The sequence below is a fragment of the Enterobacter sp. BIGb0383 genome (assembly GCF_003751845.1).
GTDB lineage: Bacteria > Pseudomonadota > Gammaproteobacteria > Enterobacterales > Enterobacteriaceae > BIGb0383.
Genome location: NZ_RJKQ01000001.1, coordinates 911,767 through 1,026,043, shown reverse-complemented (window position 1 = coordinate 1,026,043; position 114,277 = coordinate 911,767). Strand labels below are relative to the sequence as shown.

The window sequence follows — 114,277 nt, the reverse complement described above, 5'->3', positions numbered from 1 at the left end:
ACGTGAAATCGACAATCTGTTTCGCGTGATCCGCGAACTGCGCGACGAAGGGCGCGTCATTATTTATGTCTCGCACCGAATGGAAGAGATTTTTGCCCTGAGCGATGCGATTACCGTCTTTAAAGATGGCCGCTACGTGCGCACCTTCACGGATATGAACGAGGTGGATCACGATCGGCTGGTGCAGGCGATGGTGGGCCGCGAACTTAGCGATATCTACGGCTGGCAGCCGCGTGAATACGGTCCTGAAAGATTGCGTCTTGAAGAGGTGAAGGCGAAGGGCGTGCGAGCGCCGGTCAGCCTCTCCGTGCGCAGCGGTGAAATCGTCGGCCTGTTTGGCCTGGTCGGTGCCGGACGCAGTGAATTAATGAAAGGTCTGTTTGGCGGGACGCAAATCACCTCCGGCCAGGTCTGGATTGACGGTGAGCCGCTGAAGATCACTAAACCGGCACACGCCATCGCCGCCGGGATGATGCTCTGCCCGGAAGATCGTAAAGCGGAGGGGATCATTCCGGTCCACTCGGTGCGTGACAACATTAATATCAGCGCCCGTCGTCGCCATATTCACGGCGGCTGTCTGATCGATAACGCGTGGGAGGTGCGCAACGCCGACCACCATATCAATTCGCTGAATATCAAAACGCCCGGCGCCGAACAGCTGATTATGAATCTCTCCGGTGGCAACCAGCAGAAGGCGATCCTGGGCCGCTGGCTGTCGGAAGAGATGAAAGTGATCCTGCTCGATGAACCGACCCGCGGGATTGACGTCGGGGCCAAACATGAAATCTACAACGTGATCTATGCCCTGGCGGCATCCGGTGTGGCGGTACTTTTCGCCTCCAGTGACCTGCCGGAAGTGCTGGGCGTCGCTGACCGTATCCTGGTGATGCGCGAAGGAGAAATCGCCGGAGAGCTTCTGCATGACCAGGCCGATGAACAGCAGGCGCTAAGCCTTGCAATGCCAAAAGTTAGCCAGGCCGTAGCCTGATTAGAGGAGAACGTGATGTCATCTGTTACTACATCTGGCGCGCCGAAGTCGTCGCTAAGCCTCGGGCGCATCTGGGATCAATACGGCATGCTGGTGGTATTCGCCGTGCTGTTCCTGGCCTGCGCCATCTTTGTGCCGAACTTTGCCTCGTTTGTGAATATGAAAGGGCTGGGACTGGCGATTTCCATGTCCGGTATGGTGGCCTGCGGGATGCTGTTCTGCCTGGCGTCCGGTGATTTTGACCTGTCGGTGGCCTCGGTGATTGCCTGTGCCGGCGTAACCACTGCGGTGGTGATAAACCTGTCCGAAAGCCTGTGGATTGGGATTGCAGCCGGGATGCTGCTCGGCGTGCTCAGCGGTCTGCTGAACGGCTTTGTAATTGCAAAGCTGAAAATCAACGCGTTGATCACAACCCTCGCCACCATGCAGATTGTGCGCGGGCTGGCCTATATCATTTCGGACGGCAAGGCGGTGGGGATCGAAGATGAACGCTTCTTTACCCTCGGCTACGCCAACTGGCTGGGCCTGCCGGCGCCGATCTGGCTGACCGTCGGCTGTCTGGTGATTTTCGGTCTGCTGCTGAATAAAACCACCTTTGGCCGCAATACGCTGGCGATCGGCGGTAATGAAGAGGCGGCAAGGCTGGCCGGGGTACCGGTGGTGCGGACCAAAATTATTATCTTTGTTCTGTCGGGTCTGGTGTCGGCTATCGCCGGGATTATCCTCGCCTCGCGCATGACCAGCGGACAGCCGATGACCTCTATTGGCTACGAGCTGATCGTTATCTCTGCCTGCGTGCTGGGTGGGGTATCGCTGAAAGGGGGTATCGGTAAAATCTCTTACGTGGTGGCGGGGATCCTGATCCTCGGTACCGTGGAGAATGCCATGAACCTGCTGAATATCTCGCCATTCTCGCAGTATGTGGTACGGGGTTTGATCCTGCTGGCGGCGGTGATTTTTGACCGCTATAAACAGAAGGCCAAACGTACCGTCTGAGTCGCGTTTTAACGCCCCAACTTTTAAGTCTATCTCGTTCTGTTCGCCAGCGGCATCACCGCTGGCGATTTTCGTTGTAAATGGCGAGGCTCGTCACACTGTCTATACTTACATGGCTAATGTTTTATTAACCATCGGCCGCGGGCCGGTTTTTTAAGGAGGATGTAAGGGTGGCTGACCTGTTATCTGTACCGCCTGTACTTACCGGAACACACGCTTTTTTCTTTGACCTTGACGGTACTCTCGCTGATATCAAACCCCAGCCGCACCAGGTCTCGATCCCCGTCGGGGTGAAGGCTGCGTTACGCCAGCTGGCACAGAACAACGGCGGCGCGGTGGCATTGATTTCAGGGCGTTCAATGGACGAGCTGGACGCGCTTGCCGGAGCGGGATGTTTTCCGCTGGCAGGCGTCCACGGGGCCGAGCGCCGTGACATCAGTGGCCAGACTCACCGTGTGACCTTGCCGGATACGCTGGTTCATGAGCTGGAAAGCCAGTTGCGCACTGCGCTGGTGGATCTCCCTGGTGCAACGCTTGAGAGTAAAGGTATGGCCTTTGCGCTGCACTATCGCCAGGCGCCGCAGCATCAGCAGGCTATCGCTGACCTGGCTGAACGGCTGGTTAAGCGCTGGCCCATGCTGGCGCTGCAGCCGGGTAAATGCGTGCTGGAGCTAAAGCCGCAGGGGGTCAATAAGGGTGAGGCTATCCGCGCATTTATGCAGGAAACCCCTTTCGTGAATAAAACGCCGGTGTTTATCGGCGACGATCTGACGGATGAAACCGGCTTTAAGGTGATTAACCAGATGGGCGGCTATGCCGTCAAAGTCGGGCAGGGAGAGACGGACGCAAAATGGCGTCTGGATAATGTCGCCGCAGTCCATCAGTGGCTGCTGGCGCTGATTGATAACCCATCGCAGAAGGGTACGCAAACAAACAGGAGGGATGGCTATGAGTCGCTTAGTCGTAGTATCTAATCGTATTGCCCCGCCGGATGATAAAACCACCAGCGCCGGCGGGCTGGCGGTAGGTGTACTGGGTGCCTTAAAAGCCGCAGGCGGCCTCTGGTATGGCTGGAGTGGCGATATCGGCAATGAAGACGCGCCGCTTAAAAAAGTCACCCGCGGCAATATTACCTGGGCTTCGTTTAACCTGAGTGAACAGGATTATGAGCAGTACTACTGCCAGTTCTCCAATGCGGTACTCTGGCCAGCGTTTCACTATCGGCTCGATCTGGTCAACTTTCAGCGTGAGGCCTGGGATGGCTATATGCGGGTCAATGCGCTGCTGGCGGATAAGCTGCTGCCGTTGCTGAAAGAGGATGACATTCTGTGGATACATGATTACCACTTGTTACCTTTTGCCAGCGAGTTGCGCAAACGGGGCATTCACAATCGCATCGGCTTTTTCCTGCATATTCCATTCCCGACGCCCGAAATCTTCAATGCGCTGCCGGTTCATGACGAACTGCTGGAGCAAATGGCCGATTACGACCTGCTGGGTTTTCAGACCGAGAATGACCGGCTGGCCTTCCTTGATGGCGTTTCAGGGCAAACGCGCCTGATCGCGCGCAGCAGCAAATCCCACACGGCCTGGGGGAAATCATTCCGCACCGAGGTCTATCCTATCGGTATCGAACCCGAGGAGATTGCCCGCCAGGCGTCCGGTCCGCTCCCGCCGAAGCTGTCGCAGCTGAAGGCCGAGCTGAAAAACGTTAAAAATATCTTCTCCGTTGAACGTCTGGACTACTCGAAAGGGCTGCCGGAGCGTTTTCAGGCCTATGAAACCCTGCTGGAGAAATATCCGCAGCACCACGGCAAGATCCGCTATACGCAGATTGCGCCCACCTCGCGAGGGGAGGTGCAGGCCTATCAGGATATCCGGCATCAGCTGGAAACCGCGGCGGGTCGCATTAACGGCCAGTATGGTCAGCTGGGCTGGACCCCGCTGTACTACCTGAATCAGCATTTTGACCGCAAGCTGCTGATGAAGATTTTCCGTTACTCCGATGTCGGGCTGGTGACGCCGCTGCGCGACGGAATGAATCTGGTGGCGAAAGAGTTTATTGCCGCGCAGGATCCCGCTAACCCGGGCGTGCTGGTGCTGTCGCAGTTTGCCGGTGCGGCAAATGAGCTGACGTCGGCCCTGATCGTCAACCCTTACGATCGCGATGATATGGCGGCGGCGCTGGACAGGGCGATTACGATGCCGCTGGCGGAGCGCATATCACGCCATGCCGAAATGCTGGAGGCGATAAGGGAAAACGATATTGAACGCTGGCAGGCGCGGTTTATTGACGATCTAAAGCGGATTACGCCACGCAGCGAAGAAAGCCAGCTGCAGAATAAAGTGGCGACCTTTCCGCGTCTCGCCTGAGTCTTCACACCCCGCCCTGTGCGGGGTGTTTAGTTTTCAGGGAGTGAAACCAACAGGGCATCGACCTGACTGTCGGCTATAATAATCTTTGCAGAACAGAGCGTGCGGGCGAGCAGGTTCTGATTATGGTTACCGCAAATGACCAGGTCGACCTTTTCCTGCTGACAAAAATGGCGAATATGTTCTCCGAGCTCGCCGGTGGCAACGATCGCGTCGTTAATCGGATAATTTGCGTTGAGAATTAACTCGCAGAGAAAGTTGCGCGTCTCCTCCAGGATCAGTTCCCGCATATTCTCCAGCATCGGGGCGGCAAATTGATTGTACATTTCAGGATCGCGGGTAAACGTCATCAGGCTAACCCGCGCATTGCTGGGCCTCGCGAGCGCAACCGCTTTGCTGACCAGCAGATGACTTTCCGGGGAGGGAGCGACAGCGACCAGAAGATGTGACCAGGACATTTTTTAACTCCTTTTCAGGCGCCAAAGACGTGCGTCACTGTTGACACTTACTCCGTTTTCCAGGGAAGCGCAATACGGCAATGTGTGTGTTATGTGCGCTAAACCAAATTATTCATTAATTATTCTTATGTTAAGAATAATTGATATTGCAGAATTGTTATGATTACTTTCGAATTTAAGCTAAATTTAAGGACTTACGAATAGCCATGTTAATTTATTTGATGATGAAATTAACATTTGCAACATGATAGTCCAGGCCGATGGGTTGATCGGGCTGGAGCTATAATGTGTTGATTTTATGACGCATCTTTCACTTTGTTTCTATTGTAGAAATTAACATATGGCTAACCCCTGGCCACTTGCGGTTTTTGTGACCAGAAAAGTCCTAATCTTAAAGATCTGCATGTGTATTCGCACAAAAGGAATAGAAAAGAGGGTCAATTGCGCGTTTTTCGAACGATTGACAAGCTGAAGTGATGGATTTATTGGTCATAATGGCCTAAATTATGTGACGTGGATCACATTATTTCCAAATTTACGACCTGGCTGCATTGTATGTGGCATGACTGGCGAGTACAGTTGCCTCGAATTAGGAAAAGTCTTAGTTATTTGTAAGAAATGATTAAAAGCGTGTCAGGCTATACAAAACCTACGTGGTTACACAAACCGGCCGATACGCGTTTTTACCTAAGTTCAGCTATGCATTTTTGCCTTTTCGTTTTTATTACCGGTTTTTTCCGGCGACATCACGGGGTGCGGCCTGGCCGCATAAAATAATGGTTGGTTATTCTGGATGGGAAAAATGCATACATCCGAGTTGCTCAAACATATCTACGACATCAACTTGTCGTATTTACTGCTCGCACAGCGTCTGATTAGTCAGGACAAAGCTTCAGCCATGTTCCGTCTCGGTATCAACGAAGATATGGCCTCAACGCTCGGTGAGCTTAGCCTGCCGCAGATGGTCAAACTGGCCGAAACGAATCAATTGATTTGCCAGTTCCGTTTTGACAATCATCAGACTATCAATCGCCTGACTCAAGATTCTCGCGTGGACGATCTGCAACAGGTCCACACCGGCATTCTGCTCTCAACACGGCTTCTCAACGGCACCGGTCAGACAGATGACGCTGCCAGGAAAAAAAGGGCCTGATTATGAGCGAAAAAAGCATTGTCCGCGAAGCGCGCGACATTCAGCTGGCGATGGAGTTAATCAGTCTCGGCGCTCGCCTGCAGATGCTTGAAAGCGAAACGCAGCTCAGCCGCGGCCGTCTTATCAAGCTGTACAAAGAATTACGCGGTAGCCCGCCGCCGAAAGGCATGCTGCCGTTTTCCACCGACTGGTTTATGACCTGGGAGCAGAACATTCACTCGTCAATGTTCTGTAACGCATGGCAGTTCCTGCTGAAAACAGGGCTGTGCAGCGGTGTCGATGCGGTCATCAAAGCCTACCGACTCTATCTCGAACAGTGCCCACAACAGGAAAGCGGCCCGCTGTTAGCCCTGACCCGTGCCTGGACGCTGGTGCGTTTCGTCGAAAGCGGAATGCTTGAACTGTCTCGCTGCAATTGCTGTGGTGGCAACTTCATCACTCATGCCCACCAACCAGCAGGTAGCTTCGCCTGTAGTTTATGTCAGCCGCCATCCAGGGCAGTAAAAAGACGTAAACTTATCCGCGAGACTGCCGATATAAATCCACAACTGCTGGATGAACAGGTCAAACAGGCCGTTTAACCTAAACGGTGTGGGCAACACTCCAGCAGCGGTGAGAAATTACCGCTGCTTTTTTTTTGCCCGCCCTGACGCGTTAAACGCCGTTCTGACCTGACATCCCTGCCAAATCATTAGCGGAAGGATGATGTCGTGCTTATCATATTGGGTTACCTGGTTGTTATCGTTACAGTTTTTGGCGGTTATATGATGACCGGCGGACACCTTGGGGCTCTCTATCAGCCAGCCGAGCTTGTCATCATTGGCGGAGCGGGTGTCGGGGCGTTCATCGTTGGCAACAACGGTAAAGCCATCAAGGGCACCATGAAGGCGATCCCACTGCTGTTTCGCCGCTCGAAATACACCAAAGGCATGTACATGGATCTGCTGGCGCTGCTCTATCGCCTGATGGCCAAGTCACGCCAGCAGGGGATGTTCTCACTGGAGCGCGATATCGAAAACCCGCGTGAAAGTGAAATCTTCGCCAGCTATCCACGTATTCTCGCCGATGCCATCATGCTCGATTTTATCATCGACTACCTGCGCCTGATTATCAGCGGCAACATGAACACCTTCGAAATCGAAGCGCTGATGGATGAAGAGATCGAGACCCACGAAAGCGAAGCCGAAGTGCCGGCTAACAGCCTGGCGATGGTCGGTGACTCACTCCCGGCGTTCGGTATCGTTGCGGCGGTAATGGGTGTGGTTCACGCCCTGGCCTCCGCAGATCGCCCGGCGGCGGAACTCGGCGCGCTGATTGCCCACGCGATGGTGGGAACCTTCCTCGGTATTCTGCTGGCGTACGGATTTATCTCCCCGCTGGCCACGGTACTGCGTCAGAAGAGCGCGGAAACCACCAAGATGATGCAGTGCGTGAAAATTACGCTGCTGTCGAATCTGAATGGCTACGCACCGCCTATCGCCGTCGAATTTGGTCGTAAAACGCTTTACTCCAGCGAACGCCCGTCGTTTATCGAACTGGAAGAGCACGTTCGTGCGGTTAAAAACCCGTCGCAGCAGACGACGACTGAGGACGCATGAAAAACCAGTCCCATCCGATAGTCGTTGTCAAACGGCGTAAACATAAAGGCCACGGAGGCGGCTCACACGGTTCGTGGAAAATCGCTTACGCCGATTTTATGACCGCGATGATGGCGTTCTTCCTCGTGATGTGGCTCATCTCGATCTCCAGCCCGAAAGAGCTGATTCAGATCGCCGAGTATTTCCGTACGCCGCTGGCGACGGCGATTACCGGAGGGCAGCGTATCGCCAACAGCGATAGCCCGATTCCGGGCGGCGGTGATGATGTGACGCAGCAGCAGGGGGAAGTGCAGAAACAGCCAAACATCGACGAACTGAAACGTCGCATGGAGCAGAGCCGCCTGATGAAAATTCGTGGCGAGCTGGATCAGCTGATTGAAGCGGATCCTAAACTGCGCGCCCTGCGACAGCATCTGAAGATAGATCTGGTGCAGGAAGGGCTGCGTATCCAGATTATCGACAGCCAGAACCGTCCGATGTTTAAAACCGGCCGTGCCGAGGTAGAGCCCTATATGCGCGATATTCTCCGCGCTATTGCCCCGGTGCTGAATGAAATACCAAACCGAATCAGTCTGTCGGGTCATACCGATGACTTCCAGTATGCCGGTGGCGAAAAAGGCTACAGCAACTGGGAACTCTCGGCCGAACGCGCCAACTCGTCACGACGCGAGCTGGTCACCGGCGGCCTGGATGATGGAAAAGTTCTGCGCGTGGTAGGAATGGCGTCAACAATGAGCCTATCCGACCGCGGCGGGGATGAAGCTGTCAACCGTCGCATCAGTATCCTGGTACTGAACAAACAGACGGAAGAAGCAATTCTGCATGAGAATGCGGAAAGCCAGAATGCACCTTTGAGTGAATTACAACAGCCTGCGGCAAGCCCACAGGCAGCCGTTCCAACATCGCCACAAGCCGATCAGAGGTGATAGCGTGAGCATGGATATTAGCGATTTTTACCAGACATTTTTTGATGAAGCCGACGAGTTGTTGGCGGATATGGAGCAGCATCTGCTGGACCTGGCACCGGAAGCCCCCGATTCGGAGCAGCTTAACGCTATCTTCCGTGCGGCACACTCCATTAAGGGCGGAGCCGGGACCTTCGGCTTTAGTATCCTGCAGGGCACCACGCATCTGATGGAAAACCTGCTGGATGATGCCCGTCGTGGTGATATGCAACTCAGCACTGACATTATCAACCTGTTTTTGGAAACCAAAGATATTATGCAGGAACAGCTCGACGCCTATAAAAGCTCGCAGGAGCCGGATGCTGCCAGTTATGAATATATCTGCAACGCCCTGCGCCAGCTCGCGCTGGAAGCCAAGGGTGAAGCGGCACCACAGCCGGCTGGCGCCGCCAAACTGGCGGTTGTAGACAATGACACCGACGTTGCGCCGCAGGCTGCGGCCGCAGCGGCACCGCTGCGCGTGGTTATTTCTCGCCTCAAGGCCGGTGAACCGGACCTGCTGGAAGAAGAACTGGGCAATCTGGCCACCCTGAGCCAGGTCGTCAAAACCGAAGACTCGCTGGCGGCTAACCTCGAAGGCAGCATTGGTCAGGATGATATCGTGGCCGTACTCTGCTTCGTCATTGAAGCCGACCAGATTGCTTTCGAAGCGGGTGAAGCGCAGGCCGCGCCTGCACCAGCCGAGGCAGAACCTGCCGCACCGGCTGCTGTTCCGGCGCCTGCCGCCAGCGCCCCGGTGCTGAAAGCCGTGAAAAACGAAGCCCCTCAGGGCCGTGAAAAACCGGCCGCGCGCGCCAGCGAATCGACCAGCATCCGCGTGGCGGTTGAGAAGGTCGATCAGCTGATTAACCTGGTGGGCGAACTGGTGATCACCCAGTCTATGCTGGCCCAGCGCTCTAATGAGCTGGATCCGGTCACCCACGGGGACCTGATCACCAGCATGGGTCAGCTGCAGCGCAACGCCCGCGATCTGCAGGAATCGGTGATGTCCATCCGTATGATGCCGATGGAATATGTCTTTAGCCGCTTCCCGCGCCTGGTTCGCGACCTGGCCAGTAAACTGGACAAACAGGTTGAACTGACCCTGCAGGGTAGCTCCACCGAACTGGATAAGAGCCTTATCGAGCGCATTATCGACCCGCTGACGCACCTGGTGCGTAACAGTCTTGACCACGGGATCGAATCACCGGAAAAACGCATCGAAGCCGGTAAGCCTGCGACGGGTAACCTGACCCTGTCAGCGGAGCACCAGGGCGGCAACATCTGCATCGAAGTCACCGATGACGGTGCCGGTCTGAACCGCGATCGTATCCTGGCGAAAGCTCTGTCTCAGGGCATGGCGGTCAGTGAAAATATGACCGATGACGAAGTCGGTATGCTGATCTTCGCGCCGGGCTTCTCCACCGCAGAGCAGGTGACCGATGTCTCCGGACGCGGCGTCGGCATGGACGTGGTGAAACGTAACATCCAGGAGATGGGCGGCCACGTTGAGATCCAGTCTAAGCAGGGCACCGGAACCACTATCCGTATCCTCCTGCCGCTGACGCTGGCTATCCTCGACGGGATGTCGGTGAAAGTGAACGAAGAAGTCTTTATCCTGCCGCTGAACGCGGTGATGGAATCACTTCAGCCGAGCGACGAAGAGCTGCATCCGCTGGCCGGTGGCGAGCGCGTACTGGAAGTCCGTGGTGAGTACCTGCCGCTGGTTGAGCTGTGGAAAGTCTTTGACGTACAGGGTGCAAAAACCGAGGCGACGCAGGGGATTGTTGTTATTCTGCAGAGCGCAGGCCGCCGTTACGCACTGCTGGTCGATCAGCTGATTGGTCAGCATCAGGTGGTGGTGAAAAACCTCGAAAGCAACTACCGCAAGGTGCCAGGTATTTCTGCCGCAACCATTCTGGGTGATGGCAGCGTAGCGCTGATCGTTGATGTATCGGCGCTGCAGGGATTAAATCGTGAACAACGCGTGGCGCACACCGCCGCCTGAATGAATTGAGAAGGTAAAAAACATGACCGGTATGAGTACTGTAGCAAAACTGGCTGGCGAGCCATCAGGTCAGGAGTTTCTGGTTTTCACCCTCGGCGACGAAGAGTACGGCATTGATATTCTGAAAGTGCAGGAAATTCGTGGTTACGACCAGGTTACCCGCATCGCTAACACGCCTTCCTTCATCAAAGGCGTGACCAACCTGCGCGGCGTGATTGTGCCAATCGTTGACCTGCGCGTGAAGTTCAACCAGGACGACGTTGAGTATGATGACAACACCGTGGTTATCGTACTGAATCTCACCCAGCGTGTAGTGGGTATCGTGGTTGACGGCGTGTCAGACGTGCTGTCGCTGGCCTCCGATCAAATCCGTCCTGCGCCGGAATTTGCGGTGACCATGTCCACTGAATACCTGACCGGCCTCGGTGCGCTCGGCGAGCGTATGCTGATTCTGGTCAACATCGAAAAACTGCTGAACAGCGACGAAATGGCGCTGATCGACAGTGCGACCAGCACCGCGGCATAATCGCCCGCCGTGCGTTATCAAAGCGCTCTCCGCAAGGGGGGCGTTTTTTTTGCCCGTTTCCCGTCGCTGTATGTCGGACGATATATCGTGATGAAGATCACATATTAATGGATATATTCTTCTGTAACTGTTTATTTTTCCTGCAATAAGTTTTGTATCCCTTTGAAAATAATAGATAAATATTACACCCGTGTAAGACTGGTCCGATGTTGGTCGATTTCCGCAGCATAAACTAAATTAGCCATTAGGTGCCCGGATAACGTCGTCTGAAGAAGGCTAACAGATTGAGGTTAATCCAAAAAACACCCTAACAGACCTTTTTCTGGAGACGGCATTATGAACAGACTTCGTCTTATCATCGTCGCGGGATGCGTAATGATTGCGGGTGGACAACAGGCGCAGGCGGTCGATAGCCTCGGCTCTATTGCGGCATCACTGACGCTGACCAACGGCTGCCTGATTAACGGCTCGCCCAGCCAAAGCGGGATTAACTTCGGTACCCTGAACTTTGGCTCACAGCCTGCGACTTTTTCTACCCTGAGCACCCAGTTGACCGGCGCCGCCAGCGGTAACACCTTTGCCATCCAGTGTACGACCACCAGCTACACCGTTCAGGTCACCAGCAATACCAACGTGACAACACCAGGGACCACAATCGGTACACCGGGCACACCCGCACGCTATCTGATGAACGCTGCCAATACCACCGGAGTGGCGTACAGCCTGTATACCGATGCGACCTATAACACGGTGGTTGCCAATAATGCTCCGCTTCCGGTGGCCTCCACCACGGGCGGGACGAATAACTACACCCTGTATGGTCGTATTCAGGGCGGTGGCAACAGCGTAACGGTAGCGCCGGGCGTCTATACCGACGTCATCAACGTCAGCGTTACCTATTAGTTACTAGCCGCTGATGGGCAGTAACGTCACGGGTTCCGTGCGGGGGATCGGGTGGGCTGCATGCCTTTTTTTTTCGGGTGTTTTAGCGCTGGGCTTCTGTTCTGGCGCGCAGGCCATTACCACGCAGAACTTTGAGGTCAAGGCTACGATTGTCGCCGGATGCTCCATTACCAGCGGAACCGGCGGTGCGCTGGGTTCGCTCAATTTTGGTACCCGCAGCGGCGTGGCGACCGGGCAGGTGAGCGCGCAGTTTGTGCCCGGCGCTACGGTCTCTCTGGCCTGCACGCCCAATAAACCGCTGAGCATGAAAATTAACGGCGGCGGGTACTACAGCGGCGTTCGGCATCTACAGCGCAGCGGAGGAACCCAGCAGCTGGCCTACCGCCTCTACAGCAGTAGCTCGCTGGCAGCGAACAGTGAAATTGGCCTCAACCAGTCCGTTCCGATTGCCTATACCGACAGTAACAATATTAGCCTGCCGCTGTACGGCGTCGTGCAGCTCAGTGGCTTTAGCCCGGCAGGGAGCTATACCGATCAACTTACCGTGACCTTGACATGGTAACCCAGGGAGAAGTGCTATGAATGTGGGCGTATCAACTGCGCTAAAGGCGGCCGTGCTGGCATGGGGCCTGTCGATGGGGACAGCGTATGCGGCGGCCACCATTCTGCTGTGGCCGATCGATCCGTGGCTATCCGCAGACAGAAATGCCACCGAGCTGTGGATCGAAAACCAGGGTAACACCACAACCACGATGCAGGTTCGCATAGTGCGCTGGAAGCAGGAAGGGGGCTTTGAACGTTATGAGGCCCAGCAGGATGTCGTGGCCAGTCCGCCAATCCTTCGCGTTGAAAAGGGGCAAAAACAGCTCATACGTCTGATCAGGCAAACCCCGACTCCTGCGGGTGTTGAGCAGGCCTACCGTATTATTGTCGATGAAATCCCCCAGCCAGCAGATGATAAAGAAGCGCAAATCGGGCTTAAATTGCAGATGCGTTACTCCATACCGCTGTTCGTCTACGGCCAGGGAATTACCACCCATAGCGACGGCACCAATGTGGCTCTGGTCGATCCTAAACAGCTGAGCTGGCGGGTGGTCAGTGACAGCGGCGGTCCGGCGCTGGAGATCCGCAACCGCAGCGATGTTCATGTGCGTTTGAGTAAGGTTATCCTGCGGCAAAATGGCCAGCGGCAGACCCTGGCTGAAGGTCTGCTGGGTTACGTACTGCCGGGTGAGTCCCGACGCTGGCCGCTTCCGGCCAGCGTCAGACAGCCTGATGAAATGTCGGCCTCAATCAACGCGCGGAAGGCTCAATGGCAGTCTGCGCCAGGCAACTAACCGTGCCCGCTATCCTGCTCCTGCTCTCTACGGCAACCAGCGGACGTGCGGAAACCGGGGATGACCCTCTACCACCGCCGCCGGATGTCAGCACCATCAACGCGCAGGCGGTGTATCACCTTGGCCTGGTGATTAACTACTACGATACGGAGTTGGTTGTTGCGGCGACGCGTCGACAGGACGACTTCTATGTCGCGAATGAGGACCTGCAGAAAGCGGGGTTGCCAGCAGATAAACTGCCGCCAGGCGAGGTCAATCTTAGCAGTTTAGAAGAGGTGCGTACGGAGTATGACGATGTTGCCCAGCGGCTGCTACTGTTTGTTCCACGGGAGTGGCTCCCGGAAAGGATGACCTCGTTTAACGAGCAAAACGGCCGCGTCGATGCCATGAGCGGGAAGGGCGCGCTGCTGAACTATGATTTTTACACCAGCCGTACGCCGGATGGCGGAAGCCAGGCCAACGTGTGGCATGAGCTACGCTACTTTAATAACGATGTTTCGGTCTCATCGACCGGGTTTATCCGCCGTTATCTGGCAGGCGAAGTGATGCAGAGCGAAAAATACCTGCGCTACGACACCACGCTCACGCTCACCGACGAAGACAATGCCACTCAGTGGAAGGTTGGGGACGTGATTAGCGACTCCCTCGTCTGGAGCAGCAGCGTACGCGTGGGAGGCATCAGCTACGGTCGCGACTTCTCCCTGCGCCCGGACCTGGTGACCTGGCCCCTGCCGGTATTTTCCGGCGAAGCCGCGGTACCGACGGCGGTCGACCTGTTTATTGATGGCTATCGTGCCGGTTCTACCCGGCTCCAGCCTGGCCCTTTCACCCTGACCAACCTGCCGTATATCAACGGTGCAGGCAATGCGGTGGTCGTGACGACCGATGCCGCAGGGCGCCAGGTCCGCAGCGAGCTGCCCTTCTACGTAACCAGTGAACTGCTGAAGCCGGGGATTAGCGACGGGGCTATTACTCTCGGGGCGCTACGTCGTCGCTACGGAATTGATAACTTTGACTACGGCCCGATGGTGGGCAGCGGCTCGCTTCGCTATGGCGTCACAGACTACCTGACGCTGGAAACCCATGTGGAAGGCGCGGAGGAGCTGGCGCTGGGCGGCGGTGGCGCGGTCGTCAAGCTCGGACAGTTTGGGGTGGTTAATGGCTCTCTGACCCAAAGCAGGATGCGTGGCTCCAGTGGACAGCAGATAAACTGGGGCTATCAGTACAACACTTCCATGTTCAGTATCACCACGCAGCATACCCGTCGCGATACCGGTTTTGGTAATCTTGCTCTGTATGACACACCGATGCGCTATGACGAAAATATGCGGCCTATTGTGAGTCTCAGCCGTAGCGTCGATCAATATTCACTCTCGATGGGGCTGGGGGATTTCGGCAATATCGGTGCCGCATGGTTTGGCGTGCGTAGCTATGATAACAAACGTACCGAGCTGCTTAATTTATCCTGGAGCCGCAATCTGTGGGGCAACAGCAGTCTCTACCTCTCCGCCAGTCGCGATCGGCAGGTCGGCGACTGGACGGTCGCTATGTCGCTGCAGATCCCGTTCGGCGCTCTCGATAATGTCGGTCTCACCATGGAACAAACTCCCGATCGGGGCCGCTCTGAACGCATTACTTACAACCACAGCATGCCGACCGACGGTGGCTTTAGCTGGAATATGGCGTGGGCCCAGCAGTCGAAGGCCAATAGCTATCGGCAGGCGACTCTGGGCTGGCGTAACAGCGCCGTTGAATTACAGGGTGGCGGCTATGGTCAGAGCGATGAGATGGTCTGGTGGGGGGAAGCGATGGGCTCGCTGGTGCTGATGGATGGCCAGCTTTTCGCTGCCAATAAGGTCAACGATGCTTTCGTGGTGGTCAGCACCCACGGCTACCCGGACGTGCCGGTAAGCTATGAAAATCAGCGAGTAGGCCAGACCGACAAAGACGGCTATCTCCTGATTAGCGGGGTCTCGGCCTATTACCCGGCGAGCTACAGTATTGATACCCTCGATCTGCCGGCGGATACCCGACTGAAAGAGACCCAGCGGCGGGTGGCGTTACGCCGTAACAGTGGTTATCTCGTTGAATTCCCTATGGAACAGCAGAGAGTGGCCAGCGTTATCCTTCATGATGAGCAGGGCGAGGCGATCCCCGTGGGCAGCCAGGTCCGGCAGGGCGGTGGCGTACCTGCTCCGGTCGGTTATGATGGACTCACGTTCCTCGAAAACTTAGCCGATGTGAATCCACTTCGGATCATTAAGCCGGACGGCAGCAGCTGCAACGTTACGCTGACGCTGACCCCGAATCCGCAGCGAAAACTGCAAACTTACGGGCCGTTGATTTGCCGGGGAGGGCACTAATGCGCAGACTATTCTGGCTGATTCTGCTGCTGATGGGCGGTATCAGCCCTGCGGCCTGGGGCGCCTGTACGGTCACGATGGCTAATGCCGCCTACGGGAGCAAAACCTCGGTCGAGATCAACAACACGGCCCAGTCAACGTCGGCCAACCTGGTGGTGGCCTGCTCCAGTGCGGTAAGCCTGCTGGGTAACGATACCATCACGCTGCAGTTGACGGGTGCCACGGCGACGGCCAGTTCCCGAGGAACCCTGAAGCACACCAACACGCTTATTACCGATGTGGTTCCCGTGCGCGTGTGTGCGAAAGCCAACTGTGCTGATAACAGTGAGATCCTCGTCAACGGTAGCTATGCATGGAGCGGTGCCGCGCTGCTGACGCTGCTTGCTACCCGTACCTATACCATTCCGATCTTTTTTGTGACGGTTCCCGGTCAGCAGGTGAATGCCGGTGACTATAACGTCACCCTGAACTTTAATGTCGGTTATAGCATCTGCGCCATCCTGGGGCTTGCCTGCGATGTCAGCACCACCAATCTGCGGACGTCATTGCTGACGCTTAACGTCACCAGGGACTGTATGACCATCGCGGCTCCCGCCGTCGGGTTTGGCAGCGCGCCGCTGGTGAAAAACTTCCCGACGATTGCGCAGAGTATTGCCGTCAACTGCACTAAGGGAAGTACGTTTACCATCGGTATCAATAACGGCACCTATCCCAGCGGTGGGGTGCGCTATATGGCGAACGGTAGCGCCCGAATGGCCTACGATATCTATAAAAACAGTACCACCAATCGCTGGGGCAGCAGCGGAACCGAACGCAGAGATAGCACGGAAGGGACGCTCGGCAGCGATGGTCTGACCCGAACCTTCAATTACACCGCGAAGGTACTGACCACTCAGGCGACGCCAGCGGTTGCCGGGGACTACACGGATACGCTGACGGTAGACATCGCTTTCTGATATGACGCACGGTGATTATTTAGCGTTCCCTAACGTAAAGTTCCCTTAAGGACTGCCGATAACACCGTTAACAAGTCATTGAGAAGGTGTTGTATGTTGAACCGTATTCGCGTTGTCACTCTGCTGATGATGGTGCTGGTGGTCTTCGCACTTTTGCAGCTCATTTCTGGTGGTCTTTTTTTCTCGTCGCTCAAAGAAAACCAGCAGAGTTTTGCGGTTTCTAATGACCTGCGCACACAGCAAACTGAACTGGGGAAAGCCTGGGAGCTGATGCTGCAGACGCGCATAAACTTAAGCCGTTCATCTGCACGTATGATGATGGACGCTAACAACCAGCAGAGCAGTGCAAAAAACGATCTGCTGAAAAACGCCAAAGTCACCCTTGATGAGGCGGCTGTTCACTATAACGCCTTCAAACAAACCCCCGTCCTGCCGTCGCTGGCAGAGGCAAGCCAGGCCCTGGATGCCAGCTATCAGAAATATCATGCCGGGCTGGTGGAGCTGATCCAGTTCCTTGAGAACGGCAATATGGATGGCTACTTCGCTCAACCGACGCAGGGTATGCAAAACGGGCTGGGCGAGGCAATGACCCGCTTCTCCACCCTGAGCGGTGAACTGTACCGCACCGCGTACGATCAGAGCGTTGACGATTATGTCTTTGCAAAATGGCAGATGGCGATTCTCGCGCTGGCGCTGGTTATCGTGCTGGTCGGGGTCTGGTACGGCATTCGCCATATTCTGCTCAATCCGCTAGGGGCCGTGATCGGCCATATTCGTGAGATCGCCAGCGGCGACCTGACGCATCGTCTGAAGGTTAGCGGGCGAAATGAAATCACCCAGTTGGCGGAAAGCGTTGAGCATATGCAGCACTCGCTGATCACCACCGTGACCAATGTGCGTCAGGGCTCGGATGCGATCTACTCCGGTACCACGGAAATCGCCACCGGCAACAACGATCTCTCCTCGCGTACCGAGCAGCAGGCCTCCGCTCTCGAAGAGACGGCGGCCAGCATGGAAGAGTTAACCGCCACGGTGAAACAGAACGCCGACAACGCACGTCAGGCTTCCCATCTGGCGAAAAGCGCCTCTGAAACCGCACAGCACGGCGGTAAAGTGGTCGATGGCGTGGTCAAAACCATGCATGAGATTGCCGGAAGCTCGAAGAAAATTGCCGATATCACCAGCGTGATCGACGGCATTGCCTTCCAGACCAATATTCTGGCGCTTAACGCCGCGGTCGAAGCAGCCCGTGCCGGTGAGCAGGGTCGCGGCTTCGCCGTTGTGGCAGGCGAGGTGCGTAACCTGGCCAGCCGCAGTGCCCAGGCGGCAAAAGAGATTAAAGCGCTTATTGAAGATTCCGTCTCACGTGTGGATACCGGCTCGGTGCTGGTAGAGAGCGCGGGAGAAACCATGACCGATATCGTTAACGCCGTAACGCGCGTCACCGACATCATGGGTGAAATCGCATCCGCGTCGGATGAACAGAGTCGCGGTATCGACCAGGTTGCGCTGGCCGTCTCTGAAATGGACCGCGTCACGCAGCAAAACGCCTCTCTGGTGCAGGAGTCTGCAGCCGCAGCGGCGGCGTTAGAGGAACAGGCCGGTCGTCTGAAGCAGGCAGTTTCCGCGTTTCGCCTGAGCTCAGTCACGACATCAGCCGCGTCCCAGCGTTCGGCAAATGTGGGTGCGAGCGCGGCGGAAGCGTCATATCGCCCGCGTCCGGCGACGGCCAGCGGGGCGGATGATAACTGGGAGACGTTTTAATTCATCGCTATCGGGGAGTCGAAACCGCGAAAATAGGGGGTAATCAGACCTCTCATGTGGCGGATACCCGGTACGAGATTGCGCTAAACTCACAAAAAAATGGGTGATGTCTTTTCATCAGCGTGACTGATGCGATTTAAACTGGATAAAAGCAGTGTTTTACAACAAGAACAGGTATCGCTTGAGGCAGTACCCATTGTCACCTGAATACGTGGTTAAGAAGGCGCTATGACAACATCGCTGCCCAACGGGCAAACGTCATTAATGTTGCAAATGACACAGCGCCTCGCGCTGTCCGACACGCACTTTCGTCGGATATGTCAGTTAATTTACCAGCGTGCGGGCATTGTGCTGGCAGACCATAAACGTGACATGGTGTACAACCGCCTCGTTCGTCGTCTGCGTACGCTCGGACTGGATGATTTCGGTCGCTACCTGAGCATGCTGGAAGCGAACCAGAACAGCGCGGAGTGGCAGGCGTTTATTAACTCCCTGACCACCAACCTGACGGCGTTTTTCCGCGAGGCGCACCATTTTCCGATCCTCGCGGAACACGCACGCAAGAAGAGTGGTGAATACCGGATCTGGAGCGCCGCGGCCTCTACCGGTGAAGAACCTTATTCCCTGGCGATTACCCTGGCTGACACCCTGGGGACCGCGCCCGGCCGCTGGAAAGTCTATGCCAGCGATATCGATACGGAAGTGCTGCAAAAAGCGCGGGCGGGTGTTTATCGTCAGGAAGAGCTGAAGACCTTATCGCCGCAGCAGATGCAGCGCTATTTTATGCGCGGAACGGGCCCACATCAGGGGCTGGTCCGTGTCCGGCAGGAACTGGCAAACCTCGTTGAGTTTGCGCCGCTTAACCTGCTGGACAAGCAATACAATGTGCCGGGGCCGTTCGACGCGATATTTTGTCGTAACGTAATGATTTATTTTGATAAAACGACTCAGCAGGATATCCTGCATCGGTTCGTGCCTCAGCTCAAGCCTGACGGATTATTGTTTGCCGGGCACTCGGAGAACTTCAGTAACCTTGTGCGCGAGTTTAGCCTGCGTGGGCAGACAGTTTATGCGCTGAGTAAGGATAAAGCATGAGTAAAATCAGGGTACTGTCCGTTGATGATTCCGCACTGATGCGTCAAATCATGACGGAAATCATCAATAGTCACAGTGATATGGAAATGGTGGCCACGGCACCCGACCCGCTGGTGGCGCGGGATTTAATTAAAAAATTCAACCCCGACGTACTGACGCTCGATGTTGAAATGCCTCGTATGGACGGGCTTGATTTTCTTGAGAAGCTGATGCGTCTGCGCCCGATGCCGGTGGTGATGGTTTCCTCGCTGACCGGTAAAGGTTCGGAAGTGACGCTGCGCGCGCTGGAGCTGGGGGCGATTGATTTTGTCACCAAACCCCAGCTGGGGATCCGCGAAGGGATGCTGGCGTACAGCGAAATGATCGCGGAAAAAGTCCGCACCGCGTCACGGGCGCGACTGGCCGCGCATAAACCGGTTGCTGCGCCGACCACGCTGAAGGCTGGCCCGCTGCTGAGCTCGGAAAAACTGCTCGCCATCGGCGCGTCGACCGGTGGAACGGAGGCGATTCGCCACGTGCTGCAGCCGCTGCCGCTCTCCAGCCCGGCGATCATGATTACGCAGCACATGCCGCCAGGTTTTACCAAATCCTTTGCCGAGCGTCTGAACAAGCTGTGCCAGATCACGGTAAAAGAAGCGGAAGACGGCGAACGCGTCCTGCCGGGACACGCCTATATTGCACCGGGCGACCGGCATATGGAGCTGGCCCGCAGCGGGGCGAACTATCAGATAAAAATTCACGACGGGGATCCGGTTAACCGGCATCGTCCGTCCGTTGATGTGCTGTTTCATTCGGTGGCGAAACACGCAGGGCGCAACGCCGTGGGGGTTATTCTCACGGGGATGGGCAATGACGGCGCTGCCGGTATGTTAGCGATGCACCAGGCTGGCGCCTGGACGATTGCGCAAAATGAAGCAAGTTGTGTGGTGTTCGGCATGCCGCGTGAAGCTATCAATATGGGTGGCGTTAGCGAAGTGGTCGATCTTAGCCAGGTAAGCCAGCAAATGCTGGCGAAAATCAGTGCCGGACAGGCAATACGTATTTAACGAGGAGTGTAGTTTTATGGCGGATAAAGAGCTCAGGTTTCTGGTTGTGGATGACTTTTCCACCATGCGTCGTATCGTGCGCAACCTGCTGAAAGAGCTGGGTTTCAACAACGTTGAAGAGGCCGAAGACGGCGTAGACGCGTTGAACAAACTGCAGGCCGGCGGCTTTGGCTTTGTTATCTCTGACTGGAACATGCCAAACATGGACGGACTGGAGCTGCTGAAAACTATCCGTGCCGATAGCGCAATGTCATCATTGCCGGTTCTGATGGTTACTGCAGAAGCCAAAAAAGAGAACATCATCGCAGCAGCGCAGGCCGGTGCCAGCGGTTATGTCGTTAAGCCGTTCACTGCGGCAATTCTGGAAGAAAAACTGGGCAAAATCTTCGAGAAGCTCGGCATGTGAGGACCTGACCATAATGACATCTTCAATGAAACCTGCAGAAGAACACTCCGCTGCGGAGATTATCTCCCGCATCGGTAGCCTGACACGTATGCTGCGCGACAGCCTGCGTGAACTGGGACTGGATCAGGCGATTGCCGAAGCGGCAGAAGCGATCCCGGATGCCCGCGATCGTCTGGACTATGTGGTTCAGATGACGGCACAGGCAGCAGAACGCGCCCTGAACAGCGTTGAAGCCTCTCAGCCGCATCAGGATGAGATGGAAAGCGGTGCGAAAGCGCTGACCAAACGCTGGGATGAGTGGTTCGAAAACCCGATTGAACTGACCGACGCTCGTGAGCTGGTCAGCGATACCCGTCAGTATCTGGGTGAAGTCCCTGGGCATACCAGCTTCACTAACGCTCAGCTGCTCGACATCATGATGGCGCAGGATTTCCAGGACCTTACCGGTCAGGTTATCAAGCGCATGATGGATGTGGTTCAGGAGATCGAGCGTCAGCTGCTGATGGTACTGCTGGAGAACATCCCGGATCAGCCGAACCGGCCGAAGCGCGAAAGCGACAGCCTGCTCAATGGTCCGCAGATGGATACCAGCAAAGCCGGCGTAGTGGCAAGCCAGGACCAGGTCGACGACCTGCTGGACAGCCTCGGCTTCTGATGCCAGACCGAAATGCGCTATTTCATTTGAAATAGCGCATTTTTAACTATCTGTAACAAAGCATCGAGATTTGAAATCTATCTGCTGATGATGGAGGTGGGCATTAACTTCCAGATCGGCCACTCCATCCCATTTTTGTAAATCCGAATAGAGCCTGGCTTTGATTAAAGACGCTAAGATTGCGTACGTAAGCTTAAATCCATAGCCATCGTTGAGTATTTGTAGTTTTGTCACCAGTCGGTCGGTTGGGCGCGAAACTGTAAAATGCGACATCTGACTTTTTTGAACTGCGTCTGAGTAAAAATCACTCTCCTGTGAAATGGTTGCCATAGCGATTGCCCATTGATAATTCAGGGAGTTGATATGTTGTCACAGGAGCTGACTTTTGATGATCGCCTGATACGGATAATAAAATGCGTCAGTAAGCTGGTATTTATGGGTACCCTCGCTTTGTCTGGCTGTCTCTTTTTTGCGCATGCTAACGAAAAGAGTTATGGAGACAACATGGACCCTTATCGCTGGATGGAAACCAACCCCCATGAGACCGCACGCTGGTTAAGCAAACGCTCAGGTCAGGCGACGAACATACTTCATGCTCTTCCCTGGAGAAATGTGCTGGCAGAAAGGTTGAGCGAGTTAGCGAATACGGCCCCTACTATTTCTGATATTTATGATGCAGGAGAGAATCGTTTTTATCTGCGCTCAACCACCGAATATCCCTATCTGCGATTGTTTGTGAAACAAAAGAGAAAGCCTGAACGGGTGATAATCGATCCTCCTGTTGGCTATGGGATTAATTTTTTTATCCCATCCCATGATGGTCGCTTCGTGGCGTTTGGACTCTCGAAAAATGGGATGGAAAGCACTGAAATCAGGGTTGTCAGGGTTGCTGATAACGTCGTATTAGACGATCGCATCCCCGCCGTTCGCTACCCTAATGTTGTCTGGGCCGCTGATAATCAGTCATTTTATTACAGTCTCAACGCCACCACTCCGGCCTCAGGCCGACAAACCTGTGGCATGGTCTACCTTCATCATTTAGGGCGCTACAGAGATGTTATGACTTTTGACTGGCGTGCTATTCCAGAACTCGCGCAAAAATCATGTGAAAACGTTAATCTGTACTCATCTCCTGATTCTGAATACCTTATTGTTTACTTTTCAAAATCAATTAGCGGTTATGGTGGGTATATTTTCTCCGCTAAAAAACACGTTGATGATAATAGCAGGCTCAAATGGACGAAACTCGTTGGCGCCGAGGAAAATGTCTCTGCCTTTGTCTATTCCGATAGATGGATTTATCTGGCAAGTTATAATTCTTCATCAGGTTATAATATCTCCCGAGTCGATCTGACTGTACCAACATATCCCCGGGAGACAGTGATGAGTTGGTCGAATGGAGAGCTAACACAGTTAAGTATCAGCCGTGATTCACTCTATGTGGTCTATCATGACACCGGCAACAGCAAATTCATGCGTATCCCGTTATCTGACATAAATAAACGCCAGGCAATACCTGTCCCCTCAGATGAAGAGGTGAGTGCTATATTCGCCAGCATCGATAGTCAGAAAATTCTCTTCACCCGCCAGGGGTGGCTTAAGTCCCCCGTTATTTATCATTATCAGCCTGTGGATAATGTTATCCAAAATACAGGATTAATACCGCCGATAAACCAGCCGCTGGCAGACTATGTGGCGGATGAAAAATGGGTAACCACAACAGAAAATGTTCGTATCCCGCTTACCTTGATTTACCGTAAAGGGATTAAGCGCAATGGTACGACACCCACCTGGTTGACGGCTTATGGTGCTTATGGCGTGAGTACGTTTCCTGTATTCGATCTGTCCCGTCTGCTCTGGCTTGAACAGGGCGGCACTCTTGCTATTGCGCATGTACGCGGAGGCGGTGAGCTGGGGCCAGCATGGCACGAAGGAGGAAGAGCGAATAAGAAAGAAAATTCCATAACAGATTTTATTCAATGTGCTGAATATCTTATCGATAATCACTATACATCTCCGTCAAAACTTGTGATCAGCGGTGAGAGCGCCGGTGGAATTATCATGGGTATGGCTCTGACCCGTCGCCCGGAACTATTTTCTGCTGTAGCGATAGACGTCGGAATGCTTAACACCAGTCGACTGGATAAAATTCCAATAGGGGTGATGAACTATGAAGAGCTCGGCTCACCGTTGACACTGTCAGGCAGGCAGAATTTATTGAAAATAGATGCTTATCAGCATCTGGAGCCTGGGAAACGTTATCCTCCCGTCTTGTTAACGGTAGGCCTGCAGGACCCGCGCGTCCCCCCCTGGCAAACAGCTAAATTTGCCGCCCGGTTACAGGCGATAAACTCGCCGCGAAATGTGCTGGTGTTGGCTTACCGTCAGGGAGGACACAATGCCGCCACCTATGCAGAAGCCGATTCAAAATTCGTCGACACGGTAAGTTTCTTTATCTGGAAAACTGGTCTCCCTTTTCCTGAAAAGTGAAAGCTGCATCATTTGCAGGTTTCCTGTCACTTAACGAACAGACCTGGCATAGCGTTCAGGAGGGTTTCTATCTGAACCGTGGGTAAAGATATGAATGCTCGAGACGCGTCGCAGATTGATGTAACCCAATGTCAAATTAGTTAAAAGCAAAATAAGCGTACAAATCTCACTGTAATCCTTTCATTAGCCAACGCCCTGGCTGGCATGATACGCGTAGATATTTAGACGCGGATTGCTCGCTGTGGCAGAAGACAACGACGATAAAACAGAAGCCCCCACACCCCACAAACTAGATAAGGCGAGGGAAGACGGGCAGATCCCCCGATCGAAAGAGCTGACGTCGTTGCTGTCGCTGCTGGTCGGCGTGAGCGTGATCTGGCTCGGGGGGGCATCGCTGGCGAATCGGCTGGCGGCGCTGTTGTCGGGCGGGCTGCGTTTTGACCACAGCATCGTTAACGATCCGAAAGTTATCCTCGGGCAGATTATTCTGCTGATTAAAGAGGCGCTGTTTGCGCTGCTGCCGCTGATAACCGGCGTGATGATTGTCGCCCTGGTCGCTCCGGTGATGCTGGGCGGACTGATTTTCAGCACGAAATCCCTGGCCTTAAAGCTGGATAAACTGAATCCGCTGCCGGGGATTAAGCGCATGTTCTCGGCGCAAACCGCCGCGGAATTGCTGAAGGCGATCCTTAAAACGGTCCTGCTTGGCAGCGTCGCCGGTTTTTATCTGTGGCATCACTGGCCGGATATGATGCGCCTTATCAGCGAATCGCCCTTTACGGCAATGGGTAACGCCCTCGACATTGTCGGGCTCTGCGCGCTGCTGGTGACCCTGGGAATAATCCCGATGGTCGGTTTCGACGTATTCTGGCAGATCCACAGCCATATCAAAAAATTACGCATGTCTCGGCAGGATATCCGCGACGAGTACAAAAATAATGAAGGCGATCCGCATGTTAAGCAGCGTATTCGCCAGATGCAGCGCGCAGCGGCACGCCGACGGATGATGACGGATGTGCCGACCGCGGACGTTATCGTTACCAACCCGACGCACTACTCGGTCGCGCTGAAATACGACGAAAACAAAATGAGTGCGCCACGGGTGGTGGCAAAAGGGGCCGGTCTTATCGCCCTGCGTATTCGTGAAGTCGGGACCGAAAATCGGGTACCGATTCTTGAAGCACCGCCGCTGGCGCGTGCGCTTTACCGTCATGCTGAAATTGGTCAGCAGATCCCCGGCCAGCTGTACGCAGCGGTGGCCGAGGTGCTGGCCTGGGTATGGCAGCTTAAACGCTGGCGTCTTGCTGGCGGACAGCAACCGAAAAAACCTGACAATCTTCCGGTGCCAGAGGCGCTGGATTTTATGAATGAGAAGGACACCGATGGCTAATCTGGTAGCAATGCTGCGACTGCCCACCAATCTGAAATCGACCCAATGGCAGATCCTTGCCGGGCCGGTGCTGATTTTACTTATTCTGTCGATGATGGTGCTGCCGCTGCCGGCGTTTGTTCTCGACCTGCTTTTTACCTTTAACATCGCGCTCTCCATCATGGTGCTGCTGGTGGCGATGTTCACTCAGCGTACCCTGGATTTCGCCGCGTTCCCGACCATTCTGCTGTTTACCACGCTCTTGCGCCTGGCGCTTAACGTTGCCTCCACCCGTATTATCCTGATGGATGGGCATACGGGCGGTGCGGCAGCAGGTAAGGTGGTTGAAGCCTTCGGTCACTTCCTGGTCGGCGGCAACTTCGCCATCGGTATCGTGGTGTTTATTATCCTCGTTATCATCAACTTTATGGTTATCACCAAGGGTGCCGGGCGTATCGCCGAAGTGGGCGCCCGTTTCGTCCTTGACGGGATGCCGGGTAAACAGATGGCGATTGACGCCGACCTGAACGCCGGATTGATTGGTGAAGAAGAAGCGAAAAAACGCCGCTCTGATGTCACCCAGGAAGCCGACTTCTACGGTTCCATGGACGGTGCGAGTAAGTTCGTTCGCGGCGATGCCATCGCCGGTATCCTTATCATGGTGATTAACATCGTCGGCGGTCTGCTGGTCGGTGTTCTGCAGCACGATATGGATATGGGGAAAGCTGCTGAAGCTTACACCCTGTTAACTATCGGTGACGGCCTGGTCGCACAGATCCCGGCGCTGGTTATCTCCACCGCGGCCGGTGTTATCGTGACCCGCGTGGCGACCGATCAGGACGTGGGCCAGCAGATGGTGACCCAGCTGTTCAGCAACCCGAACGTTATGCTGCTCAGCGCCGGCGTACTGGGCCTGCTGGGTCTGGTACCGGGAATGCCTAACTTCGTCTTCCTGCTGTTTACCGCCATGCTGTTAGGCCTGGCCTGGTGGCTGCGCGGTCGCGAACAGGCCGAGCCCCAGGAAACCGTTCAGCTTAAAATGCCGGAAAACGGCCAGGCGGTTGAAGCCAGCTGGAACGATGTGCAGCTGGAAGACACCCTGGGAATGGAAGTGGGTTACCGCCTGATCCCGATGGTGGATTTCCAGCAGGACGGTGAACTCCTGGGCCGTATTCGCAGTATTCGTAAGAAATTCGCTCAGGATGTCGGCTTCCTGCCGCCGGTGGTGCATATCCGCGACAATATGGATCTGCCGCCTGCGCGCTACCGTATTCTGATGAAAGGGGTCGAAATCGGCAGCGGTGAGGCCTATCCGGGCCGCTGGCTGGCGATTAACCCCGGCACCGCCGCAGGTTCGCTGCCCGGTGAGCCGACGATTGATCCGGCCTTTGGCCTGGCCGCAGTGTGGATTGAAAGCGCCCTCAAAGAGCAGGCGCAAATCCAGGGCTTTACCGTGGTTGAGGCCAGTACCGTTGTGGCGACGCACCTTAACCATCTGATCAGCAAATTCTCTCCGGACCTGTTTGGTCGTCAGGAAGCGCAGCAGCTGCTGGATCGCGTAAGCCAGGAAATGCCGAAGCTCACCGACGATCTGGTCCCCGGCGTCCTGACGCTGACGACCCTGCATAAGGTGTTGCAAAACCTGCTGGATGAGAAAGTGGCTATCCGTGATATGCGGACCATCATCGAAACCCTGGCGGAACATGCGCCGATTCAGCCGGATCCAAACGAGCTGACCGCCGTCGTGCGCGTCGCGCTGGGTCGGGCGATTACCCAGCAGTGGTTCCCGGGTAACGAAGAGGTGCAGGTTATCGGGCTGGATACACCGCTGGAACGTCTGCTGCTGCAGGCCCTGCAGGGCGGTGGTGGCCTTGAGCCGGGTCTGGCGGATCGTCTTCTGGAGCAGACGCAGGAAGCCCTGTCGCGCCAGGAAATGCTTGGCGCACCGCCGGTGCTGCTGGTCAATCATGCCCTGCGTCCGCTGCTTTCACGCTTCCTGCGTCGCAGCCTGTCGCAGCTGGTGGTGCTCTCGAATATGGAGCTCTCGGATAACCGTAATATCCGTATGACCGCCACGATTGGAGGCAAATAATGCGTCGCTGGCTTGCGGGAATCATCGTGCTGATGCCGCTGCTGGTGAATGCGGCAGGTGAGGGTGCCTGGATGGCGAGCAGCGTCGGCGTGATTATGCAAAACCGGGGCGTGGCTGCGTCATCGTCACCCCTGTCACCGCCGCAGCCGGTTAACGGTCTGGTCACGGTGGTGCAGTGGGACTATAAACTGGTTGGCCCGACGCCGGCCAATCTGCTGGTGCGCCTCTGTTCGCAAAGCCAGTGCGTTGAGCTGGATGCCGAAAGCGGTTCAACCCGCGCCTTTTCCGGCATTCCGGCCATCGAGCCGATGCGTTTCGTCTGGGACGTGCCCGGCAGCGGACGGCTCTATCCTCCGCTACAGGTGCTCAGTAACCGGGTTATTGTGAACTATAAATAAGCTATAACTGCCTCTCTTTTCACCAGTCTTCAGTTTTTTTGAAGGCTGGCTCGCAAAATCGCACCCCTCTTTTGATACACAAGAAACGCTGTTTTATAAATCAGTGACGCGCGTGCCACAACTCTTTGCGTTTTTGCCATCAAGGCTAATCCGATGGCAGAAACGAAAAGGTATCCCTTCCCGCATACTTTTACTGTAGCCGTGTAAGTACTCCCTCTGGCGACGCCAGATTGCCGGGGGTCTCCTAAAAAGAAACAGGGTTTACGGCGATGAAAACACGTAAAATAGGATTGGCTAACTACCTTGCCTACGGGTCGGGGGATTTTCTGGGAGCCGGTACCACCGCGCTCACGGCTGCATGGCTTCTGTACTTCTACACCACCTTCTGCGGCCTGTCGCCGATAGAAGCGACCTTTATCTTTGCTGCGGCAAGGGTTCTCGATGCCGTCGTCAGTCCATTAATGGGCTTCCTGACGGATAACTTCGGTACCACCTGGCTTGGCAAGCGTTTTGGCCGCCGAAAATTCTTTATTCTGCTCGGTATTCCCTGCGTATTCAGCTACTCGCTGATGTGGGTCGGAGATATGGGCTTCTGGTATTACCTGCTGACGTATCTGGTGTTTGATATCGTCTACACCATGATTCTGGTGCCGTATGAAACGCTGGTGCCGGAAATGACCGATGACTTTAAGCAGAAAACCAAATTCTCCGGCGCGCGTATCTCTATGGCGCAGATGTCGGCGATTCTGGCTTCCTTCCTGCCGGGCGTCCTGCTGACCCACTTCGGTAAAGAAAACGCCATCTCCTTCTTCTACGCCAGCCTCGTGTTCTCGGTGCTGTGTGCCATTATGCTGACCCTGGTCTGGGTCTTCACCTGGGAACGTCCGCGTTCTGAATGGACCGAAGCGGCCCTGCGTGCGGAAGAGGAGAAAAAGAGTCTGACGCTGACACAGAGCCTCAAGCGCCTTAACGTTGAGCTGACCTCCACGCTACGGATTAAAATCTTCCGTCAGCATCTGGGGATGTACCTCGGGGGCTATATCGCCCAGGACGTGTTCAACGCCGTCTTTACCTACTACGTGGTGTTTGTGCTGATGCAGGAAGCCTCCATGGCCTCTAACCTGCTGGGCACGATGGCTATCTTCCAGTTTATTGCGGTTATCGCCATGATCCCGCTCTGTATCCGCTTCGGACCGGCTCCGTCCTACCGGATGGTGGTGGTACTGTTTGGTCTCAGCGCGCTCTCCTACGGGGCACTGTACTACGCCGGAATGAGCGACATTTATGCGCTGCTGCTGCTGATTTCTGCGATTGCAGGTCTGGGACGCGGTGGGATCAACTACGTGCCGTGGAATACCTACACCTATATCGCCGATGTGGATGAAGTCGTGACCGGCCAGCGCCGCGAAGGGATCTTCGCCGGGATCATGACACTGACCCGCAAGGCTTCTCAGGCTGGTGCGGTGATGCTGGTGGGGATCGTGATGCAGATGTCCGGCTTTGTCTCCGGGGCGAAAACCCAGCCGCCGGAAGTCAGCCACACCATTATGATGATTCTGTGCTTCGGCACCGTGGTGGTGCTGTGCTGCGGTTTCCTCGTCTCCCTGCGCTTTAAGCTCAATCTGCAGACGCACAGCGTCCTGCGCGAAGAGACGGCGAAAATGCGCGAATCGGGTCATGCGATGCCAGAGAGCATTACGCCTGAAGCCCGCGCCACGGTAGAGATGCTGGCGGGGATGCCTTACGAATCCCTGTGGGGCAACAACAATATCGGCTATCTCAACCGTAACAAACCGGCTGCTCCGCCGCTGAAAGATTCCGTTTCACTGAGTTCGACATATAACAGAGGTTAATATTATGAAGGTTTGGCCTGTCAAACACAGCCCGTTACTTCGTCAGCCCGAGCGCTTTATTGCGCGCGACGAGCTAAAGACATTGATCCAGAAAGTGACTCATAACCTGGTCAATATCCACGATAACAGCGGTGAGTTTCTACTGCGACTGGACGACGGGCGGGTCATCGACACCAAAGGCTGGGCCGGCTGGGAATGGACCCACGGTATCGGGCTGTACGGCATGTATCAGTATTATCGCCAGACCGGGGATAACACCATGCGCGACACTATTGATGGCTGGTTCACCGACCGCTTTGCGGAAGGGGCCACCACCAAAAACGTCAATACCATGGCGCCGTTCCTGACCCTGGCGTACCGTTACGAAGAGACCGGTAACCCGGCATACCTGCCGTGGCTGGAAACCTGGGCGGAGTGGGCGATGCATGAGATGCCGCGCACCGAGCATGGCGGTATGCAGCACATCACCCTGGCGGAAGAGAACCACCAGCAGATGTGGGACGATACCCTGATGATGACCGTGCTGCCGCTGGCCAAAATCGGCAAACTGCTTAACCGTCCGGACTATGTGGAAGAGGCGACCTATCAGTTCCTGCTGCACGTGCAGAACCTGATGGACAGGGAAACCGGGCTGTGGTTCCACGGCTGGAACTACGACGGCAAGCATAACTTTGCCCACGCCCGCTGGGCGCGTGGCAACAGTTGGCTGACCATCGTTATCCCGGACTTCCTTGAGCTGGTCGATCTGCCGGAAAACAGCGCCGTGCGTCGCTATCTGGTACAGGTGCTGAACGCGCAGATCGCCGCGCTGGCGACGTGTCAGGATGAGAGCGGACTCTGGCATACGCTGCTGGACGATCCGAACTCCTACCTGGAAGCCTCGGCCACCGCGGGCTTTGCCTACGGGATCCTCAAGGCGTTACGGATGCGCTATGTCGACCCGCAGTATGTGCCGGTGGCGGAAAAGGCGATTAAAGCGGTCGTGCAGAATATTTCGCCGGAGGGCGAACTGCTGCAGGTATCGTTCGGTACCGGGATGGGCAGCGATCTGGAGTTTTACCGTCAGATCCCGCGCACCTCCATGCCCTACGGTCAGGCGATGGCAATGCTGTGTCTGACAGAGTATCTGCGGAAATATTTCTGATAAAAAAAGGGCGGGATAATCCCGCCCTCGTTTCTGACAAGGCCCCGGTGAGTCACCGGGGCCTTGTTATTACATCCGCTCGACGGTTTCGATACCCAGGGTATCCAGACCCATCTTCAGTGTTTTCGCCGTCAGCAGCGCCAGTTTCAGGCGGCTGTTGCGCACCTCTTCGCTTTCGGCGCTGAGGATAGGGCAGTGCTCGTAGAAGCCGGAGAACAGACCGGCCAGTTCGTACAGATAAGCACACATTACATGCGGCGTACCGTCGCGAGCCACTACGGTCAGGGTCTCTTCGAACTGCAGCAGACGGGCGGCCAGCTGCGCTTCACGATCTTCGGTAAGGATCACATTGGCATTGATCAGGGTGCTCTCGTCAATGTCGGCTTTACGGAAGACGGACAGCACGCGGGTATAGGCATACTGCATATAAGGCGCGGTATTGCCCTCGAAGGCCAGCATATTGTCCCAGTCGAAGACGTAGTCCGTGGTGCGGCTTTTCGACAGATCGGCATATTTCACCGCGCCAATGCCCACGGCGTTCGCCAGCTTCTGCAGCTCGTCGGCGGGCATATCCGGGTTCTTCTCCGCCACCAGCACGCGGGCGCGTTCCAGCGCTTCGTCCAGCAGATCGGAGAGCTTCACGGTGCCACCGGCGCGGGTTTTGAACGGCTTACCGTCTTTACCCAGCATCATGCCGAACATATGGTGTTCCAGCTTCATGGCTTCCGGGATATAGCCCGCTTTACGCACGATGGTCCAGGCCTGCATCAGGTGCTGGTGCTGACGGGAGTCGATATAGTAGAGCACACGGTCCGCATGCAGCGTCTCATGACGGTATTTCGCACAGGCAATATCGGTCGTGGTGTACAGATAGCCGCCATCCTTTTTCTGGATGATGACGCCCATCGGCTCGCCTTCTTTGTTTTTGAATTCGTCAAGGAAGACCACGGTCGCGCCTTCGCTCTCTACCGCCAGACCTTTGGCTTTCAGATCGGCAACGATGCCCGGCAGCATCGGGTTATAGAGGCTTTCACCCATGACGTCTTTGCGGGTCAGGGTGACGTTCAGGCGCTCATAGGTCGCCTGGTTCTGGGCCATGGTGATATCGACCAGCTTGCGCCACATCTCGCGGCAGTATTCGTCTCCGCCCTGCAATTTCACGACGTAACCACGCGCGCGTTCGGCAAAGGCTTCGTCTTCGTCGTAGTGTTTTTTGGCTTCGCGGTAGAACACTTCCAGGTCAGCGAGGGCCATTTCACCGGCGTTGTTCTGCTGCTGTTTCTCCAGGTACGCGATCAGCATTCCGAACTGGGTGCCCCAGTCGCCGACGTGGTTAGCGCGGATCAACTTGTGGCCAAGGAGCTCCTGGGTGCGTACCGCTGCGTCGCCGATAATGGTCGAGCGCAGGTGACCTACGTGCATCTCTTTGGCCACGTTAGGGGCGGAGTAGTCGACCACAATGGTCTGCTGTGCGGGCAGTGTAATGCCAAGACGCTCTGATTTAAGCGCTGCGGTGACGTGTTCCGCCAGGAAGGCTGGCTCAAGGAAGATATTAATAAAACCCGGACCGGCGATCTCAATCTTGCTGGCAATGCCGCTGAGGTCAAGATGGGTCAGGACCTGCTCTGCAAGCTGTCGCGGGGCCATGCGCAGTTGTTTCGCCACCGCCATCATGCCGTTGGCCTGATAATCGCCAAACTGTACTTTCGCGGACTGACGAACCTGAGGTTCGCAATCGGCGGGTGCACCCGCCGCAATCATGGCCTGACTGACTTTTGCTGAGAGAAGAGCCTGAATGTTCACCGGAATACCTTACTTTAATGGCGCAGCAGCAAGATAAAGGCTGGTGCGGCGCCAGGGTGTGGATAAATTAAGGCGGGAGTATACTGCATTTGCCCGATGGCGTCAGCACCGGGGCCGCTCTGTGCCGGGTTGCGCTGTTCCACTGGAGAGAAAATAACCCGTCGTGCGCTCAGCGGTTGGTTGCCCGGACGCACCAGGGTAGATTAGCCCCTTCATTGACGAGCAGAGACCGAATCATGACCGACTGGCAGAACATTGACTCACTTCAGGATATTGCGGCGGATCTTCCCCGTTTCAGTGAGGCGTTGCACGCCCTGGTCGAAAGACTGGGGCTGGATATTGCGCCTCTTGACGCCGACCATATCTCCCTGCGCTGTCATCAAAACGCCACCGCCGAGCGCTGGCGTCAGGGTCTGGAGCAGTGCGGCGAACTGCTGTCGGAAAATACGATCAACGGTCGTCCTATCTGCCTGTTTAAATTGCATCAGCCGGTGTGCGTCGCCCACTGGCGGTTTAGCGTGGTCGAACTGCCCTGGCCGGGAGAAAAGCGCTATCCTCATGAAGGCTGGGAGCATATTGAGATCGTGCTGCCTGGCGAGCCGGAAACCCTGAATGCGCGTGCGCTGGCGCTGCTCAGCGATGAAGGACTGAGCCAGCCGGGGATTGCGGTGAAAACCAGCTCCCCACGCGGCGAACGCGAGCGTCTGCCGAACCCGACGCTGGCGGTTACCGACGGCAAGGTTACCCTGAAATTCCACCCCTGGTCGATTGAGGCTATCGTCGCCAGCGAACGTTAAGGAGAAACGCGATGACGCTGCTGGAAATTTGCTGTTATAGCACCGAGAGCGCGCTGACTGCACAGCAGAATGGTGCGGACAGGATTGAACTCTGCGCCGCGCCCAAAGAGGGCGGGCTGACGCCCTCCACCGGGGTACTGCAGGCGACGCGAGAAACGGTCACTATCCCGGTACACCCGATTATACGGCCTCGCGGCGGCGATTTTTTTTACAGCCACAGCGAATTTACCGCCATTCTGGAAGATATTCGTCACGTCAGGGCGCTGGGGTTTCCCGGTCTGGTCACCGGCGTGCTGAATCAGGATGGCGAAGTCGATATGCCGAGGATGCGGCAGATTATGACTGCGGCCGGGGGAATGGCGGTCACTTTTCATCGCGCATTTGATATGTGCGCCGATCCGCAGCAGGCCTTTGATAACCTTGCTGAACTGGGCGTGGCGAGGATATTAACCTCCGGCCAGCAGGCCAGTGCAGAAAAAGGACTGAAATTAATTACGGAACTCACAGCCCGTTCCGGTGTCCCAATCATAATGGCCGGTGCAGGCGTGCGCGCCGCAAACCTGCAGCAGTTTCTTGATGCCGGGGTGAGAGAAGTGCACAGCTCCGCCGGAAAATGGACGCCGTCGCCAATGCGTTATCGCAATACGGGTCTGTCAATGTCGGCCGATGCGGACGCAGATGAATACGCCCGTTACGGTGTGGATGGTGAAGCCGTAGCGGTGATGAAGTCGATGATTGCCCGTCATCAACAGCGTTAGAACCGATTTTTACCGCGCATCATATCGCCCAATATGATGTTCTTGTACCAGGCCCCTGCCAATTAAACAGGGGCCTTTTTTTAGTTTCTCCGTCATCTTTCGAGCTACAACTGCGTTGGCCGCCTCGCTCGAACCGGTCACTTACTGGTGTAAGCTCCCGGTCTCTCACTCGTTGCCGCCTTGCCGTAACTCGAAATATTTAGGATAAACTGCACTGAGCGCGGGTTACGGTTTTTTAGCAATAAGCACCGCGCGCATCGGGGCCGGATAGCCTTCGAGGGTTTTGCTGTGGTCGTTCGGGTCGAGGAAGTCGGGCAGGGATTCGGTGATCATCCAGTCGGTGCCGCGCTGCTCGTCGGTGGAGGTGACGGACACGTCCACAATGCGCACGTCAACAAAGCCGCATTTTTCCAGCCAGTTTTTAAGCGCCGGGGCAGACGGGATAAAGTAGACGTTGCGCATCTGCGCATAACGCTCGCCCGGGACCAGAACGGTGTTTTCGTCGCCTTCCACCACCAGAGTTTCCAGCACCAGTTCGCCTTCGCTGACCAGCTGATCTTTTAACTGCCAGAGATGTTCAAGCGGGGAACGGCGGTGGTAGAGCACGCCCATCGAGAAGACGGTATCAAAGGCCTGCAGCGCCGGAAGCTGCTCGATACCCAGAGGCAGAAGATGTGCACGCTGATCGTTGCCCAGCAGCTTCCGCACGGCTTCAAACTGGCAGAGGAACAGCTGCATCGGGTCGATACCCACCGTAAGCGCAGCGCCAGCGCCAATCATTCGCCACATGTGGTAGCCGCTACCGCAGCCCACATCGAGGATAGTACGCCCGCGTAGATCCGACAGGTGCGGCAGCACGCGATCCCACTTCCAGTCAGAGCGCCATTCCGTGTCGATATTTACGTCGTAAAGGGAGAAGGGCCCTTTACGCCACGGCATCAGATTGCGGAGCAGCGTCTCGATACGGCGGATCTGACCGTCGCCCAGCGGGGTTTCGCTTTGCGCAATCACCCCGTTAAGCAGATCCAGATGATGCGGGGTCATCTCCGGCATAAATTCAACGGCGTTGGACCACTGCTTAAACTTACCGTGCTGATTTTCACGCTGCCAGGTGCCGAGCTGTGCCGGCAGGGTTTCCAGCCAGTGGGCCAGCGGGCTTTTGGCGATCAGCTGATAGAAGCTGGCGAACTCAATCATTCTGCGGCTCCTTCTTTCAGCGCGATCAGGGAACCAAAGTTAAAGCACTGGAACCAGAGTTCGCTATGGGCAAACCCGGCCTGACGCAGACGGGCTTTATGGGTCTCGACGGAATCGGTACGCATCACGTTTTCCAGCATACTGCGCTTCTGGCTGATCTCCAGCTCGCTGTAGCCGTTAGCGCGTTTAAAATCATGATGCATATTGAACAGCAGCTCACCGACCTGGGCATCTTCAAAGCTGAACTTTTCTGACAGTACCAGCGCACCGCCAGGATTCAGTCCCTGATAAATTTTATCCAGCAGCAGCTGGCGCTCGACCGGCTCCAGGAACTGCAGGGTAAAATTGAGCACCACCATAGAGGCATTTTCAATATTGATATCGCGAATATCGCCTTCCACAACCTCAACCGGCGTGGGCGCTTTGTAAGCGTCAATATGGCGACGGCAGCGTTCGACCATCGCCGGAGAGTTATCGACCGCGATGATATTGCAGCCTTCGTGGGCGATATTGCGGCGCACGGAGAGGGTGGCCGCGCCCAGAGAGCAGCCGAGATCGTAGACGCGCGTTCCGGGCTGCACAAAGCGCCCGGCCAGCATGCCGATCATTGAGATAATATTGGAGTAGCCCGGCACCGAGCGCTGGATCATATCCGGGAAGACTTCGGCTACCCGTTCATCAAAGGTCCAGTCGCCCAGGCTGGCAATAGGCGCAGCAAAAAGCGTGTCGCGGTCTGACATAACAAAAAAATCCGGGAAAAATAAAGTGGCGTATTGTGCGCTAACGCACGGAGAAAACCAACTCCCAGGGCATATACCACAGATTAGCCACTGCCATCAGCACCAGCGAACACCAGGTCGCGCTCATCCCGCTGCGACGCCAGCGGAAAAGACGGTGGTGAAGGCCATAGTAGTGCATCAGACGCCCGGCAATCAGCAGGATCCCACAAACGTGTACCATCCAGGTTTCCGCGCCGTTCATCTCCATAAACAGCAGCAGGATTAAGCCGATGGGAATATATTCCACCGCATTGCCGTGAATGCGAATCACGTTCTGGAGTTCGCTGAAACCGCCATCGCCATAGGCAACCCGGTACTGCATCCGCATACGTACAACGTCAAAAGAAAACTTGAGTAATAACAACGCACCCAAAACAGCGTATAGCGCGCTAACCATACTAACTCCCTGATCCCTGATGGACTGCCCGACGGCAACTACTATGATAGCTCGCCTCGATCAGAAAAGAGAAGACTGTTGTGGGATTGCGGGTAAGTTTCCAACTGACGGGAGCGCCTGTTGCAGCGCAGGCCACAGGCTGGCGACCAGCTCCGGGGCCTGGGCGATATCCGGGGTGTGTAAAAACAGCCAGGGCGTGGCGTGTTGCTCCCAGCGTGGCAGGGTATTTAGCCAGACGTTAAACAGCTCAAGGTTCTGCTGCATATTATCGCTGCCGATAAAGCGCACCATCGGAGCGCTGGCGGTAACCACCGCATGAACCGGCAGCTTTGGCTTTTTCCGCTGGGCTTCCATGATCGCCTCACTGTGCGGCACCGCGCCGTGCACGGGCCGACTGTCGAGGATGGTGCGGTTGACGCCCCGGGCGTGTAGCCCCTGATTGAGCTGCTTTTCCTCTTCACCTTTGGCAAAGAAGGCGGGATGGCGAACTTCAACCCCGTAGGTAAAGGCTTTCGGCAGCGCGTCGAGGAACTGCCACAGGGTGGGAAGGTCACGCGGACCGAAGCGGGCTGGAAGCTGAAGCCAGTACTGGCCTATCCGGTCATCCAGAGGCGACAGACGGTCAAAAAATTCCGCCGTCAGATCGCCACAGTTGCGCAGGGCCGCCTGATGGGAAATGGTCGCCGGGAATTTAAAGCAGAAACGGAAATCATCTCCGGTTTGCTGACGCCAGCGGTCGACCACCTCAGGTTTCGGCAGCGCGTAGAGCGTCGTATTGCCCTCCACGCAGTTAAAGTGGCGGGCATACTCTTCCAGACCGGTGATGCCAAGGCGCACCCATTTCGGGTGCGACCATTGGGGTAAGCCCACGTAGATCATAGCGCGGCGAGGATCTCGTCGGTGGTGCGAACCCGGCCAATACGCGGGAAGATATGGGTCATGCTGCCCTGATGTTGCTCCGCGTCGGCGGCGCTGCAGGCGTCTTCGGCCACAATCAGATTAAAGCCCAGTTCCCAGGCGTTACGACCGGTGGATTCGACGCCGATATTGGTCGAAATCCCGCAAAGCAGAATGGTCTCGATGCCACGGCGACGCAGCTGCAGCTCCAGATCGGTGCCGTAGAACGCGCCCCACTGACGTTTGGTGATCTCGATATCGCTCTCTTTTTTGCCGAGCTTCTCCGCCCAGGTCCACCAGTTGTCCGGCAGAGAATGTCCGCCCATTGCCGCATCAACCGGCTGTTTCAGGGCTTCGGCAAAATCAGCCGACCAGCCAACGCGTACCAGAAATACCGGCGAACCGGCTTCGCGACACTTTTCCGCCAGGCGTGCGGCCTGGCTGACCACGGCATCCGCGCTATAAGGCCCACCGGCGAATGGCAGAATACCTTCCTGTAGATCGATCACCACCAGCGCGGTTTTGGCTGCGTTTAACTCCAGCATGTAGACTCCTGTTAAATGAACGGCTAAACCCGTACCTTACGCGGTAAACCGCCCGGAAGGGTTTACACTTTTTGTTAATTTTTGTGAGAATGCGCAAGAAGCGTGCAGGTAATGCGCTTCTTGCCGCAGCGCTCTTATCCTGTGGCCGAATTTTCAGTATAATAGCCGCCTTTTTTCATCCAGTTGTGACATTCAGCTAAAGCTGCGACAGTATTGCCTGCAAGGCGGGCGACAATCGGCCTGCGGCTAAGTTAAGGGATATCTCATGCGTACAGAATATTGCGGACAGCTTCGACAGTCCCACGTGGGCCAGCAGGTGACGTTGTGTGGTTGGGTCAACCGTCGCCGCGATCTCGGCAGCCTTATTTTTATTGATATGCGCGATCGCGAGGGCATCGTTCAGGTGTTCTTCGACCCGGATCGTGCGGATGCGCTGAAACTGGCTTCCGAACTGCGCAATGAGTTCTGCATTCAGGTCACCGGCACCGTGCGTGCCCGTGACGAAAAAAACGTTAACGCCGACATGGCGACCGGTGCGATTGAAGTGCTGGCATCTGACCTGAACATCATTAACCGTTCAGATGCGCTGCCGCTTGACTCCAATCACGTCAACACCGAAGAAGCGCGTCTCAAGTACCGCTACCTTGACCTGCGTCGTCCGGAAATGGCCCAGCGCCTGAAAACCCGTGCGAAGATCACCAGCTTCGTGCGCCGCTTTATGGATGACCATAACTTCCTCGACATCGAAACGCCGATGCTGACCAAAGCGACCCCGGAAGGGGCGCGTGACTATCTGGTCCCGAGCCGCGTTCATAAAGGCAAATTCTACGCGCTGCCGCAGTCCCCACAGCTGTTCAAACAGCTGCTGATGATGTCCGGCTTCGACCGCTACTATCAGATCGTAAAATGCTTCCGTGACGAAGACCTGCGCGCTGACCGTCAGCCTGAATTTACCCAAATCGACGTGGAAACCTCCTTTATGACCGCACCGCAGGTGCGTGAAATCATGGAAGCGATGGTTCGCCAGCTGTGGCTGGAGATCAAAGGCGTGGATCTGGGCGACTTCCCGATCATGACCTTTGCTGAAGCCGAACGTCGTTACGGCTCCGATAAACCAGATCTGCGTAACCCGATGGAGCTGGTGGACGTCGCTGACCTGCTGAAAGACGTTGAGTTTGCCGTCTTCTCCGGCCCGGCCAACGATGCCAAAGGCCGCGTTGCCGTGCTGCGCGTTCCGGGTGGTGCCACCCTGAGCCGTAAACAGATTGACGAGTACGGCAAATTTATCGAGATCTACGGCGCGAAAGGCCTGGCGTACATTAGAGTCAACGAGCGTGCGAAAGGTCTTGAAGGTATCACCAGTCCGGTGGCGAAATTCCTGAATGCTGAAATCGTGGAAGCGATCCTTGAGCGTTCCGGTGCGCAGGACGGCGATATGGTCTTCTTCGGCGCGGGCAGCAAGAAAGTGGTTGCCGATGCGCTGGGCGCGCTGCGTCTGAAGCTGGGTAAAGACCTGGCGCTGACCGATGAAACCAAATGGGCGCCGCTGTGGGTTATCGACTTCCCGATGTTCGAGGAAAACGGCGAAGGCGGCCTGAGCGCAATGCACCATCCGTTCACCGCGCCGAGCGACATGACCGCCGACGAGCTGAAAGCCGCGCCGGAAACGGCCATTGCTAACGCCTACGACATGGTTATTAACGGCTACGAAGTGGGCGGCGGTTCGGTGCGTATTCACCGCAGCGAAATGCAGCAGACCGTCTTCGGTATCCTCGGTATTAACGAGCAGGAACAGCGCGAGAAGTTTGGCTTCCTGCTGGACGCGCTGAAATACGGTACGCCGCCGCACGCGGGCCTGGCCTTTGGTCTGGATCGCCTGACCATGCTGCTGACCGGCACCGACAATATTCGTGACGTTATTGCCTTCCCGAAAACCACCGCGGCTGCCTGTCTGATGACCGAAGCGCCGAGCTTCGCCAATCCGACCTCGCTGAGCGAGCTGGGTATCGAAGTGGTGAAAAAGGCTGAGAACAACTGATATGGCGTTTAAGCAACCCGTCTCGGTACTGGTCGTGATCTACGCGCAGGACACGAAACGGGTGCTGATGCTGCAGCGACGTGACGATCCTGATTTCTGGCAGTCGGTAACCGGCAGCCTGGAAGAGGGGGAAAGCGCGTCGCAGACTGCCGTGCGCGAAGTAAAGGAAGAGGTCGATATCGACGTTGCCGGCGAGCAACTGACCTTAATCGACTGTCAGCGCACGATAGAGTTTGAGATCTTTACTCATTTGCGTCATCGCTATGCGCCGGGTATTGAGCGCAATACGGAATCCTGGTTCTGTCTTGCGCTGCCCCACGAACGTCCGATTCTGATCAGCGAACATCTGGCCTGGCAATGGCTGGATGCGACCGCAGCCGCGGCGTTAACCAAATCGTGGAGCAACCGGCAGGCGATTGAAGAATTTGTAATTAACGCCGCCTGAGCAGGCGCGCTTTTTGAGGAAATATTTATGGCAGGTCATAGTAAATGGGCCAACACCAAACACCGCAAAGCGGCACAGGATGCCAAGCGCGGTAAGATCTTCACCAAAATCATCCGCGAGCTGGTCACTGCAGCCCGTCTGGGTGGGGGCGATGCGGCATCTAACCCGCGTCTGCGCGCGGCGATAGATAAAGCCCTGTCCAACAACATGACGCGTGACACCCTCAACCGTGCGATTGCGCGCGGCGTGGGCGGTGACGAAGACGCGAACATGGAAACCATCATTTATGAAGGTTACGGCCCGGCCGGTTCTGCCATTATGGTGGAATGCCTCAGTGATAACCGTAACCGTACCGTTGCTGAAGTGCGTCATGCCTTCAACAAGTGCGGCGGTAACCTGGGGACCGACGGTTCCGTGGCGTACCTGTTCAGCAAGAAAGGGGTGATCTCTTTCGAAGCGGGCGACGAAGATGTGATTATGGACGCGGCGCTGGAAGCCGGTGCTGAAGACGTTGTGACCTTTGACGACGGCGCGATTGACGTTTACACCGCCTGGGAAGAGATGGGCGCCGTGCGCGATGCCCTGGAAGCCGCAGGTCTGAAAGCTGACAACGCCGAAGTGTCGATGATCCCGTCCACCAAAGCGGATATGGATGCGGAAACCGCACCGAAACTGCTGCGTCTGATCGATATGCTGGAAGACTGTGACGACGTGCAGGAGGTTTACCACAACGGTGAAATTTCTGACGAGGTTGCAGCAACCCTCTGATGACGTTGGCTAAAACGTTACTGACCGGAGACGCGTGATGGCGATTATTCTCGGTATTGACCCGGGTTCGCGCGTCACCGGTTACGGTGTGATTCGCCAGACCGGCAGACAGCTTAGCTATCTCGGTAGCGGCTGTATTCGCACCAAAGTGGACGATCTGCCCTCGCGGCTGAAGCTGATTTACGCCGGGGTCATGGAGATCATTACCCAGTTCCAGCCGGACTATTTCGCCATCGAGCAGGTTTTTATGGCGAAAAACGCCGACTCGGCGCTGAAGCTGGGGCAGGCGCGCGGCGTGGCTATCGTCGCCGCGGTTAACTGCGACTTGCCGGTATTTGAGTATGCGGCCCGGCAGGTCAAGCAAACCGTCGTGGGTATCGGCAGCGCGGAGAAAAGCCAGGTTCAGCATATGGTGAAAACCCTGCTGAAACTGCCCGCGAATCCGCAGGCCGACGCCGCCGATGCGCTGGCTATCGCCATTACGCACTGCCACGTGAGCCAGAACGCGGCGCAGATGAGCCCCCAGCGGCTTAATCTTGCACGCGGACGGCTCCGTTAATCATAAAAGAGGCTGGATGTTTATCCAGCCTTTTTCTATTATACCGACACTGAAACCAAACCGCCCTCAACCAGGAGCATAATGTGATAGGCCGACTCAGAGGCATTATTGTCGAAAAACAACCTCCGCTGGTCCTGCTCGAAGCAGGCGGCGTGGGCTATGAAGTGCATATGCCGATGACCTGTTTTTATGAGCTCCCCGAGGCGGGACAAGAGGCCATCGTGTTCACCCACTTTGTGGTGCGTGAAGATGCCCAGCTGCTGTTTGGCTTTAACAACAAGCAGGAACGCACGCTCTTTCGCGAGCTGATTAAGGTGAACGGCGTCGGGCCGAAGCTGGCGCTGGCGATCCTCTCCGGCATGTCAGCCCAGCAGTTTGTGAATGCGGTTGAGCGTGAAGAGCCTGCAGCACTGATTAAGCTGCCGGGTATTGGCAAAAAAACCGCCGAGCGTCTGGTGGTGGAAATGAAAGATCGCTTTAAAGGTCTGCATGGCGATCTGTTTACGCCAGCGGCGGATCTGGTTCTCACCACACCGGGCAGCGTTTCGCCTGCGGACGATGCGGAACAGGAAGCCGTTGCCGCGCTGGTGGCTCTGGGCTATAAACCTCAGGAAGCCAGCCGGATGGTGAGCAAAATCGCCCGTCCGGATGCCAACAGTGAAACGCTTATTCGCGAAGCGCTGCGCGCCGCGTTGTGAGGTAAAGGATGATTGAAGCAGACCGTCTGATATCAGCAGACAGCACCAGCGTCGAAGAGGTTGCGGACCGGGCGATTCGCCCTAAGCTGCTTGCCGAGTACGTCGGCCAGCCGCAGGTGCGTTCGCAGATGGAGATCTTTATCCAGGCGGCGAAGCTGCGTGGCGACGCGCTGGATCATCTGCTGATTTTTGGCCCGCCGGGGCTGGGGAAAACCACCCTGGCGAATATCGTGGCCAACGAGATGGGCGTGAATCTGCGCACCACCTCCGGGCCGGTGCTGGAAAAGGCCGGCGATCTGGCGGCGATGCTGACCAACCTTGAGCCGCACGACGTCCTGTTTATCGATGAAATTCACCGTCTGTCACCGGTGGTGGAAGAGGTGCTCTATCCGGCGATGGAAGATTATCAGCTGGATATTATGATTGGTGAAGGCCCGGCGGCGCGTTCGATCAAAATCGATCTGCCGCCCTTTACCCTGATTGGCGCAACCACGCGCGCAGGTTCTCTGACCTCGCCGCTGCGTGACCGCTTTGGTATCGTCCAGCGGCTTGAGTTTTATCAGGTTGCCGATCTTCAGCATATTGTTGGTCGCAGCGCCCGCTTTATGGGCCTGGAGATGAGCGATGACGGTGCGCTGGAAGTGGCGCGTCGTGCGCGGGGTACGCCGCGTATCGCCAACCGTCTGCTGCGCCGGGTGCGTGATTTCGCCGAGGTCAAATATAACGGGGATATTACGGCGGAGATTGCCGCCCAGGCGCTGGATATGCTCAACGTCGATGCAGAAGGCTTTGACTATATGGACCGTAAACTGCTGCTGGCGATTATCGATAAATTCTTCGGCGGGCCGGTGGGGCTGGATAACCTGGCGGCGGCTATCGGGGAAGAGCGTGAAACCATCGAGGACGTTCTTGAACCTTATCTTATCCAGCAGGGCTTTTTGCAGCGTACGCCACGCGGGCGTATGGCAACGGTCCGGGCCTGGAACCACTTCGGCATAACGCCACCGGCCATGCCCTGAGTGCTTCCCTCTCCTCAGGGAGAGGGACACTCGTCGTTAGCTTGCCGCTTTCTTTGTCATACTCAGCATAAACAGCGCTGCCGCACAGAGCACCACTGACGGCCCTGCTGGCGTATCATAAAACGCCGAGAAGGTCAGGCCGCCGGTCACCGCAATCATGCCAACCGCTACCGCGATACCGGCCATCTGCTCCGGCGTACGGGCGAAACGGCGGGCGGTTGCGGCCGGGATGATCAGCAGGGAGGTGATAATCAACGCGCCGACAAACTTCATCGCCACGCCGATGGTCAGGGCGGTAATCAGCATCAGCATAAGCTTCAGACGCTGCAGCTTAACGCCGTCGACAAAGGCCAGATCCGGGCTGATGGTCATCGACAGTAAATTGCGCCACTGCCAGAGTAGCAGCCCCACGACGATCGCCACCCCAGCGGCAATCGCCAGCAGATCGTCCGGCGTGACCGCCAGCAGATCGCCAAACAGATAGGCCATCAGGTCGACGCGAATATTGGACATCAGGCTGACCACCACCAGACCGAGCGACAGGGCGCTGTGCGCCATAATGCCCAGCAGCGTATCGACCGCCAGATGCGGACGTTTCTCCAGCCAGACCAGACCGCCCGCCAGGACCAGGGTGACGACGATCACCGCGTAAAACGGGTTGACGTCGAGCAGCAGACCAAAGGCCACGCCAAGCAGCGAGGCGTGGGCGAGGGTATCACCGAAATAGGACATCCGTCGCCAGACCACAAACGAGCCGAGCGGCCCGGCGGCGCAGGCGAGCATCATCCCGGCCAGCCAGCCGGGGAGTAAGAGTTCAATCATTAGCGTCCATTTCCCCGGCGTAACACAATGCGTCCCTGTAAATCATGGCGGTGATTGTGCTGGTGGCGATAGATCCCCAGCTGTTCAGCCCCGCGTGGGCCAAACATAGAGAGAAATTCAGGATGCATCGACACCACTTCAGGGGTGCCGGAGCAGCAAATATGGTGATTCAGGCACAGAACTTCGTCAGTTTTTGCCATCACCAGATGCAGGTCGTGTGAGACCATCAGCACGGCGCAGTTAAGCTCCTTGCGCAGCTGATCGATCAGATCGTAAAGCGCGACCTGGCCATTGACGTCTACGCCCTGAGTCGGCTCGTCAAGCACCAGCAGCTGCGGCGCGTTAAGCAGGGCGCGGGCCAGCAGCACGCGCTGGGTTTCGCCGCCGGAAAGGCGCTGCATGGGAGCGTCCACCAGGTGTCCGGCCTGCACGCGTTTCAGGGCGGGCAAAATGTCCTCTTTGCGCGTGCCCGGACGCAGGCGCATAAAGCGGCTGACGGTAAGGGGCAGGGTGGCGTCAAGGTAGAGTTTCTGCGGCACATAGCCGATACGCAGCTGGCCCTCGCGCTTGATCGTCCCGGTGTCCGGTGCTACCAGCCCCAGCACGACGCGTACCAGCGTCGATTTACCTGCGCCGTTAGGGCCCAGCAGGGTTAAAATTTTACCGGGTCGTAAGCTCAGCGAAATATCAGACAGCACGCGGCGCTGCCCAAAGCGGACCGAGACATTTTCCAGAGTGATCAGATTCGTCATATCAATTGAAGGGTTGCATAAGGGGCGAAATGTTATAATATCACACGCATCGCCCACATTTCGATGAATAGTCGCATTATGTTACATAAAAACACGCTTCTTTTCGCAACAATATCCGTTGCTCTCTGGGGTGGCGCAGCACAACGTGCTGATGCCGCGGTTGTCACGTCGCTGAAGCCGGTTGGCTTTATTGCCTCGGCCATTGCCGACGGCGTGACCGATACCCAGGTTTTACTGCCTGACGGCGCTTCCGAACATGATTACTCCCTGCGTCCGAGCGATGTAAAACGCTTACAGGACGCGGACTTAGTGGTCTGGATTGGCCCGGAGATGGAAGCCTTTATGGCCAAACCGGCAGCGCGTGTTGCGGAGCAAAAAAAGGTCACCATCGCGGAACTGGCGGCAGTGAAACCGCTACTCATGAAAGGGGCCGATAATGACGAAGAGGAGCACGAGCATCATCATCATGACGATGAAAAAGGTGACGATCATCACCATCACGGCGACTATAACATGCACCTGTGGCTCTCCCCAGAGATAGCGCGGGCTACCGCGGTTGCAATCCACGGCAAATTAGTGGAACTTATGCCGCAAAATAGAGACAAACTGAACGCAAACCTGAAAACGTTTGAGGCAAACTTAGCCGCAACCGACAAACAGGTCGCCGCCACGCTGTCGCCGCTGAAAGGGAAAGGTTACTTCGTTTTTCATGACGCCTACGGCTACTATGAAAAACACTACGGTTTAACGCCGCTTGGGCATTTTACCGTGAACCCGGAGATTCAGCCCGGTGCACAGCGTTTACATGAAATCAGAACACAACTGGTTGAGCAAAAAGCAACCTGCGTTTTTGCTGAGCCACAGTTCAGGCCCGCGGTCGTCGAAGCCGTAGCACGAGGGACATCCGTTCGAATGGGAACATTGGATCCCCTCGGGACCAGTATAAAGCTGGGGAAAGAGAGCTATGCACAGTTCCTGACCCAGCTATCTGACCAGTATGCGAGCTGCCTGAAAGGAGAATAATGAGGAAGTGAATACGTGCAACAGATAGCCCGCTCTGTCGCTCTGGCATTTAACAATTTGCCACGACCCCACCGCGTGATGCTGGGGTCGCTGACTGTTCTTACCTTAGCGGTCGCCGTATGGCGACCCTACGTCTATCACCCCGAAGCTGCCCCCATCGTCAAAACCATCGAGCTGGAAAAAAACGAGATCCGCTCTTTGCTGCCGGAAGCGAGCGAGCCTATCGATCAGACTCTGCCTGATGAGGTAGAAGCTCCCCCGCAGGATGAGCTTGATGACAAAACCGCCGGTGAAGCGGGCGTACATGAATATGTCGTCTCCACCGGTGATACGCTGAGCAGCGTGCTGAATCAGTACGGTATCGACATGAGCGATATCGCCCAGCTGGCCTCTGCCGATAGCGAGCTGAAAAACCTGAAGATTGGCCAGCAGCTCTCCTGGACATTAACCGACGGCGGTGAATTACAGCGCCTGACCTGGGAAATGTCGCGCCGCGAAACCCGCACCTACGATCGTGAAGCTAACGGCTTTAAGATGAGCAGCGAAATGCAGCAGGGTGACTGGGTGAATAACCTGATGAAAGGCACCGTCGGCGGCAGCTTTGTCTCCAGCGCCCGCGACGCCGGCCTGACCAGCAGTGAAGTCAGCTCGGTGATCAAAGCCATGCAGTGGCAGATGGACTTCCGTAAGCTGAAGAAAGGCGATGAATTCTCGGTACTGATGTCGCGTGAAATGCTGGCCGGTAAGCGTGAGCAGAGCCAGCTGGTTGGCGTGCGCCTGCGTTCAGATGGCAAGGACTACTACGCGATTCGTGCCGAAGACGGCAAGTACTACGATCGTAACGGTACCGGTCTGGCGAAAGGCTTCCTGCGTTTCCCGACCTCAAAGCAGTTCCGCGTGTCGTCCAACTTTAATCCACGTCGCGTTAACCCGGTGACCGGGCGTGTCGCGCCGCATAAAGGGGTCGACTTTGCGATGCCGCAGGGAACGCCGGTTCTTTCTGTCGGTGACGGTGAGGTGGTCGTCGCGAAGCGTAGCGGTGCGGCCGGTTACTATGTGGCGATTCGCCACGGTCGTACCTATACCACTCGCTATATGCACCTGCGTAAAATCCTGGTTAAGCCGGGACAGAAAGTGAAACGTGGCGATCGTATTGCGCTCTCCGGCAATACCGGCCGTTCCACCGGCCCGCATCTGCATTATGAAGTGTGGATCAACCAGCAGGTAGTCAACCCGCTGACGGCGAAACTGCCGCGCACCGAGGGTCTGACCGGCTCCGATCGCACGGATTATCTGGCGCAGGTTAAAACGGTACTGCCACAGCTGCGTTTTGATTAAACCTCGTCCATATAAAGCCGACGCACGTCCCGCGTCGGCTTTTTCTTTTGTCTGAAGCCCGACGCCTCGCTACACTAACGTCATCTCTTTATATTTCCCTTTGCACGACTGCGGAAAAGGCATGGAAAAGAAAAAAAACAGCGCTGAATACATTCCTGAGTTTGAAAACGGTTTTCTGCGACCGGGATACTGGGGGGCCTGGCTTGGGCTCGCTGCCTTTGCCGGTATTGCCCTGATCCCGGCGTCCCTGCGCGATCCTGTCCTCGGGAAGCTCGGGCGCTTTGTGGGACGTAATGCCCGCAGTGCTCGCCGCCGCGCGCAGATTAACCTGCTCTACTGCTTCCCTGAAAAAAGCGAAGACGAGCGGGAAGCGATTATCGACGATATGTTTGCGGTCGCGCCCCAGTCGATGGTGATGATGGCACAGCTTGCGCTGCGTGGACCGAAAAGCATTGAAGGCCGCGTTGACTGGCACGGCAAAGAGATCGTCGATGATCTGCGTGCGCAGGGTGAAAACGTGATTTTCCTCGTGCCACACGGCTGGGCGGTAGATATTCCGGCGATGCTGATGGCTGCGGAGGGGCAGCCGATGGCGGCCATGTTCCACAACCAGGGTAATAAAGTCTTCGATTATGCCTGGAACAGTGTGCGTCGCCGGTTTGGCGGGCGTCTCCATGCGCGTAACGACGGGATCAAACCTTTTATTCAGTCTGTACGGCAGGGCTACTGGGGCTACTATCTTCCCGATCAGGACCACGGTGCCGAGCACAGCGAGTTTGTCGATTTCTTTGCCACCTATAAGGCAACGCTACCGGCGATTGGCCGCCTGATGAAAGTCTGTCGTGCGAGGGTTGTCCCGTTATTCCCGGTCTACGACGGAAAAACGCATCGGTTGAGCATTCATATTCGCCCGCCGATGGATGACCTGATGACGGCTGATGACGAAACAATTGCCCGGCGGATGAACGAAGAGGTCGAGATCTTTGTCGCCCCGCAGCCGGATCAGTACACCTGGATCCTGAAGCTGCTGAAGACGCGTAAACCGGGCGAAGAAGAGCCGTACGTGCGTAAGGATCTCTATCCGAAGAAGAAGCGCTAAGCTCAAGCAAAAACGGCACCCATCGGGTGCCGTTCTGCTAATGAAGGGTGGTGTTAAACAAAGATAGTCATCAGATAGGCGATAAACAGCGCCATATGGGCAGAGCCGTTCAGCACGTTAGTTCGCCCGGTGGAGAAGGAGATCTGGCACAGCACCAGGGAGGCCAGCATCACAATCATCTCCGGCATCCCCAGGCTGAATACCAGCTCGTTGCCGGTCAGCAGAGCGATCAGGGTGACAACCGGAACGGTCAGGGAGATGGTCGCCAGGACGGAGCCAAAGAACAGATTCATCGCCCGCTGAACCTGATTATTGAGCACCGCTTTCAGCGCGCCTAAGCCTTCAGGAGACAGAATCAGCAGCGCCACCAGGAAACCGGTAAACGCGGTCGGGGCGTTGACTTCGGTCAGCAGCGTTTCCAGCGGGACGGCGTTCATCTTGGTCACGGCAATGACCGCAATCAGATGTACGATCAGCCAAACCGCATGCCACAGATTACTGTGCGCGGACGGCTTACCGTGGTGCGGGTCATCATCGTCGCTGTCATCTTCATGTTCATAGATAAACAGGCTCTGATGGGTGCGGGTCTGAATCAGCAGGAAAACGCCGTACATGCCCGCGGAAATCGCCGCGACCAGCAGAGACTGGGCTGCGGTAAAGTTGCCGCCCGGCAGCGCCATCGGGAAGACCAGCACAATCACCGCCAGCGGGAAGAGGGCAATCAGGTACTGCTTAATGCCAAACAGGTTTACGTACTGGGTGGCGAATTTGCGCCCGCCCAGCAGCAGGGAAAAACCGACCAGCCCGCCGGTGACGATCATAATGATCGAATAGAGGGTGTCGCGCATCAGGGTTGGCGCGGCATCGCCCGTGGCCATCAGGGCAGAAATCAGGCTCACTTCAAGAATCACCACTGACAGGCTGAGAATCAGCGATCCGTAGGGTTCACCCAGACGGTGGGCCAGTACGTCCGCGTGGCGAACGACGCTAAATGCGCTGCTCAGAATACCCACCAGAGCGAGGGCATTAATGGCAACAACAATGGGTAGCGACTGGCTGGATCCCCAGAAAAACAGGACCGCCAGTGCTAAGACCGGGAAAATAAGGCTTGTCTCCTTATGACGGGTTTTAACCGCCTCGGGCGTATGTGGCATCTTCCTTCTCCATCTCTGCAGGTGCTTTAATTATATATAAAAAAATTGAGGGGAATAACATAACAGACGATGGCCATTTGTAAGGTTTTTTTTACGTAGATTTACCCCGTTTAACCGTTTTTCATTCATGTGTCTTATATTCCTCTGTTTATCTTAAATTCAATTTATTAAACAATGAGTTATTGTTTTTGATTTCCAATAATCATTCTCAACTGGCGAGCCCTGCTACTCTGGTCCACACTGACTATTGTGTTTAAAACAGGAGACTGATGATGCCTTACAAGCAAACCCACGATCTGCCCGACAGCGTGCGCCATGTCCTGCCTGCACACGCGCAGGAAATCTATAAAGAGGCCTTTAATAGCGCCTGGGACCAGTACAAAGATGAGAGCGACCGCCGGGATGATGCGAGCCGGGAAGAGACCGCTCACCGCGTGGCCTGGGCTGCGGTGAAGCATGGCTATGAAAAAGGCGATGACGATAAATGGCATAAAAAGAAATAGAGATCGCGCGTGCCGGGAAGGCTATACCGACGTTTACACGCCGTCGCTTGCATGCGGTCTGCAAATTGCATATGGTCACCAGAGGTAATTTTCAAAAGTGACAAAAAAGTCTGGAAGGCGTCAAAAGCGGTAGCAGGGAAGTGTGCAGTGGTGGAGGTAGATGTAAATGTTAACGCGTGATTTCTTAATGAATGCGGATTGTAAGACGGCATTTGGTGCCATTGAGGAATCGCTTCTGTGGTCCGCCGAGCAGCGGGCCGCGTCGCTTGCCGCGACGCTGGCATGCCGACCGGATAACGGGCCCGTGTGGCTGTTCGGTTACGGTTCGCTGATGTGGAACCCGGCGCTGGAGTATACGGCGTCCTGTACCGGTACGCTGGTCGGCTGGCACCGCGCCTTCTGTCTGCGTTTGACAGCCGGACGCGGTAGCGCCTGTCAGCCAGGGCGAATGCTTGCACTGAAAGAGGGCGGACGCACCACCGGCGTCGCCTATCGGCTGCCGGAAACGATGCTGGAAGAAGAACTGATGCTGCTGTGGAAGCGGGAGATGATCACCGGCTGCTATCTGCCGAGCTGGTGCCGGCTTGAGCTGGATGACGGGCAGACGGTAAATGCCCTGGTCTTTATTATGGATCCGCGTCATCCACTGTATGAGTCTGACACCCGCGTGCAGGTGATTGCGCCGCTTATCGCGGCGGCCAGTGGCCCTCTCGGGACTAATGCCCAGTATCTTTTCTCCCTGGAACAGGAGCTGGACCGTCTGGGGATGCAGGACGACTGCCTGAACGAGCTGGTGAATAAGGTGCGGTGTCTGCACGACGGCGAGCCGCAGGCGGGCGTCGCCTGAGTTAAAGCGGCCCCTGAAGACAGGGGCCGAAATGCCTTAAGCCGGAACGTAGCTTATAGAATGCTCCAGAGACTGGCTGTGGCTGTCGATCAACACATTCCAGGTGCCGCTGTAGGGCACCGTCAGATACGCACTGTCGCGATTCTGAACGCTCAGAATATCGCTCTGCGTTTGTGCCGCTCTTGCTTTGGTACTCATCAAATGAATGTGGCACTGTTCAGAACAGCGAACCACCACCGTATCACCACCAAATAACGTCAGACTTGCTTTCACCAGCGCCATAGTTACCCCATCCAGCCGTTGTTATGCACTCCCTGCGACTCAATCCTGCGCGTGATATAGTTCACACTTACTGCTGGCATAACACCAAAGGGGGAGGGTATAGATGCTGATTTTGATCAAAAAATGGTGTAACGATTAAACAAAAATGACAATATGCCTGAAAGCATTCAGCCGACGCGCTAATCCGTGGTAAAAGCGCGTCGGCGAAAGATTAAATGCGGAAATGCCCTGCGGTTTCGGCTAACTCACCCGCCTGGCCCTGAAGCGCGCTGGCCGCTGCGGCAGACTGTACGACCAGTTCCGCGTTCTGCTGCACCATCCGGTCGAGATCGGTCACCGCGTGGTTAATTTCCTGAATCCCTTTCATCTGCTCACTGCTGGCAATGCTAATCTCGCGCATAATGCCGGAAACACTGCCGATGCTGGCGACGATCTCGTGCATGCTGTCTCCCGCCAGACGGACATAGCGTGAGCCGGTCGCGACGCTTTCGGTGGTGGCATCAATCAGCGTTTTGATCTCTTTCGCCGCCTGGGCGCTGCGGCTGGCCAGGTTGCGGACTTCTCCGGCCACCACGGCAAATCCACGACCCTGCTCTCCGGCGCGGGCGGCTTCAACCGCGGCGTTCAGGGCCAGAATATTGGTCTGGAAAGCAATACTGTCGATCACGCTGGTGATATCGCCAATTTTCGCCGAGGCGCTCTCGATGGTCTGCATGGTATTGATGGCATTGGTCACCACCTCACCGCCGCGTGATGCCGCCTGCGACGCATTTTCGGCCTGGGTGTTTGCCGCCGTGGCAGAGTCCGTCGACTGGGCAACCGAGGCGGTAATTTGTTCCACGGCGCTGGCGGTTTCCCGCAGGCTTGAGGCGGCCTGTTCGGTACGTCCGGAAAGATCCTGGTTACCGGCAGCAATCTCTCTCGCGGCGTTCTGCACCGAGGTGCTGGACTCGCGAAGCTGCACCATCACACCTGAGAGCTTATCGCTGAAGGCATTAAAGGCGTGGGCGATTTGCGCCACCTCGTCGTTGCCGGATTCCGGCAGACGCTGGGACAGATCGTTGTCTCCGCTGCTGATAGCCCGCATCGCATCACGGATGGTGATCAGGCGTTTAAGCAGGGCGGCAACGACAAAATGCACCACCGCGCCGCCGAGCAGGACCAGCACAATCAGCGACAGCGCCGAGGCTTTCAGCAGCGATTTCATGCCTGAAGTGGCGTCGGTGCTATCCAGCGCAACCGCCAGCAGCCAGGTAGTCCCTTTGACCGGCGTGGCGGTAAAGGTTTTCACCGCACCGGCAAAGGTGCCTTCAACGGTCTGACCTGCGGCCAGCGCCGGGAAATCCGTATCGCTGACGGCGTCTTTAAAGGGTTTCAGCGTCAGGTCCGGGTTATTGGCGGCAATCACGGTACCGTCACTGTCCAGCAGCAGGCCGCTGCTGTTTGGCGTCGGGTGAATACCGCGCACGTTGGCGACGACGCTGTCCATGGTGACATCTCCGGCGACGACGGCTTTCAGCGTACCATTCTCTTTCACCGGCACGGCGAAGGTGACCACCAGTTTACCGGTTCCGGCATCAACGTAGGGCGCGGTCACGACCGGTGCATCGGTCTTCTGCACCTGTTGATACCACGGGCGTGATGTCGGGTCGTAATCGGCGGGGACGCCGGTCGGATCGGAGAATTTGGCCGTGCGGGTGGCATAGCCAACGTAGACGTTAGAAAAACCTCCGGCGCGGGCCATCAGGCTAAAAACGGGCACCGGGTCCTCGCTCAGGGCGGTGGACTGCAGGGAGGTAATCACCATCATTTTGCTATTCACCCAGTCAGCGATGGCCATACTGTGGCTGGCGCTGGTGCTGGCGAGAATATCGTGCTGCGACTGTTGATTATCGAAGCGGGTGACCTGAAAGTTAATAACGGTATTAAGAAGTAAAGCAACGGCGAGGCATCCCGCCGTCGCGACAATAATACGAGCGCGAATTGAACTGAGCATAATTATTATACCTGCTGTGTGTTGTCTCAAAATTATCGGCAACACGTAAGGCAAACTTGATGCTCAAACCACGCGCATAAGAAAAAACTATATTCTCCGGTAGCCTCTCAAAACGTCAGCACTTTATCGGCTCTGAGGGTCCACTGGGCCAGCTCGACCAGGGTTCCAATCTCAATACCGTCAATCAGCGGCAGCGTGGCGATCCCCCGGCCATCGACGCAGGTTTTGCACAGCTTAACCGGCACCTGCTGGGCGGTGAGGATCTCCAGCATTTGCTGGATATTATAGCCCTCGGCGGGTTTTTGCCCGCGCAGCCCGGCGGTCACCGCATCGGACATTAAAAAAAGACGCAGGTCGAGGTCAGGCTGCTGCTCGCATAGCGCAATCGCCAGCCGCAGGCTGTTAAACAGAGATTCGCTGCCGTAGGCCGCACCGTTCGCCACAATAACGATATGTTGCATCATTGCTCCTTGTTATCCGGGGTCGGTCATCAGTGTACTGGCAAGGCCCGGATGCCGGATCGGGTTTTTCCTGGAATGTGAAAGCAGGCTGATTATATGGGCGAAAAAGGCTAGAATTTTAGATTGATGCCTCTATTAATAGCCAATTGCCCGTCGCCAATGATGTTGACTGCTTTACCTTTATCGTCCCGCCGCGTTCTGTTTCTCCTTCTGCTAATGGCAGGAGCGGGTGCGCATGCGCATGCGCAGGGAAATTTCGAGCAAAAGGCGGCAAATCCCTTCGACAATAATCAGGATGGCCTGCCCGATTTGGGGATGGCCCCGGAGAACGGCGAGTGGGAGAAAAATTTTGCCGGAATGGTGAAATCATTCGGCGAAGCCAGCATGGTGGATAACGGCCTTGGTGCGGGCGAACAGGCGAGGGTGTTTGCTCTCGATCATCTCCGTGACACGGTCAGCGAGCAGGTCAGCCGCAGCGTTGAGTCCTGGCTTTCGCCCTGGGGCAATGCCAGCGTCGAGCTGCTGGTAGATAACGAAGGTAATTTTAGCGGCAGCCACGGAAGCTGGTTTGTGCCCCTGCAGGATAACGATCGCTACCTTAGCTGGAGTCAGTTTGGCGTCACCCGGCGCAGCGAGGGGACGGTGGGCAACGCCGGAATAGGCCAGCGCTGGATGGCCGGTGACTGGCTGCTGGGCTACAACACCTTCTACGACAGCTGGCTCGATGAGCACATCTCCCGCGGCGGGCTAGGGGCGGAAGCGTGGGGGGAATATCTGCGCCTGTCGGCCAACTACTATCAGCCGCTTGGCGGCTGGCAAAACAGCACGGTATTGCAAGAGCAAAGAATGGCCCGTGGCTATGACCTGACGGCGCAGGCCTGGCTGCCGTTTTATCGCCATGTGAATACCAGCATCAGTTTTGAGCACTATTTTGGTGATAACGTCGACCTGTTCGATTCCGGTACCGGCTATCACAATCCGACGGCGGTGTCGCTGGGCCTCAATTACACTCCGGTGCCGATCGTCACCCTGACCGCCCAGCATAAGCAGAGCGAAAGCGGCGTCAGCCAGAATAACCTGGGGCTGAAACTCAATTATCGCTTCGGCGTGCCGTTGAAAAAACAGCTCCAGGCCAGTGAGGTGGCGGCGAGTAAATCTCTGCGTGGCAGTCGCTACGACGGCCCGCAGCGCAATATGCTGCCGGTAATGGAGTCGCGCCAGCGTAAAACCCTGTCGGTATTCCTCGCCACGCCGCCCTGGGATCTCCAGTCGGGCGAAACGGTGGCGCTGAAACTGCAGGTGCGGAGCGTGAACGGGGTCCGCGCTCTGGACTGGGAGGGCGATGGTCAGGCGCTAAGTCTGACGCCGCCAGCGGATCCACGGGATCGGGACGGCTGGACGATTATTATGCCTGCCTGGGATGAAAGCCCCGGCGCGACCAATCGCTGGCATCTGAGGGTAACGGTTGAGGATGAAAAAGGACAGCGGGTCTCATCCAATGAGATCGAACTGGCGCTGACAGCGCCATTAATCAACTGGTCCGAAGACGATCCCCGCTGGCAATTGCTGCCAGCGACGGATTAAAACACGCGTTCCTGATGGACCCAGACGGCGGCTTCAACGCGCGACTTAAGCCCCATCTTTTTGAGCATATGTTTGACGTGAACCTTCACGGTGCTTTCGGTGATATCCAGACGGCGGGCGATCATCTTATTCGGCAGACCCTGAGCAATCAGCTTCAGAATATCGCGTTCGCGTGGCGTCAGCTGTGACACGTCCCGTGCGGAAGGGGCGCGATTGGCGCGCAGGCTGGCGGCCAGCACCGGCGTCAGGGTTTCACTCAGCACCATTTCACCGGCCGCAGCCTGCTGCAGCGCCTTGAGCAGATCTTCCGGCTCCATATCCTTGAGCAAATAACCGTCGGCGCCGCGTTTCAGAGCGGTGACCACATCTTCTTCATGATTGGAGACGCTAAACACCACGACCCGGCCGGAGAGCGGTTTTTCACGCAGGCGGTCAAGGGTTTCCAGACCGTTCATTCCCGGCATATTCAGATCGAGCAGAATCAAATCTGGATCGAGGCGCTCCGCCATCTCAATACCCTGTTCACCGTTACCTGCTTCGCCAATCACGGTGATTTCGGGGGCCATACTAATTAGCTGTTTTACGCCAGTGCGTAGCATCGGATGATCGTCGATCAGCAGGATTGTTGCCGGTTCCTGATAACTCATTTTGTGTTCCTTGTACGGATATAGTGGGGGCATCAGGTACGAATGTGACAATCACTTCCGTCCCGCCTGATTCACGACGTCGTACCTGACAGTCGCCGTGCAGGCTTTGGGCGCGGTCGCGCATAATAATCAGACCGTAGTGGTTGCTGCGCTCGGCCTTATCAGGCAGGCCGCAGCCATTATCCTGAACGGTTAAACGGACTTCATTGCCGTGCTGCATCACCAGCACGCTAATCTCGGTGGCATTAGCGTGCTTCAGCGCATTATTCAGCGCCTCGCGGGCGATTTGCACCAGATGAATGGCCTGGTGCGACGGCACGCGTCGCGGGATCAGTCGATAATCCAGCGCCACGGGGAAGCCCAGTCGGGTACTGAACTCGGCACAGCTCTCCTCCAGCGCCGGACGCAAACCCGGTTCGGTCAGCTTGAGGCGGAAGGTGGTCAGCAATTCGCGAAGCTGTCGCCATGAGCTGTTTAGCTCATTGCGCACCTGACCCAGCAGATCGCGGCTCTGTTCCGGTAGCCCTTCGCCCTGCATCTGCAGACAGCTGACCTGCATCTTCATGCAGGAGAGGGACTGGGCGATGGAGTCGTGCAGTTCCCGGGCAATCGCCGAACGCTCTTCCATTACCATAAGCTGCTGCTGATGCTCCTGCCTGCGCTCCAGCGCCAGGGTGGCGGAGACTTGCTCCATCAGCGTATCCAGCATCTGTCGCTGATCGCGGCTAAGGTGGGAGCCCTGCGGCAGACGGGCCAGCATCAGGCCGTACTGACAGTGGTTATCCACCAGACGCCATTTCAGGGTGATATCCTGCGGGACGTCGCGCACCTCGCGCTGCGGGCAGAGATGGCAGTTTTTTTCCACGCAGTGGGCGTCCGGGCGCCAGGCAAATTCCTGATAGAGGCTTTCATCATCGCCGGAATCGTAGACCCGTAGCTCAATATTGCGCAGCAGGGTTAGCTCCTGCAGCTGGTTAAGGATGGGTGCAAGGCGTTCGCACAACGGCGCGCCTGAGTGCAGGCGACGGCTGGCTTCCCACAGGAAAGCGAGGATCTGGTTTTTGTGCTCAAGACCGGCGGTTTTTTCCTGTACCCGGGTCTCCAGCACTGAATAGCTTTCGGCCAGCTCTGCGGACATGCTGTTCAGCGCGCGTCCCAGCGTGGCCATCTCATCCTGTCCGCTGACGCTGGCCCGGCGGGTAAAATCGCGCTGGCCAATCGCGGTCGCCATTGCCAGCAGCTGACGCCAGGGGCGGAGCAGACGTTTTCGTAGCCAGATCACGGTGAAGATCAGAAGCATGCCCATCAGCAACGCCAGGGAACTCTGGAGCCAGACCACATCCTTAATGCGCTCTTCGGTGGTGTGGTCGAAAGCGGTGACCAGCAGATCGATCTGGCTGACAAACTGGGTCACTTCTTCATGCACTTCATCGGGGGTGCTGGCCCGCTGCACGGCAGGTGACAGCTCCGTTTGCCAGTAACGCGCCAGCGCGTTCAGGCTCTGCATTTCATTGTCGGTGACGGCGGCATGGCGAAGTTCCGGGCTTTCTACCGTTATGCTCATCTCGTCGAGCAGCGCTTTGTCCTGCGGCGTAAGGGGAACCGCAGCCAGCAGGCGATAGCTCTGCATGCGCAAAGAACCTGCTTTATTGATGGCGTGCGCGCTGCCCTGGATGCCCTGGGCAAGCCAGCCGGCCATGGTCATCCCGGCCACGCCCAGCGCAGCCAGCAGCAGCACAATAAGCGCCAGCTGGTTGACTAGCGTTAAAGGGGAGAACAGGCGTCTGGTCATCAGCGACTCCGTAGCAGGCCGGGAAAGGGGACTATTCTCAGTCATCACCTGGAGTATACCCATACCTCAAAGGGATTACTCCTTTATTGCCCTGTGGGTACACTTTTGCAGGGGAATTGTCGTTGGCGTGTGCTACCAGATGAAAAACCACACTTTTTTTATCTTCTTTTATTACTCACTAAGGATAGGGGTATTTTTCTCGCGCCGTCGTAGCGGACTTATCCATTGATTTACATCAACTTACCCAGCACACCAACGCCTATCTTGGCGGCAGTTATTTCCCATTTAGAGGTGTGTATGAGTCACTCTTCCCGCTCTTCCCAAACGTCGGGCGTTATCACTGACTGGCGTCCGGAAGAAACTGCTTTTTGGCAAAACCAGGGGAGTCGGGTTGCCAGCCGGAACCTGTGGATCTCCGTTCCCTGCTTGCTGCTCGCATTCTGCGTCTGGATGTTATTTAGCGCAGTAGCCGTTAACCTGAATAAGGTGGGCTTTAACTTCGCCACCGACCAGCTGTTTATGTTAACCGCGCTGCCGTCTCTGTCCGGTGCGCTGCTGCGCGTGCCTTACGCCTTTATGATCCCGCTGTTTGGCGGTCGTCGCTGGACGGCATTCAGCACCGGTATTCTGATTATCCCGTGCGTCTGGTTGGGCTTTGCGGTTCAGGACGTCAGCACGCCGTTTAGCACCTTTATCATCCTCTCCCTGCTGTGTGGTTTCGCCGGTGCGAACTTCGCCTCCAGCATGGCCAATATCAGCTTCTTCTTCCCGCGGAATAAGCAGGGTAGTGCGCTGGGTATTAATGGGGGTATGGGTAACCTGGGGGTTAGCGTCATGCAGCTGCTGGCCCCGCTGGCGATCTCCCTGTCCATCTTCGCCTTCTTTGGGGGTAATGGCGTTCCCCAGGCGGACGGTACGCGTCTGTATCTGGAAAACGCGGCCTGGATCTGGGTTCCGCCGCTGGCGATCTTTACCCTTGCTGCCTGGTTCGGTATGAACGACCTCGCGGCGTCGAAGGCGTCGCTGCGTGAACAGCTGCCGGTACTGAAACGCGCACACCTGTGGATTATGAGTTTTCTGTATCTGGCAACCTTCGGTTCCTTTATCGGTTTCTCCGCCGGTTTTGCCATGCTCTCTAAAACCCAGTTCCCGGAAGTGACGGTCATGCACTATGCCTTCTTCGGGCCGCTGGTAGGCGCGATTGCACGCTCTGTCGGCGGGGCGATTTCTGACCGCCTGGGCGGGGTCCGCGTCACGCTGGTGAATTTTGTGCTGATGGGTATCTTCACTGCGTTACTGTTCCTGACGCTGCCAACAGCGGGCGAGGGTGGCAGCTTTATTGCCTTCTTCGGCGTCTTCATGCTGCTGTTCCTGACCGCCGGTCTGGGTAGCGGCTCGACCTTCCAGATGATCTCCGTCCTGTTCCGCAGGCTGACCGCAGAGCGCGTTAAAGCCAGCGGCGGCAGCGATGAGCAGGCGTCCCGCGAAGCGGCAACGGATACCGCTGCGGCACTGGGCTTTATCTCGGCGATTGGTGCGGTGGGCGGTTTCTTTATCCCGAAAGCCTTTGGTACCTCACTGGCATTGACCGGGTCGCCGGCCGGCGCAATGAAGGTGTTCTTTATCTTCTACGTTGTCTGCGTGATTGTGACCTGGGCGATTTACGGACGTAAATCCAGCAAGTAATTATCCGTACACATCCATCAAGCGCGGCGTTGCCGCGCTTTTTTACTCCACTATTTAGTTACAACATACTTTAAGTGCCGTGTCCGGTGCCTGCGTCGGCAACTGTGATGCAGGTCGCCTGGCAGTCTGCTCTACCCCCAAATACCCGCCTGTCGGGTTTTCAAACCGGAAAAACGCGCATGTGGCCATTTATCCCTTGTAAAGCAAAGGATTAGACGATTTTTCATCATGCCACTTTGGTGGTATTTCATTCGTTTTGCCACTTTTCAATGACTTAGCCTGTTGATCGTTATCAATTAAGTCTTCTCTTTAGCGCGTTATTTTGCCCGCAAATCCAGCAATGTCGATTTGACCAGAGAGCCTACAGGCTCCAAACAGGAGAACCCCCCGATGAGCAAGTTTCTGGACCGGTTTCGCTACTTCAAGCAGAAGGGCGAGACCTTTGCCGATGGGCACGGCCAGCTTTTAGAGACCAACCGGGACTGGGAGGACGGATACCGCCAGCGCTGGCAGCATGACAAAATTGTCCGTTCAACGCATGGCGTTAACTGCACCGGTTCGTGCAGCTGGAAGATCTATGTTAAAAATGGCCTGGTCACCTGGGAAACCCAGCAGACAGACTATCCGCGCACCCGGCCGGATATGCCAAACCATGAGCCACGCGGCTGCCCGCGCGGTGCAAGCTACTCCTGGTACCTCTATAGCGCCAACCGTCTGAAATACCCGCTGATGCGCAAACGCCTGATTAAACTGTGGCGTGAAGCGAAAGCACAGCACAGCGATCCGGTGCTGGCCTGGGCGTCCATTATGGAAGACAGCGAAAAAACCAAAAGCTACAAGCAGGCCCGCGGCCGCGGTGGCTTTGTTCGCTCCTCCTGGCAGGAAGTGAATGAGCTGATTGCCGCATCCAACGTTTACACCGTCAAAACCTACGGCCCGGACCGCGTTGCCGGTTTCTCGCCGATCCCGGCGATGTCGATGGTCTCCTATGCCTCCGGCGCGCGTTACCTGTCGCTGATTGGCGGGACCTGCCTGAGCTTCTACGACTGGTACTGTGACCTGCCGCCGGCGTCGCCGATGACATGGGGCGAACAGACCGACGTACCGGAATCTGCCGACTGGTATAACTCCAGCTACATTATCGCCTGGGGCTCCAACGTTCCGCAGACCCGTACCCCGGATGCCCACTTCTTTACGGAAGTTCGCTACAAAGGCACCAAAACCGTCGCCATCACCCCGGACTATGCCGAAATCGCCAAGCTGTGCGATCTGTGGCTGGCACCGAAGCAGGGCACCGACAGCGCCATGGCGCTGGCGATGGGCCATGTGATGCTGAAAGAGTTCCATATCGATAACCCGAGCCCGTACTTCACTGATTACGTGCGTCGCTATACCGATATGCCCATGCTGGTGATGCTGGAAGAGCGTGAGGGCTTCTATGCCGCAGGCCGTATGCTGCGTGCCAGCGACCTGGTCGATGGTCTGGGCCAGGAAAACAACCCGGAATGGAAAACCGTTGCGATTGATGACAACAGCGGTGCACCGATGGCCCCGAACGGCTCTATCGGTTTCCGCTGGGGTGAGAAGGGTAAATGGAACCTGGAACAGCGTGACGGCACCAGCGGCGATGAAGCCGGTCTGCGTTTGAGCCTGCTGGGCAGCCACGACGAAGTGGCTAATGTTGGGTTCCCGTACTTTGGTGCTGATACCACCGAGCACTTCACGCCGGTGAAACTGGACAACGTTCTGCTGCATAAGCTGCCGGTCAAACGAATGACTCTGGCCGATGGCAGCAGTGCGCTGGTGGCGACCGTCTACGATTTGACCATGGCAAACTATGGTATCGATCGCGGTCTGCAGGATGAAAACTGCGCAACCAGCTATAGCGAAATTAAAGCCTACACGCCGGGCTGGGCCGAACAGGTCACCGGCGTTTCTCAGGCTCAGATTGTGCGTATCGCTCGCGAGTTCGCGGCGAACGCCGACAAAACCCACGGTCGTTCAATGATTATCGTTGGTGCCGGTCTGAACCACTGGTATCACCTGGATATGAACTACCGTGGACTGATCAATATGCTGATCTTCTGCGGCTGTATTGGTCAGAGCGGTGGCGGCTGGGCGCACTACGTCGGCCAGGAAAAACTGCGTCCGCAGACCGGCTGGCAGCCGCTGGCGTTTGGCCTGGACTGGCAGCGTCCTGCGCGTCATATGAACAGCACCTCCTACTTCTATAACCACTCCAGCCAGTGGCGCTATGAGACGGTCACGGCGCAGGAGTTCCTGTCGCCGATGGCGGACAAATCCCGCTACAGCGGCCATCTGCTGGACTTCAACGTTCGCGCAGAGCGCATGGGCTGGCTGCCGTCTGCGCCGCAGCTGGGCACTAACCCGCTGTATATCGCGGCAGAAGCGGAAAAAGCCGGGATGTCGCCGGTCGATTACACCGTTAAATCCCTGAAGGATGGCTCAATTCGCTTTGCGGCCGAACAGCCGGAAAACGGCAAAAACCATCCGCGTAACCTCTTTATCTGGCGTTCAAATCTGCTGGGCTCTTCCGGTAAGGGCCACGAGTACATGCTGAAATACCTGCTCGGTACCGAACACGGTATTCAGGGTAAGGATCTCGGCCAGCAGGGTGCGATGAAGCCGGAAGAAGTGGAATGGCATGATAACGGTCTCGACGGCAAACTGGATCTGGTGGTCACCCTCGACTTCCGTCTCTCCAGTACCTGTCTGTACTCCGATATCGTCCTGCCGACGGCGACCTGGTATGAGAAAGACGATATGAATACCTCGGATATGCATCCGTTTATTCATCCGCTTTCTGCCGCTGTCGACCCGGCCTGGGAGTCCAAAAGCGACTGGGAGATCTACAAAGGCATCGCCAAAAAATTCTCTGAAGTCTGCGTGGGCCATCTGGGTAAAGAGACCGATATCGTTACCCTGCCAATTCAGCACGACTCCGCCGCCGAACTGGCGCAGCCGCTGGACGTCAAGGACTGGAAAAAAGGCGAGTGTGACCTGATCCCGGGTAAAACCGCGCCGCACATTATTCCAGTCGAACGCGACTATCCGGCAACGTATGAGCGCTTTACCTCTATCGGTCCGCTGATGGAAAAAATCGGCAACGGCGGGAAAGGTATCGCCTGGAATACCCAGAGCGAAATGGACCTGCTGCGTAAGCTGAACTACACCAAAGCCGACGGCCCGGCGAAAGGTCAGCCGATGCTGAACACCGCCATCGATGCGGCGGAAATGATCCTGACCCTGGCCCCGGAAACCAATGGTCATGTGGCGGTGAAAGCCTGGGCTGCGCTCAGCGAATTTACCGGTCGCGACCATACGCATCTGGCGGTGAACAAAGAAGAGGAAAAAATCCGCTTCCGCGATATTCAGGCCCAGCCGCGCAAAATCATCTCCAGCCCGACCTGGTCCGGCCTTGAAGATGAGCACGTCTCCTATAACGCCTGTTACACCAACGTTCATGAGCTGATCCCGTGGCGTACGCTGTCCGGCCGTCAGCAGCTGTATCAGGATCACCAGTGGATGCGCGACTTTGGCGAAAGCCTGCTGGTCTATCGTCCGCCGATCGATACCCGTTCGGTGAAAGAAGTGATGGGCGTGAAATCTAACGGCTATCCGGAGAAGGCGCTTAACTTCCTGACGCCGCACCAGAAGTGGGGGATCCACTCCACCTACAGTGACAACCTGCTGATGCTGACCCTGGGTCGCGGCGGCCCGGTCGTCTGGATAAGCGACGTGGATGCCAAAGAAATCGGTATTGAAGATAACGACTGGATTGAAGTCTTCAATAGCAACGGCGCGCTGACCGCACGAGCGGTGGTAAGCCAGCGTGTGCCGTCCGGCATGACGATGATGTACCACGCGCAGGAACGTATCGTGAACCTGCCGGGCTCAGAAATCACCGGACAGCGCGGCGGTATTCATAACTCCGTGACCCGCATTACCCCGAAACCGACCCATATGATTGGCGGCTACGCCCATCTGGCGTATGGCTTCAACTATTACGGCACGGTCGGTTCTAACCGCGATGAGTTCGTGGTGGTACGTAAGATGAAGAATATTAACTGGTTAGACGGCGAAGGTAATGACCAGGTACAGGAGAGCGCAAAATGAAAATTCGTTCACAAGTCGGCATGGTGCTGAATCTCGATAAATGCATCGGCTGTCATACCTGTTCAGTCACCTGTAAGAACGTCTGGACCAGCCGTGAAGGCGTCGAATACGCGTGGTTCAACAACGTTGAGACCAAACCGGGTATCGGTTTCCCTAACGACTGGGAAAATCAGGAAAAATGGAAGGGCGGCTGGATCCGTAAAATCAACGGCAAACTGCAGCCGCGCATGGGTAACCGTGCAATGCTGCTGGGTAAAATCTTCTCCAACCCGCATATGCCGGAAATTGACGACTACTACGAGCCGTTTGATTTCGACTACCAGCACCTGCATAAGGCTGGCGAAAGCAAACACCAGCCGATTGCCCGTCCGCGCTCGCTGATCAGCGGCCAGCGGATGGACAAAATTAAACACGGTCCGAACTGGGAAGACGATCTGGGCGGCGAGTTTGAGAAGCTGTCGAAAGACCGCAACTTCGAGAACATGCAGAAGGCGATGTACGGCCAGTTCGAAAACACCTTTATGATGTACCTGCCGCGCCTGTGCGAGCACTGCCTGAACCCGGCGTGCGTCGCAACCTGCCCGAGCGGTGCTATCTACAAGCGTGAAGAAGACGGCATTGTGCTGATCGATCAGGATAAATGCCGCGGCTGGCGGATGTGTATCACCGGCTGCCCGTACAAAAAAATCTACTTCAACTGGAAGAGCGGGAAATCCGAGAAGTGCATCTTCTGCTACCCGCGTATCGAAGCCGGTATGCCGACCGTGTGTGCGGAAACCTGCGTGGGTCGTATTCGCTACCTCGGCGTACTGCTGTATGACGCGGATGCTATCGAGCAGGCGGCGAGCACCGAGGACGAGAAAGATCTGTACCAGCGTCAGCTGGACGTCTTCCTCGACCCGAACGATCCGAAAGTCATTGAGCAGGCGCTGAAAGACGGCGTGCCGCAGAGCGTGATCGACGCGGCCCAGCAGTCGCCGGTTTACAAAATGGCGATGGACTGGAAGCTGGCTCTGCCGCTGCATCCGGAATACCGCACCCTGCCGATGGTCTGGTACGTGCCGCCTCTGTCACCGATTCAGTCCGCGGCCGACGCGGGCGATCTGGGCAGCAACGGTATCCTGCCGGATGTCGATAGCCTGCGTATCCCGGTTCAGTATCTGGCGAACCTGCTGACGGCGGGCGATACCGCCCCGGTATCACTGGCCCTGAAACGTATGCTGGCGATGCGTCACTACAAACGTGCGGAAACCGTGGAAGGCATCACGGATACTCGTGCGCTGGAAGAAGTCGGCTTAACCGAAGCTCAGGCCCAGGAAATGTACCGCTATCTGGCGATTGCCAACTATGAAGATCGCTATGTGGTACCGACCAGCCACCGTGAACTGGCGCGTGACGCCTTCCCGGAAAAAAGCGGCTGCGGCTTCACCTTTGGCGACGGCTGCCACGGGTCTGATACCAAATTCAACCTGTTCAACAGCCGCCGCATCGATGCTATCGATGTGACCGTGAAAGGGGAGTGATATGGAACTGCTGATTATTTCCCGTCTGCTGGAGTATCCCGATACGCCGCTGTGGCAGCACCAGCGGGATCTGTTCGACGCCCTGGCGGAAAGCGAGCGCTTTAGCAAGGAGGACGCTCATCAACTGAGCGTCTTTATCCGCGACCTGATGGCCCAGGATTTGCTGGACGCACAGTCCAGCTACGGGGAGCTGTTTGACCGTGGGCGCGCCACCTCCATGCTGCTGTTTGAGCATGTGCACGGTGAGTCCCGCGATCGCGGTCAGGCGATGGTCGATCTGATGAATCAGTATCAGCTCGCCGGGCTGGAAATTACCAGCCATGAGCTGCCGGATCATCTGCCGCTGTATCTGGAGTATCTGGCCCAGCTGCCGCACGAAGAGGCGATGGGTGGCCTGCAGGATATCGCGCCGATCCTGGCGCTGCTCAGTGCCCGGCTGCAGCAGCGTGAAAGCCACTATGCGGTGCTGTTCGACCTGTTACTGAAGCTCGCCGGTTCGGCGGTGGACGTCAACAGCGTACAGCAGAAGCTGGAAAATGAAGCCCGCGACGATACGCCGCAGGCACTGGATGCGGTCTGGGAAGAAGAGCAGGTGAAATTCTTCGCCGACAAAGGCTGCGACGGTGATAACGAAATCACCGCTCACCAGCGTCGTTTTGCGGGCGCCGTTGCCCCGCAGTATCTGAATATCACTGACGGAGGACAGCGCTAATGCAGTTCCTGAATATGTTCTTCTTTGACATCTATCCGTATATCGCCGGTACCGTCTTCCTGGTCGGCAGCTGGCTGCGCTATGACTATGGTCAATACAGCTGGCGTGCGGGCTCCAGCCAGATGCTGGATCGCAAAGGGATGACCCTGGCCTCGAACCTGTTCCACCTCGGGATCCTCGGGGTGATTACCGGTCACGCTCTCGGGATGCTGACGCCGCACTGGGTGTACGAATCCTTCCTGCCGCTCGACGTGAAGCAGAAAATGGCGATGATCGGCGGTGGGGCAAGCGGCCTGATGACGCTGGTGGGCGGATTGTGGTTACTGAAGCGTCGCCTGTTTAACCCGCGTATTCGCGCCACGACCACGGGTGCCGATATTCTGGTGATGTCCCTGCTGATGCTGCAGTGTGCCCTCGGCCTGCTGACCATTCCGTTCTCCGCCCAGCATATGGACGGCTCCGAAATGATGAAGCTGGTTGGCTGGGCGCAGTCGGTGGTCACTTTCCACGGTGGCGCATCCGCACATCTGGACGGCGTTGCCTTTGTCTTCCGTATGCACCTTGTGCTCGGGATGACGCTGTTTGTGGTGTTCCCGTTCTCACGTCTGGTGCATATCTGGAGTGCGCCCGTGGAATACCTGACGCGCAAATATCAGATTGTCCGCGCCCGTCGCTAAGCCGATGGCATAATAAAAAATCCGGGGCTGTCCCCGGATTTTTTTTGCCCGTAAACTGTCCTCTTTCCTGCGGATGCAGTCAGAAGGCAAGGATGGACAATGGGCACAACAACAGAACGCACGCCGAAGGCGGCAATTAAACTGATCGCCACCGGCATCGCGTTACCCCCTGAGCGCGTAACCTCTTCGACGCTGGATAGCCGGCTGGGGAAATCGGCGGGCTACGTCGAGCGCCGATCCGGCATACTTCATCGCTATCACGCCACGGCGGACGCCAGTCAGGCGGCGCTGGCCGCAGAGGCGCTGCATCATGCGCTGGATTCGTATCACCTCGACCCGTCCTCAGTCGACCTGCTGATTTGTGCCTCCGCCGTTGCGGTGCAGGCACTTCCCTGTAGCGCCATCCATATTCTGCGCGCCGCCCGGCTCTCATCGGGCGTGGCCGGATTTGATATCAACAGCAGCTGCGTCAGCTTTATTTCCGCTTTCGAAGTCGCCGCCGGACTGCTCAATACCGGGGCCTATCGGCGGATTGCAATTGTCTCAGCGGATCTTGCCTCACGCGGTATTGACTGGCAGGACGAAGAGTCCTCCCTGATTTTCGGGGACGGCGCCGCCTGCGCGATTGTCGAGCGCGGTGACGGGCGCAGCGGGATCCTCGCAACCCAGGTAGAGATGTACCCGGAAGGCAGCGAACTGTGTGAAATTCGCGCAGGCGGAACCCGGCGTAACCCGCGTGCCGGTATAGCCGAAGGGGATTTTCTTTTCCATATGCAGGGCAAGCCACTGTTTCGGATGGCGTCAGAAAAAGTCGAAGCCTTCTTTACCCGTTTGCTGAATAAGAGCGAACTTGCGCTGGCAGATATTGCTACAGTGGTCCCGCATCAGGCCAGCCATCTTTCGCTGGCCCATATGCGCAAGCGTCTGAAGGTCCCGGAAAGTGCGCTGATTGATATCTATCGCCACTACGGAAATCAGGTGGCCGCCTCGATTCCCACGGCGTTACACGAGGCCTTTACCACTGGACGCGTTATGCCGGGTAAACCGCTGATGCTGATTGGCACGGCGGCGGGGCTGACCCTCGCCGGTATGGTGCTGCTGGCATGAAGATCCTGGTGACCGGTGCCACCAGCGGTCTGGGGCGTAATGCGGTGGATGTTCTGCTTCGTGAAGGACATCAGGTGGTCGCAACCGGACGCAGCCGCGAGGTCGGGGAGCAACTGGTCAGTCAGGGGGCAGAGTTTCACCCGCTGGATCTGATCCTGGCGAGCGTTGCCGACTGCCGGACGCTTATGGCGGGATGCGACGCGGTCTGGCACTGTGCGGCGAAATCCTCACCCTGGGGCAGCCGACATGAATTCTGGCAGGCGAACGTTACGGCTACGCAGACGCTGGTTGAGGCGGCGGTACAGTCGGGCGTACCGCGTTTTGTGCATATTTCTACGCCTGCAATCTACTTCGATTTTCAGCATCACCAGCAGCTGGATGAACGCTATCTGGCGCAGCGATTTGCCTGCCACTATGCCAGCAGCAAATATGCCGCCGAGCAGGTCATCGCCGATGCGGTGCCGTCCAGCCCCGATGCCACCTTTGTTATTCTGCGACCGCGCGGCCTGTTCGGTCCGCACGACCGGGTGATCGTCCCGCGATTGCTCAGCCAGCTTCAGCGCGATGGCGGCGTGCTGAAGCTGCCACGCGGGGGAAATGCGCTCCTGGATCTGACGTATGTCGGTAACGTGGTGCAGGCGATGCAGCGGGCGACCACCCAGCCGGGATTGCTGTCCGGCCGGGTTTATAACGTGACAAACCATGAGCCACAGCGGTTGAGCGCGATGCTGGACGCGCTTCTGGCCCGACAGCTTGGGATGCGTTACCGCATTCAGCCGCTGCCCTGGCCGCTGGTTTCCCTGGCCGCACGCGGCATGGAGTTGGTGGGGCATCTACGCGGCAAAGAGCCGCCGGTCACTCGCTACAGCGTCGGCACCCTGGGGTTCGATATGACCCTGAGTGCCGCCCGGGCCATTGAGGAGCTGGGCTACCGGCCAGCGTTCAGTCTGGAAGAGGGGATTGCTCTGACCGGCGAATGGTGGCGGCAGCGGGGGATAGCGCATGGCTAAAATCACCACGTTTGAAGCCGGATACTGTACCCATCCCGGCTGCATGGCGCTGAAGGGCGCGGGCTGGCGAATCTGCCGATTTCCTGCCCGTAGCTGGTTACTGGAAGTGGGCGAGCGCCGCTGGCTGTGGGATACGGGCTATGCCAGCTGGTTTGAACACTACACCCGGAAAGGTCTGTTTCAACTCTACCGACGAGTCACGCCGGTCAACTTCGATCCCGCTGAATCTATGGTGCGACAGCTCCAGGCGGCGGGCCTTGCGCCGGGCGATCTCAACGGTCTGATCCTTTCCCATTTTCACGCCGACCATGTCGCCGGTCTGCGTGACTTCCCCGACGTGTCCTTTATCGCATCCGGCGAGGGATGGGCACAAACGCGTCATCTGCGCGGGTTTGCCGCGCTGCGACAGGGGTTTATTCCGGGGCTGATCCCGGAAGCGTTTGAAACGCATCTCCAGGCGATGGAAAGCTTTACGCTGCAGCCGCTTCCCGCTGAGCTTCAGCCCTTTACCGAAGGCTATGTTCTTCCCGACAGTCACGGTGAGATCCTGCTGGTTCCGCTTCCCGGTCATGCCAGCGGCCATATTGGCGCGTTTGTCCAGACGGACAGCGGCTGGACGCTGCTGGCCAGCGACGCCGCCTGGGCGCCGGCAAACTATCAGGAGATGCGCGGACCGTCGCGTATGGCGAACCTGATTATGGCCGACCCGGCTGCCTATTATCGGACGCTGGGGATGCTCCACCAGCTCTGGCTGGGTGGGAAGGTCACGATCCTGCTGTGCCATGAGGGCGATTTATGATCCCGGTCGCGATCCTCTGGCACTACCTTAAAGCCCGCCGGCGTCGCTTTACCGATCGCCCGGCGCTGGAAGCGTGGCAGGCGCGCAAGCTGCGTCAGTTCGGGCATCGGGTGCTGCGCAGAAGCCCCTGGTTCCGGCGCTATCTGGACCAGCCGTTTGCTCGCTGGCCGCAGATGAATAAGGCGCTGATGATGACCCATTTCGATGAGATGAATACTGAAGGGTTGCAGCAGGAAACCCTGTTGGCCTGCGCGCAGCAGGCCGAGCAGAGCCGCGATTTTCGTCCGCGGGTCGGGCGGTTTAGCGTGGGTCTCTCCTCCGGCACCTCGGGCCGTCGGGGGCTGTTTGTCGTCAGCCCTGCGGAGCAGCAGCTCTGGGCCGGGACGCTGCTGGCGAAGGTGCTGCCTGACGGGCTGCTGGCCGGGGAACGCGTCGCGCTGTTTCTTCGTGCCGACAACAATCTCTATCAAAGCGTCAATAACCGCTGGCTCAGCCTGAGCTTCTACGATCTGCTAGCCGCTTTTACGCCGCAGCTTAGCCGCCTGCAGGCGCAGAACCCGACGCTGATTGTTGCTCCCGCCCAGGTGCTGCGTGCTCTGGCGCTTGAAGTGCAGGCCGGACGACTGACCCTGAACGTCAAAAAAGTGATTTCGGTGGCGGAAGTGCTGGAGGCGCGGGACCGGGCGTTGCTGGCAGACGTTTTTGGTGACGTCGGTGAGATTTACCAGGCGACGGAAGGTTTTCTGGCCGTCACCTGCGCCCACGGTCGGCTGCATCTGAATGAAGAGTTTATCCACGTCGAACCGGAGTGGATCGACGAGCGGCGCTTTATCCCGCTGATTACCGATTTTACCCGCCGTACCCAACCCATCGTTCGCTACCGGCTGGATGACGTCCTGACCCTGTGCGACACGCCCTGTCCCTGCGGGAGCGCGGCGCTGGCCATCTCACATATCGAGGGTCGGCAGGACGATCAACTGCTGCTGCCGGATGCCGCAGGCGAGTCGCAAATTATCTTCGCCGATGCCTGTAGCCGGGTGCTGGCAACCGTGCTGCCGCTGACCGCTGACTACCGGCTGCGTCAGACTGCCCTGCGTGCGCTGGTGTTACATGCCGATGTCGACTGCGCCATACTGAATACCTGTCAGGCTGCTCTGGAGACGCTATTTTCCCGCCAGAACGTGGATATCCGGTTGTTGGAATGGTCCCTGGAATCGACGTTGCCGCCCGTGGCAGCGGATGCTAAACGGCGACGGATTATCCGTGAATGGGGACGAGCATGAAGATCCTGGTGACCGGCGCGTCCGGGTTTATCGGCGGGGCATTTCTGCGCCGCTTTGCCGGGCGTGAGGACCTTCAGCTTTTTGGCACAGGACGTCATCAACCGCCCGATCTCCCGGCCGAGGTCAGCTGGCGAACGCTGTCGCTGGCCGACCTTTCACGCTGGGATATTACGCCGGATGTGGTGATCCACGCGGCGGGGCGTACGTCGCCCTGGGGAAGCGACCTGGACTACTACCGCGACAACGTGGAGACGACGGAGCAGGTGCTCGATTTTTGCCGTCGTCGGGGAAACCCTCGTCTGATTTTGCTCTCCACTGCGGCGGTCTATTATCGGTTTGCGCATCGCTATCAGCTCGATGAAAGCACGCCCATCGCTGAGCCGTTTACCAGCGCCTACGGGCGCAGCAAGTTTCTGGCCGAGCAGCGGGCTGCTGCCTACGAGGGTGAGAAAACCGTTTTTCGTCCCTGCGCGGTCTTTGGCTCAGGTGATAAATTGCTGTTTCCGCCCTTGCTGAACGCGGCGAAAAAACAGCAGCTATGGCGTCTTTATACCCAGGAGGGACCCGCGCAGTCGGAACTGATACATGTCGATACGCTGTGCGATTATTTACTTCAGGCTGCGGCGAAAAGGGAGCTACAGCCCTGCTACAATCTCGCTTCTGCGCAGTCGGTAGACGTCGATTTATTGGTGCAGGAAGTGGTCGACACTCTGGGGCTGCCACCGGTAACACGTACGCTCAATCTGCGCACGGCGCTGGCCTTTGCCGGAACGCTGGAGTGGATATGGCGACGGCTAAAGCTCAGGGGCGAACCGCCTATTACCCGCTTTGGCGTGGCGGTTTTCGGCTATAGTGCCACTCTGGACGTGACGCGAATGCTGACGGATTTTGGCCCACCGGCAATACCGCTGGCGCAGAGCCTGCAGATGTTTCTGCAACAGGAGAAAACACAGGGATGATATTCGCAATAGCCGTACTCTGGCTCGCTATTTTACTTTTTAAGGCGGGCTTTGCCTGGCGGGCGCTACGCCGCCCACACACCGCCGGGGATGAACGCTTTGACGGAGTAACCATTGCACAGCCGATCCTCAGCGGCGATCCGGCGCTGGAGTCGGTTCTGCAGTCGAATCTTCTGTCGCTGACCGGCGTGCATTTTCTGTGGCTGACGGATGAGGACGATCCCGAGGCTGCGGCGGTCACCGCCCGGCTTCAGCAGCGATATCCTCACCATATTATTGACGTTGTCTCGTCGCCCGCGCCGCCGGAAGGTGTCAATCCTAAGCTCTATAAGCTGGATCGTGTCCTGGACAGGATTACCACTACGCACCTGCTGGTCCTCGATGACGACGCCCATCTGACCGCGGAGGCTCTGCGCCAGATGCTGGCTGAACGACAAGACAATACGCTGGTCACCGCGCTGCCCTGGTATCGGTCGACGGGCGCACTGCCTTGCCAGCTGCTGGCCCAGTTTGTGAATGATAATTCGGCGATGACCTATCTGCCGCTGCTGCCGTTTCGTCCGCCGCTGACGCTGAACGGTATGTGTTATGCCATTCCGGTCGCGACGCTACAGCAAACCGGCGGCTTTGCGCCGCTGCTGCGCTATCTTACGGACGATCTGGCCCTGGCCAGCCATCTGGAACGGCATCAGGTCAGGATTATTCAGTCGTCGGCTGCGGTTTGCGTGCGGACCAGCGTGGCGGGTCCACGGGCTTACTTCCGTCAAATGCACCGCTGGTTTCTGTTTGCCACGCTGCTGCTGCGGGAAAAGAGCCTGCCGGTCAACGGGCTGATTTTCCTGCTTCAGGGTCTGCATCCGCTGCTGCTGTGGGCGATGTTAATAATGGCGATATGCGGCGGGCCGGTGGCCTGGATCGTTCTGGCAGGCTGTTTGCTGGTCCGCCAGGGCGTGCTTTCAGGGCTGCAGCGGGAACTTTCACCCCGTATTCCGACGCGTCCCGTACTGTCGTTCGTTTCCGAACTTCTTCAGCCGCTGCATCTTCTTCATGCACTCCTGAACCGTACAATTTACTGGCGCTCCCGGCGTTATCGGGTGCTGCGCAATGACAGGTTTACCTCTACGTGAAATTACAACGGTTGCTGGAACTTATTCCACCGGAGGTGGCGCGTATCGATCTCCTTGCGCCGCCGTTCTCCGGTCATCTCAACCCGATTCTGGCCCAGGCCAGGGCGCTGGCACCGCACTATAAGGTGAGGGTGATTACCACTGCCGGTGCGCTGGCTGCGGTTAAGGCGGCCGGAATAGACGGTGTCGCGCTGGCGGGTGATTACGATACGGCCCTGCATAATGTGGTCAATCCCCGCTATGCGGTAAAAGCCAATCCCGTGCGGCTGTATCGCCAGTTCCGGGCGGTGGTCACGCTGCTGGCACAGTTCGCCCGCGAGCTGGAGCAGCACTGGCAACGGCAGGGAAAACCGGATCTGGTGATTGCTGATTTTACGCTACCGGTGGTAGGAGAGGTCTGCCGTCGTTTGGCGCTCCCCTGGTGGACCAGCCTGCCATCGCCCTGCGTACTGGAGACGTCGGACGGCGCACCAGCATACTGCGGCGGTTTGATGCCGGCAAAAACACGCTGGCAGCGGGTGGCGCATTTCCTGCACCGCTACAAAGTTCGCCTGTTCAAGCGCACCCTGTTCTGGGGATTTCGTCGAACGATCCGCCTGACGGGTATCACGCAGCTCTATCGCGCTGACGGCAGCGAAAGCGCTTATTCTCCGACCCGTATTCTGGCGCTTAGCGAGGCGGAGTTTGAGTTTCCGCGCAGCTGGCCTGACGCAGTCCGCTTTATCGGCCCGGCGCTCTACACTCCACCGGTCGATGCACCGCCTCCGCCCTTTATTGACGGCAGAAAACACGTGCTGGTGACGCTCGGCACCCATCTTGACTGGCATAAGGAAGAGGTTGCGCAGGCGTTGAAGGTACTGGCCAGCAGCCTTCCCGATTGGATATTCCATTTTACGCAAGGACACGCTGCGGGGGATAACGTTACGTCGCACGACAATCTGTATCGCCTGGCCTGGGTCGATTATGATCTTTACCTGTCGCGCTACGATGCCGTTATCCACCACGGTGGAGCAGGAATCATGTGGCACTGCCTGCTGCAGAATATTCCGGCGCTGGTTTATCCGGTGGACTACGACCAGTTCGATCACGCGGCGCGTCTGGAATATAGCGGTAAAGGCAAATGGATCAAGGGTGGTATTCGTGGGCTTGAGAATGCTGGAGTTGAACTGCAGAGATTAATCGAGAAGATGGTGGCGGGGGAAGGATTCGAACCTTCGAAGTCGATGACGACAGATTTACAGTCTGCTCCCTTTGGCCGCTCGGGAACCCCGCCAGGGGTATAATCTAAAAGCCGGGTAAAACGTTGGTAAAGATGGTGGCGGGGGAAGGATTATTCGTCGCTTCGCTCCTCACCCTTCGGGCCGTTGCCTGCGGCAACGTTCCCTCGCTTCTCTCGGGTCGAACCTTAGTCGAAGGTTCTCACCTTCCCCCGATAAGTGTCTATATCAGCATCACTTATCGTTGGTATCACTTCGCAGTGATTGAATATGGTGGCGGGGGAAGGATTCGAACCTTCGAAGTCGATGACGACAGATTTACAGTCTGCTCCCTTTGGCCGCTCGGGAACCCCGCCAGGGGTAAAGCTAATTTACAGGCCTGCTTCCTGATGGAAGCGGGGCGCATCATATCAAATGATGCGCCCCTGTAAAGTATTCCGTTGATAAAAAGGAATTGTTTGCCTGCTTTTTGCACGTAGTGTCGTAAAGACAGACAATTTGCTTACAGAATAATGGTTCGGTTACCGTAAACAAATACGCGCTGGGCCAGCACCTGATACAGGGCGCGGCTCAGAACATTTTTCTCAACGTCACGACCGGCACGCATCATATCCTCTGCGGTGTAGGTGTGATCCACATGAATCACATCCTGCATAATAATCGGACCTTCATCCAGATTATCATTCACATAGTGCGCGGTCGCCCCGATGATTTTAACCCCACGCTCGTAGGCCTGGTGATAGGGGCGTGCGCCGATAAAGGCCGGTAAGAACGAGTGGTGAATATTGATAATTTTGTTCGGGAAGCGGGAGACAAACTCCGGCGTCAGCACGCGCATATACTTCGCCAGCACCACATAATCCGGCTCGTGGGCCTCAATGGCCTGGGCCATAAGATCATCGTGCTCTTCGCGGGTAATGCCTTCATGGCTGACCAACTCAAACGGAATATCGAAACGCTCTACCAGCGTGCGCAGGGTTTCATGGTTGCCAATCACCGCCGCGATATCGACATCCAGCCCGCCGTAGTTGGCTTTCATCAGCAGATCGCCGAGGCAGTGCGCTTCTTTCGTCACGAGAATAACCACGCGGCGACGGCCTGCTGGGGTCAGTTCGCGAATCGAGCCTTCCGGCAGGGCGCTGTCGAGATCCGCCAGCAGGGTGGCATCATTAAAGATGCCTTCCAGCTCGGTGCGCATAAAAAAGCGGCCGGTGCGGTGATCAACGAACTCGTTGTTTTGCACAATATTCAGTTCGTGCTTGTAACAAATATTGGTGATACGCGCGATAAGCCCTTTCTGATCGGGACAGATGGTGCGCAGAACTTTGCGTTGTAATGAATGCATTGCCGGGACAATCCTGTTGACGTGTTTGCTATTTTTACCGCGTAGCGCAGAACCGATCGGGGCCGGTTGTTACTGCCCGCAGCATTTTTTGAATTTTTTACCTGAACCACAAGGGCAGGGATCGTTGCGGCCGAAAACCGGGCGCGTGCCGTCGATATAATACCATCGATCGTTTTCTTTTAAGAACCGGGAACGTTCGATGATGGCACCCGTTTTACCCTGTTCGCTGAAACGGGCGACAAAACTGACGTAACCTTCGCTCTCATCCTTGCCGTCTTCAGCGGCAAAAATAGTCAGCCCCAGCCACTCGGTGTGTGTAAATCCTCGCAGCAGATCTTCACGAAAAGAGGCGGCCTGGCAGGACGGATGCCAGGTTTTGACCAGATAGTCAGCGTCCTGCATAACGAAAGCGGTGTAACGTGAACGCATGAGTTGTGACGGGGCTGGCGCATGCTGGTTACCAGACAGATAATGCTGGCAACATAGGCTATACTCGACAGCGCTGCCGCAGGGACAAAGCTGAGACAAAATAAGCTCCCTGAAACAATAAAGAAAGGCGTTATGACGCCAGGTGGCACTATGTTAACTGAGCGATGTCGATGTGGCTATGTCTGGACGGCAGGGGAAGTGAATCGGTAGCGATGAGAAAGATAAGAATTGGGCTGGCGTTAGGATCGGGCGCGGCAAGGGGCTGGTCGCATATTGGTGTGATCAAGGCTCTGCAGAAGATGGGCGTGGAAGTGGATGTGGTTGCAGGCTGTTCAATCGGGTCGCTGGTGGGCGCTGCCTGGGCCTGTAACAGACTCCCGGCGCTTGAAAAATGGGTCTGTTCCTTTAGTTACTGGGACGTTTTGCGTCTGATGGACCTTTCATGGCAGCGCGGCGGCCTGCTGCGCGGCGATCGCGTCTTTAGCCAGTACCGCCAGGTCCTGACTGACGCGTCATTTGACAACTGCCAGCGTCCTTTTGGCGCTGTCGCAACCAACCTCAGTACCGGTCGGGAACTCTGGTTTACCGAAGGCGATCTCCATCAGGCCGTGCGGGCATCCTGCAGTATGCCGGGTTTGCTGGCCCCTGTGTCCTGGAACGGCTACTGGCTGGTGGATGGCGCGGTGGTGAATCCGGTGCCCATTTCGCTGACGCGAGCGCTGGGTGCCGACATCGTGATTGCCGTCGATCTCCAGCACGATGCGCATCTGATGCAGCAGGATTTACTCTCTGTCAGTCGGCCGGAGCAGGCGGTGTCCGCGAAGGATACCCAGGCGCTGAGCTGGCATGAGCGTCTGCGGGCGCACCTTGGGCGCATCAAAAATAACCGTACCTCCGTGACGCCTGGCGCAATGGAAATCATGACGACCTCCATTCAGGTGCTGGAAAACCGTCTGAAGCGCAACCGTATGGCAGGCGATCCGCCGGACATTCTGATTCAGCCCCTGTGCCCACAAATTTCCACCCTCGATTTCCATCGGGCTGAGACGGCTATTGCTGCCGGAAAGCTCGCGGTGGAGAAGAAAATGGATGAGCTGTTACCTCTGGTGCGCCCTCATGTCTGAAGTCACATTTTTTTACCCACTTCAGCTAATTCTGACAGGCGCTACCGCTGATAGCGTGCCACTATTTACGTATTATCGGGCAGGGGAGAGAACATGACGCAGCCATTGGCGGGTAAGCAGATTTTGATCGTAGAAGACGAACCCGTTTTCCGTTCGATGCTTGACTCGTGGCTGTCATCTCTGGGCGCAACAACGGTGGTGGCAGAAGACGGCGTCGAGGCGCTGGAAAAAATGTCCGGTATCAAATTGGACCTGATGATTTGCGACATTGCTATGCCGCGCATGAATGGCCTGAAGCTGGTGGAACACGTGCGCACAATGGGCGACACAATGCCGATTCTGGTCATTTCCGCGACGGAAAACATGTCGGAAATCGCCCATGCGCTGCGTCTTGGCGTGCAGGATGTCCTGCTAAAACCGGTGAAAGATCTTAATCGCCTGCGGGAAACGGTCTTCTCCTGCATTTATCCCAATATGTTTAATTCCCGGGTGGAAGAAGAAGAGCGCCTGTTTGAAGACTGGGACGCGCTGGTCAGTAATCCACAGGCGGCGGCAAAGTTACTGCAGGAATTACAGCCGCCGGTTCAGCAAATAATCTCCCGCTGCCGGATAAATTATCGTCAGCTGGTGGCTGCCGACGATCCGGGGCTGGTGCTGGATATTGCACCGCTCTCAGATAACGATCTCGCATTTTATTGTCTCGACGTTACCCGTGCCGGTGACAATGGCGTGCTGGCGGCGTTACTTTTACGTGCGCTTTTTAATGGCCTGCTGCAGGAACAACTTTCTCACCAGCGACAGCGACTGCCGGAGCTGGGAAGTTTGCTCAAGCAGGTGAATCAATTATTACGCCAGGCAAATTTGCCGGGGCAGTTTCCGCTGCTGGTGGGTTATTACCATAGCGGATTGAAAAACCTTATTCTGGTGTCCGCCGGACTGAACGGCACGCTAAAAACCGACGAGCATCAAATCCAGATAAGTAATGGCGTTCCATTGGGAACCTTAGGCAACGCTTACCTGAATCAAATAAGCCATCGCTGCGAATCCTGGCAATGCCAGATCTGGGGCGTCGGCGGGCGTCTGCGCTTAATGTTGTCTGCGGAATGAGCAAACGGAATTGCGGTGACAGATAGCTTTACCGGCTTCTGTGCCGCAGTGGTAGTATCGCCCGACATCATCATATAAATCCTAATTAAAGGCTATCGCGTCCTTTTCAGACCAGGATGACTTTCCTGTACTGATATACTCAACGCGTTATTTTAAACGAGCACGTTCAAAGTTTGAACAGTTCAGGAGATTTCAATGGCTGCGCCAAATTCTAAAGTTACTAAAGCCGTCATCCCGGTCGCGGGATTAGGAACCCGTATGTTGCCTGCAACAAAGGCGATTCCTAAAGAGATGTTGCCGCTGGTTGATAAACCACTTATTCAGTATGTGGTTAATGAGTGTATTGCGGCAGGGATTACTGAAATTGTGCTGGTGACCCACTCGTCCAAAAACTCCATTGAAAACCACTTCGATACCAGCTTTGAGCTGGAAGCCATGCTGGAAAAACGCGTTAAGCGCCAGCTGCTGGAAGAAGTGCAGTCCATTTGCCCGCCTCATGTCACCATTATGCAGGTGCGTCAGGGCCTGGCGAAAGGTCTGGGCCACGCGGTCCTCTGTGCGCATCCGGTTGTCGGCAATGAGCCGGTTGCCGTGATCCTGCCGGACGTTATCCTCGATGAGTTCGAGTCTGACCTGTCCCAGGAAAACCTGGCGGATATGATCCGTCGCTATGACGACACGGGCTGTAGCCAGATTATGGTTGAGCCGGTGGCTGACGTGACGGCCTACGGTGTGGTTGACTGCAAAGGCGCTGAGCTGAAGCCGGGCGACAGCATGCCGATGGTGGGCGTTGTTGAAAAACCGAAAGCCGATGTTGCGCCCTCAAACCTGGCGGTCGTCGGTCGCTATGTGCTCAGCGCTGAAATCTGGCCGCTGCTGGCGAAGACACCTCCGGGAGCCGGGGATGAAATTCAGCTGACTGACGCCATTGATATGCTGATCGAAAAAGAAACCGTTGAAGCCTATCACCTGCTCGGTAAAAGCCACGACTGTGGTAACAAGCTCGGATATATGCAGGCGTTTGTCGAATACGGTATTCGCCACAAGGTGCTGGGCGAAGAGTTCAAGGCCTGGCTGACGGATGCGCTGGGTCTGAAGAAGTAATCCACCCTAACGCTGATTGATTCAGGGGTAACGGCAATTTATGCTTGTTACCCTTTTTTATTGCCGGTGTTTTACGGCTTCAGTTAAACAGACAGGCATGAGAAAAATCTGAACAAAAAAATCCCGCCGAAGCGGGATTTTTTATAATTTGGGGATTAATCCTTGATCAGGAAATCGTCCAGCTGTTTACCTTGCTCATCCATAGCTTTTTTGATAACAGCAGGGGTGCGACCCTGGCCGGTCCAGGTTTTAGCTTCGCCGTTTTCGTCGATGTAGCTATATTTAGCCGGACGAGCAGCACGCTTAGCTTTAGTACCTGCTTTAGCAGCAGAGATGCTGTTCAGCAGTTCATTCGGGTCAATGCCATCAGCAATCAGCATTTCGCGATATTGCTGCAGTTTACGAGTACGCTCTTCAACTTCAGCGGCAGCTGCGTTTTCTTCTTCGCGGCGCTCATTTACAACAACTTCTAATTTTTCCAGCATTTCTTCCAGCGTTTCGAGAGTGCATTCTCTTGCCTGCGCACGAAGAGTACGGATGTTGTTCAGAATTTTAAGGGCTTCGCTCATTTTAGTAATCTCAAACTTATTTGGGGTGGTTTGTTGAGCTAATAATAGAGCGATAAATTCAGTTGTGCAATAGCTGTAAATGTAAGGAAGGTAAAATAATGCATTATTTGTGGGCTATATTAATAAAGCTAACTTAAATTCACGGGTCACTTCTGATGTGCTGCGTCTTATAGACTGGAATGACCTGTAAACTTAACTCCTTACTCTGCGTGAATTTTTAGCCTCCGGCGAGGGGATAAATCTGGGATGGCTGGATAAATAACAACCTTTACTATTAGCGGTAAAGGCCCTCGGGTGAGACAGATGTAAATAATCATTAACCAGCGTGAAACAGGTATTCATAATGTGATTTAGCCCGCGATTGTCGCCTTTTTTAGCATCGCGTGCGGTGTGCCCAGGCTATTAGCCAGGGGTTAGAAGGCGACAATGCGGGTAAGAAAGGGCGGCGATATCCCGGATGGCATCACAAAATATGCTACAATCGCGCCCGCTAATAATACACTTTGACTGGGGTTATGCGGCCAATGGCACAACTTTACTTTTACTATTCTGCAATGAATGCGGGCAAATCGACGGCGCTGTTGCAGTCCTCCTGGAATTACCAGGAGCGTGGAATGCGCAGCGTGGTATATACAGCGGAAATCGACGATCGCTTTGGTGCCGGGAAGGTAAGTTCGCGAATTGGCCTTTCTTCGCCCGCCAGATTGTATAACCCGCAGACCTCGTTATTCAGTGAGATAAGCGCCGAGAATGCGCGTGAGCGGGTTCACTGTGTCCTCGTCGATGAAAGTCAGTTTCTCACGCGTGAGCAGGTGCATGAATTATCCGAGGTGGTTGATCAGCTTGATATTCCCGTATTGTGCTACGGATTACGCACCGACTTTCGCGGTGAGCTTTTTAGCGGCAGCCAGTATTTACTCGCCTGGTCAGATAAGCTGGTTGAACTGAAAACCATCTGTTTCTGCGGCCGTAAAGCCAGCATGGTGCTGCGTCTCGATCAGGCCGGGCGACCCTATAACGAAGGGGAGCAGGTGGTGATAGGGGGCAATGAGCGCTACGTATCCGTCTGCCGTAAACACTATAAACAGTCTCTGGAAGAAGGGTCGCTCACCGCGATTCAGGACAGCCACTGCCACGACTAATTTACCGGGGGGGAGCGTATGCATCTTCTGTTAGAGAAATTTTCGCCGCAGGACTTTGCTGATTACTTCCGTCTGGTGGGCGATGCTCAGGTGATGGCAATGATCGCCGAACGGGCGATTCCGGTGGATGAAGCAACGCGTGATTACCAGCAGCTGCTGTTAAGCGATGCAGCACATCCTGACGCGGGTTATTTCCGTATTCTCAATGCCGAAAGCGGCGAGTTTATCGGGCTGGGGAAACTGGAGATCGCGGCCGACCGTGAGGATACGGCGGAGCTTGGCTATATGATCCTGCCCGCGTTCTGGGGAAAGGGCATCGCCAGCCAGGTTGCCAGGCTGCTGGTGGCAAAAGCGCATGCTCTGCCGTCCCTGAGACGGCTTGTCGCCATTATCGATCCGGATAACCTGCCGTCCAGAAAGGTGCTGATCAACAACGGCTTCGTTTCACGGGAGTTTAAAACCTTTGATGGGTTGCCTGGAGAAGTGCTTGACCTGACGTGGTAACGCCTGAGGGACTGGACGTAATAAAAAAGGCCTCATCATTGCTGATGAGGCCTTGTGTCTTTATGGGACGTTAATTACGCCTTATTTCTTCGCTTTTTTGTCCGCTTTTACAGCCGCAGCCGGCGCCGCGTCTTTTTTCTCAACCGCAGCGTCACCTTCGCTGAAGGCACGGCCGTAGTAAGTATCCAGCAGAATCTGTTTCAGCTCGGAGATCAGCGGGTAGCGCGGGTTAGCGCCGGTACACTGGTCATCGAATGCATCTTCAGACAGTTTGTCGACGTGGGCCAGGAAGTCAGCTTCCTGCACGCCAGCTTCACGGATAGACTTCGGAATACCCAGTTCAGCTTTAATCTCATCCAGCCAAGCCAGCAGTTTTTCAATTTTCGCCGCGGTACGGTCACCGGCAGCGCTCAGACCGAGGTGGTCGGCGATTTCTGCGTAGCGACGGCGCGCCTGCGGACGGTCGTACTGGCTAAATGCGGTCTGCTTGGTCGGGTTGTCATTCGCGTTATAGCGGATAACGTTGGAGATCAGCAGGGCGTTCGCCAGACCGTGCGGAATGTGGAACTGAGAGCCCAGTTTGTGCGCCATGGAGTGACACACGCCGAGGAAGGCGTTGGCAAACGCGATACCAGCGATGGTCGCTGCACTGTGCACGCGCTCGCGGGCAACCGGGTTTTTCGACCCTTCGTTATAGGACGCCGGCAGGTTTTCTTTCAGCAGTTTCAGAGCCTGCAGCGCCTGGCCGTCAGAGAACTCAGAGGCCAGTACGGAAACGTAGGCTTCAAGGGCGTGGGTTACCGCATCAAGACCGCCGAAGGCACAGAGTGACTTAGGCATATCCATCACCAGGTTGGCATCGACAATCGCCATATCCGGGGTCAGGGCATAGTCAGCCAGCGGGTATTTCTGACCGGTTGCATCGTCGGTCACCACTGCGAACGGGGTCACTTCTGAACCGGTACCGGAGGTGGTGGTTACGGCAATCATTTTTGCCTTCACGCCCATTTTCGGGAACTTGTAGATACGTTTACGGATATCCATAAAGCGCAGCGCCAGTTCTTCGAAGTGGGTTTCCGGGTGTTCGTACATCACCCACATGATTTTGGCTGCATCCATCGGGGAACCGCCGCCCAGGGCGATGATCACGTCAGGCTTGAAGGAGTTTGCCAGCTCTGCACCTTTACGCACAACGGTCAGGGTCGGGTCTGCTTCAACTTCGAAGAACACTTCAGTTTCCACACCGGATGCTTTCAGAACAGAGGTGATCTGGTCGGCATAGCCGTTATTGAACAGGAAACGGTCGGTGACGATGAGCGCACGTTTGTGGCCATCAGTAATCACTTCATCCAGCGCAATCGGCAGTGAGCCGCGGCGGAAGTAGATAGATTTCGGAAGTTTGTGCCACAACATGTTTTCAGCTCGCTTAGCAACGGTTTTCTTGTTGATCAGGTGTTTCGGACCAACGTTTTCAGAGATGGAGTTACCACCCCAGGAACCACAACCCAGCGTCAGGGAAGGTGCGAGTTTGAAGTTATACAGGTCACCGATACCACCCTGAGATGCCGGGGTGTTGATCAGGATACGCGCGGTTTTCATCATCTGACCGAAGTGGGCAACGCGTTCCGGCTGGTTATCCTGGTCAGTGTAGAGGCAGGACGTGTGGCCAATACCGCCCATGGCAACCAGTTTCTCCGCCTTAATAACCGCATCGTCGAAGTCTTTCGCACGGTACATGGCAAGGGTCGGAGAGAGTTTTTCGTGAGCAAACGGCTCGCTTTCATCGACAACCTTCACTTCACCAATCAGGATCTTGGTGGTGGTCGGTACGCTAAAGCCGGCAAGTTCAGCAATTTTGTAGGCTGGCTGGCCCACGATAGCGGCGTTCAGCGCGCCGTTTTTCAGGATAATATCCTGAACGGCCTTCAGCTCTTTACCCTGCAGCAGATAGCCGCCGTGGCTGGCGAAGCGCTCGCGAACGGCGTCGTAAACGGAGTCAACCACGACAACGGACTGCTCGGAAGCGCAGATCACGCCGTTATCAAAGGTTTTGGACATCAGCACGGACGCCACTGCACGTTTAATATCCGCGGTTTCATCAATAACAACCGGGGTGTTACCTGCGCCAACGCCGATAGCGGGTTTGCCGGAGCTATAGGCGGCTTTCACCATGCCCGGGCCACCGGTCGCGAGGATCAGGTTGACATCCGGGTGATGCATCAGCGCGTTGGAAAGCTCAACGGAAGGTTGATCGATCCAGCCGATCAGGTCTTTCGGTGCGCCAGCGGCGATAGCAGCCTGCAGCACGATATCGGCGGCTTTATTGGTCGCGTCTTTCGCTCGCGGGTGCGGGGAGAAGATAATAGCGTTACGGGTTTTCAGGCTGATCAGCGATTTGAAGATAGCCGTAGAAGTCGGGTTAGTGGTTGGAACAATACCGCAGATAATACCGATAGGCTCGGCGATGGTGATAGTACCGAAGGTATGGTCTTCATCCAGGACACCGCAGGTTTTCTCATCCTTATAGGCGTTATAGATGTATTCGGAAGCAAAGTGGTTTTTAATTACCTTATCTTCAACGATACCCATGCCGGATTCGGCGACGGCCATTTTTGCGAGAGGGATACGAGCATCTGCTGCAGCAAGGGCTGCGGCGCGGAAGATTTTATCAACCTGCTCTTGAGTGAAACTGGCATATTCACGCTGGGCTTTCTTGACGCGCTCGACGAGGGCGTTCAGTTCAGCGACGTTAGTAACGGCCATAATACTCTCCTGATAATGTTAAACTTTTTTAGTAAATCATCTGCGCAATACGACAGTATAGACAGAGCGGCAGCAGCCTGTGTAAAGGCATGTAAAACAAAAGCTTACTAACTGCCTGATTCACTGATTTACGAAAAAAGCCTTACCGGAGACACCGTGTAAGCAGAATGTCTGACTCCCCGGGACGTAAATAAGATTACTCACTTCTGAGTATGAATTACGTGATCTATATCAAATTTACGCCAAGCTGACTCCTTTCAGCAGGCCGTTTTAACGCTTATGTAGTAGTTGTTAAAACAGTGAAAAAGAGGCAAGGGAAACATTAGCATAATTTCTACATTTGCATAACACTGTGTATCGTATGCCCTTTTCGCAGAAACAAGGTGAAGAGTGCGGCAAAAACACGTATCTTTTGCGCGGTTTTAACGCAAGCCTTTATATTCTCGCGATAGCGGAGCCCACGGTGATTCTGACGCTTATTGATTTCCCGCTTTACTCTAAGTTTTTTATCGGCCTGTTTGCGCTGGTCAACCCGGTAGGCATTATTCCGGTGTTTATCAGCATGACCAGCTACCAGACGGCAGCGGCAAGAAACAAAACCAACATGACGGCCAGCCTGTCGGTGGCGATTATTTTGTGGTCGTCACTCTTTCTGGGCGACGGCATCCTGCAGATCTTCGGTATTTCAATTGACTCATTCCGTATTGCGGGCGGCATCCTGGTGGTGACCATCGCCATGTCGATGATCAGCGGGAAGCTGGGGGAGGATAAACAGAATAAGCAGGAGAAGTCGGAAAACGCGATTCGCGAAAGCATCGGCGTGGTACCGCTGGCGCTTCCTTTAATGGCGGGGCCGGGGGCAATCAGTTCGACGATTGTCTGGGGCACGCGCTATCACAGCCTTACCCATCTGATCGGTTTCTCGGTGGCGATTGCCGTTTTTGCCTTCTGCTGCTGGGCCGTGTTTCGCCTTGCGCCCTGGCTGGTCAGGTTATTAGGTCAGACGGGAATTAACGTCATTACGCGAATTATGGGGCTGCTGCTGATGGCGCTGGGAATAGAATTTATTGTGACCGGGATCAAAGCGCTGTTTCCGGGGCTGGTCGGTTAACCGACACAGCATATAAGAGAGGCTTTCACATGAAAGCCTCTCTTTGCGTCATTATTAGCAAAACATATAAATAAAGTTGAAATCTGGCGTAAGCATAACAAATTGCACTAATGAGAAAAGGTGTTCAGTTTCAGCCGATTATAAGATTTATGAATTGTTCTCGCGTGTTTTTTAGGCAAAAAAACTGTTATTTCCCTCACATGATACTATTGGGCTTGCCGTAGGATAATTGAAATGATATTAGTATTTTCATACTTCATGTAGATGAATGTGCTAAATAATGATCAGATGTTAAGTTTTTGTGCATGAACGCACGCAAGGCCCTTAGAGCCTGTCGCACGGTAGCGATATCCCTTTATCTTCTTGATTCCTTTAAGTAAATAATGCACTTCAGGGCTGCTGGACTGGGCCTGGATCACGTTTTTTTTTGCAACAAAAGAGAAACGCGTAACAAATTTGCAAATTGTATTGGCGATGGGGAAGGGCATTTGATACTTTCCGGCCTGATAATTTGCAGCATAAAGTACGTAGATGAGAATCATTTTCAAATATAACGCGCTCTACGGCGCGAAATAGTTAACGTCACCGTTGCGGACAGGGTAGCGGTGACCAGAATCGACAGTAAGGCTGCCTCCGACGAGCAGCCGGAAAAGTAAAGTCGGTGATAGCAGGTAGTAAACAATCTGACAGCGCCAAAATCTCCTGCGCTGTACAGAACCCCAAAGGGTATTAAACAGCCGATCGCAGATCGGTAATTATAATGAGTGGAGTATCAACACAATGTCCATCATCACAAAGAAAAGCCTGATTGCAGCGGGCGTATTCGCAGCGCTAATCGCTGGCAGCGCCATTGCCGCAGACGTTCCTGCTGGTGTTCAGCTGGCTGAAAACCAGACTCTGGTCCGTAACAACGGTTCAGAAGTTCAGTCTCTGGATCCGCATAAAATTGAAGGCGTGCCAGAGTCCAACATCAGCCGCGATCTGTTTGAAGGTCTGCTGGTGAGCGATCTCCAGGGCCATCCGAGCGCCGGTGTTGCTGAGAAGTGGGAAAACAAAGATTTTAAAGTCTGGACCTTCCATCTGCGTAAAAACGCGAAATGGTCCGACGGTACGCCGGTTACGGCGCACGACTTCGTCTATAGCTGGCAGCGTCTGGCGGATCCGAATACCGCATCGCCATACTCCAGCTATCTGCAATATGGCCATATCGCCAATATTGATGACATTATTACCGGTAAAAAACCGACCAGCGAACTGGGCGTTAAAGCGCTGGATGACAACACCTTCGAAGTCACTCTGAGCGAGCCGGTTCCTTATTTCTACAAGCTGCTGACTCACCCGTCCGTTTCTCCGGTGCCTAAAGCAACCGTAGAGAAATTCGGCGACAAATGGACTCAGCCAGCAAACATCGTCACCAACGGTGCTTACAAACTGAAAAACTGGGTGGTGAACGAGCGCATCGTGCTTGAGCGCAACACCAACTACTGGGATAACGAAAAAACCGTTATCAATCAGGTAACCTACCTGCCGATCTCCTCTGAAGTGACTGACGTAAACCGCTACCGCAGCGGCGAAATCGACATGACCTATAACAACATGCCGATTGAACTGTTCCAGAAACTGAAAAAAGAGATCCCGAACGAAGTTCGCGTTGACCCGTATCTGTGCACCTACTACTACGAAATCAACAACCAGAAGCCGCCGTTTAACGACGTGCGCGTACGTACCGCGCTGAAACTGGCTCTGGATCGCGACATCATCGTGAATAAAGTGAAAAACCAGGGCGACCTGCCTGCCTGGAGCTACACCCCGCCGTATACCGACGGTGCAAAACTGGTTGAGCCGGAGTGGGCGAAACTGACCCAGGAACAGCGTAACGCCGAAGCGAAAAAACTGCTGGCTGAAGCGGGCTTTACCGCGGACAAACCGCTCTCCTTCAGCCTGCTGTACAACACTTCTGACCTGCACAAGAAGCTGGCCATCGCCGTTTCTTCCATCTGGAAGAAAAACCTCGGTGCCAACGTCAAGCTGGAAAACCAGGAGTGGAAAACCTTCCTCGATACCCGTCATCAGGGTAACTTCGACGTTTCCCGTGCCGGCTGGTGTGCTGACTACAACGAACCGACTTCGTTCCTGAACACCATGCTGTCCGACAGCTCGAACAATACCGCGCACTATAAGAGCGAGGCCTTCGACAAGCTGGTCAACGACACGCTGAAAGTGACCGACGACGCAGCGCGCGCCGAGCTCTATTCCAAAGCTGAACAGCAGCTGGATAAAGACTCCGCCATCGTGCCGGTCTACCACTACGTGAACGCCCGTCTGGTGAAACCGTGGGTCGGTGGCTACACCGGTAAAGACCCGCTGGATAACATCTACGTTAAGAACTTGTATATTATCAAGCACTAATGGCAATACGTGGGGCAAGATTCGTCTTGCCCCACTGTGTCTTTTTTTCGTCGCACTAATTGGCACTGAATGACGCGAGCGGCGCTTGATAGCGCGCAGCAGAATCAGTGTTGAAGGCACAAGCCAGAAGGTACGGGCAATGTTGAAATTTATCCTGCGTCGCTGTCTGGAAGCGATACCGACGTTATTTATCCTTATTACTATCTCATTCTTTATGATGCGCCTTGCGCCGGGAAGTCCTTTCACCGGGGAACGCGCATTGCCGCCGGAAGTTCTGGCCAATATCGAAGCCAAATATCACCTGAACGATCCTGTGATGACCCAGTACTTCAGCTACCTGAAACAGCTGGCGCACGGGGATTTCGGGCCGTCGTTTAAATATAAAGATTATACGGTGAACGATCTGGTGGCATCGAGCTTCCCGGTTTCCGCAAAACTGGGTGCGGCTGCCTTCCTGCTGGCGCTGATTGTCGGCGTAAGCGCAGGCGTTATTGCCGCGCTGAAGCAAAATACCCGCTGGGACTACACGGTAATGGGCTTTGCCATGACCGGGGTGGTGATACCCAGTTTCGTGGTGGCACCGCTGCTGGTGATGGTCTTCGCCATTACCCTCAAATGGCTGCCCGGAGGCGGGTGGAACGGCGGCGCACCGAAATATATGATTCTGCCGATGGTGGCGCTGTCGCTGGCCTATATCGCCAGTATCGCGCGTATTACCCGTGGCTCGATGATTGAAGTTCTGCACTCCAACTTTATTCGTACCGCCAAAGCCAAAGGGCTGCCGATGCGGCGGATTATTCTGCGCCATGCGCTGAAGCCTGCGCTGCTGCCGGTACTCTCTTATTTAGGTCCTGCCTTCGTCGGTATTATTACCGGTTCGATGGTGATCGAGACCATCTACGGTCTGCCTGGCATCGGTCAGCTGTTTGTTAACGGTGCGCTGAACCGTGACTACTCGCTGGTACTGAGCCTGACCATTCTGGTCGGCACCCTGACTATTGTTTTCAACGCGATTGTTGACGTGCTCTACGCCGTTATCGATCCGAAAATTCGTTACTGATGGAGCGCCATAATGTTAAGTAAGAAAAACAGCGAGGCGCTGGAAAACTTCAGTGAGAAACTGGAAGTTGAAGGTCGTAGCCTTTGGCAGGACGCGCGTCGTCGCTTTATGCACAACCGTGCGGCGGTGGCGAGCCTGGTGGTGCTGACGCTGATTGCGCTCTTTGTTACCTTTGCACCGGTGCTGTCGCAGTTTACCTATTTCGATACCGACTGGGGCATGATGTCCAGCCCGCCGGATATGGAATCCGGTCACTACTTCGGTACCGACTCCTCCGGGCGTGACCTGCTGGTGCGCGTGGCGATTGGCGGACGTATTTCGCTGATGGTCGGTATTGCTGCTGCGCTGGTGGCGGTGATCCTCGGGACGCTGTACGGCTCACTTTCCGGCTATCTGGGCGGTAAAGTGGACTCGGTAATGATGCGTCTGCTGGAGATCCTCAACTCCTTCCCGTTTATGTTCTTCGTGATCCTGCTGGTCACCTTCTTTGGTCAGAATATTTTGCTGATCTTTGTGGCTATCGGCATGGTTTCCTGGCTGGATATGGCGCGTATTGTGCGCGGCCAGACTCTGAGCCTGAAGCGTAAAGAGTTTATTGAAGCGGCACAGGTCGGCGGCGTCTCGACGAAAAATATCGTTGTGCGTCACATCGTACCGAACGTGCTGGGCGTGGTGGTGGTGTATGCCTCGCTGCTGGTGCCGAGCATGATCCTGTTCGAATCCTTCTTAAGCTTCCTCGGTCTGGGAACCCAGGAGCCGCTGAGCTCATGGGGCGCGCTGCTGAGCGACGGTGCCAACTCGATGGAAGTTTCCCCCTGGCTGTTGATGTTCCCGGCAGCACTGCTGGTGGTGACCCTGTTCTGTTTCAACTTTATCGGCGATGGCCTGCGTGATGCCCTCGACCCGAAAGATCGTTAAGGAGTGCCGCTATGAGCATTATTGAAACCTCGACGGCGCCTCGCAGCGATCTGCTGCTGGACGTAAAAGATCTGCGTGTGACCTTCCAGACGCCGGACGGCGACGTAACCGCCGTTAACGACCTGAACTTCAGCCTGCGCGCCGGGGAAACCTTAGGGATTGTGGGTGAGTCCGGCTCGGGTAAATCCCAGACCGCATTTGCCCTGATGGGCCTGCTGGCCGCTAACGGCCGCATCGGCGGCTCCGCGACCTTCAACGGTCGGGAGATCCTCAACCTGCCTGAGAAAGAGCTGAATAAGCTGCGCGCTGAGCAGATCTCGATGATCTTCCAGGACCCGATGACCTCCCTGAACCCCTATATGCGGGTTGACGAGCAGCTGATGGAAGTGTTGATGCTGCATAAAGGAATGGGCAAGGCCGAAGCGTTTGAAGAGTCGGTGAAAATGTTGGATGCGGTGAAAATGCCGGAAGCGCGTAAGCGCATGAAAATGTATCCTCATGAATTCTCCGGCGGGATGCGTCAGCGCGTGATGATCGCCATGGCGCTGATGTGCAAGCCGAAATTGCTGATTGCCGATGAACCGACCACCGCGCTCGACGTGACCGTACAGGCGCAGATCATGACGCTGCTCAACGAGCTGAAGCGTGAATTTAACACCGCGATTATTATGATTACCCACGACCTCGGCGTGGTGGCGGGTATCTGTGACAAGGTGCTGGTGATGTACGCCGGGCGGACCATGGAATATGGCCATGCGCGTGATGTCTTCTATCAGCCCGCGCATCCGTATTCCATCGGCCTGCTGAATGCGGTACCGCGTCTGGATGCGGAAGGCGAGTCCCTGTTAACCATTCCGGGCAACCCGCCGAACCTGCTGCGTCTGCCGAAGGGCTGTCCCTTCCAGCCTCGCTGCCCGCATGCGATGGATATCTGTAACAGCGCTCCACCGCTGGAAACCTTTGCACCGGGCCGTATGCGCGCCTGCTTTAAGTCGGTGGAGGAGCTGGTATGAACGCCATGACCGAAGAGAAAAAAGTCTTACTCGAAATTGCCGATCTGAAAGTGCATTTCGACATTAAAGACGGCAAACAGTGGTTCTGGCAGCCGCCGAAAACCCTGAAGGCCGTCGATGGCGTTACCCTGCGCCTTTATGAAGGCGAAACCCTGGGCGTGGTCGGTGAATCCGGCTGCGGCAAATCGACCTTTGCCCGTGCGATTATCGGACTGGTGAAAGCGACCGACGGCAAAGTGGCCTGGCTGGGCAACGATCTGCTGGGGATGAAGCCCGCGGAGTGGCGTGCGGTGCGTAGCGATATCCAGATGATTTTCCAGGATCCGCTGGCGTCTCTTAACCCGCGCATGACCATCGGGGAAATCATTGCTGAGCCGCTGCGGACCTACCATCCGAAAATGCCGCGTCAGGAAGTGCGTGACAAGGTGAAGGCGATGATGATGAAGGTTGGCCTGCTGCCGAACCTGATCAACCGCTACCCGCATGAGTTCTCCGGCGGCCAGTGTCAGCGTATCGGTATTGCCCGTGCGCTGATCCTTGAGCCGAAGCTGATTATCTGTGACGAACCGGTGTCGGCGCTTGATGTGTCGATTCAGGCGCAGGTGGTTAACCTCCTGCAGAAACTGCAGCGTGAAATGGGGCTGTCGCTGATCTTTATCGCCCACGACCTGGCGGTAGTGAAACACATCTCCGATCGCGTGCTGGTCATGTATCTCGGCCATGCCGTGGAGTTGGGCACCTATGATGAGGTGTACAACAATCCGCTGCATCCTTACACCAAAGCGCTGATGTCTGCGGTGCCGGTGCCCGACCCGGATATGGAGAAGAATAAAACGATCCAGCTGCTGGAAGGGGAACTGCCGTCGCCGATTAACCCGCCGTCAGGCTGCGTGTTCCGTACCCGCTGCCCGATTGCCGGGCCGGAGTGTGCGAAGACGCGTCCGGTGCTGGAGGGTAGCTTCCGTCACGCGGTCTCCTGCCTGAAGGTAGACCCGCTGTAAATAAAAAGGGCTGACGCGATGTCAGCCCTTTTTTTCTGCGCTTATTCGCGCCAGAGAATATGGCAAAGCTTGTGATCTTTTTCGCGGCACAGCAGCACGCGGGCGAAAATATCGTTAATTTCGCCGTCCTCAGAATCCGCCAGGCCAATCACCACCTCGGCGAAAAAGTCCGGGTTCAGATCGTAATCCACATGCTCCTGCCAGTCTTCCGCCGGATCAAACAGCTCGGCGCCGCCGCGCTCCTCAAACTGTAAGTTGAACAGAATAATGTCTGCCGGGTCGAGATTATCCACCGCCAGCTCAAGAAAAATATCGTAAGCCTGTTCCAGCGTTTCGTCTTCGGTAAGGCGATTATTTAAATCCATATCCATGATAGCGACCTGTTGACTGTCTAATGGGCACGTTTTACAGCAATGGACTAAAGAAGTAAAACAGTCGCTCGGCGAAACGGTGCCACAGCGGACGTTTTACCCACAGCCGGGCATCGAGTAAACGTGAACGCGAAATATAGTCATCCTGAACCGCGGCCAGATCGCCGCCGAAGCCGATATCGTCGATGACCAGGGTGATCTCCAGATTCAGCCACAGGCTGCGCATATCGAGGTTGACGGTGCCGACCAGGCTCAGCTCACCGTCGACCAGCACGCTTTTGGTGTGCAGCAGTCCACCTTCAAACTGGTAGATTTTAACCCCGGCGGCCAGCAGTTCGCCAAAGAACGCCCGGCTTGCCCAGCCCACCAGAACGGAATCATTTTTGCGCGGCAGGATGATACTGACGTCAACCCCGCGCTGGGCCGCGGTGCAGATCGCATGCAGCAGATTATCGCTCGGCACAAAGTAGGGCGTGGTCATGATCAGGTATTCGCGGGCGGAATACGCCGCGGTGAGCAGCGCCTGATGAATCAGATCCTCCGGGAAACCCGGCCCTGAGGCAATCGTATGGATGGTGTGCCCGTTAGCCTCTTCGAACGGCATAATATTGGCGTCCGGCGGCGGGGGAAGAATGCGTTTACCGGTTTCGATTTCCCAGTCGCAGGAGTACACAATCCCCATTGCGGTAGAGACCGGACCTTCCATACGGGCCATCAAATCCACCCACTGGCCGACGCCCGCATCCTGTTTGAAAAAGCGTGGGTCGACCATATTCATGCTGCCGGTGTAGGCAATATAGTTATCGATCATCACCATTTTACGGTGCTGGCGCAGATCCATCCGGCGCAGAAAGACACGCATCAGATTGACCTTCAGCGCCTCAACCACTTCGATCCCGGCATTGCGCATCATAGTAGGCCAGGGGCTGCGGAAGAACGCGACGCTGCCTGCGGAATCGAGCATCAACCGACAGTGGATACCGCGACGCGCCGCCGCCATCAGGGACTCGGCCACCTGGTCGGCCATACCGCCGGGCTGCCAGATATAAAACACCATCTCAATATTGTGGCGCGCCAGCTGGATATCGCGGATCAGCGCATTCATCACATCATCAGACGTGGTCAGCAGCTGTAGCTGGTTGCCTTTTACTCCGGCAATGCCCTGACGGTTTTCACACAGGCGAAACAGGGAGGAGGCAACGGTACTGTTCTCTTCGGCAAAAATATGTTTGCAGGCTTTCAGGTCGTGCAGCCATTTCGCGGTCGAGGGCCACATCGCACGGGCGCGATCCGCCCGGCGCTTGCCGAGGTGCAGCTCGCCAAAGGAGAGGTAAGCGATAATCCCGACCAGCGGCAGAATATAGATAATCAGCAGCCAGGCCATGGCAGAAGGGACGGCGCGGCGTTTCATCAGGATCCGCAACGTCACGCCGGCGATCAGCAGCCAGTATCCCAGAATGATCAGCCAACTCACTACCGTGTAGAAGGTGGTCATAGTCAAAAAAATCCTTTTGAAAGCGTATTGTTAAGAGTGTACGCGACCTCAAACGTCTGGCAAATAAAAACGGCGGTGAAACCGCTGGTCAGGCATCGGCAAGGGTCTATAATGGTGGCTCTGTTAGCCTGAGAGTTGTCGACATGAAGCGTAGTAGAATGGAAGTGGGGCGCTGGCGGATGCTGCGCCAGGTCGGGCGCCGTAAATCCCGCTGGCTGGAAGCGCAGTCGCGTCGCAATATCCGCATCCACTCAATCAGGAAGCGTCTGCTCAGCCGCCATCGTCATTCGCTGCTGTTTATTGCCAGCTACGAAGCCTGATTGCCATAAGGCACCGTTCGCGGTGCCTTCTGTTTTTCAGGTCCGGTTTCCCAGCAGTTTATTCATATTAATGCCGGTGACCTCAAAACCACTCGCCTCATAGACATGTCTGGCCCGCTGATTACCGGCGGCTACCCGCAGTTTGAGCTGGGTAAATCCTTCCTCTTCCAGCTTTTCTTCCAGATGCTTCATGGCCTTGCTGCCCAGGCCCTGACCGCGAAACGCCGGGAAAAGATAGAAATCATTAATATAAGCCGACATTAACTGCAGATCGGGTTTGTACCACAGATAGCCAATATGCTGTGCGTCATCCTGGATAATGCACAGCAGCACCTGTTCTGCCGTACTCTCCCGGTCAGGGAAGCTGGATTCGAGATCGCGTCTGGCCTGCAGAAGGGCATCGGCTTCGCTGAGGCGATAATTAACGGCTATTTCCTCGGCGTAGTCGGCAATAAAGTAATCGGCAAAGGCGGCGAACTCGTGGTGCTGGACGGGGCGGAATGAAATCATTTCACTTCCTTGTTAATTGGCGCATCGGGGATGCGCCGTTCTTGCAGACTTAAAAGACTTTTTTAAACGGTTTGACGGAGACGGTTTGATAAACGCCCGCGGCCACGTAAGGATCGGCCTCCGCCCAGGCTTTGGCTGCCTCAAGGGATTCAAACTCGGCGATCACCGTTGAACCGGTAAAACCGGCGGCGCCGGGATCGTTGCTGTCCACGGCAGGCATCGGACCCGCGGTGAGCAGACGGCCTTCATCCTGCAGCAGCTGCAGACGGGCGAGGTGAGCGGGGCGCACCGACAGGCGTTTTTCCATCGAGTCGGCAATATCTTCAGCATAAATGACATACAGCACGGGACAGCTCCTTATCGATAATCTGTGGTTTACGGTATGTGAAAGCCACAGGGACTGCAATGTAAAGATGACCTGTGCTGATGGAAAAGTCAGCGGCTGCGGTATCCGGTTTTAGGCCAGTGGGCATCAAAGTATTTTCCTGGGCGACGCATGGTGATACACTCATCGCAAATGATTCTCAATTAGACATAGACGTAGAAAATGTATGGCCGATGCTGCGATGCCAAATAGTGCTTCCATGACTCTGGATTTTCCCCGCCGCTTTCCGTGGCCGACGACGCTCCTTTCCGTACTGATCCACGGTGCGGTGGTGGCGGGTCTGTTATATACCTCTGTCTATCAGACTGTTGAACAGCCTGCCCCCTCCCAGCCGATTTCGATAACGATGGTGGCGCCTGAGGTGCTGGAACCTCCTCAGCCTGCGCCTCAGCCGGTCGTGGAGCCTGAGCCAGAACCCGAGCCCGAGCCAGAACCGATTCCGGAACCGCCGAAAGAGGCACCGGTGGTTATCGAGAAGCCGAAACCCAAGCCAAAACCGAAGCCGAAACCGGTGAAAAAGGTGGAACAGCCGAAGCGCGACGTGCCTCCGGCGGAGCCGCGTACTGCCCCGGTGACCAGCACCGCGCCGGTCAAACCGTCAAATACGCCGCCGTCGGCGAGCACTCAGCCGGTGGCTAACGTGCCGGCCGGGCCGCGTGCGTTAAGCCGTAACCAGCCGCAGTATCCGGCGCGCGCTCAGGCGCTGCGTATCGAAGGGCGCGTGCGGGTGAAATTTGACGTGACGGCAGACGGTCGGGTGGAAAACGTGGAAGTGCTTTCCGCGCAGCCGAGCAATATGTTTGAGCGTGAAGTGAAAGCCGCCATGCGTAAATGGCGTTATGAATCGGGCAAGCCGGGCAACGGCATGATCGTGAATATTGTCTTCCGCCTGGACGGCGGGGCGCGAATGGAATAACGCCCGCCTTATCGTGCACGCATAGCCCCTTCGGGGGCTATGCCGCCAGCACCTTCTCCAGCGCTTTCTGCGCTCTGACCAGATGTTGTCCCCCGAACAAAATCGCCCGATTGAACAGCGTATAGAGCTGATAAACAGGCTGACGCTCAAGGAAGCCCGACGGCAGCGGCGATACGGATTGATAGCCATCGTAAATCTGCGGCGGTTTATCCGGATGAAGCGGCAGCATCGCCAGGTCACATTCGCGATCTCCCCAGTAGCAGGCAGGATCGAAGATATAGGGGCCGTCTGGCCCCAGCGCGCAATTGTCTGACCAGAGATCGCCGTGAAGCAGGGAAGGCTGGGGCTGATGCGAGGCCAGCCGCTGCTGAATATGCTCGACGATGGCGTCGATATTGCCGAACTCCAGCCCTCTTTCTGCCGCCAGCTCCAGCTGCCAGCCGATGCGCTGCTCGGCAAAAAACGTGGCCCACCGCCGTTGCCAGGCATTGGGCTGCGGCGTCGTGGAGAGGTCGTTGTCAAAATCGAGACCAAACTGCGGCTGGTCACACCATTCATGCAGCCTGGCCAACTGCTGGCCCAGCAGAAACGCGTTGTGGGCATCCAGCGGTCGGGGAGGGAGATAATCCATCACCAGGAAGCTGTAGTCGCGATCGCTGCCCAGCGCCCATACGTGCGGCACGCTGACGGTATTGCTGCGCGACAGCAGTTCGAGCTGATCGGCCTCGGCGGTAAATATCGGCAGCAGTTCGCGTTCATCGCACTTCACAAAAAAATCGCGACCCGCGTAGCGCAGATGCCACGCGGCGTGTATTTCACCGCCCGGTAGCTCATTACGTAGCTCAATTTCACCTTCACCGAGCTGCTCATTTAACAGACGACCGATCGCTTGCCACATGATGATTCCCTCAGTTTTCTACCGGATCATAAGGTTAACGCAAGAATACGGTGAAATAACAGGCGGTGACGCACAACTGTGAAGCATAACGCCTTATTGCTGCGCCTTGCGCTGCGCGTCAAGCCAGGCTTCAAAGGTGGTGACCGTCACGGTGGGCCTCTCACCCAGCGCACTTTCCGCCAGTCCGGCGGCCAGTTCTTCAACCTGCTCCTGCGTCTGGGCAGAAACCAGGCCGAAAGTATTGGTGCCGAGCTCGTGCACTTTGCCTTCGTCATCGCTCAGGGTGAGCGTAAAAGCCGCCCGGGTAAGATGGTTATTCAGTTCGTTAATATCGGTTAACGAGTTTTCCTGAAAGTCGACTTCGATAACATAGCGTGTAATATCGCCGTTGCTCATGATCACCTCGTTGTTGATTTTTCCAGCATCATTGCCGTTGTGCTTAAAAGCCTGGCAGTCCGCTGCCGATAAATAAAGTCACCATCAGCAATATTTTCAATTATTTAATTTTTCCCTGGTGATGCTAAGGCTTTGAATGAAAGCCGGTTTTGGGATCGTTCCGATTCAAAAAATTAGATAAGAATTCATTGCTATGTTTATAAGCTCTTTTTATAATTTGTTACCTTTCTCTGGAACGTTCCTCATTGATCCTCATGAAAGTTTCCGGGACCGTGATGGTCTCTTTTTTTGTTGTACGGACTCTGAATAAAATGAAGCTTTTGAAGACAGTACCCGCAGCGATGATGCTGGCGGGGGGCATGTTTGCGTCAATGAACGCGGCCGCTGATAACAACGTTTTTACTGTCATGGACGATCCATCAACCGCGAAACATCCGTTTGAAGGTAATGTAAACGGCGGTTACCTGGCCCAGTCGGGCAACACAAAAAGTTCCTCTTTAACGGCTGACAGCACCCTGACCTGGTACGGTAACACCACCGCCTGGTCACTGTGGGGCACCGCAAGCAATACCTCCTCTAACGATGAGCGTTCTTCGGAAAAATACTCGGTGGGTGGGCGTACGCGTTACAACCTGACCGATATGAATTACCTGTTTGGCCAGGCCAGCTGGTTAACCGACCGCTACAACGGTTACCATCAGCGTGACGTGGGGACCGTCGGTTACGGTCGTCAGTTCCTGAACGGTCCGGTACACAGCCTGCGTTTTGAATTCGGTCCGGGCGTTCGTTACGACGAATACACCGATGGCGATACCAATACCCAGATCCTGGGTTACGCTTCCGGTGCCTATGCCTGGCAGATGACCGATACGACCAAATTTACGCAGGGCGTATCCGTCTTTGGTTCCGATGACACCACCTTCAACTCAGAAACCGCGCTTGAAGTGGCGATCAACGATCACTTCGGTCTGAAAGTGGCGTACAACCTGACCTGGAACTCTGAGCCACCGGCATCGGCACCTTCGCATACCGACCGCCGCACCAGTATTTCCCTCGGCTACAAAATGTAATTCCCGCAGGCCGGTTTATACCGGCCTGTTTCTTTTTTGCGAAAAATGCGTTTCCCCTCCTATTTTTCTCCATAATTCCGCTGACTTGTTTCAGGTTCAATATATTTGACACGATTTGATAAATAAATTGACTATGCATAAGTGTGAGCTGGATCTACAATTGTTGTACGGCAATTTATATTGCTTTCGGTTTGAATGATTTAATCCAGTATGAGTAAAACATCATGAAAAATATTAAAATCGCTACCGCGGCGGTCGTCCTGTCGGCTCTGTCCTTCGGCGTCTTTGCTGCTACACCTGCAAGCAATACTATCAATCAATCCACGGCCAGCCACGTAACGACCGTCGAAGCCGGGTCTAACATCGCGCCTGGCGCGCAGTCCACCGGTCGCTCTACGGATGACGCGTTTAACGTACACACTCTGGTTGCCGGCGAATGGTATTGATAGTTTCAATACTTAAACGCTTGATAATTATTGTGTGAATAAAAACCGGGTTGTGTTGTACCGGTTTTTTTATATTTGTAAATCTGTCTGAAGAATTGTTTTTTTATTATTGCGTGCTGCATGTATTTGCAAAACGTGCGGTTTTATTTCGCCGAAAATAAATCCCCCTGAAGTGCAATTAGTTACGTAACAAGGTCAGTACGGTCTCCGGGATCTGCTGGGCGACTTTAAGCACCGCCACCTGACTTTGCTGTAAAATTTGCGCTTTGATCTGCTGACTGGCCTCAAGGGCGTAATCTGCATCATTGATTCGACTGCGTGCCGCCTGACTGGCAAGATTCTGCTGCGCCAGCGTCGATTTTCCGGATTCAAAACGATTGATCCAGGCACCGTACTGCGACCGGTAGCCGCTCACCGTTTCCAGGGCGTTATCCAGCGCCGTGAGCGATGTGCGGGCGCTGCTCTGCGTCAGCATACTGGTGTTACTGAGGCCAAGGGTGATGATATCCGTCGGCGTGGGCTCCAGGGTCACCGACTGTACGGGTTCACCGTAGTTTGCCTGGGTGATGATATCAACAGGGTTACTCTGTATGGGCGGCGTGTCCGGCTGAATTGTCGGGGCAGGAAGATCCCCCCAGGTCAGATTGCTGGTAAATGACCCGCTACCGACCACCATCACGATCAAATCCTCGGTCACATTATCGATACGAATGCGCTCAAGGCGGTTGCTTCCATTGCTGCCATCGTTAAACGCGCGTCCCTCTTCGTAGCGATCGCCATCGCCGCTGTAGGTGATGGTCATCCCGTTAAAGTTCAGCGTTTCGCTGCCGTTCAGCGCCCACGTCGCGCCGCCCTCAATCAGGTCGGTATCATCATAGGCTGCACCGGGCGCAAAGCCGTTGGCTTCGCTGAACAAACGGGCATTTGCTCTGGCACTATCGGTTATGCCCCTGCTGGTCCAGGTATAATCGGGATCGCTGCCGTTTATCGGCGTACCCGCAAGATGTTTACCGTCGCGGGTAAAGATCTGCAGGTCGTCGTCCAGCCCCAGTGAATCGATGGTGATAGTGATATCGCGGCCCCCGGCAGGGAGGTATGCCAGCGGAATAATCCCCGAGCTGAAGGAGTAGTTATTACCCTGAATCGGGAACTTCACGTTAATGGGGGCCACATCGCCCAGCTTCACCGGCGGCAGGACCGGGTTATTCGTTGCCAGAGGAAATTGACCGAAAATCTGGGTGCCTTCTGAGATATCCATAATGGCCGCCAGGATATGCTGATACTCGGCGTCGACGCTGCGGCGATCCGATTCAGAGAGCGTATCGGTGGCGGATTGTACGGCAAGGCTTTTGGCGCGAATAAGCAGTTCACTCACGCTGCCCAGACTGCCTTCCGCCGTTTGCGCCAGGCTGATTGCGTCATCCAGCCCGCGTGACACCACGCTATCGGCGTTGATGTTGGCCGTCATGCGGTTGGTAATCCCGAGACCTGCCGCATCATCTTTGGCACTGTTAATACGTAAGCCTGAAGAGAGACGCTCGATAGATTGCTCAAGCGCCGAGCGAGTGCTTCCTGCAGCCTTAAGGGCTGTCCCGGCAAGGGCATTGTGATTAATCGCTAGCATCTGGGATCAAGGCCATTCTGTCCATGTGGAATATCGGGTATCGGCAGGGAAGCAGTTAACTTTATCGCAAATTTTATCTTCGGCGCGCTTACGGGGGAGTAGGCCTGAAACTCACTGATTCTTTTCATCCTTTTATGTGGCTGCAATGGCGTGTAGAATTACCGGGCGTTATTGCCAGGCCCGGGTGGGTACACAGAGGATGTTGTACATCCTGCTGTACAGAGTTTGCAGAGTGAAGCAAATAAACGCCTCTGGCCTGTTGATATAAATACACTTTTTAATTTTGTATGTGCTCTTTCGTGTGGGGCACCACTGCAATAAGGAAATTTCATGCCTGTAATTACTCTTCCTGATGGCAGCCAACGCCATTTTGATCACGCCGTCTCCCCGATGGATGTCGCGCTGGATATCGGTCCGGGTCTGGCGAAAGCCTGTATCGCTGGCCGTGTAAACGGTGAGCTGGTGGACGCCTCCGATATTATCGAGAGCGACGCGCAGCTGGCGATTATCACCGCCAAAGACGACGACGGTCTGGAAATCATCCGTCACTCCTGTGCGCACCTGTTAGGTCATGCGATCAAACAGCTGTGGCCGGGCACCAAAATGGCGATTGGTCCGGTTATCGATAACGGCTTCTACTACGATATCGACATTGACCGCACGCTGACCCAGGAAGATATCGACGCGCTCGAAAAACGTATGCACGAGCTTGCCGAAACCAACTACGACGTCATCAAGAAGAAAGTGAGCTGGCACGAAGCGCGTGAAACCTTCGTGAAGCGCGGTGAAACCTATAAAGTTTCTATTCTTGACGAAAATATTGCCCATGATGACAAGCCGGGTCTTTATCATCATGAAGAATACGTCGATATGTGCCGTGGTCCGCACGTGCCGAATATGCGTTTCTGCCATCACTTCAAACTGATGAAAATCGCCGGCGCCTACTGGCGTGGCGACAGCAACAATAAGATGCTGCAGCGTATTTACGGTACTGCCTGGGCGGATAAAAAAGCCCTTAACGCCTATCTGCTGCGTCTGGAAGAAGCGGCGAAGCGTGACCACCGTAAAATCGGCAAACAGCTTGACCTGTACCATATGCAGGAAGAAGCACCGGGGATGGTTTTCTGGCATAATGACGGCTGGACTATCTTCCGCGAGCTGGAAACCTTCGTGCGTTCCAAGCTGAAAGAGTACCAGTATCAGGAAGTGAAAGGCCCGTTCATGATGGACCGCGTGCTGTGGGAAAAAACCGGGCACTGGGACAACTACAAGGATGCGATGTTCACCACCTCTTCTGAGAACCGTGAATACTGCATCAAACCGATGAACTGCCCGGGTCACGTGCAGATCTTCAACCAGGGTCTGAAATCCTATCGCGATCTGCCCCTGCGTATGGCCGAGTTCGGCAGCTGCCACCGCAACGAGCCTTCGGGCGCGCTGCACGGTCTGATGCGCGTACGTGGCTTTACTCAGGATGACGCGCATATCTTCTGTACCGACGAGCAGGTGCGTGACGAGGTTAACGCCTGTATCCGTATGGTCTATGATATGTATAGTACTTTTGGCTTCGAGAAGATCGTCGTCAAACTGTCTACCCGTCCGGAAAAGCGTATCGGCAGCGATGAGATGTGGGATCGCGCGGAAGCTGACCTGGCGGTAGCGCTGGAAGAGAACAACATCCCGTTTGAGTATCAACTGGGTGAGGGCGCATTCTACGGCCCGAAAATTGAATTTACCCTGTATGACTGCCTCGATCGTGCATGGCAGTGCGGAACGGTACAGCTGGACTTCTCTCTGCCGCAGCGTTTAAACGCCTCTTATGTGGGTGAAAGCAACGAGCGTCAGGTGCCGGTGATGATTCACCGTGCAATCCTCGGGTCGCTGGAGCGCTTTATCGGTATTCTGACCGAAGAGTTCGCCGGTTTCTTCCCAACCTGGATTGCGCCGGTGCAGGTCGTGGTGATGAATATCACCGATTCTCAGGCCGATTACGTTAACGAATTGACCCGTAAACTGCAAAATGCTGGCATTCGTGTAAAAGCAGACTTGAGAAATGAGAAGATTGGCTTTAAAATCCGCGAGCACACTTTACGTCGTGTCCCTTATATGTTGGTTTGTGGTGATAAAGAGGTGGAAGCAGGCAAAGTTGCCGTTCGCACCCGCCGCGGTAAAGACCTCGGGAGCATGGGCGTAGAGGAAGTGATTGAGAAGCTGCTACAAGAGATCCGTAGCCGCAGTCTTCAACAACTGGAGGAATAAGGTATTAAAGGCGGAAAACGAGTTCAAACGGCACGTCCGAATCGTATTAATGGCGAGATTCGCGCCCAGGAAGTTCGCTTAACAGGTCTGGAAGGTGAGCAGCTGGGTATTGTGAGTCTGAGAGAAGCTATCGAAAAAGCGGAAGAAGCTGGAGTAGATTTAGTGGAAATCAGCCCTAACGCCGAACCGCCAGTTTGTCGTATCATGGACTACGGCAAGTTCCTTTATGAGAAGAGTAAGTCTACAAAGGAACAGAAGAAAAAACAGAAAGTTATCCAGGTTAAGGAAATCAAATTCCGTCCTGGTACCGATGATGGCGACTACCAGGTAAAACTCCGCAGCCTGGTTCGCTTTCTGGAAGAGGGTGATAAAGCTAAGATCACGCTGCGTTTCCGCGGTCGTGAGATGGCTCACCAGCAGATTGGTATGGAAGTGCTTAACCGCGTCCGTGACGATCTGAGTGAACTGGCAGTTGTCGAATCCTTCCCATCGAAGATCGAAGGCCGCCAGATGATCATGGTGCTCGCTCCTAAGAAGAAACAGTAGGCCTTCAAGTAGCAACTCCCGTGAAGCCTTCGGGCTTTATGGGTGTTGTTCGCCTTTGTTTCGTTTATTAACAATGCGAAGTGGAAGTTATTAAAATGCCAAAGATCAAAACCGTACGCGGTGCTGCTAAGCGCTTTAAAAAAACCGGTAAAGGTGGTTTTAAGCACAAACGCGCTAACCTGCGTCATATTCTGACCAAAAAAGCTACCAAGCGTAAACGTCACCTGCGTCCGAAAGCCATGGTTTCCAAAGGCGATCTGGGCCTGGTAATCGCGTGCCTGCCGTACGCATAAGTCGTTAACCTTAAACTTTTTAATTAGAATATAGATACAGGAGAGAGCATATGGCTCGCGTAAAACGTGGTGTAGTTGCCCGTGCACGTCACAAGAAAATTTTGAAACAAGCCAAAGGCTACTACGGTGCGCGTTCACGCGTATACCGCGTTGCCTTCCAGGCTGTTATCAAAGCAGGTCAGTACGCTTATCGTGACCGTCGTCAGAAAAAGCGTCAGTTCCGTCAACTGTGGATTGCGCGTATCAACGCAGCAGCACGTCAGAACGGTATTTCTTACAGCAAATTCATCAACGGCCTGAAAAAAGCCTCTGTTGAAATCGACCGTAAGATCCTGGCTGACATCGCCGTATTCGACAAAGTGGCATTCGCTGCCCTGGTCGAAAAAGCGAAAGTAGCTCTGGCATAAGCCAGTGAGAAGAGGGAGCGTTGCTCCCTCTTTTCGTTTTGTCACTCACCAGACAAGGTAACGCAAGCATGAATGCTGCTATTTTCCGCTTCTTTTTTTACTTTAGCACCTGATTCCAGGAGGCTGATGCGTGAAAGACGAAACGAAAAATTAACGCTCAAAGCCTCCCACGTGGAGGCTTTTTTGTATTATCGGTTTATGCGTCAAAAATCATCGGGGCGGTCTGCACCGAAATAATGAGGAAAATCATGTCACATCTCGCAGAGCTGGTTGCCAGTGCGAAGGCAGCCATTAACCAGGCTTCAGATGTTGCCGCGTTAGACAACGTGCGCGTCGAATATCTGGGCAAGAAAGGGCAGCTGACCCTTCAGATGACCACGCTGCGCGAGCTGCCAGCGGAAGAGCGTCCGGCCGCAGGCGCGGTTATTAACGAAGCCAAAGAGCAGGTACAGCAGGCGCTTAACACCCGTAAAGATGCGCTGGAAGGCGCGGCGCTGAATGCCCGCCTGGCAGCAGAGACCATCGACGTCTCCCTGCCGGGACGCCGTACCGAAAACGGTGGCCTGCATCCGGTGACCCGTACCATCGACCGCATTGAAAGTTTCTTCGGTGAGCTCGGCTTTACCGTCGCGACCGGTCCGGAAATCGAAGATGATTACCATAACTTCGACGCCCTGAACATTCCGGGTCATCACCCGGCACGCGCTGACCACGACACTTTCTGGTTTGATGCCACGCGTCTGCTGCGCACCCAGACTTCCGGCGTGCAGATCCGCACCATGGAAAACCAGCAGCCGCCGATCCGCATTATCGCGCCGGGCCGCGTGTACCGTAACGATTATGACCAGACCCACACCCCAATGTTCCATCAGATGGAAGGGCTGATCATCGATAAAAATATCAGCTTTACCAACCTGAAAGGGACGCTGCACGATTTCCTGCGTAACTTCTTTGAGGAAGATCTGCAGATCCGCTTCCGTCCGTCCTACTTCCCGTTCACCGAACCCTCCGCTGAAGTGGATGTGATGGGCAAAAACGGTAAATGGCTGGAAGTGCTGGGCTGCGGCATGGTGCATCCTAACGTGCTGCGCAACGTGGGTATCGATCCGGAAGTTTACTCCGGCTTTGCCTTCGGAATGGGGATGGAGCGCCTGACCATGCTGCGTTACGGTGTCACCGATTTGCGTTCATTCTTCGAAAACGATCTGCGTTTCCTCAAACAGTTTAAATAAGGGCAGGAATAATAATGAAATTCAGTGAACTGTGGTTACGCGAGTGGGTAAACCCAGCGGTAGACAGCGAAACCCTGTCGGGCCAGATCACCATGGCCGGACTGGAAGTCGACGGCGTTGAGCCGGTTGCGGGCGTCTTCAACGGCGTTGTGGTCGGCGAAGTGGTTGAGTGCGGTCAGCACCCGAACGCCGACAAACTGCGCGTGACCAAAATTAACGTTGGCGGCGAGCGTCTGCTGGATATCGTCTGCGGCGCGGCCAACTGCCGTCAGGGCCTGAAGGTGGCGGTCGCCACTATCGGTGCCGTTCTGCCGGGCGATTTTAAAATTAAAGCGGCGAAGCTGCGCGGCGAACCCTCTGAAGGGATGCTCTGCTCCTTCTCCGAGCTGGGGATTTCCGACGATCACAGCGGCATTATCGAATTGCCGGCGGATGCACCGATTGGCACCGATATCCGTAAATATCTGAAGCTCGATGACAGCACTATCGAAATCAGCGTCACCCCGAACCGTGCCGACTGCTTAGGCATTATCGGCGTGGCGCGCGACGTGGCGGTACTGAATAAAGCCCCGCTGGTGGAGCCGGAAATTGCGCCGGTTGCCGCGACCATCAACGATACGCTGCCGATTACCGTCGAAGCCGCTGACGCCTGTCCGCGCTACCTCGGTCGCGTGGTGAAAGGTATCAACGTCAAGGCGCCGACGCCGCTGTGGATGAAAGAGAAGCTGCGTCGCTGCGGTATTCGTTCTATCGACGCCGTCGTTGACGTCACCAACTATGTGCTGCTCGAACTGGGTCAGCCGATGCACGCCTTCGACAAAGACCGCATCGATGGCGGGATTGTCGTGCGTATGGCGAAAGAGGGTGAGACCCTGGTCCTGCTCGACGGCAGCGAAGCGAAGCTGAACGCCGACACGCTGGTGATCGCCGATCATAACAAGGCGCTGGCTATGGGCGGCATCTTCGGCGGGGAACACTCCGGCGTGAATGATGAAACGCAGAACGTCCTGCTGGAATGCGCTTTCTTTAGCCCGCTCTCCATCACCGGCCGTGCGCGTCGTCATGGCCTGCATACCGATGCCTCTCACCGCTACGAGCGCGGCGTGGATCCGGCGCTGCAGTACAAAGCGATGGAGCGTGCGACCCGTCTGCTGATCGACATCTGCGGCGGTGAAGCCGGTCCGGTTATCGACGTGACTCACGCCGCCGCTCTGCCACAGCAGGCGACCATTACCCTGCGCCGCAGCAAGCTGGACCGTCTGATTGGTCATCATATTGCTGACGACCAGGTGAGCGACATTCTGCGCCGTCTGGGTTGTGACGTGACCGAGGGTCAGGACCAGTGGCAGGCGGTTGCGCCGAGCTGGCGTTTCGATATCGCTATCGAAGAAGACCTGGTCGAAGAAGTGGCGCGTGTTTACGGCTACAACAATATTCCTGACGAGCCGGTACAGGCTGGCCTGATCATGGGCACCCATCGTGAGGCTAACCTGTCTCTGAAGCGCGCGAAAACGCTGCTTAACGATAAAGGTTACCAGGAAGTCATCACCTACAGCTTCGTTGACCCTAAAGTGCAGCAGCTGATCCACCCGGGCGAAGAGTCCCTGATCCTGCCAAGCCCGATCTCCAGCGAAATGTCGGCGATGCGCCTCTCTCTGTGGACCGGTCTGCTGGGCACGGTGGTCTATAACCAGAACCGTCAGCAGAACCGCGTGCGTATCTTCGAAAGCGGCCTGCGCTTTGTACCGGATACTCAGGCTAATCTTGGCATTCGTCAGGATGTTATGCTGGCAGGCGTCATCTGCGGTAATCGCTACGAAGAACACTGGACGCTGGCAAAAGAGAGCGTTGATTTCTATGATTTGAAAGGCGATCTGGAATCTCTGCTCGACCTGACAGGCAAACTCGACGACGTACAGTTCCGTGCTGAAGCCAATCCGGCTCTGCATCCGGGGCAGTCCGCGGCGATTTATCTGAAAGGTGAACGTATTGGTTTTATTGGGGTTGTTCATCCTGAGCTGGAACGTAAACTGGATCTTAACGGCCGCACGCTGGTATTCGAACTGCTGTGGGACAAGCTTGCAGACCGCGTGGTGCCTGCTGCGAGTGAAATTTCACGCTTCCCGGCAAACCGCCGTGATATCGCCGTTGTCGTGGCTGAAAATGTCCCGGCAGCAGATATTTTGGTCGAATGTAAGAAAGTTGGCGCAAATCAGTTAGTTGGCGTAAACTTGTTTGACGTGTACCGCGGTAAGGGTGTGGCGGAGGGCTCTAAGAGCCTTGCTATCAGCCTGATCCTCCAGGATAACAGCCGTACACTCGAAGAAGACGAGATTGCCGCTACCGTCGCCAAATGTGTAGAGGCATTAAAAGAGCGATTCCAGGCATCATTGAGGGATTGAACCTATGGCGCTTACAAAAGCTGAAATGTCCGAATATCTGTTTGATAAGCTTGGGCTTAGCAAACGGGATGCCAAAGAACTGGTAGAGCTGTTTTTCGAAGAGGTTCGTCGCGCTCTGGAAAACGGTGAGCAGGTTAAACTCTCCGGTTTTGGTAATTTTGATTTGCGTGATAAAAATCAACGCCCGGGACGTAACCCGAAAACGGGCGAGGATATTCCCATTACAGCCCGGCGCGTGGTGACCTTCAGACCCGGTCAGAAGTTAAAAAGCCGTGTCGAAAACGCTTCGCCCAAAGCTGAATAATCTGGACTAACTAAAAAGGCCGCTGTTGCGGCCTTTTTTCTTTTCAGGTCCCGGTAAGCTCCGTAAAATCAAACACATCGAATTACTGTCAGATGGATCTTATGTCGCCATTCGCTCAACTTCAGCAGCAGCATAGCCGACGCTGGCTTACCGGCCTGCTGCTGCTATTGCTGCTCTCTCTGGTTATCAGCCTGTGCGCAGGCGATAGCTGGATCGGCCCGCAGGCGTGGTTCAGTGAACGGGGTGAACTCTTTGTCTGGCAGATCCGCCTGCCGCGCACCCTGGCGGTTCTGCTGGTGGGGGCTGCGCTGGCGCTGGCGGGCACCATTATGCAGGCGCTGTTTGATAACCCGCTGGCGGAGCCAGGCCTGCTTGGCGTGTCAAACGGCGCAGGCGTTGGGCTGATTGGCGCGGTACTTCTGGGGCAGGGCATGCTGCCGCTGTGGGCGCTTGGCCTGTCGGCGATCGTTGGCGCGCTGGTCGTGACGTTAATCCTGCTCCATTTTGCCCGTCGGCATATCTCTACCAGCCGTCTGCTGCTGGCCGGCGTCGCGCTGGGGATTATCTGTAGCGCCTTGATGACCTGGGCGGTCTACTTCTCCACCTCTTTTGATCTTCGCCAACTGATGTACTGGATGATGGGCGGCTTCGGCGGCGTCGACTGGCAGCAAAGCTGGCTGATGCTGGCGGTGGTGCCGGTGATGCTGTGGGTATGCCGTCAGGCGCAGCCGCTGAATATCCTGGCGCTGGGAGAAGTTTCGGCCCACCAGCTTGGCCTGTCGCTTTGGCTGTGGCGAAACCTGCTGGTGCTGGCCACCGGCTGGCTGGTCGGGGTCAGCGTGGCGCTGGCCGGTGCGATTGGCTTTATTGGCCTGGTGGTGCCGCATATGCTGCGTTTATGCGGCCTGACCGATCATAAAGTGCTGCTGCCGGCCTGTGCGCTGGCCGGTGGCAGCGTGCTGTTACTGGCCGATATCGCAGCGCGGCTGGTCCTTCCCTCGGCCGAGTTGCCCATCGGGGTGGTGACCGCTACCCTGGGAGCACCGGTGTTTATCTGGCTATTATTAAAAGTCGGTCGCTAAACCCGCGACCAACGTCAGTACCATCAATCAGGAGAACGCTATGCAGCAGGATATTCTGAATACTGAAGTAACCACCCTCGACGGTGAAGAGACGACTCTGGCAGGCTATAAGGGCAATGTCCTGCTGGTGGTTAACGTCGCCTCTAAATGCGGCCTGACGCCGCAGTACGAGCAGCTGGAAGCGCTACAGCAGCGTCTGGAAGCGAAGGGCTTTAGCGTCCTGGGCTTCCCCTGCAACCAGTTCCTGGGCCAGGAGCCGGGCAGCGCGGAAGAGATTAAAACGTTCTGCAGCATGACCTACGGCGTCACCTTCCCGATGTTTAGCAAAATCGACGTTAACGGTGAGCAGCGCCATCCCCTGTACCAGAAACTGGTTGCCGCCGCGCCTGACGCTATTGCGCCAGAGGGAAGCGGTTTTTACGAGCGGATGGCCAGCAAAGGTCGGGCTCCACAGACCCCGGGCGACATCCTGTGGAATTTTGAAAAATTCCTGATTGGCCGTGATGGTCAGGTGATCCAGCGCTTCTCGCCGGACATGACGCCGGACGATCCGCAGCTCGTTACGGCTATCGAGCGGGCGCTGGCGCAGTAATGTCCCTGCTGATGCAGCTACAGAACGTGGCGGAGCAGGGCCGACTGGGGCCGTTTTCCGCCAGCGTCAGGTGCGGAGAAATTCTGCATCTGGTCGGGCCTAACGGCGCCGGGAAAAGCACGTTGCTGACCCGCATGGCGGGCCTGAGTCAGGGCAGAGGGGCGATCCTCTTTAACGACCGCCCTCTGTCCGACTGGCCTGCTGCCACGCTGGCCCGGCATCGGGCGCTGCTGCCTCAACAGCAGACGCCGCCGTTTGCCATGCCCGTCTGGCATTACCTGACTCTGCATCAGCCTGATAAAACCCGGAGCGACCGGCTGGAAAACATCGCCGCCCGGCTCGATTTAACCGACAAGCTGCCGCGCCCGGCCAGGGCGCTCTCCGGCGGAGAATGGCAGCGGGTCAGGCTGGCGGCGGTTATCCTGCAGATTCATCCCGAGGGCAACCCGCAGGGGCAGCTCCTGCTGCTGGATGAACCCATGAACAGCCTCGATGTCGCCCAGCAGGTGGCGCTGGACAGGATGTTAAGCGAGCTTTCCGCCGCCGGGATCGCCGTGGTGATGAGCAGTCACGACCTCAATCACTCCCTGCGCCACGCGCATCGGGTATGGCTGATGCGTGAGGGGCTGCTGATGGCGGACGGTCCGTGCGATGAGGTACTGATGCCGTCGCCTCTGACAGAGGTCTATGGCGTACCGTTCCGCAGCCTGGATGTCGAAGGCCACCGAATGCTAATTGCCGCGGGCTAACGTCTTGCCAGATAGTCAAAAAGCACGTTAAATTATCTGAAAAATTAAACAAAGGATTCGCCTGAATATGCGCTTCGGACTCATTCTGGTGGTGGCACTCTTCCTGGCTGGCTGTAGTTCACATCGCGCACCGCCGCCGAATGCCCGGCTTTCGGACTCCATCACCGTGATTGCCAGCCTGAACGATCAGCTGCAAAACTGGCACGGCACCCCGTATCGCTACGGCGGAATGAGCCAGACGGGCGTTGACTGCTCGGGGTTTGTGCTGCTGACCTTCCGCGACAAATTTGCTATGCAACTCCCGCGTGAGACCCGTCAGCAGGCGACGGTCGGGACGGAGATCGACAAAAACGATCTTCTGCCGGGCGATCTGGTCTTCTTTAAAACCGGCTCGGGCGAAAACGGGCTGCACGTCGGTATTTACGATACGGATAACCAGTTTATTCATGCCTCAACCAGCCGGGGAGTGATGCGCTCCTCGCTGGACAATGTCTACTGGCGGAAAAACTTCTGGCAGGCCAGACGCATTTAACGGTGACGTAGCGAACAAAAAAAGAGGCTTAGCCTCTTTTTTTTTGACCCCGGCATTTTAGCGATATGACTTTAGCCGGATTGACGTTAATTTATCCCGTTATTAATTGTTATGCCTGCTTTAATATTGTGTTAATTGTATTTTATGGATTACAATCAGCGCAATCCGTTAAAAAACGCAGATGTGTTTCTGAAATAAATCAGAAGTTGCTGAAATCTAACTATTAAAAATTAATAAAGTTGAATTCTTTACTTTCTTGCTCCAGGATGCCGGGTATGACCCTTAATGCAGGGCTGGCAAAATGATTGTTACATTTGAACACACATATCGCTCCGAACTTTTATTTCTGCCTGCACGTAACGGCGGCGGTAAGCTCGTGGGTCTGGAAATAATTGCCAATTTCGTCTGCGCCAGCGACGGCAACATTCGCACGCCTACTGAATTGATCCTTCCGCGTCTCAGCGACGAACAGGCCTTAACCCTGTTTCGTGAAAAACTGGCGCTGCTTGAATCATGCCAGCTCTTTTTTATTCAACAGCAGCAGATTGCCTGGATAAATATTACCCCTGCAATTACCACGGCAATCTTATCTGACAATGAACTTGCGGCAACGGTGGATCGTTTTCCCTTTATTGAATTTGCGGTAAATGAAAACTATCCGGCGTTAAATAGCGGGGGCGATAATGAATCCCTGGCCCGGCTGGCAAAGCGTTATCCTGTTGTTCTGGCTAATTTTGGTGCCGGATATGCGTCGACGAAAGCGATCTTCAACTCGCTTTTTTATCGTGTCGCGATGGATAAAAACTTTATTCATCAGCGGCTGACGGAAAACTCGTTTGAGCCCTTTATGCGGGCCATTATTTCGCAAATAGAGCCGTACTGTTCGGCGCTGATGATTGCCGGGATTGATGACGAACACTCACTCCAGCGGGTGATGCGTTTCCCCTTTGCGGCGATGCAGGGCGCGATGTGGCCCGCGGTAGATGCCGCGATGCTGACCAGTCTTATCCAGCAATAACCCTTCTCTCGCCCTGTGTTTAAGCCCGGGCGAAAGCACTACACTTAAGACAGGAGGCGCTATGACCCTGTCTTTTATCACCCGCTGGCGCGATGAGCTGCCAGATTTTTATACCCCACTTAGCCCGACGCCGTTGCATAACGCGCGTCTGCTGTGGCACAACGCTGAGCTTGCCAGCGACCTGGGTATCGACCCGACGCTTTTCCAGCCTGCGCAGGGCGCAGGTGTCTGGGGCGGCGAAACCTTACTGCCGGGCATGTCCCCGCTGGCCCAGGTCTACAGTGGACACCAGTTTGGCGTCTGGGCCGGTCAGCTTGGCGACGGCCGCGGTATTTTGCTTGGCGAACAGCAGTTGGCCAATGGCCGGACGGTGGACTGGCATCTGAAAGGTGCCGGCCTGACGCCGTATTCCCGCATGGGCGACGGACGGGCGGTACTGCGCTCAACGATTCGCGAAAGTCTCGCCAGTGAAGCGATGCACCATCTGGGGATCGCCTCAACCCGCGCCCTGGCTATCGTTACCAGCGACACGCCCGTGCAGCGTGAAAGCGTGGAGCAGGGGGCGATGCTGCTGCGTATTGCCGACAGCCATCTCCGCTTCGGTCACTTCGAGCACTTTTACTATCGCCGCGAGCCAGAGAAGGTTCGCCAGCTTGCCGATTTTGCGATCCGTCATCACTGGCCGCATCTGGCCGAAGAAGCCGATAAATACCTGCTCTGGTTCCAGGACGTGGTGCGGCGCACGGCGGTGATGATTGCCCGCTGGCAGGCGGTGGGTTTTGCCCACGGCGTGATGAATACCGACAATATGTCGATTCTCGGGCTAACCCTGGATTACGGTCCCTACGGCTTTATGGATGACTACCAGCCGGGCCTTATCTGCAACCATTCCGACTATCAGGGACGCTACAGCTTCGATAATCAGCCTGCGGTAGGGTTGTGGAATTTACAGCGGCTGGCACAGACGCTGTCGCCCTTTATGACGCCAGAGCAGCTTAACGACGCCCTGGATGGATACCAGCAGGCATTGCTGAGCGAATATGGCAGGCGGATGCGTGCGAAGCTGGGTCTGTTCAGCGAAGAGCGTGGGGACAATGACCTGCTTAATGAGCTCTTTGACCTGATGCAGCGTGAAGCCAGCGACTATACCCGAACGTTTCGTATGCTCAGCATGACGGAGCAGAACAGCGCCGCCTCGCCGCTACGCGATGAGTTTATTGACCGGGCTGCGTTCGACGGCTGGTTCCAGCGCTACCGTACGCGCCTTCAGCAGGAGAAGATTGCCGATAGCGAACGTCAGTCGCAGATGAAACGGGAAAATCCGGCGCTGGTTCTGCGCAACTGGCTGGCCCAGAGAGCGATTGAGCAGGCAGAGCAGGGGGATAATACGGAGCTGTACCGTCTTCATGCGGCGCTGCGGACGCCATGGCAGGACAGCGACGATGACTATAGCCAGCGTCCGCCATCCTGGGGCAAAGGACTGGAAGTGAGCTGTTCCAGTTAGCGAGTCAGAAACACCTGGGGTGCGGAGCTGGAAGGGTGCTGTCCGACCTGAACGTCCGCGCCGTACCAGCGGGTGATAACGGGAGCCTGGAGAACGGTCTCCGGGCTGCCCTGCGACACAAGCTGACCCTCATGTAACAGCAGAAGACGGTCGGCCCACAGCGCGGCCAGATTCAGGTCGTGCAGCACCATACAGACATGCAGCGGGGCCCGGCGAGTCAGTCCCTGCAGCAGGCGCAGCAGATGTTGCTGATGATAGAGATCCAGGGCCGATGTCGGCTCATCAAGAAACAGGTAGCCTTCCGGCTGGCCGTCGCGCCAGAGCTGGGCCAGCGTTCGTGCCAGCTGAACCCGCTGCTGCTCCCCACCTGACAGTTGCTGCCAGCTGCGTCCGGCAAGCGTTACACAGCCCGTTAGCTGCATCAGTTCGCGGACCAGCGCCGGGTTCGGGTCCGCTTCCCACGGGGCGCGTCCCATCGCAATGACGTCTTCAACCGGCCAGTCAAAACCGAGCTGTGCCTGCTGGCGCATCACCGCCCGACGGCGAGAAAGCGTCTGAGCAGGCCAGGCGGCCAGCGGCTGCCCATCCAGCAGACAGCGTCCGGCCGTGGGTGGCAGAAAGCCGGTCAGCAGACGCAGCAGCGTTGATTTTCCTGCCCCGTTAGGACCAATCAGGGCAACCATTTCTCCCGGCTCCAGGCGCAGAGAAACCTTGTCGATAAGCGTGCGCTGGCCTGCGGAGTAGACCAGCGCTTCGGTGCAAAGAAGACTATTCATGACGGGCCTGCTGGCGGAATATCAGCCATAAAAACCAGGGCGCACCCAGCAGACTGGTTAACAAACCCACCGGCATTTCGGCAGGGGCAACCAGCGTACGGGCGATGGTATCTGCTACCAGCAGCAGGATCGCGCCAACCACCACGGACCCCGGAAGCGTGACCCTGTGATCGGCACCCAGCCACATACGCAGCAGGTGCGGTACGACCAGGCCAATAAAACCAATCACGCCGCTGATGGCAACGGCCGAACCGACCAGCAGGGCGCTGCTGAACAGCAGGATATGACGAACCTGGCGGATATTGACCCCAAGATAGTGGGCCTCTTCGTCCCCGAGCTGCAGCAGATTCAGCTGAGGTGCCAGACGCCAGATAGCCACGACAGCGGGCACCATCAGTG

110 protein-coding genes, 2 tRNA genes, 1 other RNA gene and 1 other annotated feature (2 of these 114 running past the window's edge) are annotated in these 114,277 nt (G+C 55.9%); of the genes, 80 read left to right on the top strand and 33 right to left on the bottom strand.

The window, feature by feature from the left end:
- From araG to otsA, 4 genes are all read left to right on the top strand, one after another.
- A protein-coding gene (gene araG, locus EDF81_RS04975) for an L-arabinose ABC transporter ATP-binding protein AraG (protein WP_123346798.1) crosses the window boundary here: on the top strand, positions 1 to 988 show its 3' portion. It extends 527 nt beyond the left edge of the window; only the last 988 of its 1,515 coding nucleotides appear in the window; the start codon falls outside the window, past its left edge; it ends in the stop codon at positions 986 to 988.
- A gap of 15 nt (positions 989 to 1,003) precedes the next feature.
- The gene (gene araH, locus EDF81_RS04970; RefSeq protein ID WP_123346796.1) at positions 1,004 to 1,984 is read left to right on the top strand and encodes an arabinose ABC transporter permease AraH; all 981 of its coding nucleotides are present in this window, start codon (positions 1,004 to 1,006) and stop codon (positions 1,982 to 1,984) included.
- Between the two features lie 170 nt (positions 1,985 to 2,154).
- A complete protein-coding gene (gene otsB / locus EDF81_RS04965; RefSeq protein WP_123346794.1) occupies positions 2,155 to 2,958 on the top strand; it encodes a trehalose-phosphatase in 804 nt (267 codons plus the stop codon).
- Entirely contained in the window at positions 2,933 to 4,357 is a 1,425-nt protein-coding gene (gene otsA, locus EDF81_RS04960; protein ID WP_123346792.1) for an alpha,alpha-trehalose-phosphate synthase, read from the top strand. Before otsB ends, otsA begins: the two co-directional genes overlap by 26 nt.
- A gap of 29 nt (positions 4,358 to 4,386) precedes the next feature.
- Here the strand turns inward: otsA and uspC are convergent, their stop codons facing one another.
- Complete coding sequence (gene uspC / locus EDF81_RS04955) at positions 4,387 to 4,815, bottom strand: universal stress protein UspC (RefSeq protein ID WP_123346790.1); 429 nt, start codon at positions 4,813 to 4,815, stop codon at positions 4,387 to 4,389.
- 802 nt (positions 4,816 to 5,617) lie between these two features.
- Between uspC and flhD the strand changes: the two genes are divergently transcribed.
- The 16 genes from flhD to cheZ all read left to right on the top strand — a co-directional run bounded on the left by flhD (position 5,618) and on the right by cheZ (position 21,569).
- Entirely contained in the window at positions 5,618 to 5,968 is a 351-nt protein-coding gene (gene flhD / locus EDF81_RS04945; protein WP_221180806.1) for a flagellar transcriptional regulator FlhD, read from the top strand.
- Complete coding sequence (gene flhC / locus EDF81_RS04940) at positions 5,965 to 6,549, top strand: flagellar transcriptional regulator FlhC (protein ID WP_123346784.1); 585 nt, start codon at positions 5,965 to 5,967, stop codon at positions 6,547 to 6,549. Before flhD ends, flhC begins: the two co-directional genes overlap by 4 nt.
- Positions 6,550 to 6,678: 129 nt before the next feature.
- Complete coding sequence (gene motA, locus EDF81_RS04935) at positions 6,679 to 7,566, top strand: flagellar motor stator protein MotA (RefSeq protein ID WP_123346783.1); 888 nt, start codon at positions 6,679 to 6,681, stop codon at positions 7,564 to 7,566.
- Positions 7,563 to 8,492: a flagellar motor protein MotB gene (gene motB, locus EDF81_RS04930; RefSeq protein WP_123346782.1), complete on the top strand. Its 930-nt coding sequence runs from the start codon at positions 7,563 to 7,565 to the stop codon at positions 8,490 to 8,492. Before motA ends, motB begins: the two co-directional genes overlap by 4 nt.
- A 4-nt stretch (positions 8,493 to 8,496) precedes the next feature.
- Positions 8,497 to 10,518 carry a chemotaxis protein CheA gene (gene cheA, locus EDF81_RS04925; RefSeq protein WP_123346781.1) on the top strand — a complete coding sequence of 674 codons (2,022 nt, stop codon included), beginning with the start codon at positions 8,497 to 8,499 and terminating at the stop codon, positions 10,516 to 10,518.
- 22 nt (positions 10,519 to 10,540) lie between these two features.
- Positions 10,541 to 11,044: a chemotaxis protein CheW gene (cheW, locus tag EDF81_RS04920; protein ID WP_123346780.1), complete on the top strand. Its 504-nt coding sequence runs from the start codon at positions 10,541 to 10,543 to the stop codon at positions 11,042 to 11,044.
- A gap of 336 nt (positions 11,045 to 11,380) precedes the next feature.
- Positions 11,381 to 11,947 (top strand): spore coat protein U domain-containing protein, encoded by a 567-nt coding sequence (locus EDF81_RS04915; protein WP_123346779.1) that lies wholly within the window; start codon positions 11,381 to 11,383, stop codon positions 11,945 to 11,947.
- 13 nt (positions 11,948 to 11,960) lie between these two features.
- Positions 11,961 to 12,509, top strand: a complete 549-nt coding sequence (locus EDF81_RS04910) for a spore coat U domain-containing protein (protein WP_123346778.1) — start codon at positions 11,961 to 11,963, stop codon at positions 12,507 to 12,509.
- 16 nt (positions 12,510 to 12,525) lie between these two features.
- Entirely contained in the window at positions 12,526 to 13,284 is a 759-nt protein-coding gene (locus EDF81_RS04905) for a molecular chaperone (RefSeq protein ID WP_123346777.1), read from the top strand.
- Positions 13,260 to 15,647 (top strand): fimbria/pilus outer membrane usher protein, encoded by a 2,388-nt coding sequence (locus EDF81_RS04900; protein WP_123346775.1) that lies wholly within the window; start codon positions 13,260 to 13,262, stop codon positions 15,645 to 15,647. The genes EDF81_RS04905 and EDF81_RS04900 overlap by 25 nt, the downstream gene beginning before the upstream one ends.
- Positions 15,647 to 16,603: a spore coat U domain-containing protein gene (locus EDF81_RS04895; protein ID WP_123346773.1), complete on the top strand. Its 957-nt coding sequence runs from the start codon at positions 15,647 to 15,649 to the stop codon at positions 16,601 to 16,603. Before EDF81_RS04900 ends, EDF81_RS04895 begins: the two co-directional genes overlap by 1 nt.
- 93 nt (positions 16,604 to 16,696) lie before the next feature.
- A complete protein-coding gene (gene tar, locus EDF81_RS04890) occupies positions 16,697 to 18,367 on the top strand; it encodes a methyl-accepting chemotaxis protein II (protein WP_123346771.1) in 1,671 nt (556 codons plus the stop codon).
- A gap of 228 nt (positions 18,368 to 18,595) precedes the next feature.
- Positions 18,596 to 19,462, top strand: a complete 867-nt coding sequence (gene cheR / locus EDF81_RS04885; protein ID WP_123346769.1) for a protein-glutamate O-methyltransferase CheR — start codon at positions 18,596 to 18,598, stop codon at positions 19,460 to 19,462.
- Positions 19,459 to 20,508, top strand: a complete 1,050-nt coding sequence (cheB, locus tag EDF81_RS04880) for a protein-glutamate methylesterase/protein glutamine deamidase (RefSeq protein WP_123346767.1) — start codon at positions 19,459 to 19,461, stop codon at positions 20,506 to 20,508. Before cheR ends, cheB begins: the two co-directional genes overlap by 4 nt.
- Positions 20,509 to 20,524: 16 nt before the next feature.
- The gene (cheY, locus tag EDF81_RS04875; RefSeq protein WP_123346765.1) at positions 20,525 to 20,914 is read left to right on the top strand and encodes a chemotaxis response regulator CheY; all 390 of its coding nucleotides are present in this window, start codon (positions 20,525 to 20,527) and stop codon (positions 20,912 to 20,914) included.
- Between the two features lie 10 nt (positions 20,915 to 20,924).
- Positions 20,925 to 21,569 (top strand): protein phosphatase CheZ, encoded by a 645-nt coding sequence (gene cheZ, locus EDF81_RS04870; RefSeq protein WP_123347677.1) that lies wholly within the window; start codon positions 20,925 to 20,927, stop codon positions 21,567 to 21,569.
- A gap of 42 nt (positions 21,570 to 21,611) precedes the next feature.
- Here cheZ and EDF81_RS24040 read toward each other — a convergent pair whose 3' ends face one another.
- On the bottom strand, positions 21,612 to 21,899 hold the full coding sequence (locus EDF81_RS24040; protein ID WP_184999490.1) for a hypothetical protein: 288 nt from the start codon (positions 21,897 to 21,899) through the stop codon (positions 21,612 to 21,614).
- Positions 21,900 to 21,932: 33 nt separating this feature from the next.
- Between EDF81_RS24040 and EDF81_RS04865 the strand changes: the two genes are divergently transcribed.
- The 6 genes from EDF81_RS04865 (at position 21,933) to EDF81_RS04840 (ending at position 30,915) form a co-directional block, all read left to right on the top strand.
- Positions 21,933 to 24,059 (top strand): prolyl oligopeptidase family serine peptidase, encoded by a 2,127-nt coding sequence (locus EDF81_RS04865; RefSeq protein WP_123346763.1) that lies wholly within the window; start codon positions 21,933 to 21,935, stop codon positions 24,057 to 24,059.
- Positions 24,060 to 24,300: 241 nt separating this feature from the next.
- A complete protein-coding gene (gene flhB / locus EDF81_RS04860; protein WP_123346761.1) occupies positions 24,301 to 25,449 on the top strand; it encodes a flagellar biosynthesis protein FlhB in 1,149 nt (382 codons plus the stop codon).
- Positions 25,442 to 27,520 (top strand): flagellar biosynthesis protein FlhA, encoded by a 2,079-nt coding sequence (gene flhA / locus EDF81_RS04855; RefSeq protein WP_123346759.1) that lies wholly within the window; start codon positions 25,442 to 25,444, stop codon positions 27,518 to 27,520. Before flhB ends, flhA begins: the two co-directional genes overlap by 8 nt.
- Positions 27,520 to 27,918: a flagellar protein FlhE gene (locus EDF81_RS04850; RefSeq protein WP_123346757.1), complete on the top strand. Its 399-nt coding sequence runs from the start codon at positions 27,520 to 27,522 to the stop codon at positions 27,916 to 27,918. The genes flhA and EDF81_RS04850 overlap by 1 nt, the downstream gene beginning before the upstream one ends.
- Before the next feature lie 269 nt (positions 27,919 to 28,187).
- Positions 28,188 to 29,771 carry an MFS transporter gene (locus tag EDF81_RS04845; RefSeq protein ID WP_123346755.1) on the top strand — a complete coding sequence of 528 codons (1,584 nt, stop codon included), beginning with the start codon at positions 28,188 to 28,190 and terminating at the stop codon, positions 29,769 to 29,771.
- Positions 29,772 to 29,775: 4 nt separating this feature from the next.
- Positions 29,776 to 30,915, top strand: coding sequence for a glycoside hydrolase family 105 protein (locus tag EDF81_RS04840; protein ID WP_123346753.1), 1,140 nt, complete (start codon positions 29,776 to 29,778; stop codon positions 30,913 to 30,915).
- 69 nt (positions 30,916 to 30,984) lie between these two features.
- On the opposite strand, the gene argS is transcribed toward EDF81_RS04840, so the two are convergent.
- Positions 30,985 to 32,718, bottom strand: coding sequence for an arginine--tRNA ligase (argS, locus tag EDF81_RS04835; RefSeq protein ID WP_123346751.1), 1,734 nt, complete (start codon positions 32,716 to 32,718; stop codon positions 30,985 to 30,987).
- Between the two features lie 236 nt (positions 32,719 to 32,954).
- Here argS and EDF81_RS04830 point away from each other — a divergent pair, with 236 nt between their 5' ends.
- Both EDF81_RS04830 and cutC read left to right on the top strand, forming a co-directional pair.
- The gene (locus EDF81_RS04830; protein ID WP_123346749.1) at positions 32,955 to 33,515 is read left to right on the top strand and encodes a VOC family protein; all 561 of its coding nucleotides are present in this window, start codon (positions 32,955 to 32,957) and stop codon (positions 33,513 to 33,515) included.
- An 11-nt stretch (positions 33,516 to 33,526) separates the two neighbouring features.
- On the top strand, positions 33,527 to 34,273 hold the full coding sequence (gene cutC, locus EDF81_RS04825) for a copper homeostasis protein CutC (protein WP_123346747.1): 747 nt from the start codon (positions 33,527 to 33,529) through the stop codon (positions 34,271 to 34,273).
- A 225-nt stretch (positions 34,274 to 34,498) separates the two neighbouring features.
- On the opposite strand, the gene cmoB is transcribed toward cutC, so the two are convergent.
- Genes cmoB through EDF81_RS04800 form a run of 5 tightly spaced genes read right to left on the bottom strand, consistent with a single transcriptional unit; the run spans position 34,499 to position 38,088 of the window.
- Positions 34,499 to 35,470 (bottom strand): tRNA 5-methoxyuridine(34)/uridine 5-oxyacetic acid(34) synthase CmoB, encoded by a 972-nt coding sequence (gene cmoB / locus EDF81_RS04820; RefSeq protein WP_123346745.1) that lies wholly within the window; start codon positions 35,468 to 35,470, stop codon positions 34,499 to 34,501.
- On the bottom strand, positions 35,467 to 36,210 hold the full coding sequence (cmoA, locus tag EDF81_RS04815; protein ID WP_123346743.1) for a carboxy-S-adenosyl-L-methionine synthase CmoA: 744 nt from the start codon (positions 36,208 to 36,210) through the stop codon (positions 35,467 to 35,469). The genes cmoB and cmoA overlap by 4 nt, the downstream gene beginning before the upstream one ends.
- 40 nt (positions 36,211 to 36,250) lie before the next feature.
- Complete coding sequence (locus EDF81_RS04810; protein WP_123346741.1) at positions 36,251 to 36,646, bottom strand: MAPEG family protein; 396 nt, start codon at positions 36,644 to 36,646, stop codon at positions 36,251 to 36,253.
- A 60-nt stretch (positions 36,647 to 36,706) separates the two neighbouring features.
- Complete coding sequence (locus EDF81_RS04805; protein ID WP_123346739.1) at positions 36,707 to 37,525, bottom strand: DUF72 domain-containing protein; 819 nt, start codon at positions 37,523 to 37,525, stop codon at positions 36,707 to 36,709.
- On the bottom strand, positions 37,522 to 38,088 hold the full coding sequence (locus EDF81_RS04800; protein WP_123346737.1) for a hydrolase: 567 nt from the start codon (positions 38,086 to 38,088) through the stop codon (positions 37,522 to 37,524). The genes EDF81_RS04805 and EDF81_RS04800 overlap by 4 nt, the downstream gene beginning before the upstream one ends.
- A 265-nt stretch (positions 38,089 to 38,353) precedes the next feature.
- Between EDF81_RS04800 and aspS the strand changes: the two genes are divergently transcribed.
- The 6 genes from aspS (at position 38,354) to ruvB (ending at position 43,615) form a co-directional block, all read left to right on the top strand.
- A complete protein-coding gene (gene aspS / locus EDF81_RS04795; RefSeq protein WP_123346735.1) occupies positions 38,354 to 40,126 on the top strand; it encodes an aspartate--tRNA ligase in 1,773 nt (590 codons plus the stop codon).
- A gap of 1 nt (position 40,127) precedes the next feature.
- Positions 40,128 to 40,571, top strand: a complete 444-nt coding sequence (nudB, locus tag EDF81_RS04790) for a dihydroneopterin triphosphate diphosphatase (RefSeq protein ID WP_123346733.1) — start codon at positions 40,128 to 40,130, stop codon at positions 40,569 to 40,571.
- A 27-nt stretch (positions 40,572 to 40,598) separates the two neighbouring features.
- On the top strand, positions 40,599 to 41,339 hold the full coding sequence (locus EDF81_RS04785) for a YebC/PmpR family DNA-binding transcriptional regulator (RefSeq protein ID WP_123346732.1): 741 nt from the start codon (positions 40,599 to 40,601) through the stop codon (positions 41,337 to 41,339).
- A 37-nt stretch (positions 41,340 to 41,376) separates the two neighbouring features.
- A complete protein-coding gene (ruvC, locus tag EDF81_RS04780) occupies positions 41,377 to 41,898 on the top strand; it encodes a crossover junction endodeoxyribonuclease RuvC (protein WP_123346730.1) in 522 nt (173 codons plus the stop codon).
- Between the two features lie 83 nt (positions 41,899 to 41,981).
- The gene (gene ruvA, locus EDF81_RS04775) at positions 41,982 to 42,596 is read left to right on the top strand and encodes a Holliday junction branch migration protein RuvA (protein ID WP_123346728.1); all 615 of its coding nucleotides are present in this window, start codon (positions 41,982 to 41,984) and stop codon (positions 42,594 to 42,596) included.
- An 8-nt stretch (positions 42,597 to 42,604) separates the two neighbouring features.
- Positions 42,605 to 43,615 carry a Holliday junction branch migration DNA helicase RuvB gene (gene ruvB / locus EDF81_RS04770; RefSeq protein WP_123346726.1) on the top strand — a complete coding sequence of 337 codons (1,011 nt, stop codon included), beginning with the start codon at positions 42,605 to 42,607 and terminating at the stop codon, positions 43,613 to 43,615.
- A 36-nt stretch (positions 43,616 to 43,651) separates the two neighbouring features.
- Here the strand turns inward: ruvB and znuB are convergent, their stop codons facing one another.
- Together znuB and znuC are read right to left on the bottom strand one after the other, a co-directional pair.
- Positions 43,652 to 44,437 (bottom strand): zinc ABC transporter permease subunit ZnuB, encoded by a 786-nt coding sequence (znuB, locus tag EDF81_RS04765; protein WP_123346725.1) that lies wholly within the window; start codon positions 44,435 to 44,437, stop codon positions 43,652 to 43,654.
- The gene (gene znuC, locus EDF81_RS04760; RefSeq protein WP_123346723.1) at positions 44,437 to 45,189 is read right to left on the bottom strand and encodes a zinc ABC transporter ATP-binding protein ZnuC; all 753 of its coding nucleotides are present in this window, start codon (positions 45,187 to 45,189) and stop codon (positions 44,437 to 44,439) included. The genes znuB and znuC overlap by 1 nt, the downstream gene beginning before the upstream one ends.
- 78 nt (positions 45,190 to 45,267) lie before the next feature.
- On the opposite strand from znuC, the gene znuA reads away from it, so the two are divergent.
- The 3 genes from znuA (at position 45,268) to lpxM (ending at position 48,649) form a co-directional block, all read left to right on the top strand.
- Positions 45,268 to 46,212, top strand: coding sequence for a zinc ABC transporter substrate-binding protein ZnuA (gene znuA, locus EDF81_RS04755; protein ID WP_123346721.1), 945 nt, complete (start codon positions 45,268 to 45,270; stop codon positions 46,210 to 46,212).
- A 15-nt stretch (positions 46,213 to 46,227) separates the two neighbouring features.
- Entirely contained in the window at positions 46,228 to 47,550 is a 1,323-nt protein-coding gene (gene mepM, locus EDF81_RS04750; RefSeq protein ID WP_123346719.1) for a murein DD-endopeptidase MepM, read from the top strand.
- Positions 47,551 to 47,671: 121 nt separating this feature from the next.
- The gene (lpxM, locus tag EDF81_RS04745; RefSeq protein ID WP_123346717.1) at positions 47,672 to 48,649 is read left to right on the top strand and encodes a lauroyl-Kdo(2)-lipid IV(A) myristoyltransferase; all 978 of its coding nucleotides are present in this window, start codon (positions 47,672 to 47,674) and stop codon (positions 48,647 to 48,649) included.
- Positions 48,650 to 48,702: 53 nt separating this feature from the next.
- Here lpxM and chaA read toward each other — a convergent pair whose 3' ends face one another.
- Positions 48,703 to 49,803 (bottom strand): sodium-potassium/proton antiporter ChaA, encoded by a 1,101-nt coding sequence (gene chaA / locus EDF81_RS04740; protein WP_123346715.1) that lies wholly within the window; start codon positions 49,801 to 49,803, stop codon positions 48,703 to 48,705.
- Between the two features lie 272 nt (positions 49,804 to 50,075).
- On the opposite strand from chaA, the gene chaB reads away from it, so the two are divergent.
- A complete protein-coding gene (gene chaB / locus EDF81_RS04735; RefSeq protein ID WP_123347676.1) occupies positions 50,076 to 50,306 on the top strand; it encodes a putative cation transport regulator ChaB in 231 nt (76 codons plus the stop codon).
- Between the two features lie 166 nt (positions 50,307 to 50,472).
- On the top strand, positions 50,473 to 51,153 hold the full coding sequence (locus EDF81_RS04730) for a gamma-glutamylcyclotransferase (RefSeq protein ID WP_123346713.1): 681 nt from the start codon (positions 50,473 to 50,475) through the stop codon (positions 51,151 to 51,153).
- A gap of 36 nt (positions 51,154 to 51,189) precedes the next feature.
- Here the strand turns inward: EDF81_RS04730 and EDF81_RS04725 are convergent, their stop codons facing one another.
- The 3 genes from EDF81_RS04725 to EDF81_RS04715 all read right to left on the bottom strand — a co-directional run bounded on the left by EDF81_RS04725 (position 51,190) and on the right by EDF81_RS04715 (position 53,892).
- On the bottom strand, positions 51,190 to 51,435 hold the full coding sequence (locus EDF81_RS04725; RefSeq protein ID WP_123346711.1) for a DUF1883 domain-containing protein: 246 nt from the start codon (positions 51,433 to 51,435) through the stop codon (positions 51,190 to 51,192).
- Between the two features lie 211 nt (positions 51,436 to 51,646).
- A complete protein-coding gene (locus EDF81_RS04720) occupies positions 51,647 to 53,431 on the bottom strand; it encodes a methyl-accepting chemotaxis protein (RefSeq protein ID WP_123346709.1) in 1,785 nt (594 codons plus the stop codon).
- A gap of 107 nt (positions 53,432 to 53,538) precedes the next feature.
- On the bottom strand, positions 53,539 to 53,892 hold the full coding sequence (locus EDF81_RS04715; protein WP_123346707.1) for a DsrE/DsrF/TusD sulfur relay family protein: 354 nt from the start codon (positions 53,890 to 53,892) through the stop codon (positions 53,539 to 53,541).
- Between the two features lie 162 nt (positions 53,893 to 54,054).
- Here EDF81_RS04715 and EDF81_RS04710 point away from each other — a divergent pair, with 162 nt between their 5' ends.
- Positions 54,055 to 55,476: a YchO/YchP family invasin gene (locus tag EDF81_RS04710; RefSeq protein WP_123347675.1), complete on the top strand. Its 1,422-nt coding sequence runs from the start codon at positions 54,055 to 54,057 to the stop codon at positions 55,474 to 55,476.
- Here the strand turns inward: EDF81_RS04710 and narL are convergent.
- Together narL and narX are read right to left on the bottom strand one after the other, a co-directional pair.
- Positions 55,473 to 56,123 (bottom strand): two-component system response regulator NarL, encoded by a 651-nt coding sequence (gene narL, locus EDF81_RS04705; protein WP_123346705.1) that lies wholly within the window; start codon positions 56,121 to 56,123, stop codon positions 55,473 to 55,475. The genes EDF81_RS04710 and narL overlap by 4 nt on opposite strands.
- On the bottom strand, positions 56,044 to 57,915 hold the full coding sequence (gene narX / locus EDF81_RS04700) for a nitrate/nitrite two-component system sensor histidine kinase NarX (RefSeq protein WP_123346703.1): 1,872 nt from the start codon (positions 57,913 to 57,915) through the stop codon (positions 56,044 to 56,046). Before narX ends, narL begins: the two co-directional genes overlap by 80 nt.
- Positions 57,916 to 58,212: 297 nt before the next feature.
- Between narX and EDF81_RS04695 the strand changes: the two genes are divergently transcribed.
- The 11 genes from EDF81_RS04695 (at position 58,213) to EDF81_RS04645 (ending at position 72,935) form a co-directional block, all read left to right on the top strand.
- On the top strand, positions 58,213 to 59,601 hold the full coding sequence (locus EDF81_RS04695) for a NarK family nitrate/nitrite MFS transporter (protein ID WP_123346701.1): 1,389 nt from the start codon (positions 58,213 to 58,215) through the stop codon (positions 59,599 to 59,601).
- Positions 59,602 to 59,991: 390 nt separating this feature from the next.
- Complete coding sequence (locus tag EDF81_RS04690; protein WP_123346699.1) at positions 59,992 to 63,738, top strand: nitrate reductase subunit alpha; 3,747 nt, start codon at positions 59,992 to 59,994, stop codon at positions 63,736 to 63,738.
- A complete protein-coding gene (narH, locus tag EDF81_RS04685; RefSeq protein ID WP_123346697.1) occupies positions 63,735 to 65,261 on the top strand; it encodes a nitrate reductase subunit beta in 1,527 nt (508 codons plus the stop codon). Before EDF81_RS04690 ends, narH begins: the two co-directional genes overlap by 4 nt.
- A 1-nt stretch (position 65,262) precedes the next feature.
- Positions 65,263 to 65,973: a nitrate reductase molybdenum cofactor assembly chaperone gene (gene narJ / locus EDF81_RS04680; RefSeq protein ID WP_123346695.1), complete on the top strand. Its 711-nt coding sequence runs from the start codon at positions 65,263 to 65,265 to the stop codon at positions 65,971 to 65,973.
- Positions 65,973 to 66,650 carry a respiratory nitrate reductase subunit gamma gene (gene narI, locus EDF81_RS04675; RefSeq protein ID WP_123346693.1) on the top strand — a complete coding sequence of 226 codons (678 nt, stop codon included), beginning with the start codon at positions 65,973 to 65,975 and terminating at the stop codon, positions 66,648 to 66,650. Before narJ ends, narI begins: the two co-directional genes overlap by 1 nt.
- A gap of 99 nt (positions 66,651 to 66,749) precedes the next feature.
- Entirely contained in the window at positions 66,750 to 67,757 is a 1,008-nt protein-coding gene (locus EDF81_RS04670; protein ID WP_123346691.1) for a 3-oxoacyl-[acyl-carrier-protein] synthase III C-terminal domain-containing protein, read from the top strand.
- On the top strand, positions 67,754 to 68,767 hold the full coding sequence (locus tag EDF81_RS04665) for an NAD(P)-dependent oxidoreductase (protein WP_123346689.1): 1,014 nt from the start codon (positions 67,754 to 67,756) through the stop codon (positions 68,765 to 68,767). Before EDF81_RS04670 ends, EDF81_RS04665 begins: the two co-directional genes overlap by 4 nt.
- Complete coding sequence (locus EDF81_RS04660) at positions 68,760 to 69,566, top strand: MBL fold metallo-hydrolase (RefSeq protein ID WP_123346687.1); 807 nt, start codon at positions 68,760 to 68,762, stop codon at positions 69,564 to 69,566. The genes EDF81_RS04665 and EDF81_RS04660 overlap by 8 nt, the downstream gene beginning before the upstream one ends.
- Positions 69,563 to 70,849: a F390 synthetase-related protein gene (locus tag EDF81_RS04655; RefSeq protein WP_123346685.1), complete on the top strand. Its 1,287-nt coding sequence runs from the start codon at positions 69,563 to 69,565 to the stop codon at positions 70,847 to 70,849. Before EDF81_RS04660 ends, EDF81_RS04655 begins: the two co-directional genes overlap by 4 nt.
- The gene (locus EDF81_RS04650; protein WP_123346683.1) at positions 70,846 to 71,808 is read left to right on the top strand and encodes an NAD(P)-dependent oxidoreductase; all 963 of its coding nucleotides are present in this window, start codon (positions 70,846 to 70,848) and stop codon (positions 71,806 to 71,808) included. Before EDF81_RS04655 ends, EDF81_RS04650 begins: the two co-directional genes overlap by 4 nt.
- Positions 71,805 to 72,935 carry a glycosyltransferase family 2 protein gene (locus tag EDF81_RS04645; RefSeq protein ID WP_123346681.1) on the top strand — a complete coding sequence of 377 codons (1,131 nt, stop codon included), beginning with the start codon at positions 71,805 to 71,807 and terminating at the stop codon, positions 72,933 to 72,935. Before EDF81_RS04650 ends, EDF81_RS04645 begins: the two co-directional genes overlap by 4 nt.
- Before the next feature lie 1,188 nt (positions 72,936 to 74,123).
- Here the strand turns inward: EDF81_RS04645 and EDF81_RS04630 are convergent.
- The 5 genes from EDF81_RS04630 to EDF81_RS04610 form a co-directional block, all read right to left on the bottom strand.
- A tRNA-Tyr gene (locus EDF81_RS04630) sits at positions 74,124 to 74,208 on the bottom strand.
- A gap of 40 nt (positions 74,209 to 74,248) precedes the next feature.
- Positions 74,249 to 74,378: non-coding RNA, RtT sRNA (locus EDF81_RS04625), on the bottom strand.
- A gap of 45 nt (positions 74,379 to 74,423) precedes the next feature.
- Positions 74,424 to 74,508: transfer RNA gene (locus tag EDF81_RS04620), tRNA-Tyr, on the bottom strand.
- A 146-nt stretch (positions 74,509 to 74,654) separates the two neighbouring features.
- A complete protein-coding gene (purU, locus tag EDF81_RS04615; protein WP_123346678.1) occupies positions 74,655 to 75,497 on the bottom strand; it encodes a formyltetrahydrofolate deformylase in 843 nt (280 codons plus the stop codon).
- A gap of 69 nt (positions 75,498 to 75,566) precedes the next feature.
- On the bottom strand, positions 75,567 to 76,025 hold the full coding sequence (locus EDF81_RS04610; RefSeq protein WP_123346676.1) for a YchJ family protein: 459 nt from the start codon (positions 76,023 to 76,025) through the stop codon (positions 75,567 to 75,569).
- Between the two features lie 113 nt (positions 76,026 to 76,138).
- Here EDF81_RS04610 and rssA point away from each other — a divergent pair, with 113 nt between their 5' ends.
- The 3 genes from rssA to galU all read left to right on the top strand — a co-directional run bounded on the left by rssA (position 76,139) and on the right by galU (position 79,261).
- Positions 76,139 to 77,050 carry a patatin-like phospholipase RssA gene (rssA, locus tag EDF81_RS04605; protein WP_123346674.1) on the top strand — a complete coding sequence of 304 codons (912 nt, stop codon included), beginning with the start codon at positions 76,139 to 76,141 and terminating at the stop codon, positions 77,048 to 77,050.
- 93 nt (positions 77,051 to 77,143) lie between these two features.
- Complete coding sequence (gene rssB / locus EDF81_RS04600) at positions 77,144 to 78,157, top strand: two-component system response regulator RssB (RefSeq protein ID WP_123346672.1); 1,014 nt, start codon at positions 77,144 to 77,146, stop codon at positions 78,155 to 78,157.
- A gap of 195 nt (positions 78,158 to 78,352) precedes the next feature.
- A complete protein-coding gene (galU, locus tag EDF81_RS04595; protein WP_123346670.1) occupies positions 78,353 to 79,261 on the top strand; it encodes a UTP--glucose-1-phosphate uridylyltransferase GalU in 909 nt (302 codons plus the stop codon).
- Between the two features lie 155 nt (positions 79,262 to 79,416).
- On the opposite strand, the gene hns is transcribed toward galU, so the two are convergent.
- The gene (gene hns / locus EDF81_RS04590) at positions 79,417 to 79,830 is read right to left on the bottom strand and encodes a histone-like nucleoid-structuring protein H-NS (protein ID WP_123346669.1); all 414 of its coding nucleotides are present in this window, start codon (positions 79,828 to 79,830) and stop codon (positions 79,417 to 79,419) included.
- Between the two features lie 524 nt (positions 79,831 to 80,354).
- Here hns and tdk point away from each other — a divergent pair.
- Positions 80,355 to 80,972 (top strand): thymidine kinase, encoded by a 618-nt coding sequence (gene tdk / locus EDF81_RS04585; protein ID WP_123346667.1) that lies wholly within the window; start codon positions 80,355 to 80,357, stop codon positions 80,970 to 80,972.
- Positions 80,973 to 80,990: 18 nt separating this feature from the next.
- On the top strand, positions 80,991 to 81,476 hold the full coding sequence (locus EDF81_RS04580; RefSeq protein ID WP_123346665.1) for a GNAT family N-acetyltransferase: 486 nt from the start codon (positions 80,991 to 80,993) through the stop codon (positions 81,474 to 81,476).
- A gap of 81 nt (positions 81,477 to 81,557) precedes the next feature.
- On the opposite strand, the gene adhE is transcribed toward EDF81_RS04580, so the two are convergent.
- Entirely contained in the window at positions 81,558 to 84,239 is a 2,682-nt protein-coding gene (gene adhE, locus EDF81_RS04575; protein WP_123346663.1) for a bifunctional acetaldehyde-CoA/alcohol dehydrogenase, read from the bottom strand.
- A 463-nt stretch (positions 84,240 to 84,702) separates the two neighbouring features.
- On the opposite strand from adhE, the gene EDF81_RS04570 reads away from it, so the two are divergent.
- The gene (locus EDF81_RS04570; RefSeq protein ID WP_123347674.1) at positions 84,703 to 85,350 is read left to right on the top strand and encodes a YchE family NAAT transporter; all 648 of its coding nucleotides are present in this window, start codon (positions 84,703 to 84,705) and stop codon (positions 85,348 to 85,350) included.
- A 284-nt stretch (positions 85,351 to 85,634) separates the two neighbouring features.
- Here EDF81_RS04570 and EDF81_RS04565 read toward each other — a convergent pair whose 3' ends face one another.
- Positions 85,635 to 85,892 carry a hypothetical protein gene (locus EDF81_RS04565; protein WP_185015749.1) on the bottom strand — a complete coding sequence of 86 codons (258 nt, stop codon included), beginning with the start codon at positions 85,890 to 85,892 and terminating at the stop codon, positions 85,635 to 85,637.
- A 238-nt stretch (positions 85,893 to 86,130) separates the two neighbouring features.
- On the opposite strand from EDF81_RS04565, the gene oppA reads away from it, so the two are divergent.
- From oppA to oppF, 5 genes are all read left to right on the top strand, one after another.
- The gene (oppA, locus tag EDF81_RS04560; RefSeq protein ID WP_123346659.1) at positions 86,131 to 87,759 is read left to right on the top strand and encodes an oligopeptide ABC transporter substrate-binding protein OppA; all 1,629 of its coding nucleotides are present in this window, start codon (positions 86,131 to 86,133) and stop codon (positions 87,757 to 87,759) included.
- A gap of 139 nt (positions 87,760 to 87,898) precedes the next feature.
- Positions 87,899 to 88,819 (top strand): oligopeptide ABC transporter permease OppB, encoded by a 921-nt coding sequence (gene oppB / locus EDF81_RS04555; protein ID WP_123346657.1) that lies wholly within the window; start codon positions 87,899 to 87,901, stop codon positions 88,817 to 88,819.
- Between the two features lie 9 nt (positions 88,820 to 88,828).
- Positions 88,829 to 89,737, top strand: coding sequence for an oligopeptide ABC transporter permease OppC (oppC, locus tag EDF81_RS04550; RefSeq protein ID WP_123346655.1), 909 nt, complete (start codon positions 88,829 to 88,831; stop codon positions 89,735 to 89,737).
- Positions 89,738 to 89,748: 11 nt separating this feature from the next.
- Positions 89,749 to 90,750 (top strand): ABC transporter ATP-binding protein, encoded by a 1,002-nt coding sequence (locus tag EDF81_RS04545; protein WP_123346653.1) that lies wholly within the window; start codon positions 89,749 to 89,751, stop codon positions 90,748 to 90,750.
- Positions 90,747 to 91,751, top strand: a complete 1,005-nt coding sequence (oppF, locus tag EDF81_RS04540; protein WP_123346651.1) for a murein tripeptide/oligopeptide ABC transporter ATP-binding protein OppF — start codon at positions 90,747 to 90,749, stop codon at positions 91,749 to 91,751. Before EDF81_RS04545 ends, oppF begins: the two co-directional genes overlap by 4 nt.
- A 41-nt stretch (positions 91,752 to 91,792) precedes the next feature.
- Here oppF and EDF81_RS04535 read toward each other — a convergent pair whose 3' ends face one another.
- Complete coding sequence (locus EDF81_RS04535) at positions 91,793 to 92,122, bottom strand: HI1450 family dsDNA-mimic protein (RefSeq protein WP_123346649.1); 330 nt, start codon at positions 92,120 to 92,122, stop codon at positions 91,793 to 91,795.
- A gap of 34 nt (positions 92,123 to 92,156) precedes the next feature.
- Positions 92,157 to 93,617: a cardiolipin synthase gene (gene cls / locus EDF81_RS04530; protein ID WP_123346647.1), complete on the bottom strand. Its 1,461-nt coding sequence runs from the start codon at positions 93,615 to 93,617 to the stop codon at positions 92,157 to 92,159.
- A gap of 143 nt (positions 93,618 to 93,760) precedes the next feature.
- Between cls and EDF81_RS04525 the strand changes: the two genes are divergently transcribed.
- Entirely contained in the window at positions 93,761 to 93,937 is a 177-nt protein-coding gene (locus EDF81_RS04525; protein WP_123346645.1) for a YciY family protein, read from the top strand.
- A 36-nt stretch (positions 93,938 to 93,973) separates the two neighbouring features.
- Here EDF81_RS04525 and EDF81_RS04520 read toward each other — a convergent pair whose 3' ends face one another.
- Complete coding sequence (locus tag EDF81_RS04520) at positions 93,974 to 94,447, bottom strand: N-acetyltransferase (protein ID WP_123346644.1); 474 nt, start codon at positions 94,445 to 94,447, stop codon at positions 93,974 to 93,976.
- A 49-nt stretch (positions 94,448 to 94,496) separates the two neighbouring features.
- Positions 94,497 to 94,793, bottom strand: coding sequence for a YciI family protein (locus EDF81_RS04515; RefSeq protein ID WP_123346641.1), 297 nt, complete (start codon positions 94,791 to 94,793; stop codon positions 94,497 to 94,499).
- Between the two features lie 238 nt (positions 94,794 to 95,031).
- Here EDF81_RS04515 and tonB point away from each other — a divergent pair, with 238 nt between their 5' ends.
- Complete coding sequence (tonB, locus tag EDF81_RS04510; protein ID WP_123346639.1) at positions 95,032 to 95,748, top strand: TonB system transport protein TonB; 717 nt, start codon at positions 95,032 to 95,034, stop codon at positions 95,746 to 95,748.
- 37 nt (positions 95,749 to 95,785) lie between these two features.
- On the opposite strand, the gene EDF81_RS04505 is transcribed toward tonB, so the two are convergent.
- Entirely contained in the window at positions 95,786 to 96,646 is an 861-nt protein-coding gene (locus EDF81_RS04505; protein WP_123346637.1) for a fructosamine kinase family protein, read from the bottom strand.
- Between the two features lie 93 nt (positions 96,647 to 96,739).
- Positions 96,740 to 97,042 (bottom strand): type V toxin-antitoxin system endoribonuclease antitoxin GhoS, encoded by a 303-nt coding sequence (gene ghoS, locus EDF81_RS04500; protein ID WP_123346635.1) that lies wholly within the window; start codon positions 97,040 to 97,042, stop codon positions 96,740 to 96,742.
- Positions 97,043 to 97,353: 311 nt separating this feature from the next.
- On the opposite strand from ghoS, the gene EDF81_RS04495 reads away from it, so the two are divergent.
- Positions 97,354 to 98,112 carry a YdiY family protein gene (locus EDF81_RS04495; RefSeq protein WP_123347673.1) on the top strand — a complete coding sequence of 253 codons (759 nt, stop codon included), beginning with the start codon at positions 97,354 to 97,356 and terminating at the stop codon, positions 98,110 to 98,112.
- Between the two features lie 224 nt (positions 98,113 to 98,336).
- Positions 98,337 to 98,558, top strand: a complete 222-nt coding sequence (locus EDF81_RS04490) for a hypothetical protein (protein ID WP_123346633.1) — start codon at positions 98,337 to 98,339, stop codon at positions 98,556 to 98,558.
- A gap of 178 nt (positions 98,559 to 98,736) precedes the next feature.
- On the opposite strand, the gene EDF81_RS04485 is transcribed toward EDF81_RS04490, so the two are convergent.
- Entirely contained in the window at positions 98,737 to 100,182 is a 1,446-nt protein-coding gene (locus tag EDF81_RS04485) for a flagellin (protein ID WP_123346631.1), read from the bottom strand.
- A gap of 330 nt (positions 100,183 to 100,512) precedes the next feature.
- Here EDF81_RS04485 and thrS point away from each other — a divergent pair, with 330 nt between their 5' ends.
- From thrS to selO, 14 genes are all read left to right on the top strand, one after another.
- Entirely contained in the window at positions 100,513 to 102,441 is a 1,929-nt protein-coding gene (thrS, locus tag EDF81_RS04480; protein WP_123346628.1) for a threonine--tRNA ligase, read from the top strand.
- A gap of 3 nt (positions 102,442 to 102,444) precedes the next feature.
- Positions 102,445 to 102,987 carry a translation initiation factor IF-3 gene (gene infC, locus EDF81_RS04475; protein ID WP_123346626.1) on the top strand — a complete coding sequence of 181 codons (543 nt, stop codon included), beginning with the start codon at positions 102,445 to 102,447 and terminating at the stop codon, positions 102,985 to 102,987.
- Positions 102,988 to 103,082: 95 nt separating this feature from the next.
- Entirely contained in the window at positions 103,083 to 103,280 is a 198-nt protein-coding gene (gene rpmI / locus EDF81_RS04470; protein WP_012017121.1) for a 50S ribosomal protein L35, read from the top strand.
- Between the two features lie 50 nt (positions 103,281 to 103,330).
- Positions 103,331 to 103,687 carry a 50S ribosomal protein L20 gene (rplT, locus tag EDF81_RS04465; protein WP_123346624.1) on the top strand — a complete coding sequence of 119 codons (357 nt, stop codon included), beginning with the start codon at positions 103,331 to 103,333 and terminating at the stop codon, positions 103,685 to 103,687.
- A 63-nt stretch (positions 103,688 to 103,750) separates the two neighbouring features.
- Positions 103,751 to 103,875: a sequence feature (Phe leader region), on the top strand.
- Positions 103,756 to 103,800: a pheST operon leader peptide PheM gene (pheM, locus tag EDF81_RS04460; protein WP_001386830.1), complete on the top strand. Its 45-nt coding sequence runs from the start codon at positions 103,756 to 103,758 to the stop codon at positions 103,798 to 103,800. Its footprint overlaps the feature before it by 45 nt.
- 60 nt (positions 103,876 to 103,935) lie before the next feature.
- Positions 103,936 to 104,919: a phenylalanine--tRNA ligase subunit alpha gene (gene pheS / locus EDF81_RS04455; protein WP_123346622.1), complete on the top strand. Its 984-nt coding sequence runs from the start codon at positions 103,936 to 103,938 to the stop codon at positions 104,917 to 104,919.
- A gap of 14 nt (positions 104,920 to 104,933) precedes the next feature.
- Positions 104,934 to 107,321 carry a phenylalanine--tRNA ligase subunit beta gene (gene pheT, locus EDF81_RS04450; RefSeq protein ID WP_123346620.1) on the top strand — a complete coding sequence of 796 codons (2,388 nt, stop codon included), beginning with the start codon at positions 104,934 to 104,936 and terminating at the stop codon, positions 107,319 to 107,321.
- A 4-nt stretch (positions 107,322 to 107,325) separates the two neighbouring features.
- On the top strand, positions 107,326 to 107,625 hold the full coding sequence (ihfA, locus tag EDF81_RS04445; RefSeq protein WP_123346618.1) for an integration host factor subunit alpha: 300 nt from the start codon (positions 107,326 to 107,328) through the stop codon (positions 107,623 to 107,625).
- A 101-nt stretch (positions 107,626 to 107,726) separates the two neighbouring features.
- Positions 107,727 to 108,707 (top strand): vitamin B12 ABC transporter permease BtuC, encoded by a 981-nt coding sequence (btuC, locus tag EDF81_RS04440; protein WP_123346616.1) that lies wholly within the window; start codon positions 107,727 to 107,729, stop codon positions 108,705 to 108,707.
- A gap of 40 nt (positions 108,708 to 108,747) precedes the next feature.
- Complete coding sequence (locus EDF81_RS04435) at positions 108,748 to 109,299, top strand: glutathione peroxidase (RefSeq protein ID WP_123346614.1); 552 nt, start codon at positions 108,748 to 108,750, stop codon at positions 109,297 to 109,299.
- Positions 109,299 to 110,048 (top strand): vitamin B12 ABC transporter ATP-binding protein BtuD, encoded by a 750-nt coding sequence (gene btuD, locus EDF81_RS04430; RefSeq protein WP_123346612.1) that lies wholly within the window; start codon positions 109,299 to 109,301, stop codon positions 110,046 to 110,048. Before EDF81_RS04435 ends, btuD begins: the two co-directional genes overlap by 1 nt.
- Positions 110,049 to 110,115: 67 nt before the next feature.
- Positions 110,116 to 110,580: a C40 family peptidase gene (locus EDF81_RS04425; RefSeq protein ID WP_123346611.1), complete on the top strand. Its 465-nt coding sequence runs from the start codon at positions 110,116 to 110,118 to the stop codon at positions 110,578 to 110,580.
- Between the two features lie 301 nt (positions 110,581 to 110,881).
- Positions 110,882 to 111,598, top strand: a complete 717-nt coding sequence (locus tag EDF81_RS04420) for an EAL domain-containing protein (protein WP_123346609.1) — start codon at positions 110,882 to 110,884, stop codon at positions 111,596 to 111,598.
- 61 nt (positions 111,599 to 111,659) lie between these two features.
- Positions 111,660 to 113,102, top strand: a complete 1,443-nt coding sequence (selO, locus tag EDF81_RS04415; protein WP_123346608.1) for a protein adenylyltransferase SelO — start codon at positions 111,660 to 111,662, stop codon at positions 113,100 to 113,102.
- On the opposite strand, the gene EDF81_RS04410 is transcribed toward selO, so the two are convergent.
- Together EDF81_RS04410 and EDF81_RS04405 are read right to left on the bottom strand one after the other, a co-directional pair.
- Complete coding sequence (locus tag EDF81_RS04410) at positions 113,099 to 113,878, bottom strand: heme ABC transporter ATP-binding protein (RefSeq protein ID WP_123346605.1); 780 nt, start codon at positions 113,876 to 113,878, stop codon at positions 113,099 to 113,101. The two genes, selO and EDF81_RS04410, sit on opposite strands and share 4 nt — an antisense overlap.
- Positions 113,871 to 114,277, bottom strand: the final stretch of a protein-coding gene (locus EDF81_RS04405; RefSeq protein ID WP_123346603.1) for an iron ABC transporter permease. The gene runs 589 nt beyond the window's last position; the window shows 407 of its 996 coding nt (coding positions 590-996); the start codon falls outside the window, past its right edge — the gene reads right to left on this strand; its stop codon occupies positions 113,871 to 113,873. The genes EDF81_RS04410 and EDF81_RS04405 overlap by 8 nt, the downstream gene beginning before the upstream one ends.

Excerpts from the sequence above, each read along its gene's own strand:
- araH (WP_123346796.1), top strand. The coding sequence starts at position 1,004 with ATGTCATCTGTTACTACATCTGGCGCGCCGAAGTCGTCGCTAAGCCTC.
- otsA (WP_123346792.1), top strand. The coding sequence starts at position 2,933 with ATGAGTCGCTTAGTCGTAGTATCTAATCGTATTGCCCCGCCGGATGAT.
- uspC (WP_123346790.1), bottom strand. The coding sequence starts at position 4,815 with ATGTCCTGGTCACATCTTCTGGTCGCTGTCGCTCCCTCCCCGGAAAGT.
- flhD (WP_221180806.1), top strand. The coding sequence starts at position 5,618 with ATGCATACATCCGAGTTGCTCAAACATATCTACGACATCAACTTGTCG.
- motB (WP_123346782.1), top strand. The coding sequence starts at position 7,563 with ATGAAAAACCAGTCCCATCCGATAGTCGTTGTCAAACGGCGTAAACAT.
- cheW (WP_123346780.1), top strand. The coding sequence starts at position 10,541 with ATGACCGGTATGAGTACTGTAGCAAAACTGGCTGGCGAGCCATCAGGT.
- EDF81_RS04915 (WP_123346779.1), top strand. The coding sequence starts at position 11,381 with ATGAACAGACTTCGTCTTATCATCGTCGCGGGATGCGTAATGATTGCG.
- EDF81_RS04910 (WP_123346778.1), top strand. The coding sequence starts at position 11,961 with ATGGGCAGTAACGTCACGGGTTCCGTGCGGGGGATCGGGTGGGCTGCA.
- EDF81_RS04905 (WP_123346777.1), top strand. The coding sequence starts at position 12,526 with ATGAATGTGGGCGTATCAACTGCGCTAAAGGCGGCCGTGCTGGCATGG.
- EDF81_RS04900 (WP_123346775.1), top strand. The coding sequence starts at position 13,260 with ATGGCAGTCTGCGCCAGGCAACTAACCGTGCCCGCTATCCTGCTCCTG.
- EDF81_RS04895 (WP_123346773.1), top strand. The coding sequence starts at position 15,647 with ATGCGCAGACTATTCTGGCTGATTCTGCTGCTGATGGGCGGTATCAGC.
- tar (WP_123346771.1), top strand. The coding sequence starts at position 16,697 with ATGTTGAACCGTATTCGCGTTGTCACTCTGCTGATGATGGTGCTGGTG.
- cheR (WP_123346769.1), top strand. The coding sequence starts at position 18,596 with ATGACAACATCGCTGCCCAACGGGCAAACGTCATTAATGTTGCAAATG.
- cheB (WP_123346767.1), top strand. The coding sequence starts at position 19,459 with ATGAGTAAAATCAGGGTACTGTCCGTTGATGATTCCGCACTGATGCGT.
- cheY (WP_123346765.1), top strand. The coding sequence starts at position 20,525 with ATGGCGGATAAAGAGCTCAGGTTTCTGGTTGTGGATGACTTTTCCACC.
- EDF81_RS24040 (WP_184999490.1), bottom strand. The coding sequence starts at position 21,899 with ATGGCAACCATTTCACAGGAGAGTGATTTTTACTCAGACGCAGTTCAA.
- EDF81_RS04865 (WP_123346763.1), top strand. The coding sequence starts at position 21,933 with ATGTTGTCACAGGAGCTGACTTTTGATGATCGCCTGATACGGATAATA.
- flhA (WP_123346759.1), top strand. The coding sequence starts at position 25,442 with ATGGCTAATCTGGTAGCAATGCTGCGACTGCCCACCAATCTGAAATCG.
- EDF81_RS04850 (WP_123346757.1), top strand. The coding sequence starts at position 27,520 with ATGCGTCGCTGGCTTGCGGGAATCATCGTGCTGATGCCGCTGCTGGTG.
- EDF81_RS04845 (WP_123346755.1), top strand. The coding sequence starts at position 28,188 with ATGAAAACACGTAAAATAGGATTGGCTAACTACCTTGCCTACGGGTCG.
- EDF81_RS04840 (WP_123346753.1), top strand. The coding sequence starts at position 29,776 with ATGAAGGTTTGGCCTGTCAAACACAGCCCGTTACTTCGTCAGCCCGAG.
- EDF81_RS04830 (WP_123346749.1), top strand. The coding sequence starts at position 32,955 with ATGACCGACTGGCAGAACATTGACTCACTTCAGGATATTGCGGCGGAT.
- cutC (WP_123346747.1), top strand. The coding sequence starts at position 33,527 with ATGACGCTGCTGGAAATTTGCTGTTATAGCACCGAGAGCGCGCTGACT.
- cmoB (WP_123346745.1), bottom strand. The coding sequence starts at position 35,470 with ATGATTGAGTTCGCCAGCTTCTATCAGCTGATCGCCAAAAGCCCGCTG.
- cmoA (WP_123346743.1), bottom strand. The coding sequence starts at position 36,210 with ATGTCAGACCGCGACACGCTTTTTGCTGCGCCTATTGCCAGCCTGGGC.
- EDF81_RS04810 (WP_123346741.1), bottom strand. The coding sequence starts at position 36,646 with ATGGTTAGCGCGCTATACGCTGTTTTGGGTGCGTTGTTATTACTCAAG.
- EDF81_RS04805 (WP_123346739.1), bottom strand. The coding sequence starts at position 37,525 with ATGATCTACGTGGGCTTACCCCAATGGTCGCACCCGAAATGGGTGCGC.
- EDF81_RS04800 (WP_123346737.1), bottom strand. The coding sequence starts at position 38,088 with ATGCTGGAGTTAAACGCAGCCAAAACCGCGCTGGTGGTGATCGATCTA.
- aspS (WP_123346735.1), top strand. The coding sequence starts at position 38,354 with ATGCGTACAGAATATTGCGGACAGCTTCGACAGTCCCACGTGGGCCAG.
- nudB (WP_123346733.1), top strand. The coding sequence starts at position 40,128 with ATGGCGTTTAAGCAACCCGTCTCGGTACTGGTCGTGATCTACGCGCAG.
- EDF81_RS04785 (WP_123346732.1), top strand. The coding sequence starts at position 40,599 with ATGGCAGGTCATAGTAAATGGGCCAACACCAAACACCGCAAAGCGGCA.
- ruvC (WP_123346730.1), top strand. The coding sequence starts at position 41,377 with ATGGCGATTATTCTCGGTATTGACCCGGGTTCGCGCGTCACCGGTTAC.
- ruvB (WP_123346726.1), top strand. The coding sequence starts at position 42,605 with ATGATTGAAGCAGACCGTCTGATATCAGCAGACAGCACCAGCGTCGAA.
- znuB (WP_123346725.1), bottom strand. The coding sequence starts at position 44,437 with ATGATTGAACTCTTACTCCCCGGCTGGCTGGCCGGGATGATGCTCGCC.
- znuC (WP_123346723.1), bottom strand. The coding sequence starts at position 45,189 with ATGACGAATCTGATCACTCTGGAAAATGTCTCGGTCCGCTTTGGGCAG.
- znuA (WP_123346721.1), top strand. The coding sequence starts at position 45,268 with ATGTTACATAAAAACACGCTTCTTTTCGCAACAATATCCGTTGCTCTC.
- lpxM (WP_123346717.1), top strand. The coding sequence starts at position 47,672 with ATGGAAAAGAAAAAAAACAGCGCTGAATACATTCCTGAGTTTGAAAAC.
- chaA (WP_123346715.1), bottom strand. The coding sequence starts at position 49,803 with ATGCCACATACGCCCGAGGCGGTTAAAACCCGTCATAAGGAGACAAGC.
- chaB (WP_123347676.1), top strand. The coding sequence starts at position 50,076 with ATGCCTTACAAGCAAACCCACGATCTGCCCGACAGCGTGCGCCATGTC.
- EDF81_RS04730 (WP_123346713.1), top strand. The coding sequence starts at position 50,473 with ATGTTAACGCGTGATTTCTTAATGAATGCGGATTGTAAGACGGCATTT.
- EDF81_RS04725 (WP_123346711.1), bottom strand. The coding sequence starts at position 51,435 with ATGGCGCTGGTGAAAGCAAGTCTGACGTTATTTGGTGGTGATACGGTG.
- EDF81_RS04720 (WP_123346709.1), bottom strand. The coding sequence starts at position 53,431 with ATGCTCAGTTCAATTCGCGCTCGTATTATTGTCGCGACGGCGGGATGC.
- EDF81_RS04715 (WP_123346707.1), bottom strand. The coding sequence starts at position 53,892 with ATGCAACATATCGTTATTGTGGCGAACGGTGCGGCCTACGGCAGCGAA.
- EDF81_RS04710 (WP_123347675.1), top strand. The coding sequence starts at position 54,055 with ATGTTGACTGCTTTACCTTTATCGTCCCGCCGCGTTCTGTTTCTCCTT.
- narL (WP_123346705.1), bottom strand. The coding sequence starts at position 56,123 with ATGAGTTATCAGGAACCGGCAACAATCCTGCTGATCGACGATCATCCG.
- narX (WP_123346703.1), bottom strand. The coding sequence starts at position 57,915 with ATGACCAGACGCCTGTTCTCCCCTTTAACGCTAGTCAACCAGCTGGCG.
- EDF81_RS04695 (WP_123346701.1), top strand. The coding sequence starts at position 58,213 with ATGAGTCACTCTTCCCGCTCTTCCCAAACGTCGGGCGTTATCACTGAC.
- EDF81_RS04690 (WP_123346699.1), top strand. The coding sequence starts at position 59,992 with ATGAGCAAGTTTCTGGACCGGTTTCGCTACTTCAAGCAGAAGGGCGAG.
- narH (WP_123346697.1), top strand. The coding sequence starts at position 63,735 with ATGAAAATTCGTTCACAAGTCGGCATGGTGCTGAATCTCGATAAATGC.
- narJ (WP_123346695.1), top strand. The coding sequence starts at position 65,263 with ATGGAACTGCTGATTATTTCCCGTCTGCTGGAGTATCCCGATACGCCG.
- narI (WP_123346693.1), top strand. The coding sequence starts at position 65,973 with ATGCAGTTCCTGAATATGTTCTTCTTTGACATCTATCCGTATATCGCC.
- EDF81_RS04670 (WP_123346691.1), top strand. The coding sequence starts at position 66,750 with ATGGGCACAACAACAGAACGCACGCCGAAGGCGGCAATTAAACTGATC.
- EDF81_RS04665 (WP_123346689.1), top strand. The coding sequence starts at position 67,754 with ATGAAGATCCTGGTGACCGGTGCCACCAGCGGTCTGGGGCGTAATGCG.
- EDF81_RS04660 (WP_123346687.1), top strand. The coding sequence starts at position 68,760 with ATGGCTAAAATCACCACGTTTGAAGCCGGATACTGTACCCATCCCGGC.
- EDF81_RS04655 (WP_123346685.1), top strand. The coding sequence starts at position 69,563 with ATGATCCCGGTCGCGATCCTCTGGCACTACCTTAAAGCCCGCCGGCGT.
- EDF81_RS04650 (WP_123346683.1), top strand. The coding sequence starts at position 70,846 with ATGAAGATCCTGGTGACCGGCGCGTCCGGGTTTATCGGCGGGGCATTT.
- EDF81_RS04645 (WP_123346681.1), top strand. The coding sequence starts at position 71,805 with ATGATATTCGCAATAGCCGTACTCTGGCTCGCTATTTTACTTTTTAAG.
- purU (WP_123346678.1), bottom strand. The coding sequence starts at position 75,497 with ATGCATTCATTACAACGCAAAGTTCTGCGCACCATCTGTCCCGATCAG.
- rssA (WP_123346674.1), top strand. The coding sequence starts at position 76,139 with ATGAGAAAGATAAGAATTGGGCTGGCGTTAGGATCGGGCGCGGCAAGG.
- rssB (WP_123346672.1), top strand. The coding sequence starts at position 77,144 with ATGACGCAGCCATTGGCGGGTAAGCAGATTTTGATCGTAGAAGACGAA.
- galU (WP_123346670.1), top strand. The coding sequence starts at position 78,353 with ATGGCTGCGCCAAATTCTAAAGTTACTAAAGCCGTCATCCCGGTCGCG.
- hns (WP_123346669.1), bottom strand. The coding sequence starts at position 79,830 with ATGAGCGAAGCCCTTAAAATTCTGAACAACATCCGTACTCTTCGTGCG.
- tdk (WP_123346667.1), top strand. The coding sequence starts at position 80,355 with ATGGCACAACTTTACTTTTACTATTCTGCAATGAATGCGGGCAAATCG.
- EDF81_RS04580 (WP_123346665.1), top strand. The coding sequence starts at position 80,991 with ATGCATCTTCTGTTAGAGAAATTTTCGCCGCAGGACTTTGCTGATTAC.
- adhE (WP_123346663.1), bottom strand. The coding sequence starts at position 84,239 with ATGGCCGTTACTAACGTCGCTGAACTGAACGCCCTCGTCGAGCGCGTC.
- EDF81_RS04565 (WP_185015749.1), bottom strand. The coding sequence starts at position 85,892 with ATGATTCTCATCTACGTACTTTATGCTGCAAATTATCAGGCCGGAAAG.
- oppA (WP_123346659.1), top strand. The coding sequence starts at position 86,131 with ATGTCCATCATCACAAAGAAAAGCCTGATTGCAGCGGGCGTATTCGCA.
- oppB (WP_123346657.1), top strand. The coding sequence starts at position 87,899 with ATGTTGAAATTTATCCTGCGTCGCTGTCTGGAAGCGATACCGACGTTA.
- EDF81_RS04545 (WP_123346653.1), top strand. The coding sequence starts at position 89,749 with ATGAGCATTATTGAAACCTCGACGGCGCCTCGCAGCGATCTGCTGCTG.
- oppF (WP_123346651.1), top strand. The coding sequence starts at position 90,747 with ATGAACGCCATGACCGAAGAGAAAAAAGTCTTACTCGAAATTGCCGAT.
- EDF81_RS04535 (WP_123346649.1), bottom strand. The coding sequence starts at position 92,122 with ATGGATATGGATTTAAATAATCGCCTTACCGAAGACGAAACGCTGGAA.
- cls (WP_123346647.1), bottom strand. The coding sequence starts at position 93,617 with ATGACCACCTTCTACACGGTAGTGAGTTGGCTGATCATTCTGGGATAC.
- EDF81_RS04525 (WP_123346645.1), top strand. The coding sequence starts at position 93,761 with ATGAAGCGTAGTAGAATGGAAGTGGGGCGCTGGCGGATGCTGCGCCAG.
- EDF81_RS04520 (WP_123346644.1), bottom strand. The coding sequence starts at position 94,447 with ATGATTTCATTCCGCCCCGTCCAGCACCACGAGTTCGCCGCCTTTGCC.
- tonB (WP_123346639.1), top strand. The coding sequence starts at position 95,032 with ATGACTCTGGATTTTCCCCGCCGCTTTCCGTGGCCGACGACGCTCCTT.
- EDF81_RS04505 (WP_123346637.1), bottom strand. The coding sequence starts at position 96,646 with ATGTGGCAAGCGATCGGTCGTCTGTTAAATGAGCAGCTCGGTGAAGGT.
- ghoS (WP_123346635.1), bottom strand. The coding sequence starts at position 97,042 with ATGAGCAACGGCGATATTACACGCTATGTTATCGAAGTCGACTTTCAG.
- EDF81_RS04495 (WP_123347673.1), top strand. The coding sequence starts at position 97,354 with ATGAAGCTTTTGAAGACAGTACCCGCAGCGATGATGCTGGCGGGGGGC.
- EDF81_RS04490 (WP_123346633.1), top strand. The coding sequence starts at position 98,337 with ATGAAAAATATTAAAATCGCTACCGCGGCGGTCGTCCTGTCGGCTCTG.
- EDF81_RS04485 (WP_123346631.1), bottom strand. The coding sequence starts at position 100,182 with ATGCTAGCGATTAATCACAATGCCCTTGCCGGGACAGCCCTTAAGGCT.
- thrS (WP_123346628.1), top strand. The coding sequence starts at position 100,513 with ATGCCTGTAATTACTCTTCCTGATGGCAGCCAACGCCATTTTGATCAC.
- rpmI (WP_012017121.1), top strand. The coding sequence starts at position 103,083 with ATGCCAAAGATCAAAACCGTACGCGGTGCTGCTAAGCGCTTTAAAAAA.
- rplT (WP_123346624.1), top strand. The coding sequence starts at position 103,331 with ATGGCTCGCGTAAAACGTGGTGTAGTTGCCCGTGCACGTCACAAGAAA.
- pheS (WP_123346622.1), top strand. The coding sequence starts at position 103,936 with ATGTCACATCTCGCAGAGCTGGTTGCCAGTGCGAAGGCAGCCATTAAC.
- pheT (WP_123346620.1), top strand. The coding sequence starts at position 104,934 with ATGAAATTCAGTGAACTGTGGTTACGCGAGTGGGTAAACCCAGCGGTA.
- ihfA (WP_123346618.1), top strand. The coding sequence starts at position 107,326 with ATGGCGCTTACAAAAGCTGAAATGTCCGAATATCTGTTTGATAAGCTT.
- btuC (WP_123346616.1), top strand. The coding sequence starts at position 107,727 with ATGTCGCCATTCGCTCAACTTCAGCAGCAGCATAGCCGACGCTGGCTT.
- EDF81_RS04435 (WP_123346614.1), top strand. The coding sequence starts at position 108,748 with ATGCAGCAGGATATTCTGAATACTGAAGTAACCACCCTCGACGGTGAA.
- btuD (WP_123346612.1), top strand. The coding sequence starts at position 109,299 with ATGTCCCTGCTGATGCAGCTACAGAACGTGGCGGAGCAGGGCCGACTG.
- EDF81_RS04425 (WP_123346611.1), top strand. The coding sequence starts at position 110,116 with ATGCGCTTCGGACTCATTCTGGTGGTGGCACTCTTCCTGGCTGGCTGT.
- EDF81_RS04420 (WP_123346609.1), top strand. The coding sequence starts at position 110,882 with ATGATTGTTACATTTGAACACACATATCGCTCCGAACTTTTATTTCTG.
- selO (WP_123346608.1), top strand. The coding sequence starts at position 111,660 with ATGACCCTGTCTTTTATCACCCGCTGGCGCGATGAGCTGCCAGATTTT.
- EDF81_RS04410 (WP_123346605.1), bottom strand. The coding sequence starts at position 113,878 with ATGAATAGTCTTCTTTGCACCGAAGCGCTGGTCTACTCCGCAGGCCAG.